Annotated in this window: 87 protein-coding genes and 3 pseudogenes (2 of these 90 cut by a window edge); 37 read left to right on the top strand and 53 right to left on the bottom strand. The window is 60.9% G+C overall.

The features are described 5' to 3' along the window. Positions 1-2,401, bottom strand: the 5' portion of a protein-coding gene (gene glnE, locus ACXX9E_RS07890) for a bifunctional [glutamate--ammonia ligase]-adenylyl-L-tyrosine phosphorylase/[glutamate--ammonia-ligase] adenylyltransferase (RefSeq protein WP_458555255.1). 539 nt of this gene lie to the left of the window's left edge; the window shows 2,401 of its 2,940 coding nt (coding positions 1-2,401); it begins with the start codon at positions 2,399-2,401; its stop codon lies off the left edge, out of view. Then, positions 2,398-2,523, bottom strand: a complete 126-nt coding sequence (locus ACXX9E_RS07885; protein ID WP_256198919.1) for a hypothetical protein — start codon at positions 2,521-2,523, stop codon at positions 2,398-2,400. Before ACXX9E_RS07885 ends, glnE begins: the two co-directional genes overlap by 4 nt. Before the next feature lie 262 nt (positions 2,524-2,785). Between ACXX9E_RS07885 and aceE the strand changes: the two genes are divergently transcribed. The 5 genes from aceE to msrA all read left to right on the top strand — a co-directional run bounded on the left by aceE (position 2,786) and on the right by msrA (position 12,886). Continuing rightward, positions 2,786-5,431 carry a pyruvate dehydrogenase (acetyl-transferring), homodimeric type gene (gene aceE / locus ACXX9E_RS07880; RefSeq protein WP_123470804.1) on the top strand — a complete coding sequence of 882 codons (2,646 nt, stop codon included), beginning with the start codon at positions 2,786-2,788 and terminating at the stop codon, positions 5,429-5,431. Between the two features lie 11 nt (positions 5,432-5,442). Beyond that, entirely contained in the window at positions 5,443-7,404 is a 1,962-nt protein-coding gene (gene aceF, locus ACXX9E_RS07875; RefSeq protein WP_457236787.1) for a dihydrolipoyllysine-residue acetyltransferase, read from the top strand. Positions 7,405-7,681: 277 nt separating this feature from the next. Then, positions 7,682-9,079, top strand: coding sequence for an alkaline phosphatase D family protein (locus ACXX9E_RS07870; protein WP_458556573.1), 1,398 nt, complete (start codon positions 7,682-7,684; stop codon positions 9,077-9,079). 254 nt (positions 9,080-9,333) lie between these two features. Then, the gene (locus tag ACXX9E_RS07865) at positions 9,334-12,030 is read left to right on the top strand and encodes a putative bifunctional diguanylate cyclase/phosphodiesterase (protein ID WP_128616446.1); all 2,697 of its coding nucleotides are present in this window, start codon (positions 9,334-9,336) and stop codon (positions 12,028-12,030) included. Positions 12,031-12,235: 205 nt separating this feature from the next. After that, on the top strand, positions 12,236-12,886 hold the full coding sequence (gene msrA / locus ACXX9E_RS07860) for a peptide-methionine (S)-S-oxide reductase MsrA (protein WP_128616445.1): 651 nt from the start codon (positions 12,236-12,238) through the stop codon (positions 12,884-12,886). 70 nt (positions 12,887-12,956) lie between these two features. On the opposite strand, the gene ACXX9E_RS07855 is transcribed toward msrA, so the two are convergent. The 5 genes from ACXX9E_RS07855 to putP form a co-directional block, all read right to left on the bottom strand. Next, complete coding sequence (locus ACXX9E_RS07855; RefSeq protein WP_186746191.1) at positions 12,957-13,793, bottom strand: 23S rRNA (adenine(2030)-N(6))-methyltransferase RlmJ; 837 nt, start codon at positions 13,791-13,793, stop codon at positions 12,957-12,959. A gap of 925 nt (positions 13,794-14,718) precedes the next feature. Further along, complete coding sequence (locus tag ACXX9E_RS07850; protein ID WP_123470798.1) at positions 14,719-15,036, bottom strand: hypothetical protein; 318 nt, start codon at positions 15,034-15,036, stop codon at positions 14,719-14,721. Between the two features lie 334 nt (positions 15,037-15,370). Next, on the bottom strand, positions 15,371-16,084 hold the full coding sequence (locus tag ACXX9E_RS07845; RefSeq protein ID WP_458555254.1) for a DUF4123 domain-containing protein: 714 nt from the start codon (positions 16,082-16,084) through the stop codon (positions 15,371-15,373). Next, positions 16,074-18,089, bottom strand: coding sequence for a type VI secretion system Vgr family protein (locus tag ACXX9E_RS07840; RefSeq protein WP_457237903.1), 2,016 nt, complete (start codon positions 18,087-18,089; stop codon positions 16,074-16,076). The genes ACXX9E_RS07845 and ACXX9E_RS07840 overlap by 11 nt, the downstream gene beginning before the upstream one ends. A gap of 352 nt (positions 18,090-18,441) precedes the next feature. Next, positions 18,442-19,926 carry a sodium/proline symporter PutP gene (gene putP / locus ACXX9E_RS07835; protein WP_123470792.1) on the bottom strand — a complete coding sequence of 495 codons (1,485 nt, stop codon included), beginning with the start codon at positions 19,924-19,926 and terminating at the stop codon, positions 18,442-18,444. 458 nt (positions 19,927-20,384) lie between these two features. On the opposite strand from putP, the gene putA reads away from it, so the two are divergent. Beyond that, complete coding sequence (gene putA, locus ACXX9E_RS07830) at positions 20,385-24,338, top strand: trifunctional transcriptional regulator/proline dehydrogenase/L-glutamate gamma-semialdehyde dehydrogenase (RefSeq protein WP_267798235.1); 3,954 nt, start codon at positions 20,385-20,387, stop codon at positions 24,336-24,338. 258 nt (positions 24,339-24,596) lie between these two features. Next, positions 24,597-26,399: an acyl-CoA dehydrogenase gene (locus ACXX9E_RS07825; protein ID WP_186746203.1), complete on the top strand. Its 1,803-nt coding sequence runs from the start codon at positions 24,597-24,599 to the stop codon at positions 26,397-26,399. Positions 26,400-26,730: 331 nt separating this feature from the next. Here ACXX9E_RS07825 and ACXX9E_RS07820 read toward each other — a convergent pair whose 3' ends face one another. The 4 genes and pseudogenes from ACXX9E_RS07820 to ACXX9E_RS07805 form a co-directional block, all read right to left on the bottom strand. Then, the gene (locus ACXX9E_RS07820; protein ID WP_371921220.1) at positions 26,731-27,462 is read right to left on the bottom strand and encodes a methyl-accepting chemotaxis protein; all 732 of its coding nucleotides are present in this window, start codon (positions 27,460-27,462) and stop codon (positions 26,731-26,733) included. A gap of 135 nt (positions 27,463-27,597) precedes the next feature. Beyond that, positions 27,598-28,623 (bottom strand): annotated as a pseudogene (locus ACXX9E_RS07815) (cache domain-containing protein); the annotation flags it as partial. 144 nt (positions 28,624-28,767) lie between these two features. After that, entirely contained in the window at positions 28,768-29,070 is a 303-nt protein-coding gene (locus tag ACXX9E_RS07810; RefSeq protein ID WP_123470784.1) for a cell division protein ZapA, read from the bottom strand. Next, positions 29,067-29,297 (bottom strand): hypothetical protein, encoded by a 231-nt coding sequence (locus tag ACXX9E_RS07805; RefSeq protein ID WP_123471165.1) that lies wholly within the window; start codon positions 29,295-29,297, stop codon positions 29,067-29,069. The genes ACXX9E_RS07810 and ACXX9E_RS07805 overlap by 4 nt, the downstream gene beginning before the upstream one ends. A gap of 171 nt (positions 29,298-29,468) precedes the next feature. Between ACXX9E_RS07805 and ACXX9E_RS07800 the strand changes: the two are divergent. The 5 genes and pseudogenes from ACXX9E_RS07800 to selO form a co-directional block, all read left to right on the top strand. Next, positions 29,469-30,299 (top strand): annotated as a pseudogene (locus ACXX9E_RS07800) (MCP four helix bundle domain-containing protein); the annotation flags it as partial. A 30-nt stretch (positions 30,300-30,329) separates the two neighbouring features. Then, entirely contained in the window at positions 30,330-31,202 is an 873-nt protein-coding gene (locus ACXX9E_RS07795; protein ID WP_371917813.1) for a methyl-accepting chemotaxis protein, read from the top strand. Between the two features lie 625 nt (positions 31,203-31,827). Continuing rightward, positions 31,828-33,570: a potassium/proton antiporter gene (locus ACXX9E_RS07790; protein ID WP_123470781.1), complete on the top strand. Its 1,743-nt coding sequence runs from the start codon at positions 31,828-31,830 to the stop codon at positions 33,568-33,570. A gap of 34 nt (positions 33,571-33,604) precedes the next feature. Then, positions 33,605-36,958 carry a mechanosensitive channel MscK gene (mscK, locus tag ACXX9E_RS07785; protein ID WP_186746207.1) on the top strand — a complete coding sequence of 1,118 codons (3,354 nt, stop codon included), beginning with the start codon at positions 33,605-33,607 and terminating at the stop codon, positions 36,956-36,958. Positions 36,959-37,006: 48 nt separating this feature from the next. Then, the gene (selO, locus tag ACXX9E_RS07780; protein WP_458555253.1) at positions 37,007-38,470 is read left to right on the top strand and encodes a protein adenylyltransferase SelO; all 1,464 of its coding nucleotides are present in this window, start codon (positions 37,007-37,009) and stop codon (positions 38,468-38,470) included. A 6-nt stretch (positions 38,471-38,476) separates the two neighbouring features. Here the strand turns inward: selO and ACXX9E_RS07775 are convergent, their stop codons facing one another. Beyond that, the gene (locus tag ACXX9E_RS07775; protein WP_458555252.1) at positions 38,477-38,803 is read right to left on the bottom strand and encodes a helix-turn-helix domain-containing protein; all 327 of its coding nucleotides are present in this window, start codon (positions 38,801-38,803) and stop codon (positions 38,477-38,479) included. A gap of 120 nt (positions 38,804-38,923) precedes the next feature. Here ACXX9E_RS07775 and trxC point away from each other — a divergent pair, with 120 nt between their 5' ends. Then, the gene (gene trxC / locus ACXX9E_RS07770) at positions 38,924-39,358 is read left to right on the top strand and encodes a thioredoxin TrxC (protein WP_123470775.1); all 435 of its coding nucleotides are present in this window, start codon (positions 38,924-38,926) and stop codon (positions 39,356-39,358) included. 130 nt (positions 39,359-39,488) lie between these two features. Here trxC and ACXX9E_RS07765 read toward each other — a convergent pair whose 3' ends face one another. Both ACXX9E_RS07765 and ACXX9E_RS07760 read right to left on the bottom strand, forming a co-directional pair. Further along, positions 39,489-40,259, bottom strand: coding sequence for a ParA family protein (locus ACXX9E_RS07765; RefSeq protein WP_267798249.1), 771 nt, complete (start codon positions 40,257-40,259; stop codon positions 39,489-39,491). Between the two features lie 275 nt (positions 40,260-40,534). Further along, entirely contained in the window at positions 40,535-41,437 is a 903-nt protein-coding gene (locus tag ACXX9E_RS07760; protein WP_123470769.1) for a LysR family transcriptional regulator, read from the bottom strand. Positions 41,438-41,555: 118 nt separating this feature from the next. Between ACXX9E_RS07760 and ACXX9E_RS07755 the strand changes: the two genes are divergently transcribed. Beyond that, positions 41,556-42,830: an MFS transporter gene (locus ACXX9E_RS07755; protein ID WP_458555251.1), complete on the top strand. Its 1,275-nt coding sequence runs from the start codon at positions 41,556-41,558 to the stop codon at positions 42,828-42,830. Between the two features lie 177 nt (positions 42,831-43,007). On the opposite strand, the gene hemE is transcribed toward ACXX9E_RS07755, so the two are convergent. The 11 genes from hemE to ACXX9E_RS07700 all read right to left on the bottom strand — a co-directional run bounded on the left by hemE (position 43,008) and on the right by ACXX9E_RS07700 (position 58,912). Continuing rightward, the gene (hemE, locus tag ACXX9E_RS07750) at positions 43,008-44,075 is read right to left on the bottom strand and encodes a uroporphyrinogen decarboxylase (protein WP_083367241.1); all 1,068 of its coding nucleotides are present in this window, start codon (positions 44,073-44,075) and stop codon (positions 43,008-43,010) included. 253 nt (positions 44,076-44,328) lie between these two features. Further along, positions 44,329-45,747 carry a glutamate synthase small subunit GltD family protein gene (locus tag ACXX9E_RS07745; protein ID WP_039757038.1) on the bottom strand — a complete coding sequence of 473 codons (1,419 nt, stop codon included), beginning with the start codon at positions 45,745-45,747 and terminating at the stop codon, positions 44,329-44,331. Between the two features lie 124 nt (positions 45,748-45,871). After that, a complete protein-coding gene (gene gltB, locus ACXX9E_RS07740; RefSeq protein WP_123470765.1) occupies positions 45,872-50,317 on the bottom strand; it encodes a glutamate synthase large subunit in 4,446 nt (1,481 codons plus the stop codon). Between the two features lie 349 nt (positions 50,318-50,666). Further along, on the bottom strand, positions 50,667-52,256 hold the full coding sequence (locus ACXX9E_RS07735; RefSeq protein WP_123470763.1) for an AAA family ATPase: 1,590 nt from the start codon (positions 52,254-52,256) through the stop codon (positions 50,667-50,669). A gap of 10 nt (positions 52,257-52,266) precedes the next feature. Beyond that, positions 52,267-53,367, bottom strand: a complete 1,101-nt coding sequence (gene aroB, locus ACXX9E_RS07730; protein WP_123470762.1) for a 3-dehydroquinate synthase — start codon at positions 53,365-53,367, stop codon at positions 52,267-52,269. A gap of 152 nt (positions 53,368-53,519) precedes the next feature. Continuing rightward, the gene (gene aroK, locus ACXX9E_RS07725; RefSeq protein WP_045122260.1) at positions 53,520-54,038 is read right to left on the bottom strand and encodes a shikimate kinase AroK; all 519 of its coding nucleotides are present in this window, start codon (positions 54,036-54,038) and stop codon (positions 53,520-53,522) included. Between the two features lie 4 nt (positions 54,039-54,042). Further along, the gene (locus tag ACXX9E_RS07720) at positions 54,043-56,124 is read right to left on the bottom strand and encodes a type IV pilus secretin PilQ (protein ID WP_458555250.1); all 2,082 of its coding nucleotides are present in this window, start codon (positions 56,122-56,124) and stop codon (positions 54,043-54,045) included. Between the two features lie 13 nt (positions 56,125-56,137). Next, positions 56,138-56,665: a pilus assembly protein PilP gene (locus ACXX9E_RS07715; protein ID WP_123470758.1), complete on the bottom strand. Its 528-nt coding sequence runs from the start codon at positions 56,663-56,665 to the stop codon at positions 56,138-56,140. Continuing rightward, positions 56,662-57,285 (bottom strand): type 4a pilus biogenesis protein PilO, encoded by a 624-nt coding sequence (gene pilO / locus ACXX9E_RS07710; protein WP_458555249.1) that lies wholly within the window; start codon positions 57,283-57,285, stop codon positions 56,662-56,664. The genes ACXX9E_RS07715 and pilO overlap by 4 nt, the downstream gene beginning before the upstream one ends. After that, positions 57,282-57,848: a PilN domain-containing protein gene (locus tag ACXX9E_RS07705; RefSeq protein ID WP_128615714.1), complete on the bottom strand. Its 567-nt coding sequence runs from the start codon at positions 57,846-57,848 to the stop codon at positions 57,282-57,284. The genes pilO and ACXX9E_RS07705 overlap by 4 nt, the downstream gene beginning before the upstream one ends. Further along, positions 57,848-58,912 (bottom strand): pilus assembly protein PilM, encoded by a 1,065-nt coding sequence (locus ACXX9E_RS07700; protein WP_123470753.1) that lies wholly within the window; start codon positions 58,910-58,912, stop codon positions 57,848-57,850. Before ACXX9E_RS07700 ends, ACXX9E_RS07705 begins: the two co-directional genes overlap by 1 nt. 219 nt (positions 58,913-59,131) lie before the next feature. On the opposite strand from ACXX9E_RS07700, the gene ACXX9E_RS07695 reads away from it, so the two are divergent. Continuing rightward, complete coding sequence (locus ACXX9E_RS07695; protein WP_458556572.1) at positions 59,132-61,576, top strand: penicillin-binding protein 1A; 2,445 nt, start codon at positions 59,132-59,134, stop codon at positions 61,574-61,576. Positions 61,577-62,032: 456 nt separating this feature from the next. Here the strand turns inward: ACXX9E_RS07695 and ACXX9E_RS07690 are convergent, their stop codons facing one another. From ACXX9E_RS07690 to rpmE, 3 genes are all read right to left on the bottom strand, one after another. Next, positions 62,033-63,301 carry a malic enzyme-like NAD(P)-binding protein gene (locus ACXX9E_RS07690; protein ID WP_003220889.1) on the bottom strand — a complete coding sequence of 423 codons (1,269 nt, stop codon included), beginning with the start codon at positions 63,299-63,301 and terminating at the stop codon, positions 62,033-62,035. A 183-nt stretch (positions 63,302-63,484) separates the two neighbouring features. Continuing rightward, entirely contained in the window at positions 63,485-64,267 is a 783-nt protein-coding gene (locus tag ACXX9E_RS07685; protein WP_186746226.1) for a thermonuclease family protein, read from the bottom strand. 41 nt (positions 64,268-64,308) lie between these two features. Beyond that, positions 64,309-64,527, bottom strand: coding sequence for a 50S ribosomal protein L31 (rpmE, locus tag ACXX9E_RS07680; protein WP_123470748.1), 219 nt, complete (start codon positions 64,525-64,527; stop codon positions 64,309-64,311). A 288-nt stretch (positions 64,528-64,815) separates the two neighbouring features. On the opposite strand from rpmE, the gene ACXX9E_RS07675 reads away from it, so the two are divergent. From ACXX9E_RS07675 to ACXX9E_RS07630, 10 genes are all read left to right on the top strand, one after another. Continuing rightward, positions 64,816-67,035: a primosomal protein N' gene (locus tag ACXX9E_RS07675; protein ID WP_458555248.1), complete on the top strand. Its 2,220-nt coding sequence runs from the start codon at positions 64,816-64,818 to the stop codon at positions 67,033-67,035. A 166-nt stretch (positions 67,036-67,201) separates the two neighbouring features. Then, positions 67,202-68,938: an arginine--tRNA ligase gene (gene argS, locus ACXX9E_RS07670; RefSeq protein WP_123470744.1), complete on the top strand. Its 1,737-nt coding sequence runs from the start codon at positions 67,202-67,204 to the stop codon at positions 68,936-68,938. A 1-nt stretch (position 68,939) separates the two neighbouring features. Beyond that, positions 68,940-69,656, top strand: coding sequence for an SPOR domain-containing protein (locus ACXX9E_RS07665; protein WP_123470742.1), 717 nt, complete (start codon positions 68,940-68,942; stop codon positions 69,654-69,656). Positions 69,657-69,943: 287 nt separating this feature from the next. Beyond that, positions 69,944-70,480 carry an ATP-dependent protease subunit HslV gene (hslV, locus tag ACXX9E_RS07660; RefSeq protein ID WP_003220875.1) on the top strand — a complete coding sequence of 179 codons (537 nt, stop codon included), beginning with the start codon at positions 69,944-69,946 and terminating at the stop codon, positions 70,478-70,480. A gap of 48 nt (positions 70,481-70,528) precedes the next feature. Beyond that, positions 70,529-71,866, top strand: coding sequence for an ATP-dependent protease ATPase subunit HslU (gene hslU, locus ACXX9E_RS07655; RefSeq protein ID WP_123470740.1), 1,338 nt, complete (start codon positions 70,529-70,531; stop codon positions 71,864-71,866). 83 nt (positions 71,867-71,949) lie between these two features. Next, positions 71,950-72,321, top strand: a complete 372-nt coding sequence (locus ACXX9E_RS07650) for a gamma-butyrobetaine hydroxylase family protein (RefSeq protein WP_123470738.1) — start codon at positions 71,950-71,952, stop codon at positions 72,319-72,321. A gap of 258 nt (positions 72,322-72,579) precedes the next feature. Further along, on the top strand, positions 72,580-74,259 hold the full coding sequence (gene phaC, locus ACXX9E_RS07645) for a class II poly(R)-hydroxyalkanoic acid synthase (RefSeq protein WP_123470737.1): 1,680 nt from the start codon (positions 72,580-72,582) through the stop codon (positions 74,257-74,259). 94 nt (positions 74,260-74,353) lie between these two features. Next, a complete protein-coding gene (gene phaZ / locus ACXX9E_RS07640) occupies positions 74,354-75,208 on the top strand; it encodes a poly(3-hydroxyalkanoate) depolymerase (RefSeq protein ID WP_123470735.1) in 855 nt (284 codons plus the stop codon). A gap of 135 nt (positions 75,209-75,343) precedes the next feature. Next, the gene (gene phaC, locus ACXX9E_RS07635) at positions 75,344-77,026 is read left to right on the top strand and encodes a class II poly(R)-hydroxyalkanoic acid synthase (RefSeq protein WP_123470734.1); all 1,683 of its coding nucleotides are present in this window, start codon (positions 75,344-75,346) and stop codon (positions 77,024-77,026) included. A 30-nt stretch (positions 77,027-77,056) separates the two neighbouring features. Further along, positions 77,057-77,677, top strand: coding sequence for a TetR/AcrR family transcriptional regulator (locus ACXX9E_RS07630; RefSeq protein ID WP_123470732.1), 621 nt, complete (start codon positions 77,057-77,059; stop codon positions 77,675-77,677). A 268-nt stretch (positions 77,678-77,945) separates the two neighbouring features. On the opposite strand, the gene ACXX9E_RS07625 is transcribed toward ACXX9E_RS07630, so the two are convergent. The 3 genes from ACXX9E_RS07625 to ACXX9E_RS07615 form a co-directional block, all read right to left on the bottom strand. Further along, positions 77,946-78,845 carry a phasin family protein gene (locus ACXX9E_RS07625; protein WP_336347820.1) on the bottom strand — a complete coding sequence of 300 codons (900 nt, stop codon included), beginning with the start codon at positions 78,843-78,845 and terminating at the stop codon, positions 77,946-77,948. Between the two features lie 10 nt (positions 78,846-78,855). Continuing rightward, positions 78,856-79,278, bottom strand: a complete 423-nt coding sequence (locus ACXX9E_RS07620; protein ID WP_123470728.1) for a phasin family protein — start codon at positions 79,276-79,278, stop codon at positions 78,856-78,858. A 231-nt stretch (positions 79,279-79,509) separates the two neighbouring features. Then, on the bottom strand, positions 79,510-79,785 hold the full coding sequence (locus tag ACXX9E_RS07615; protein ID WP_025110282.1) for a polyhydroxyalkanoic acid system family protein: 276 nt from the start codon (positions 79,783-79,785) through the stop codon (positions 79,510-79,512). 154 nt (positions 79,786-79,939) lie between these two features. Here ACXX9E_RS07615 and ubiE point away from each other — a divergent pair, with 154 nt between their 5' ends. The 11 genes and pseudogenes from ubiE to ACXX9E_RS07560 all read left to right on the top strand — a co-directional run bounded on the left by ubiE (position 79,940) and on the right by ACXX9E_RS07560 (position 88,089). After that, positions 79,940-80,710, top strand: coding sequence for a bifunctional demethylmenaquinone methyltransferase/2-methoxy-6-polyprenyl-1,4-benzoquinol methylase UbiE (gene ubiE / locus ACXX9E_RS07610; RefSeq protein WP_003220857.1), 771 nt, complete (start codon positions 79,940-79,942; stop codon positions 80,708-80,710). After that, on the top strand, positions 80,710-81,333 hold the full coding sequence (locus tag ACXX9E_RS07605) for a ubiquinone biosynthesis accessory factor UbiJ (protein WP_222833831.1): 624 nt from the start codon (positions 80,710-80,712) through the stop codon (positions 81,331-81,333). The genes ubiE and ACXX9E_RS07605 overlap by 1 nt, the downstream gene beginning before the upstream one ends. Continuing rightward, positions 81,330-82,934, top strand: coding sequence for a ubiquinone biosynthesis regulatory protein kinase UbiB (gene ubiB / locus ACXX9E_RS07600; RefSeq protein WP_123470724.1), 1,605 nt, complete (start codon positions 81,330-81,332; stop codon positions 82,932-82,934). The genes ACXX9E_RS07605 and ubiB overlap by 4 nt, the downstream gene beginning before the upstream one ends. A 122-nt stretch (positions 82,935-83,056) precedes the next feature. Next, complete coding sequence (gene hisI, locus ACXX9E_RS07595) at positions 83,057-83,458, top strand: phosphoribosyl-AMP cyclohydrolase (RefSeq protein WP_123470722.1); 402 nt, start codon at positions 83,057-83,059, stop codon at positions 83,456-83,458. Continuing rightward, positions 83,451-83,783 carry a phosphoribosyl-ATP diphosphatase gene (locus ACXX9E_RS07590; RefSeq protein ID WP_007909355.1) on the top strand — a complete coding sequence of 111 codons (333 nt, stop codon included), beginning with the start codon at positions 83,451-83,453 and terminating at the stop codon, positions 83,781-83,783. The genes hisI and ACXX9E_RS07590 overlap by 8 nt, the downstream gene beginning before the upstream one ends. 25 nt (positions 83,784-83,808) lie before the next feature. After that, a complete protein-coding gene (locus ACXX9E_RS07585; protein WP_123470720.1) occupies positions 83,809-84,090 on the top strand; it encodes a twin-arginine translocase TatA/TatE family subunit in 282 nt (93 codons plus the stop codon). Positions 84,091-84,100: 10 nt separating this feature from the next. Further along, complete coding sequence (gene tatB, locus ACXX9E_RS07580) at positions 84,101-84,559, top strand: Sec-independent protein translocase protein TatB (protein ID WP_123470718.1); 459 nt, start codon at positions 84,101-84,103, stop codon at positions 84,557-84,559. Further along, positions 84,556-85,347, top strand: coding sequence for a twin-arginine translocase subunit TatC (gene tatC / locus ACXX9E_RS07575; RefSeq protein ID WP_083367258.1), 792 nt, complete (start codon positions 84,556-84,558; stop codon positions 85,345-85,347). Before tatB ends, tatC begins: the two co-directional genes overlap by 4 nt. After that, a complete protein-coding gene (locus tag ACXX9E_RS07570; RefSeq protein ID WP_123470716.1) occupies positions 85,344-86,051 on the top strand; it encodes a 16S rRNA (uracil(1498)-N(3))-methyltransferase in 708 nt (235 codons plus the stop codon). Before tatC ends, ACXX9E_RS07570 begins: the two co-directional genes overlap by 4 nt. A 121-nt stretch (positions 86,052-86,172) precedes the next feature. After that, positions 86,173-87,234, top strand: a pseudogene (locus tag ACXX9E_RS07565) (methyl-accepting chemotaxis protein); the annotation flags it as partial. Then, positions 87,217-88,089, top strand: coding sequence for a methyl-accepting chemotaxis protein (locus ACXX9E_RS07560; RefSeq protein ID WP_371921338.1), 873 nt, complete (start codon positions 87,217-87,219; stop codon positions 88,087-88,089). The pseudogene ACXX9E_RS07565 and the gene ACXX9E_RS07560, both read left to right, overlap by 18 nt. A gap of 154 nt (positions 88,090-88,243) precedes the next feature. Here ACXX9E_RS07560 and ACXX9E_RS07555 read toward each other — a convergent pair whose 3' ends face one another. From ACXX9E_RS07555 to hutC, 21 genes are all read right to left on the bottom strand, one after another. After that, a complete protein-coding gene (locus ACXX9E_RS07555) occupies positions 88,244-88,978 on the bottom strand; it encodes an amino acid ABC transporter ATP-binding protein (protein ID WP_123470712.1) in 735 nt (244 codons plus the stop codon). Further along, the gene (locus ACXX9E_RS07550; protein WP_128615767.1) at positions 88,971-89,930 is read right to left on the bottom strand and encodes an amino acid ABC transporter permease; all 960 of its coding nucleotides are present in this window, start codon (positions 89,928-89,930) and stop codon (positions 88,971-88,973) included. The genes ACXX9E_RS07555 and ACXX9E_RS07550 overlap by 8 nt, the downstream gene beginning before the upstream one ends. Positions 89,931-90,070: 140 nt before the next feature. Beyond that, positions 90,071-90,868 (bottom strand): transporter substrate-binding domain-containing protein, encoded by a 798-nt coding sequence (locus ACXX9E_RS07545; RefSeq protein ID WP_041071500.1) that lies wholly within the window; start codon positions 90,866-90,868, stop codon positions 90,071-90,073. A 386-nt stretch (positions 90,869-91,254) separates the two neighbouring features. Continuing rightward, a complete protein-coding gene (gene mdoH, locus ACXX9E_RS07540; RefSeq protein ID WP_123470708.1) occupies positions 91,255-93,825 on the bottom strand; it encodes a glucans biosynthesis glucosyltransferase MdoH in 2,571 nt (856 codons plus the stop codon). After that, positions 93,818-95,599: a glucan biosynthesis protein G gene (locus tag ACXX9E_RS07535; protein ID WP_458555247.1), complete on the bottom strand. Its 1,782-nt coding sequence runs from the start codon at positions 95,597-95,599 to the stop codon at positions 93,818-93,820. The genes mdoH and ACXX9E_RS07535 overlap by 8 nt, the downstream gene beginning before the upstream one ends. 461 nt (positions 95,600-96,060) lie before the next feature. Further along, positions 96,061-96,498: a D-aminoacyl-tRNA deacylase gene (gene dtd / locus ACXX9E_RS07530; RefSeq protein WP_007909321.1), complete on the bottom strand. Its 438-nt coding sequence runs from the start codon at positions 96,496-96,498 to the stop codon at positions 96,061-96,063. Beyond that, the gene (pip, locus tag ACXX9E_RS07525; protein WP_064117068.1) at positions 96,495-97,466 is read right to left on the bottom strand and encodes a prolyl aminopeptidase; all 972 of its coding nucleotides are present in this window, start codon (positions 97,464-97,466) and stop codon (positions 96,495-96,497) included. Before pip ends, dtd begins: the two co-directional genes overlap by 4 nt. Before the next feature lie 104 nt (positions 97,467-97,570). Next, a complete protein-coding gene (locus ACXX9E_RS07520; protein ID WP_458555246.1) occupies positions 97,571-98,476 on the bottom strand; it encodes an alpha/beta hydrolase in 906 nt (301 codons plus the stop codon). 153 nt (positions 98,477-98,629) lie between these two features. Then, on the bottom strand, positions 98,630-99,577 hold the full coding sequence (locus ACXX9E_RS07515) for a choline ABC transporter substrate-binding protein (protein ID WP_458555245.1): 948 nt from the start codon (positions 99,575-99,577) through the stop codon (positions 98,630-98,632). A 254-nt stretch (positions 99,578-99,831) separates the two neighbouring features. Next, positions 99,832-100,635: an N-formylglutamate deformylase gene (hutG, locus tag ACXX9E_RS07510; RefSeq protein WP_123470700.1), complete on the bottom strand. Its 804-nt coding sequence runs from the start codon at positions 100,633-100,635 to the stop codon at positions 99,832-99,834. 10 nt (positions 100,636-100,645) lie between these two features. Then, positions 100,646-101,851, bottom strand: a complete 1,206-nt coding sequence (gene hutI / locus ACXX9E_RS07505) for an imidazolonepropionase (protein ID WP_458555244.1) — start codon at positions 101,849-101,851, stop codon at positions 100,646-100,648. A gap of 37 nt (positions 101,852-101,888) precedes the next feature. Then, a complete protein-coding gene (locus ACXX9E_RS07500) occupies positions 101,889-102,299 on the bottom strand; it encodes a hypothetical protein (RefSeq protein ID WP_458555243.1) in 411 nt (136 codons plus the stop codon). 26 nt (positions 102,300-102,325) lie between these two features. Continuing rightward, positions 102,326-103,858, bottom strand: a complete 1,533-nt coding sequence (gene hutH, locus ACXX9E_RS07495) for a histidine ammonia-lyase (protein ID WP_458555242.1) — start codon at positions 103,856-103,858, stop codon at positions 102,326-102,328. A gap of 116 nt (positions 103,859-103,974) precedes the next feature. Beyond that, the gene (gene hutH / locus ACXX9E_RS07490) at positions 103,975-105,498 is read right to left on the bottom strand and encodes a histidine ammonia-lyase (RefSeq protein ID WP_458555241.1); all 1,524 of its coding nucleotides are present in this window, start codon (positions 105,496-105,498) and stop codon (positions 103,975-103,977) included. Positions 105,499-105,680: 182 nt separating this feature from the next. Continuing rightward, a complete protein-coding gene (locus ACXX9E_RS07485; protein ID WP_123470690.1) occupies positions 105,681-106,511 on the bottom strand; it encodes a quaternary amine ABC transporter ATP-binding protein in 831 nt (276 codons plus the stop codon). Beyond that, positions 106,508-107,359, bottom strand: a complete 852-nt coding sequence (locus tag ACXX9E_RS07480) for an ABC transporter permease (RefSeq protein WP_007949591.1) — start codon at positions 107,357-107,359, stop codon at positions 106,508-106,510. Before ACXX9E_RS07480 ends, ACXX9E_RS07485 begins: the two co-directional genes overlap by 4 nt. 83 nt (positions 107,360-107,442) lie before the next feature. Continuing rightward, positions 107,443-108,411 carry an ABC transporter substrate-binding protein gene (locus ACXX9E_RS07475; RefSeq protein ID WP_123470688.1) on the bottom strand — a complete coding sequence of 323 codons (969 nt, stop codon included), beginning with the start codon at positions 108,409-108,411 and terminating at the stop codon, positions 107,443-107,445. Between the two features lie 69 nt (positions 108,412-108,480). Next, positions 108,481-109,953: a purine-cytosine permease family protein gene (locus ACXX9E_RS07470; protein ID WP_458555240.1), complete on the bottom strand. Its 1,473-nt coding sequence runs from the start codon at positions 109,951-109,953 to the stop codon at positions 108,481-108,483. A 163-nt stretch (positions 109,954-110,116) separates the two neighbouring features. Further along, positions 110,117-111,787, bottom strand: coding sequence for a urocanate hydratase (hutU, locus tag ACXX9E_RS07465; RefSeq protein ID WP_222834440.1), 1,671 nt, complete (start codon positions 111,785-111,787; stop codon positions 110,117-110,119). Positions 111,788-112,281: 494 nt separating this feature from the next. Then, positions 112,282-112,851, bottom strand: a complete 570-nt coding sequence (locus ACXX9E_RS07460; RefSeq protein ID WP_186748497.1) for a HutD/Ves family protein — start codon at positions 112,849-112,851, stop codon at positions 112,282-112,284. Further along, positions 112,848-113,516, bottom strand: coding sequence for a histidine utilization transcriptional repressor HutC (gene hutC / locus ACXX9E_RS07455; RefSeq protein ID WP_232519483.1), 669 nt, complete (start codon positions 113,514-113,516; stop codon positions 112,848-112,850). The genes ACXX9E_RS07460 and hutC overlap by 4 nt, the downstream gene beginning before the upstream one ends. 187 nt (positions 113,517-113,703) lie before the next feature. On the opposite strand from hutC, the gene ACXX9E_RS07450 reads away from it, so the two are divergent. Beyond that, positions 113,704-115,068 carry a formimidoylglutamate deiminase gene (locus tag ACXX9E_RS07450; protein ID WP_458555239.1) on the top strand — a complete coding sequence of 455 codons (1,365 nt, stop codon included), beginning with the start codon at positions 113,704-113,706 and terminating at the stop codon, positions 115,066-115,068. Positions 115,069-115,190: 122 nt separating this feature from the next. On the opposite strand, the gene ACXX9E_RS07445 is transcribed toward ACXX9E_RS07450, so the two are convergent. Beyond that, on the bottom strand, positions 115,191-115,343 hold the 3' end of the coding sequence (locus tag ACXX9E_RS07445) for a lipocalin family protein (protein ID WP_123470680.1). It continues 417 nt past the right edge of the window; only the last 153 of its 570 coding nucleotides appear in the window; its start codon lies off the right edge, out of view; the stop codon is at positions 115,191-115,193.

Genomic DNA, 115,343 nt, shown 5'->3' with positions numbered 1-115,343 from the left:
CTTCATTTTCCTGATAGCGCTCGAACGCACCCAGCGAACTGACCAGCAACCCCGAGGCACCGGATGGCCGCAGGCGCATGTCCACCTCATAGAGCTGACCGGAGTTGGTCTGCGCCGTCAGCAGGTGAATGATCCGCTGGCCCAGCCGGGTAAAGAACTGCGCGCCATCAATCGGCTTCGGCCCGTCGGTTTCCGCCTGCGGATCGCCGTCATGGATAAACACCAGGTCAAGGTCCGAACCATGCCCCAGTTCCAGCCCGCCGACTTTCCCGTAACCGACAATGATGAAGCCGGGATCGCACAAAGTGCCGTCGGTGCGCAGCGGCGTGCCGTACTTGGCCACGGTCTGGCGCCAGGCCAGCGCCAGGACTTGCTCGAGAATCGCTTCGGCCAGCCAGGTCAGGTAATCGCTGACTTTCATCAGCGGCAGACTGCCGGCGATTTCCGAGGCGGCGACGCGCAAGCGATGCGCGAGCTTGAAGTGACGCAGGGCTTCCATCTGCTGCTCGAGGTCGTCCTCGGGAATCCGCGTCAGGCGCTCGCGCAACTCGGCAGCCAGTTCTGGCGCCAGCGGTGGCTTGAACAGCCGGCCTTCGTTGAGCAGCTCATCGAGCAGCAGCGGGAAACGGGTGATCTGCTCGGCAATCCACGGGCTGGCCGCGCACAGCGTCAGCAAGCGTCGCAGGGCTCCGGGGTTTTCCGTCAGCAACACTAAATAAGCCGAGCGCCGGGCGACCGCTTCAACCAGCGGCAGTACACGCTCGAGCACCAGATCCGGATTGTCGTGCTCCACCGCCTGCGCAAGCAGACGCGGAATAAAGGCATCGAGCCGCTCACGGCCCAGACGCTGCATCGCCCGCAACTGCGGGCTGCTGCGCAAACTGGCGAGGGCTTTGAGGGCCTTGGTCGCATCAGCGAAACCGCCCTCCTCCAACTGCCGGCACGCCGCCTCTTCGTCCTGCGCCTCTTCCCACAGTGGCAGCCACTCGCCGCCCACCACCACCTCACAGCTGGCGCCTTCTTCCTCATCGGGGTCGGCAATCACTTGCGCGAAATGCCAGGCCACGCGACCGCGCCAGAACATCAGCTTTTCGTGGAACGCCTCCCAGTCGGCAAATCCGAGCATGAACGCAATGCGTGCCTGATCCTGAGCGCCGTCCGGCAGCATCTGGGTCTGGCGGTCGGCAATCGCCTGAATCGCATGTTCGGTGTAGCGCAGGAATTCGTAGCCTTCGCGCAATTCGCTGATCACCGCCGGCGGCAGATAACCCTGCCCTTCCAGTGTGCTCAATACTTTTAATAGCGGACGCTGTTGCAGGCTCAGATCACGCCCGCCGTGAATCAGCTGGAAGGCCTGGGCGATGAACTCGACCTCGCGGATACCGCCGGAGCCGAGCTTGATATTGTCGGCCATGCCCTTGCGCCGCACTTCCTGCTGGATCAACTGCTTCATGGTGCGCAGCGCTTCGATCGCCGAGAAGTCCAGATAACGCCGGTAAACGAACGGCCGCAGCATGTCGAGCAACTGCGCACCCGCCACCTGATCGCCGGCCACCACCCGCGCCTTGATCATCGCGTAGCGCTCCCAGTCGCGCCCCTGATCCTGGTAATACTGCTCCAACGCATTGAAGCTCAGCACCAGCGCGCCGGACGAACCGTAGGGGCGCAGGCGCATGTCGACGCGGAACACGAAACCGTCGACGGTCATCGGGTCCAACGCCTTGATCAGGCGCTGGCCGAGACGAATGAAGAACTCCTGATTATCCAGCGCGCGTTTCACTCCGACGGTTTCGCCGCCCTCGGGGTAGGCGAAGATCAGGTCGATGTCGGAAGACAGGTTGAGCTCGACCGCACCGAGCTTGCCCATGCCGAGGATGACCATTTGCTGCGGCAACCCGCTGCGCCGGCCGGTGGGCGTGCCGAACTGCTGGCAATGGCGGCTGTACAGCCATTGATAGGCCTGGTCGATGGTGGCGTCGGCCATGTCCGAAAGGTCGCGGCAGGTCTGCACCAGATCGGCCTGACGATTGAGGTCACGCCAGATAATCCGCACCTGATGGCGCGCGCGCTGGCGACGCAGCACACGACCGAGTTCGTCTTCGCTCTGCGCTTCGCTCACGGCGGCGGCAATCTGTGCACAGAGTTCACCCGGCGCGAAAGGCCGATCGAGCTCGCCGGACTGCACCAGCGACAACAACATCAAAGGGTCACGAACGCTCTGTTCAATGACAAAATCGCTGGCGGCACTGACGCGGGCAAATTGCGCCCAGCGCTCCGGCGTCCAATTGGCGAAGCCGTGATCGTCTTCCAGCGAGGCGACGGCCGTACGGAACGACTGCTCGGATCGAGTGACCAACGGCAGGAGAATGGCGGGCAGATCGGCAAGCACGGGCAGGGTCATGGTCTATCCTTGATCGGCGTGTAAATGGCCGCTTGTAGTGTTTGATGAAAACCCGCTACGCGAAGGACTGTCGAACAAAAGTTAGAAATAGCTGAAATTTCTTCTTCTTTAGCATCCAGCATCAAAGTTTCACCTTTTACGGATGGTAATCGACCAACCTTAACGATTATTCTCACAACGCAGTCGGAGGCCACAAGCCTTTCATCTGTAGTTTTACTACTCGTCTATACATCCGAAAGGCTGAAATGCTCAAAGATTTGTAGTAAAACTACACGCCGCCGGAACAACCTGTCGGCAATCCAAGAATTTTAAATCGTCTGCCCACAAGGCCAGTCGCAAACTCAGGCAACCGATTCTGGAAGCCTTTCCGCCCTGGAGCAAGCCATGCAAGACCTCGATCCCGTCGAAACCCAGGAATGGCTGGACGCCCTGGAATCGGTTCTCGACAAAGAAGGCGAAGACCGTGCTCACTATCTGATGACCCGTATGGGTGAACTCGCGACCCGCAGCGGCTCGCAGCTCCCTTACGCCATCACCACGCCTTACCGCAACACGATCCCCGTGACCCACGAAGCACGCATGCCTGGCGACCTGTTCATGGAACGCCGCATTCGCTCGCTGGTACGCTGGAACGCGATGGCCATGGTAATGCGTACGAACCTGAAAGATTCTGACCTGGGTGGTCACATCTCCAGCTTCGCCTCCAGTGCGACTCTGTATGACATCGGCTTCAACTACTTCTTCCAGGCCCCGACCGACGAACACGGCGGCGACCTGATCTACTTCCAGGGCCACACCTCGCCAGGCGTTTACGCCCGCGCATTCATGGAAGGCCGCATCACCGAAGACCAGATGAACAACTTCCGCCAGGAAGTCGACGGTCAGGGCCTGTCGTCCTACCCGCACCCTTGGCTGATGCCTGACTTCTGGCAGTTCCCGACCGTATCCATGGGTCTGGGTCCGATCCAGGCGATCTACCAGGCACGCTTCATGAAGTACCTGGAACACCGCGGTTTCATCCAGCCAGGCAAACAGAAAGTCTGGTGCTTCCTGGGCGACGGCGAGTGCGACGAGCCGGAATCCCTGGGCGCGATCTCCCTGGCCGGCCGCGAGAAGCTGGACAACCTGATCTTCGTCATCAACTGCAACCTGCAGCGCCTCGACGGCCCGGTTCGCGGCAACGGCAAGATCATCCAGGAACTCGAAGGCGTGTTCCGCGGTGCTCAGTGGAACGTGACCAAAGTCATCTGGGGCCGTTTCTGGGACCCACTGCTGGCCAAAGACGTCGACGGCATCCTGCAGCGTCGCATGGACGAAGTCATCGACGGCGAGTACCAGAACTACAAAGCCAAAGACGGCGCGTTCGTTCGCGAGCACTTCTTCAACACGCCTGAACTCAAGGCGATGGTTGCCGATCTGTCCGACGACGAGATCTGGAAACTCAACCGTGGTGGTCACGACCCGTACAAGGTCTACGCGGCGTACCACGAAGCGGTCAACCACAAAGAACAACCGACCGTTATCCTGGCCAAGACCATCAAGGGTTATGGCACCGGTGCCGGCGAAGCGAAGAACACCGCGCACAACACCAAGAAAGTCGATGTCGACAGCCTCAAGTTGTTCCGCGATCGTTTCGACATCCCGGTCAAGGACGAAGAGCTGGAGAACCTGCCGTTCTTCAAGCCAGAGCCAAACAGCGCCGAAGCCCGCTACCTCAGCGAGCGTCGTGCTGCACTGGGCGGTTTCGTTCCGCAGCGCCGCGCACAGAGCTTCAGCGTACCGACGCCGGACCTGGATACTCTGAAAGCCATCCTCGATGGTTCGGGCGACCGTGAAATTTCCACCACCATGGCCTTCGTGCGGATCCTCGCGCAACTGGTCAAGGACAAGGAAATCGGCCCGCGCATCGTTCCGATCATCCCGGACGAAGCCCGTACCTTCGGTATGGAAGGCATGTTCCGTCAACTGGGCATCTACTCCTCCGTCGGCCAGCTCTACGAGCCAGTCGATAAAGACCAGGTGATGTTCTACAAGGAAGACCAGAAAGGTCAGATCCTTGAAGAAGGCATCAACGAAGCAGGCGCCATGAGCTCGTTCATCGCCGCCGGTACTTCGTACTCCAGCCACAACCAGCCGATGCTGCCGTTCTACATCTTCTACTCGATGTTCGGCTTCCAGCGTATCGGTGACCTGGCCTGGGCCGCTGGCGACAGCCGCACCCGTGGCTTCCTGATCGGCGGCACCGCCGGACGTACCACCCTGAACGGTGAAGGCCTGCAACACGAAGACGGTCACAGCCACCTGCTGGCCGCGACCATCCCGAACTGCCGCACCTACGATCCAACCTACGGCTACGAGCTGGCGGTGATCATTCAGGACGGCATGAAGAAGATGACCGAAGAACAACAGGACATCTTCTACTACATCACCGTGATGAACGAGTCGTACCAGCAGCCAGCCATGCCGGCCGGTGCCGAAGAAGGCATCAAGAAAGGCATGTACCTGCTCGAAGAAGACACCCGCGACGCGGCGCACCACGTTCAGCTGATGGGCTCCGGCACCATCCTGCGTGAAGTCCGTGAAGCGGCGAAGATCCTGCGTGAAGAGTTCAACGTCGGCGCCGACGTGTGGAGCGTCACCAGCTTCAACGAACTGCGTCGCGACGGCCTGGCCGTGGAGCGCAGCAACCGCCTGAAGCCTGGCCAGAAGCCTAAGCAGAGCTACGTCGAAGAATGCCTGAGCGGCCGTAAAGGTCCGGTCATCGCATCGACCGACTACATGAAGCTGTTCGCCGAGCAGATCCGTCAGTGGGTACCGTCCAAGGAATTCAAAGTCCTGGGCACCGACGGTTTCGGCCGCAGCGACAGCCGCAAGAAACTGCGTCATTTCTTCGAAGTCGACCGTCATTTCGTGGTGTTGGCAGCCCTGGAAGCACTGGCTGACCGTGGTGATATCGAACCTAAAGTCGTGGCCGAGGCCATCGTCAAGTTCGGCATCGACCCGGAAAAACGCAACCCACTGGACTGCTGAGGAGACATTTTGTGAGCGAACTCATTCGCGTACCTGACATCGGCAGCGGTGAAGGTGAAGTAATTGAACTGTTTGTGAAGGTCGGCGACCGCATCGAAGCCGACCAGAGCATCCTGACCCTGGAATCGGACAAGGCCAGCATGGAAGTGCCAGCCCCGAAAGCCGGCGTCATCAAAAGCCTGAAAGTGAAGCTGGGCGACCGTCTGAAAGAAGGCGACGAACTGCTGGAGCTGGAAGTCGAGGGCGCCGCGCAAGCGGCCCCTGCTCCTGCTGCGGCACCGGCTGCCAAAGCTGAAGCCAAACCAGCCGCCGCTCCTGCTGCCGCTGCACCAGCCGCTGCCCCTGCGGCCGCTTCGGTTCAGCAAGTGCACGTGCCGGACATCGGTTCGTCGGGCAAGGCGCAGATCATCGAGATTCAGGTCAAGGTCGGCGACACCGTCGAAGCTGATCAATCGTTGATCACCCTGGAATCCGACAAGGCGAGCATGGAAATCCCGTCGCCTGCCGCTGGCGTGGTCAAGGCCATCAGCGTCAAGCTCAACGACGAAGTCGGCACCGGCGACCTGATTCTGGATCTGGAAGTGGCGGGTGCTGCGGCCCCTGCTGCGGCCGCTCCGGCTCAAGCTGCTGCGCCAGCCGCTGCCGCTGCGCCTGCTCCTGCAGCAGCCCCGGCTGCGCCAGTGGCCGACAGCGTTCAGGACATCCACGTTCCGGACATCGGTTCGGCCGGCAAGGCCAAGATCATCGAAGTGCTGGTCAAGGCTGGCGACAGCGTTGAAGCCGACCAGTCGCTGATCACCCTGGAATCCGACAAGGCGAGCATGGAAATTCCATCGCCTGCCGCTGGCGTGGTGGAAAGCGTTTCCATCAAGCTGGACGACGAAGTCGGTACCGGCGACCTGATCCTCAAGCTGAAAGTCAAAGGCGCGGCGCCTGCTGCTGCCCCGGCGCCTGCTGCCGCTGCTGCACCGAGCGCTCCAGCACCAGCCGCTGCTGCTCCGGCTGCCGCTGCACCTGCTGCTGCCGCTCCGGTTGCTGCTCCAGCCAAGCCAGGCGCGAAAGTTCACGCCGGCCCGGCCGTGCGTCAACTGGCCCGTGAGTTCGGCGTCGAGCTGAGCGCCGTTGGCGCCAGCGGTCCGCACGGTCGCATCCTCAAGGAAGACGTGCAGGTTTACGTCAAGGCGATGATGCAGAAGGCCAAGGAAGCGCCGGCTGCTGGCGGTGCCACCGGTGGCGCGGGCATCCCGCCGATTCCGGTCGTGGACTTCAGCCGCTTCGGCGAAATCGAAGAAGTGCCGATGACCCGCCTGATGCAGGTCGGCGCTGCCAACCTGCACCGCAGCTGGCTGAACGTGCCACACGTGACGCAATTCGACTCGGCGGACATCACCGAGCTGGAAGCCTTCCGCGTGGCGCAGAAAGCCGTTGCCGAGAAGGCCGGCGTCAAGCTGACCATCCTGCCGCTGCTGCTCAAGACCTGTGCGCACCTGCTCAAGGAACTGCCGGACTTCAACAGTTCGCTGGCGCCAAGCGGCAAGGCGATCATTCGCAAGAAATACGTCAACATCGGCTTCGCGGTCGACACCCCGGATGGCCTGCTGGTACCGGTCATCAAGAACGTCGACCAGAAGAGCCTGCTGCAACTCGCTGCAGAAGCCGCTTCGCTGGCTGAAAAAGCCCGCACCAAGAAGCTGTCTTCGGACGAGATGCAGGGCGCCTGCTTCACCATTTCCAGCCTCGGCCACATTGGCGGCACCGGCTTCACGCCGATCGTCAACGCGCCGGAAGTGGCGATCCTCGGTGTTTCCAAGGCCACCATCCAGCCAGTCTGGGACGGCAAAGCCTTCCAGCCGAAACTGATGCTGCCACTGTCGCTGTCCTACGATCACCGCGTGATCAATGGCGCTGCCGCTGCACGCTTCACCCAGCGTCTGGGCAGCCTGCTGGGCGACATCCGCACCATCCTGCTGTAACCGAACAGGCCCTCCGGCAACGGAGGGCCTGTTGCGTCACCCTTTCGAGCGCCACACGCTCGTACCTCAACCCCGTCAGTTTGACGGGGCTTTTTTTTGCCTGGCGAAAGCCACCCTCAAGATTTTTCCCACGAGTTGTACTGATATCAGCTACGACCCGAGTCCACTTCGCGCCGATATTTTTATGCGCCAGATAACTAATCTTGGCACTGCAAAGCCAACTAACGCGTTTTGCCTTATTTATTCTTATCAAGCATTTATTCGAATGGACTCATTCATGTTCAAACCCACTATCGGCCCGATCATTGGCCACGTCACAACTAACCATGCACGCATTTTTATTCGCGGCGAGCATCAAAACAATGCAACCTTATTTGCGGCAGTTCGTTATCGCGCTGTCGACTCCCAACAATGGTCAAGCGTGACTTTCGCCAGACTAAGCGAATTACGTGACATGTCAGAAGTACTGACACTCAACAACTTGAATGCGGATACCGAGTACGAATACCAGGCCATGTGGTTCAGCCCGATGAATCCGGTACACACCGTCGACAGCGTGGCGGAGTTGCCCCTGCAATGGCCACGTGAGAGCTATCGCTTCCGCACGCGTTCCGCCCAGGCCTTGCAGCCCAGAGCCTACATCATCGGCTCCTGTCGCTACTTGCGCATGACCGCCGGCATCGCTTCGCTGCCGCAGTTGGGCGACCGGATCTTTGCGTCCATCAACCAGTTGATCGAAGGTGCGCAACCGCCGGTCAGTGCCACACTCATGACCGGAGACCAGATCTATGTCGATGATCTGAACCTGATCGCCCCCGACCGGGAATATAAAGACATCCTTCTCAAGTACCGCGCCGCATTCTCGCAACCGCATATACAACGGCTGATGTCTGGAACGTCGACTTACATGATGCTCGACGACCATGAAATCGAAGATAACTGGCCGGCGAACGCCGGAAAGTCCGACCATGAGTTATACCGCAACGCCATGGCTGCCTATGAGTTGTATCAAGCCAGTCACAGCCCGGCACATTCACTGACAACTAACGGTGAAGTTGACCGCTCGAAACTTGATCATTACTGGTATCAATTCAGTGACGGCGATATTGAATGGTTCGTGACCGACAGCCGCACTCGCCGCAACTTGTCGGCCGATAATCGCCGTATCCTGGATGAGGCGCAGGAACAGGCGTTGCTCACGTGGCTGGTCAACAGCCCGGCACGGGTCAAGTTCGTGGTCACCAGCGTGATGTTCTACCCGGATCGCAAACGGCATGGCAACGATGCCTGGAAAGCCTTCCCGGAACAGCGGCTGCGGCTGCTGGAAACCATCCGCACCCAGCGCATCAGAAATGTCGTGTTTGTTTCCGGCGATGTGCATGGATCGCTGACTGCACGCCTGAGCCACAGCGAAGACGCTGACTTCGAAGTGCACACCATCGTTTCCTCGCCACTGTGCAACAGCAAGCTCCTGCCCTATGCCAAAGCCTCCACCTTCATCCTCGATCAGCCGCTGGTGCGCACGGCAGCGGGCGATTATCGGCATGAGCTGACCAGTGCGGTGGTCAGCGAGGACAACTTCGCCCATGTCGTGGTCGAGACTGATCATATTTTGATCAATTACCATGATCGGGATGGCAAGAAGCTGCAATCCGTCAGGATCAAACTGCGCTGAAATCGAAAAAGATCGCCGCCTGCGGCAGCGCCTGTATGGGTAGGCGTCCCCTGTAGGCGCTGCTGCAGGCGGCGATCCTTTGCTCTTTTACAAGAGGCGCTGGAGAAATGCCCCGCGCGGCCGACACATTCTTATAGCACTTGGCCTTCATCTCTCTTGTCAGTCAGTGCCGCAATGATGCAACCTTGCCGCAGGCAACAGTTAAGAGGGCGAGAGCCCGGCGCGTTCAGCATATTTCCAAGCGAGTTCCCTTCATGAAGAGCCAACCCGATGCCGCCAGCCGTATGGCGGCCGAGGTAGTGACGCAGTTGCCTGTGCCCTCGCGGCTCGGCATGCTGCGTTTCGAGCGCTTGAATGAAGCCAGTTGGGCGATGCTGTTTCTCGACCCCAACTGCGAGCGCCAGTTCGGTCAACCGGCCGTTGAACTGTGCGCACTGGTCGGCTCGCCGTACGCCAGCCTGATGGAACCCGAAGCGCGCTATCAGTTGCATGACACCATCCAGCAGCAGCTCGGCACCAGCCCGCACTATCTGGTGCGCTACACCCTGCACACCGCCGCCGGCACGCTGAGCGTCCTGGAATTGGGTGAAGCCTATAAACAACACAATCGGCACCTGCTGCGCGGCTATCTGCTGGCAGTCGACGATGTGTTCGACGAAGCGTCGTCACTGCCCTCGGTCGACCTCGAAACCCAGAACTCTCGCCTGCAGATCGCCCTGGAACTGAACCAGCGCGCCCAGCAGGAGCAACTGCAGCACCTCGAACGCGTGCGCGCCCAGCAAGACCTGATTCTGCTGCTCGCCCGCCAGCGCTACAGTTCGCACAATTCGTTGCAGGAAGCCGCCGAGCTGATCACCCGCTGCGCCTGCGACATCTACGAGATCGACTGCGCCAGCCTGTGGAACCTCGAAGGCCAGCAACTGGTGCCGATTTCGGCCTACCACCGCGCGACCCAGGAATACATTCTCCCGGATGTGATCGACGTCAGCAGCTTCCCCGACTACATGGAAGCGCTGCACAGCAGCCGCGCCATCGACGCCCATAACGCGATGCGTGATCCGCGCACCCGCGAGATGGCCGAAGCCCTGCGCCCGCGCGACGTCAACGCCATGCTCGACGCGAGCATCCGCGTCGATGGCCAGGTGGTTGGCGTGCTGTGCCTGGAACAGACCGGCGTCACCCGCGCCTGGCAGTCCGACGAAATTGCGTTTGCCGGTGAGCTGGCCGACCAGTTCGCCCAGGTCATCAACAACCACAACCGCCGCACCGCCACCAGCGCCCTGCACCTGTTCCAGCGTGCCGTGGAGCAAAGCGCCAACGCCTTTCTGCTGGTCAACTGCGACGGTGTGGTCGAGTACGTCAACCCCAGCTTCACCGCGATCACCCAGTACACCACCGAGGAAGTCCATGGCCAGCGCCTGTCGGAGCTGCCGGCTCTGGAAAACCTCAGCGAACTGCTGTTCGACGCGCCCTCGGCGCTGGCCAAGAGCAACAGCTGGCAGGGCGAATTCAAGAGCCGCCGGAAAAACCTCGAACCCTACTGGGGGCAGCTGTCGATCTCCAAGGTCTACGGCGACAACCGCGAACTGACCCATTACATCGGCATCTACGAAGACATCACCCAGACCAAACTGGCGCAGCAGCGCATCGAACGTCTGGCCTACACCGACAACCTGACCAACCTCGGCAACCGTCCGGCGTTTATCCGCAACCTCGACGAACGCTTCGCCCGGGACAGCGATACGCCGATCAGCCTGTTGCTGGTGGACATCGACAACTTCAAGCGGATCAACGACAGCCTCGGTCACCAGACCGGCGACAAACTGTTGATCAGCCTCGCCCGGCGCCTGCGCAACAGCCTGAGCCCGAGCGGCAGCCTCGCCCGGTTCGCCAGTAACGAATTCGCCGTACTGCTCGACAACACCGATCTTGAAGCCGGCCAACAAATCGCCAGCCAGTTGCTGATGACCCTCGACAAACCGATGTTCGTCGACAACCAGTTGATCAGCGTCACCGGCTCGGTCGGCCTGGCCTGCGCGCCGCTGCACGGACGCGACCCGCAAACCCTGATGCGCAACGCCGGGCTGGCCCTGCACAAGGCCAAGGCCAACGGCAAACATCAGGTACAGGTTTTCACCGAAGCACTGAACGCCGAGGCCAGTTACAAGCTGTTCGTCGAAAACAACCTGCGCCGCGCCCTGACCCAGAACGAGCTGGACGTGTTCTACCAGCCCAAGCTGTGCCTGCGCAGCGGTCGCCTGCTGGGGATGGAAGCGCTGCTGCGCTGGAATCACCCGGAGCGCGGCATGATCCGCCCGGACCAGTTCATCAGCGTCGCCGAAGAGACCGGCTTGATCATTCCGATCGGCAAGTGGATCGCCCGTCAGGCCTGCCGCATGAGCAAGGCGCTGACCGCCGCGGGCATGGGCAATCTGCAAGTGGCGATCAACCTGTCACCGAAACAGTTCTCCGATCCGGATCTGGTCGCCTCGATCGCCAACATCCTCAAGGAAGAAGCGCTGCCGGCCAACCTGCTGGAGCTGGAGCTGACCGAAGGCCTGCTGCTGGAAGCCACCGAAGACACGCACTTGCAGCTCGACCAGCTCAAGCGCCTGGGCCTGACCCTGGCCATGGACGACTTCGGTACCGGTTATTCGTCGCTCAGCTACCTGAAGAAATTCCCGATCGACATCATCAAGATTGATCGCAGCTTCATCCACGAAATCCCGGACAACCAGGACGACATGGAAATCACCTCGGCGGTGATCGCCATGGCCCACAACCTGAAGCTCAAGGTCGTAGCCGAAGGCATCGAGACTGCCGAGCAACTGGCGTTCCTGCGCCGTCATCGCTGCGACGTCGGCCAGGGCTACCTCTTCGACCGGCCGATCCCGGGCAACGAGCTGATCCACGCCCTCAAACGCTACCCGCGCGGCCCGCTCTGCCTTTAATCCTCTACATTTCCCTGTAGGCCTTCGCCTGCTCGCGATAGCGGTGGGTCAATCAACTATTTGTCACTGAAATACCGCTATCGCGAGCAGGCGAAGGCCTACAGTGGGGCGAGTACCCGCACATTTTGGGTAGTGATTAACCGGGCATCATTGGGCACACTGGCGGTCTGACTTTTTACATCCAACCTGACTGAGAGGAACGATCATGGTTCTGCGCTCGGAAATTCTGGTGAACAAGAACGTGCTACCGACCAAAGAACAAGCGTTACCCGGCCGCGAAACCGCGATGACCCTGCCTGAAAAACACTTCGTCTTCGAAGAAACCCCGCTGCTTGGCCCGTTTTTCCAGGACGTCGACTTCGCGATTTTCGGCCTGGGTTGCTTCTGGGGCGCCGAGCGCCGCTTCTGGCAGCGTGAAGGCGTGGTCAGCACGGTCGTGGGTTATGCCGGCGGTTTCACGCCGAACCCGACCTACGAAGAAGTCTGCTCGGGCCTGACCGGCCACGCCGAAGTGGTGCTGGTGGTGTATGACAAGGCCAAAGTCAGCTACGAAGAGCTGCTGGCAATGTTCTGGGAGCTGCATAACCCGACGCAGGGCATGCGTCAGGGCAACGACATCGGCACCCAGTACCGCTCGGTGATCTACGCGACCTCGCCTGAGCATCTGGATGCGGCGCTGAAGAGCAAAGCGGTGTATCAGGCGGAATTGTCGAAGGCCGGTCTGGGCGAGATCAGCACCGAGATCGAACAGGCGCCAACCGTGTACTTCGCCGAGGCGTATCACCAGCAGTATCTGGCGAAAAACCCTGAGGGTTACTGCGGGATTGGCGGCACCGGTGTGTGCATGCCGAACTAAAGCTGCGAGCTACAAGCATCAAGCTGCAAGCGCGTCGCTCGCTTCAGCTTGTAGCTTGTAGCTGGAAGCTTTACTCCGCTATTAGCCAATCCATCTGCCACCCACCCTGGGTCTGCCCCAGCTTCTTCGACAGCCACGGCAGCAACTCACGCAATTCTTCCTCCAGCCCCCACGGCGGATTGGCAATCGCCATGCCCGAACCGTTCAGGCTGTTCGGCGTATCCAGCGGATGCACCAGCAGTTCCACGCGCAGCAACTTCGGCGCACCGGTACCGGCCAGATCCTGATAGAACCGACGCAACGCACGCTGATCCTTCACCGGATACCAGATCGCCGCCACCGTCTGGCGCATGCGGCCAATCGCCTCTTTCAACGACGCCGCGCAGCGCTGCATTTCATCGAGCTGCTCGAACGGCGGATCAATCAACATCACCGCACGCTTTTCCTGCACCGGCAACATCGCCCGCGCCACATGCCAGCCCTCGCCGAGGTGAACCTTGACCCGGCGATCACCGGCCATGTTGTCCTTGAGCAGCACGCCGTCTTCCGGGTGCTTCTCGTTGAGCATCACCCGATCCTGCGGCCGGGTCAGGCGCCGCGCCAGCTCCGGCGAACCCGGGTAGTAGCGCAACTGGCCATCCGGGTTCATCTCATGCAGCACCTTCATGTAGTCGGCGGTCAGCGCCGGCAGGTCCGGCTGATCCCACAACCGCGCAATGCCTTCCAGGTATTCGCCGGTGCGATTGGCCTGATCGCCCTGCAAGTCATACAGACCGATGCCGGCGTGCGTGTCGAGATAGGCAAACGGCTGCTCCTTGCGCGACATCAGGGCGATGAGGCGGGTCAAGGTCAGGTGTTTGAACACATCGGCGTGATTGCCGGCATGGAAGGCGTGACGATAATTCATGGCTGCTCCTGCGAAGGGCGCAAAGTTTACCTTTTACCGGGCGGCAAGTCAGGGGTTCGCAGCCGAGTGGACAAAAGCCTTTCCCTCACCCTAACCCTCTCCCGGAGGGAGAGGGGACTGACCGTGGTGATCTTGCGAGTTACATCGACCTGAAAGATCAGCGTGATCTCAGGCTTGGCCAAGCGAAGATCAGCGCGGAAGTCGCTAGTCGGCGTACATCACCCAGACACCTCGGTCAGTCCCCCGAAGCTTGGCCAAACGAAGTTCACCGCGGAAGTCGCAAGCCGGCGTACATCACCCAGACGACTCGGTCAGTCCCCCGAAGCTTGGCCAAACGAAGATCAGCGCGGAAGTCGCAAGCCGGCGTACATCACCCAGACAACTCGGTCAGTCCCCCGAAGCTTGGCCAAGCGAAGTTCATCACTGAAGTCGCAAGTCGGCGTACATCACCCAGACGACTCGGTCAGTCCCCCGAAAGAACGCCACCCTCCAGGCTTGGCCAAGCGAAGTTCACCGCTGAAGTCGCAAGTCGGCGTACATCACCCAGACGACTCGGTCAGTCCCCCGAAGCTTGGCCAAACGAAGTTCACCGCGGAAGTCGCAAGCCGGCGTACATCACCCAGACGACTCGGTCAGTCCCCCGAAGCTTGGCCAAACGAAGATCAGCGCGGAAGTCGCAAGCCGGCGTACATCACCCAGACAACTCGGTCAGTCCCCCGAAGCTTGGCCAAGCGAAGTTCATCACTGAAGTCGCAAGTCGGCGTACATCACCCAGACGACTCGGTCAGTCCCCCGAAAGAACGCCACCCTCCAGGCTTGGCCAAGCGAAGTTCACCGCTGAAGTCGCAAGTCGGCGTACATCACCCAGACGACTCGGTCAGTCCCCTCTCCCTCTGGGAGAGGGTTAGGGTGAGGGGCTTTGCTTTTATGGCGCGGCGCGCAGACGCTTGCCGATGACATCGAGCACATCGCAGCCGTCGCGCAAGGGGATTACGCAGAGCTGGGCGAAGTCGCTGAGGATGACGGAGTCGCATTCGACCGAGCCGCGCATGCACATGTTTTCCAGCACCTGGATCACGGCGCGCAGACGATGGTTGGCGGCGTCCATAAGGATGTCGAGGGGCACATGGGTGTCGATGAACAGGGTGGGCATGTCGCTGCAATTGCCGGTGAGGGCCATGAAGCGGTTGTCGGGATGGGGGATGATTTTTTCGTAGGGTGGAGCCGGTTTAAGCGTTGTCATATTTTGCACCTCAACTGGTTAAATGAGGCTACCAATGACCTTCCTACAGGTTTGGGTGGCAGCCGTACGCGGGAGTAGGAAACTGAGGAACCAGCCAAAAACTCAGCTACGCCGAAGCGTTCCCGCGCACAGCCGCCGCGAAAGATGTCACGGACACACGTTAGGTGCCGCAATCAAACAACAAGGCTGGTGCACGGTAAATTCCAAGGGTTCCTACACCCTGTCACCACTCTCGCAGTGACAACGAAAAGACTATCCCTGCAACCCACCGCCCACCAGTTCATGAAAACCGCCGCAACTCGAAGGAATCGTCCGAGACCTTCGCCCCGAAAACTCACTCCGACTCTGCCAGCAAAAACGCCAGCAACGCCGATTGCGACGATTCTTCCGACATTGAAACCTGAAAAAACCGCCTGATCTTGCAACGTAAAACCGCCTCTGGAAAGGCCTCGAAAAGTGTCGGATGCTCCTCGCTCAACCACTGCAACGCATTGGCCGTTCGAACGTCATTGCCCTGCTGCGCCAGCACCGACTCCGGCACCTGCCACCACGGCAATGCCCGCCCGGCCACCTGCGCCCTGCCGCCGATTTCCAGCGCCTGCCCATTGATCAAACACCGCCCGATCAACGGGAACAGCTGCGCTGCATCCACTTCATTGGCCTGCAGAATCGGCAACAGAAACCGCCCGTCCCAGAAACGGAAAAACACCGTTTTGCCACTCGGCATCAGCACTTGGGTCAGGCTGCGAAAGTGCGCCAACACTTCCTCAAGACTCGCCGAAGAAACCGCCAACCATCCCCAATCCCGCGACTCGGTGGTGGCGACCCAATGCAGAAACTCACTGTCGGCGGCGACAATTCCCACGTAAGGCATCACCGCATCCCACTCGGCATAGATCGTCTCGGCCCAGATCGGACTCGCCGCTTCTGGCCAAGCCTTGAGCGGCTTCGCCTCGCTGGCACTGCTGAACACCGCGAACAATTGCTCGGATGCGCTCAACGGTTCACGCGCCAGCCAATCGGCAGGCAAGAGGAAATCAGGCTGCACAGAGACCGTCCTTGCAACGCTCACACTCTTCGCAGAATGGCGCATCACCTTTAAAACTCATGATTTGCGCGGCAGTGAGCATGGCTGCCGGCGCGGCGGCCAGTTTCTCCGGCAAACCCGGCGCCACAGGTGCGGCACTCATCGCCGCCATCGGTGCGCCGCCCACGACAATCGGCACGCTGCTGAAAATCCCGCCGGGGCCGATGTTGATCCATTGCCCGCCGGCCTGAATCGTCGCACTCGCACCACCGTCGATCACCACTTGCTGACCGGCGCTGACGTGGAACTGCTGGCTGGCACTGGTCGCCTGATTGGCCACCTTGATATGGCGGCTGCCGGTGACGCTCAAATGATCGTCCTGCTTCACTTCGGTCTGGCGCTGGCCGTGGGTGATGCGCTGCTCATCCGCCTTCAACTCATGGCGGGCGGTGCCGGTGACGACAATGCTGCGCTGGTTATCGACCTGCACCTGTTGATCATTCAACACATGCTGCGTCCAATTGCGCTGGGCGCGCAGGTAGATTTCCTCGGCGCCTTTTTTATCTTCAATGCGCAGTTCGTTGTAGCCACCACCACCGGGGGTGCTTTGGCTGCGGAAAACACTGCGGGTCTTGTCCGCCGGCAGATCCAGCGGCACCGGCGTCGCGGCGTTTGGCAGGCAGCCCACGACCAAGGGTTTGTCGGCATCGGCATCAATGAAGCCGACCAGCACTTCCATGCCCACGCGCGGAATCAGCACGCTGCCGTAACGATCATGGGCCCAACCGGTGGCGACGCGCAGCCAGCAACTGGAATGCTCGTTCAATTCACCGTCGCGATCCCAGGCCAGTTGCACCTTGACCCGACCGTACTCGTCGCAGTGGATTTCCGTGTCTTTCGGCCCCGTGACAACGGCGGGTTGATAACCGAGCATCCGGGGTTTTTCCGGGCCAAGCGCCGGGCGGAAGAACACATCCCACGGCGTAGCGAGAAAGGTATTACGGTAGCCTTGGAAGGATTCGCCATCGCTGGTTACCGACTCCTCCAGCACTTGCGGCTGTCGCCCACGGTGCTCGATCGCGGTCAGCAGCCAAAGGTCATTCCAACTCTGACGTGGGTGCTCGCTGAGGTGCAGGAAATGTCCGCAAACCAGTGCGGATTCATCGCTGATGCCCTCGGCCTGACGGTAGTCGGCGACATGCCTTTCAAGCGCCCGCTGGGCCAGGTGTTTGCCGGTTTCACGATTATCGAATTGCCCGGGAAAGTGGTAGTCCTCGAGCACCGGGCGTTGCTCGCCGTCGATGCGACTCTCCAACTGCAGGCGCGGCTTTTCGAAGTTGTAGTCACGCCGGGTGACCACGCTGGTACGGGTTTCCACACGCACATTGAAGCGCTTGATCGCCGGCGCCCCGGCAGACATGCCGCTACCGGGCAGATAAAGCGTTGACTCGGCCAATCGCGGGAATACGGTTTGATCGTCGCCGAACACCAACAGATGTCCGTCGAGGCTGTGCTGAAAGTGGTAATGAATGCCGACCTCGGCACACAGCCGCTGAATGAACGCCAGATCGCTTTCGGCGTACTGCACGCAATATTCACGCACCGGGTAATCGCTCCCGAGTCGAAACTCGAAAGCATCGCGCAGGATCGCGTGATCCTTGAGGATTTGCGTCACGATCTGCGGCACGCTCTGGTGCTGGAAAATTCGCTGATTGATGCGATGCCCGAGGTACGTCAGACGCGGCACAAGGCTCAAGTGATAGCGCGTCAGACGTTTCCCGGAGTCGCCCTGCCCGACCTGATAAATCTGACCGTGGACACCGGCACCCTGAGCATCAAAACTCAGAAATGCCTGACAGTGCAGCAGGCTTTCGAGGTCCAGATCCGGCCGCTCGCTGACCAGTTCCAGTTCGAAGCGATAGGGTTGGCTGATGGCTTCCTTGCCCGTGAACTCAAGGACTTTGAGGTCATGTTGGGCACCTTCGAGGGTCAACGTGAAACGCGGTTGATTGGCAGGCGCGAACATCCGATGTCTCTCTGCAGAATGAAGGGCGGGCGATTCTGCATGAGGGGCAAGGGGTGATGAATGGGTGACCGGAAAATCAGATTTGCCCTACTTTCATTGATGAAAAGCCCTGCAAAAAGCGGCGCCTTCAACTACAGACAAATCCCCGAAACCCACCATAAAACCCTGTGGGAGCTGGCTTGCCAGCGATAGCGATGTGTCAGTTACTGAATGTTCTGAATGTGCCGCCCTCATCGCTGGCAAGCCAGCTCCCACAGGTTTCTTCAGCGTTGGCAAAAAATCACAGGCAATAAAAAACGGCCCGTCTCCTGTAGGAAACGGGCCGTTTTTGAGTGAGCCGAAGCTCAGCGCATCACTTGTTCAGGTGGAAATCTTTTTCCGCCGCTTCAAAACGCTGCACCATGCCAGTGGTCGGCGAGCCGAGCTTGCTGACGATGTAGATAGCCAGGCTGGCGAAGATGAAGCCCGGGATGATTTCGTACAGACCCAGCAGTTCGAAATGCTTCCAGACCACCACGGTGATCGCGCCGACCAGGATACCGGCCAGCGCGCCGTCGCGGGTCATGCCTTTCCAGACCACCGAGATCAGTACAACCGGACCGAACGCAGCACCGAAACCGGCCCAGGCGTAGGACACCAGGCCCAGCACGCGGTTTTCCGGGTTGGCGGCCAGGGCGATCGCGATCAGTGCAACCAACAGCACCATGGCGCGGCCGACCCAGACCAGTTCAACCTGGGAGGCGGATTTACGCAGGAAGGTTTTGTAGAAGTCTTCGGTCAGAGCGCTGGAGCACACCAGCAACTGGCAGCTCAGCGTGCTCATCACCGCGGCGAGAATTGCCGACAGCAGGACACCGGCCACCCATGGATTGAAGAGAATTTTCGCCAGCTCGATGAACACGCGCTCGTGGTTCTCGGTCACGGGACCGGCCACTTCCGGGTGTGCCGAGAAGTACGCGATACCAAAGAAGCCCACCGCCACGGTGCCGCCCAGGCACAGGATCATCCAGGTCATGGAGATGCGACGGGCGTTGGCAATCGATTTCACCGAATCCGCCGCCATGAAACGCGCCAGGATGTGCGGCTGACCGAAGTAGCCCAGACCCCAGCCCATCAGCGAGATGATGCCGATGAAAGTGGTGCCCTTGAGCATGTCGAAGTTGCTTGGATCCTGAGCTTCGATGGCCAGGAACGTAGTGTCGACGCCGCCGGTAGCCAGCAGGACGATGATCGGCGTCAGCAGCAGGGCGAAAATCATCAGCGTGGCTTGTACGGTGTCAGTCCAGCTCACCGCGAGGAAACCGCCGATAAAGGTGTAAGCAATCGTCGCCGCAGCACCGGCCCACAGCGCCGTCTCGTAGGACATGCCGAAGGTGCTTTCGAACAGACGGGCGCCAGCCACGATGCCGGAAGCGCAGTAGATGGTGAAGAACACCAGAATCACGATCGCCGAGATGATCCGCAGCAGGCCGCTTTTGTCTTCAAAACGGCTGGCGAAGTAGTCTGGCAGAGTCAGGGCATCGCCGTTGTGCTCGGTCTGCACGCGCAGACGGCCGGCAACGAACAGCCAGTTCAGGTAGGCACCGATGACCAGACCGATGGCGATCCAGCTTTCGGAAAGACCGGACATGTAAATGGCGCCCGGCAGGCCCATCAACAACCAGCCGCTCATGTCGGAAGCACCGGCAGACAGAGCCGTCACGACGCTGCCCAGGCTACGACCGCCAAGAATGTAGTCAGAAAGGTTGTTGGTGGAGCGATAGGCCATCAGGCCGATCAGCACCATTGCTGCGATGTAGATCACGAACGTGATCAGGGTTGGATTGCTTACGCTCATTGAGTTACGCCCTGGCTTTGTTTTTATGTAGCGGCGGTGGTGAACCGCTCGCAAACGACGACGTTTGGCAGACGATCCGGGATCCCGCGCATTTAGGACTGATGTTTCCCCAGGAAAGCCATCAGCCGGTACACCGGGTTATTCCCGGTTGCACCTAGGGCGCGAATGCTATGCAACAAATCAAATAAGGTGCAACCAGTTTCGAGCGAATAAGTTGCACCTAGTCGGATTTATCGACAATCACCGCGTTTTTGCTCTCTTTTGTGGCAGTCATCACCGTTGGCTAGAAGCAAAAGCACCAAGCAGGAGCAGCACTTTCGTACCAGAAAATAATTCCTGACGAGCTGCCTATTATTCCGACAAAAAAAGGGTTGCACCCGGTTGCACCTCTCTCAGCGCGCGGCTAATCTTGCGGCCAGCTGATGCCACGCAACTGTGGCAACCATGAGGATAAAAATATGGCTACCACCACCCTTGGGGTCAAACTCGATGACCCGACCCGCGAACGCCTGAAGGCGGCCGCAACCTCGATTGATCGCACGCCGCACTGGCTGATCAAGCAGGCAATTTTCAATTACCTGGAAAAACTCGAGGGTGGTGCAACCCTGACCGAGCTGAACGGTTTGACCGCCAAGGACGCCGACGACGCCGGTGAAGTCCACACCGATCATGCCCACCAGTGCTTCCTCGAATTCGCCGAAAGCATCCTGCCGCAATCGGTACTCCGTGCTTCGATCACCGCTGCTTACCGTCGCCCTGAGCCGGAAGTGGTGCCGATGCTGATCGAGCAGGCGCGCCTGCCGGCACCGATGGCCGAAGCCACCAACAAACTTGCCGCAACCATCGCGGAAAAACTGCGTAACCAGAAAAGTGCCGGCGGTCGTGCAGGCATTGTTCAGGGCCTGCTGCAGGAGTTTTCCCTTTCGTCCCAGGAAGGCGTCGCCCTGATGTGCCTGGCTGAAGCGCTGCTGCGTATTCCGGACAAAGGCACTCGCGACGCACTGATCCGCGACAAGATCAGCACCGGTAACTGGCATCCGCATTTGGGCAACAGCCCGTCGCTGTTCGTCAACGCGGCAACCTGGGGTCTGCTGCTGACCGGCAAGCTTGTGTCCACCCACAACGAAGCCGGCCTGACCTCGTCGCTGAGCCGCATCATCGGCAAGAGCGGCGAACCGATGATCCGCAAGGGCGTCGACATGGCCATGCGCCTGATGGGCGAGCAGTTCGTCACCGGCGAAACCATCGCCGAAGCGCTGGCCAACGCGAGCAAGTTCGAAGCCAAGGGTTTCCGTTATTCCTACGACATGCTCGGTGAAGCGGCCCTGACCGAACACGACGCACAGAAGTACCTGGCGTCGTACGAACAAGCCATTCACTCGATCGGCAAAGCCTCCCACGGTCGTGGGATTTATGAAGGTCCGGGCATTTCCATCAAGCTCTCGGCCCTGCACCCGCGTTACAGCCGTGCGCAGTACGAGCGCGTAATGGACGAGCTGTACCCGCGCCTGCTGTCGCTGACCCTGCTGGCCAAGCAATACGACATCGGCCTGAACATCGACGCCGAAGAAGCCGACCGTCTTGAACTGTCGCTGGATCTGCTCGAGCGCCTGTGCTTCGAGCCGCAACTGACTGGCTGGAACGGCATCGGTTTCGTCATCCAGGCGTACCAGAAACGTTGCCCGTACGTGATCGACTACGTGATCGACCTGGCCCGCCGCAGCCGTCATCGCCTGATGATCCGCCTGGTGAAAGGCGCGTACTGGGACAGCGAAATCAAACGCGCCCAGGTCGAAGGCCTGGAAGGCTATCCGGTCTACACCCGCAAGGTGTACACCGACGTTTCCTACATCGCTTGCGCACGCAAACTGCTGTCGGTGCCGGAAGTCATCTACCCGCAGTTCGCCACGCACAACGCCCACACCCTGTCGGCCATTTACCACATTGCCGGCCAGAACTATTACCCGGGCCAGTACGAATTCCAGTGCCTGCACGGCATGGGCGAACCGCTTTACGAGCAGGTTGTCGGCAAAGTTTCCGAAGGCAAGTTGAACCGTCCGTGCCGCGTGTACGCACCGGTCGGCACCCACGAAACCCTGCTGGCGTACCTCGTGCGTCGCCTGCTGGAAAACGGCGCGAACACCTCGTTCGTCAACCGCATTGCCGACCAGTCGATTTCGATTCAGGAACTGGTGGCCGATCCGGTGGCGCAGATCGAGCAGATGGCGACTGTGGAAGGTGGTTTCGGCCTGCCGCACCCGCGTATTCCGCTGCCGCGTGACCTGTACGGCGCCGAGCGCGCCAACTCCGCCGGCATCGACATGGCCAACGAACACCGTCTGGCCTCGCTGTCCTGCGCCCTGCTCGCCACCGCGCACAACAACTGGAAAGCCGCGCCGATGCTCGGTTGCGCTTCCAGCAACGAAGCGCCGGCACCGGTGCTGAACCCGGCCGATCACCGCGATGTGGTCGGACACGTGCAGGAAGCCACCGTCGAAGACGTCGACAACGCCATTCAATGTGCCCTGAATGCTGCGCCGATCTGGCAGGCCACGCCGCCGGCCGAACGGGCGGCAATTCTGGAACGTGCCGCTGATTTGATGGAAGGCGAAATCCAGCCACTGATGGGCCTGCTGGCCCGTGAAGCCGGCAAGACGTTCGCCAACGCCATCGCCGAAGTCCGTGAAGCGGTCGACTTCCTGCGTTATTACGCAGTGCAGGCACGCAACGATTTCAGCAACGACGCCCACCGCCCGTTGGGGCCGGTGGTGTGCATCAGCCCGTGGAACTTCCCGCTGGCGATCTTCAGCGGTCAGGTCGCTGCCGCACTGGCTGCCGGTAACCCGGTACTGGCCAAACCGGCCGAACAGACCCCGCTGGTGGCTGCTCAGGCTGTGCGCCTGATGCTTGAGGCCGGCATCCCGGAAGGCGTACTGCAACTGTTGCCGGGTCGCGGTGAAACCGTCGGTGCCGGTCTGGTCGGTGACGAGCGCGTCAAAGGCGTGATGTTCACCGGTTCCACCGAAGTCGCGCGTCTGCTGCAACGCAACATTGCCGGTCGCCTCGACAACCAGGGCCGTCCGATTCCGCTGATCGCCGAAACCGGTGGCCAGAACGCGATGATCGTCGATTCTTCGGCACTGACCGAACAGGTTGTGATCGACGTGGTGTCTTCGGCCTTCGACAGTGCTGGCCAGCGTTGCTCGGCCCTGCGTGTACTGTGCCTGCAGGAAGATTCCGCCGATCGCGTCATCGAAATGCTCAAAGGCGCGATGGCTGAAAGCCGTCTCGGCAACCCGGAGCGTCTGTCCGTGGACATCGGCCCGGTGATCGACGCCGAAGCCAAGGCTGGCATCGACAAGCACATCCAGGGCATGCGCGATAAAGGTCGCAACGTGTACCAGGTGGCAATTGCCGACAGCGAAGAAGTCAAACGCGGCACCTTCGTCATGCCGACCCTGATCGAGCTGGAAAGCTTCGACGAACTGCAACGCGAGATCTTCGGTCCGGTGCTGCACGTGGTGCGCTACAAGCGTAAAGAGATCGATCAACTGATCGGTCAGATCAACGCTTCCGGTTATGGCCTGACGCTGGGCGTGCACACGCGCATCGACGAGACCATCGCCAAGGTGATCGACAACGTCAACGCCGGTAACGTCTACGTCAACCGCAACATCGTCGGTGCCGTGGTCGGCGTGCAGCCGTTCGGCGGCGAAGGCCTGTCGGGTACTGGCCCGAAAGCCGGTGGCCCGCTGTACCTGTACCGCCTGCTGTCGACGCGTCCTGCCGACGCGATCGAACAATCCTTCGCTCGCGGTGATGCGGTCGTCGCCCCGGACGTGCGTCTGCGCGATGCCATGAGCAAGCCGCTGAACGCCCTGAAAGCCTGGGCCGAAAGCAACCAGTACGCCGACCTGAGCACCCTGTGCGTGCAGTACGCCGCCCAGTCGCAAAGCGGTATCACCCGCGTGCTGGCCGGCCCGACCGGCGAGAAGAACAGCTACGCGATCCTGCCGCGTGAGCACGTGCTCTGTCTGGCAGAAGTCGAAGGTGATCTGCTGACCCAACTGGCGGCGGTACTGGCGGTAGGTGGTTCGGCGGTATGGCCGGAGTCCGACATCAGCAAGGCCTTGTTCGCACGCCTGCCGAAGGATGTTCAGGCGCGGATCAAGCTGATTGCCGACTGGAACAAGGACGAGGTGGTGTTTGATGCCGTTCTGCATCATGGCCATTCCGACCAGTTGCGCGGTGTCTGCCAGCAAATTGCCAAGCGGGCCGGTGCGATTGTGGGCGTTCAGGGCTTGTCCCAGGGCGAGACCAACATTGCCCTGGAGCGTCTGGTGATCGAGCGTGCGTTGAGTGTTAACACCGCTGCGGCGGGTGGTAACGCGAGCTTGATGACTATCGGCTAAAACCGAAAACCGGGCACCTGCATGGGTGCCCGCAATAGCGACAATCCCTGTGGGAGCTGGCTTGCCAGCGATAGCAATGTGTCAGTCACCATAAATGTTGGCTGATCAGCCGCCATCGCTGGCAAGCCAGCTCCCACAGTGTTTTGTGGTGTTTGTTAAGTCGGCGCACGGCTCCAACATCACGCCCATCAATCATCCTGTTCAGCCTCTATCAGCACGCCTAGACTCGGCCCAAACCCAAATTTCAGGTAGGCCGCCATGTCCGAGACGCTGCTCAGTTCCCGCAATCTGGCTTTCGAGCTGTATGAAGTCCTTGATGCCGAGGGCCTGACCCGGCGTGAGCGGTTTGCCGAGCACAACCGCGAGACCTTCGACGCCGCCATCGGCACCGCGCGCAGCATCGCCGAGAAATTTTTCGCACCGCACAACCGCAAGGGCGACGAAAACGAGCCGCGCTACGAGAACGGCCAGGCGATTCTGATTCCGGAGGTCAAACCGGCGGTGGATGCCTTCCTCGAAGCCGGTTTCCTCAACGCCGCACGCAGCTTCGACGCCGGCGGCATGCAGTTACCTACGCTGCTTTCCCAGGCCTGCTTCGCGCATTTCCAGTCGGCCAACGCCGCTTCGACGTCGTATCCGTTCCTGACCATGGGCGCGGCCAATCTGATCGAAAGCTTCGGCACCGACGAGCAGAAACAGCGCTTTCTGCAACCGATGATCGACGGCCGCTTCTTCGGCACCATGGCGCTGACCGAACCCCACGCAGGCTCATCGCTGTCGGATATTCGTACCCGCGCCGAGCCGGCGTCCGACGGCACTTATCGCCTGAAGGGCAACAAGATCTTCATTTCCGGCGGCGATCACCCGCTGTCGGAGAACATCGTGCACATGGTGCTGGCGAAATTGCCGGACGCACCTGCGGGCGTTAAAGGCATTTCGCTGTTTATCGTGCCGAAGTTTCTGGTCAACGATGACGGCAGCCTCGGTCAGCGTAATGACGTGCTGCTGGCCGGGCTGTTTCACAAGATGGGTTGGCGCGGCACCACTTCGACCGCGCTGAACTTCGGCGATAACGGTGAGTGTGTCGGTTATCTGGTGGGCAAAGCGCATCACGGTTTGAGCTACATGTTCCAGATGATGAACGAAGCGCGGATTGGCGTCGGCATGGGCGCAGTGATGCTCGGTTACGCCGGTTACCTGTACTCGCTGGAGTACGCCCGCGAGCGCCCGCAAGGCCGGGTGCCGGACAGCAAGGACCCGACCACCGCGCCGGTGGCGATCATTCAGCATGCGGATGTCAGACGCATGCTGCTGACACAGAAATCCTACGTCGAAGGGGCATTTGACCTCGGTCTGTACGCGGCGCGGCTGTTCGACGACACCACCACACTGGAAAGCGAAGCCGAGCGCCAACAGGCCCATGAGCTGCTGGACCTGCTGACGCCAATCGTCAAATCCTGGCCGTCGGAGTTCTGCCTCAAGGCCAACGAACTGGCGATCCAGATCCTTGGCGGCCACGGCTACACCCGTGAATACCCGGTGGAGCAGTATTACCGCGACAACCGCCTGAACCCGATTCACGAAGGCACCCACGGCATTCAGTCGCTGGACTTGCTCGGGCGCAAACTGGCGCAGAACGGTGGCGCGGGGCTCAAGCAATTGATCCGGTTGATCGCCGACACTTCCGAGCGCGCCACCGCGTACGAATCGTTAACCGCATTGCGTGAGCCGCTGGAGAAACTGGTCGCGCGCCTGCAAGGGGTGACCATCGGTTTGCTGACTGATCTGGCGCAAGGCAAGGTCAACAGCAGCCTGGCCAATTCGGCGCTGTACCTGAAGGTGTTCGGGCATACGGTGATCGGCTGGCGCTGGCTGGAGCAGGCGATTCGCGCCGAGGAAGGCTTGGCCAAGGGCAATGCAACGGATGCCGACTTCTATAAGGGCAAGTTGCAGGCGGCGCGGTATTTCCTGACGTGGGAAGTGCCGGGTTGCCACCATGAACTGACGTTGCTGGAGGCGCGGGATGAGACGTGTCTGGCGATGCAGGATGCGTGGTTCTGAAAGCCAACCCTCACCCCAGCCCTCTCCCGGAGGGAGATAGGGCCGACCGAGGTGTCTGGCGCTATACGTCGACCTGAAAAATCCAGTCGATTATGGATTCATCGCAGCATTTTCAGGTCGGCGTATTTCTCAAGCATCCCGCATTCAGTCCCCTCTCCCGGAGGGAGATAGGGCCGACCGAGGTGTCTGGCGCTATACATCGACCTGAAAAATCCAGTCGTTTATGGATTCGGTGTAGCCCTTTCAGGTCGGCGTATTTCTCAAGTATCCGCATTCAGTCCCCTCTCCCTCCGGGAGAGGGCTAGGGTGAGGGGCTTTTCAGGCTCAGCACTCAACTCAGCTTGAACCCACCCATCTGCCGCGCCAGATCATCCGCCAGTTTCTGCAGCATCTGACAATCCTCGCGACAGGCCCGAACCTCCCCCGCCGTGGCCCGCGCCAGATCAGAAATCCCCTGTACATTGCGGTTGATCTCCTCCGTCACCGCCGACTGCTCTTCCGTCGCCGTCGCCACTTGATGGTTCATGTCGCTGATGCGCTCGACCTGCCCGGTAATCGCGGTCAACGACGCGCCGGTACGCTGGCTCGACTCAACCCCGGTGCCGGTTGCAGCTTGCCCGGTGCGCATCGACGACACGGCATTTTCCGCGCCTTGCTTGAGGCTGCCGATCATCTGCTGGATTTCATCAGTAGACGCCTGCGTGCGTCGCGCCAGGGTGCGCACTTCATCAGCGACAACCGCAAAGCCACGGCCCATATCTCCGGCCCGCGCCGCTTCAATAGCGGCATTGAGTGCCAACAGATTGGTCTGCTCGGACACCCCGCGAATCACCGCCAGCACCGAGTCGATCGACGCCACTTGCTGCGCCAGCTCCCCCACCGCACCGGCGGCCACGCCAATCTCATCGGACATGCTTTCGATATGGCGGATCGAGCCGCCGACTACTTCCCGCGCCTGCAGGGCTTCATCCCGTGCGGTTTGCGAGGCCAGCGCGGCGTTGCCGGCGTTCTGCGCGATCTCCTGCACGGTCAGGCCCATTTCATGAACGGCGGTGGCGACCATGTCGGTCATCTCCTGTTGACGACCAGAGCGCTCGGCGGTGTTATCCACAACCTTGGCCACTTGGCCGACAGCCGTGCGCAAACGCTCACTGGTGGCCAACACTTCGCCAATCATTGCGCGCTGGCTGTCGAGGAATCGGTTGAAGCCCCGAGCCAGATCGCCCAGCTCGTCGGCGCGACTGGAATCTAACCGGTGGGTCAAATCTCCACCACCGCTACCGATTGCTACAAGCGCAGCTGTTACTTGGCGAATCGGTCGCACCAAACCTTGCGCCAACCACACCACCAAAGCGAGGCACACCAGTGCCACCGCCAGACCGATGCCGCCGCTCATCCACATGGCTTTGCGCGCCTCGGCATAGATCTGCGATTGCGGCACTTCGGCCACCAGGGTCCAGCCCAGATCACGCAGAGGCAGGCTGAAGGCGAGGAAGTCTTCGCCGTCTCTTTGGAAGCCGCTGCTCACGGCAGCTTTTTTCCCCATGACGGCTTGTGCCGCCGAAGCACCGATCTGCTCCGAGAGGGTGCGCTTGCCACTGAACTGCGCTTCAGGATGCACCTGGATCAAACCGTCAGAACGCACGAGATAGACCTTGCCGCGCTCACCAAAGCTGAAGTTGTGGATCAACTCCGACAACTCTTTCATGCTCAGGCCAAGCCCGGCCACGCCGACCACTTTGCCGGCCTGCTCGACCTTCAAGTCGATGAACAGCGCCAATTCTCCGGTGGCGCCATCGTTGTCGATATTCAGGGTGCGCGGCTGATGGCTGTCGAGGAAGGAATAGAACCAGGCATCGGCCGGTTTGGCGCGACTGAGGGTGCGGTCCAGGCCTTTTTCGGTGATGTAGTGATTGGATTCGGTGCCGATGATCAGCGCGGTGAAAGCCTTGTGTTCGGCGCGGATGCCTTCCAGATACTGCGCGAAGGCCGCCGTTTTGCCGCTGTCTTCACCCGAGGCCAGCCAGTCGCGGACCATCGTGTTGCTGGCGATGTCTTTGGCGGCGGTCAGCGGCTGGACGAGGATGCGCTCAATATCGTTGCGCGTCGCTTCGATGCTCGACGGCAGCGCTTGTTCGACCAGATAGCTCTGGGCGAGGCGGTTGACCACAAGGGTATAAATGCCAACCACGATCAGGATACTGACCAGCAGGGCGGTGCCCATGCTGAGAATCAGCTGCCATTGAATACTGCGTCGCCACAACTGCATGGAGCACCCCCAAAGAATAAGTGGCCGAAACAATGCAACAGCCGTGCCGATTGTATACAACCATATCGACAATCTATTCTTTGGTTGTGCGCAACTCCATCAGCCCTGATTGATGGTCTTGGCGATGGTTTCGACCGTGGCGCTGACTTGCTCTTGGTAACGGTCGAGTTCTTCCTGGTGCTGCTTCTTCATTTCGATCTGCTGCGAGCACAGATTCATCGCCGCCAGCACCAGCAAGCGGTCACCGATCAGCGTCGGGTATTTGCGCTTGGTGTCGTCCAGCGCAGCCTTGAGCATCATGGCCGCGTCCAGCAGGGTCTGTTCTTCCCCGGCCGGTGCCTTGATCGAGTAGTCCTCCCCGAGAATGGAGATGACCTTTACCCCTGCTGTGCCGTAATTCATGCGCTGACAGGACCTGCGTTGACGCGATCAACCAGGGCCTGGATGCGCGCTGCGGTGGCGCCGTGTTTCTCTTCCTGCTCCATCAGGTTCAGTTGCAGGCTTTCGTTTTCATCCTTGGCCTGAGCCAGTTCCGCAGACAGGGTCTGGTTGGTTTCCAGCAGAGTCTGGTTCTGTTGCACCAGGTCGCTGACGAGCTGTTCCAATTGGCTGAGGGATGCTTCCAACATTTTGATCTTCCAGGCGTTTTTCAAAGGGCGCGTACGATAAAGAAAAGTCATCACGGATGCCAGGGTTAAACCGGCGCAAGGCCTTGATTTTCCTGGCGGCCGACCGATCTCGCGAGTTTAAAAGACTGTGATCTGCCGATCTGGTTCCTGCACTTCGTCGCTCAACCCCCTATGCGACAAATACGCGCAGCGCCTCAAGACTTTAGTCGTATGACCGATAAGTCATCCATACAGCCGTCTCAGCCCGCATGGATGCGGCCCTCCTCTGGTATCCGCCCCATGTCCCTTCGCAATATGAATATCGCCCCCCGGGCGTTCACCGGCTTCGCCCTGATCGGCGGCCTGATGCTGATTCTGGGTGTGTTCGCCTTGAACCAGATGAGCAAAATACGCGCAGCGGGCCAAGAAATTGCCACTGCCAGCGTGCCGTCCATCAAGGCCCTCGACGAGTTCACTCAACTGACCCTGCGCCTGCGGGTGCTGTCCTACCGGTTGCTGATCAACCGCGAACCGGACGTGCAGCAAAAAACCATTGAGCTGTTCGAGCTGCGCAACAAGCAGATCGCCGACGCCCAGCGCGCCTACGAACCGTTGATCAATGGCCCGCAAGAGCGTGCAGCCTACGACCAGTACGTGCAGCTTCTGGCCCAGTACCGCCAACTCGAAGACCGGATGAAAAGCCTGTCGCGCAACAATCAGGTCGATGAACTGCGGCAGATGCTCAACGCGGATTTGCTGAGTAACTCGGAAGCGGTGAACGCCGCACTGGCGCGGCTGCTGGAGATCAACACCCAGCAAATCGCCGAAACTGATCAAGGCGCAGCCGATCAGTACGCGATATCATTCAACCTGGTCGTGACCCTGTTGCTGATCGCCACCGGCCTGACCTTCCTGTTCGCCTGGTTGCTGACCGTCAGCATCACCAAGCCGATTGCCAAGGCACTCGACGCAGCGGAAACCATCGCCGAAGGCAACCTGACCCAGCCGATCCACGTTGACGGCAAAGACGAAGCCGGCCGCTTGCTGGCGGCGATGGCCAAGATGCAATCGAAGCTGCGCGACACCCTGCAGCGGATTTCCGGCTCGGCCACGCAACTGGCGTCCGCTGCCGAAGAGCTGAACAGCGTCACCGACGAAAGCGCCCGTGGCCTGACCCAGCAGAACAACGAAATCGAACAGGCCGCCACGGCGGTCAACGAAATGACCAGCGCCGTTGAAGAAGTCGCACGCAACGCGGTCAGCACGTCGGAAGCGTCGAAAAACGCCACCACGTCCGCCGGCGACGGTCGCGACCTGGTGCAGGAAACCGTCAGCGCCATCGAACGCATGAGCGCCGATGTGCAGAGCACGGCGACCCTGATCGGTGATCTGGCCAACGAATCCCGTGACATCGGCAAGGTCCTGGACGTTATTCGTGGCTTGGCCGACCAGACCAACCTGTTGGCACTGAACGCTGCGATTGAAGCGGCACGCGCCGGTGAAGCCGGCCGTGGTTTTGCGGTAGTCGCCGATGAGGTGCGTGCGCTGGCCCATCGCACCCAACAGTCGACCAGCGAAATCGAGCGGATGATCGGCAGCATTCAGAGCGGCACCGAACACGCGGTGGACTCGATGCGCAACAGCACCGAACGCGCCGAGTCGACACTGAACATCGCCCGGGGCGCCGGGATGTCGCTGGACACCATCAACACCGCAATCGTCGAGATCAACGAGCGCAACCTGGTGATCGCCAGCGCCGCCGAAGAGCAGGCACAAGTGGCCCGCGAGGTGGATCGCAACCTGGTGAACATCCGCGACCTGTCGGTGCAATCGGCCACCGGCGCGAATCAGACCAGTGCGGCGAGCAACGAGCTGTCGCGTCTGGCGCTGGATTTGAACAACATGGTTGGGCGGTTCAGCCTCTGATTCACTCGATCAAAAGCAAAAGCACCCTCACCCCAGCCCTCTCCCAGAGGGAGAGGGAGCAGATACGGGGCTTTTCAAAATCTGAGTTCGACTTCGGACTTTCAGGTCGGCGTACCTCGCCCAAACACCTTGATCAGCCTCCTCTCCCAAAGGGAGAGGGAGTAGGTCCGGGGCTTTTCAAAATCTGAGTTCGACTTCGGACTTTCAGGTCGGCGTACCTCGCACAAACACCTTGATCAGCCTCCTCTCCCAGAGGGAGAGGGAGCAGATCGGGGGCTTTTCAAAATCCGAGTTCGACTTCGGACTTTCAGGTCGGCGTACCTCGCACAAACACCTCGATCAGCCTCCTCTCCCAGAGGGAGAGGGCTGGGGTGAGGGTGCTTTTCAAACCTGAGTTCGACTCAGAATTTTCAGGTCGATGGACCTCGCCCAGACACTTCGATCAGTCCCCTCTCCCCCCGGGAGAGGGCTAGGGTGAGGGCAGCCATCGCCAGCCGAACCCAAACCTCGAATCCCCCAGCGTAAAAAGCTTTTTGACAGCATCACATTTCAACAGGTTAGAATCGCTGGCACGCAGACTGCATGGTCAGTTTGTGCCCGTCTTTACGCTTCTGGAGTACTGCCTTTGAATGCGACGACCATCAACAGCCTGTTCTTGATCGGCGCGTTGCTGGTAGGTGCAAGCATTCTTGTCAGTTCCCTGTCTTCGCGTCTCGGCATTCCGATTCTGGTCATCATTCTTGCGGTCGGCATGGCGGCCGGGGTCGATGGGGGCGGGATCATTTTCGATAACTACCCGACCGCCTATCTGGTCGGCAACCTCGCCCTCGCAGTGATCCTGCTCGACGGTGGTTTGCGCACCCGGGTTTCAAGTTTCCGTGTGGCCTTGTGGCCGGCGCTGTCGCTGGCCACGGTCGGGGTATTGATCACCACCGGGCTGACCGGCATGGCAGCGGCGTGGCTGTTCGACCTCAATCTGATTCAAGGCCTGCTGATCGGCGCCATCGTCGGCTCCACGGACGCCGCAGCGGTGTTCTCGCTGCTCGGCGGCAAGGGACTCAACGAACGGGTGACCGCGAGCCTGGAAATCGAGTCCGGCAGCAACGACCCGATGGCGGTGTTCCTCACCGTGACCCTGATCGACATGCTCGCCAGCGGCCAGACCGGCCTGCACTGGAGCCTGTTGACTCACCTGATCCGCGAGTTCGGCATCGGTGGCGTGATCGGCCTCGGTGGCGGCTGGTTGATGTTGCAACTGGTCAACCGGATCAACCTCGCCACCGGCCTGTACCCGATTCTGGTGATCGCTGGCGGTCTGGTGGTGTTCGCACTGACCAACGCCCTGCATGGCAGCGGCTTCCTCGCTGTTTATCTGTGTGGTCTGGTGATCGGCAACCGCCCGGTGCGCAGCCGTCACGGCATTCTGCACATGCTCGACGGCATGGCATGGCTGGCGCAAATCGGCATGTTCCTCGTGCTGGGGCTGCTGGTCACGCCGCATGATTTACTGCCGATCGCCCTGCCGGCGCTGGGTCTGGCGCTGTGGATGATTCTGTTCGCCCGGCCGCTGTCGGTGGTCGTCGGCCTGCTGCCGTTCAAGGCGTTCCACGGCCGCGAGAAAGCCTTTATTTCCTGGGTCGGCCTGCGCGGCGCGGTGCCGATCATTCTCGCGGTGTTCCCGTTGATGGCCGGGCTGCCGAATGCGCAGCTGTACTTCAACCTCGCGTTTTTCATCGTGCTGGTGTCGCTGCTGGTGCAGGGCACGAGCCTGCCGTGGGTGGCCAAGCTGTTGAAGGTGACGGTACCACCGGAGCCGGCGCCGATCTCGCGTTCCGCACTGGAGGTGCACATCACCAGCGAGTGGGAGCTGTTCGTTTACAAGCTCGGCGCCGAGAAATGGTGCATCGGTTCGCCCCTGCGTGAACTGAAAATGCCCGAAGGCACGCGCATCGCCGCCCTGTTTCGTGGCCAGCAACTGCTCCATCCGTCGGGTAGCACGGTGCTGGAAGTCGATGATTTGTTGTGTGTTATCGGCCATGAACACAACTTGCCGGCCCTCGGCAAACTGTTCAGCCAGGCACCGCAACGCGGTCTGGATCTGCGCTTCTTCGGCGACTTTGTACTCGAAGGAGACGCCCAGCTTAAAGCGGTTGCAGCGCTTTACGGGTTGCCGGCCGACGGCATCGATCCGGACATGACCCTCGGTGCGTTCATTGCCCACAAGGTTGGTGGTGCACCAATCGTCGGCGACCAGGTGGAGTGGAACAACACTCACTGGACGGTCGCGGTCATGGACGGGAACAAGATCGGCAAAGTGGGCGTCAGATTCCCCGAAGGAAGTCGCCCGGGTCCCGGTCTCTTCCTCTAAACTGCGTCCACTCTCACTTGCTTGACCGGTCTCTATGCCTACCCTGCGCTCTTTCTTTTTCGCGGCCCTGCTGGGCCTGAGTCTTTCCGTCGGGCCGCTGTATGCCGCCGAACCGCCGTCCAGCGAAGCCGTGCAGGCCAGCCTGGACAAACTCGCCGACAGCAAACTGCCGGACGCCGATAAAAAGACCCTGCAAACCGTCCTGCAGAACACGCTCAATCAGCTGAACAACCAGCGTGACTATGAACAGAAGCTGATCGACCTCAAACAGCAACTGGCAAGCGCGCCGAAGCAGACCGTCGAGAACACCCGCGAATTGACGCGCCTCAAGGCCTCCGCCGTGGTGCCGGTGGCGCAGCGCTTTCCCAAGGAATCGATCCAGCAGCTGGAACAGATCCTCACCGATCGTTCGACCCAGCAGAGCGATCTGCAAAAAGCCCTGGCCGACGCCAACAGCCTGATCATCACCGCGCAGACCCGCCCGGAGCGCGCCCAGGCGGAAATTTCCGCCAGCCAGACGCGCATCCAGCAGATCAACAACATCCTCAAGTCCGGCAAGGACGCGGGCAAAACCGTCAGCGCCGAGCAACGCGATCAGTTGAACGCCGAACTGGCCGCCCTCAACGCGTTGATCCCGCTGCGTCGTCAGGAGCTGGCCGGCAACAGCCAGTTGCAGGATCTGGGCAACAGCCAGCATGACCTGCTCTCGGAGAAATCCGACCGCCTCGACCGCGAGATTCAGGAACTGCAAACCCTGATCAACCAGAAGCGTCTGGCGCAGTCCCAGGAGACCGTTACCCAGCAGTCGATCGAAGCGCAGAAGGCCGGCGGCAGCAGCCTGCTCGCCAGCGAAAGCACGGCCAACCTCAAGCTCTCCGACTACCTGCTGAAAAGCACCGACCGTCTCAACGAAGTCACCCAGCAGAACCTGCAAACCAAACAGCAACTCGACAGCCTGACCCAGAGCGACTCGGCCCTGGATGAACAGATCAACGTGCTCAAGGGCAGTCTGCTGCTGTCGAAGATTCTCTATAAACAGAAGCAGGCCCTGCCGCGCCTCAAGGTCGATCGTGACCTGGCCGACCAGATCGCCGACATTCGCCTGTATCAGTTCGAAGTCAGCCAGCAGCGTGAACTGCTGAGCAACCCGGCGACCTACGTCGACAACCTGCTCTCCACCCAGCCGCCGGAGCAAGTCACCCCGCAACTGCGCAAGAGCCTGCTGGACCTGGCCAACACCCGCGCCGACCTGCTGGAACGGCTGAACCGCGAACTGAGCGCAGTGCTCAACGAATCAATCACCCTGCAACTCAACCAGAAGCAACTGCTGAGCACTGCCCAAAGCCTGCGCGCAACCCTCGATGAGCAGATGTTCTGGATTCCCAGCAACAAGCCGCTGGACGTGGAATGGATGCGCGGCGTGCCGGAGCGGCTCAAACGCCAGATCGACACCCTGCCGCTGGCCTCGAGCCTGAGCGAGCTGACCGACGGCCTGACCCAGCGTCCGCTGCTGTTCCTGCCGCTGGCATTGCTGATCGGCGCGCTGCTGTGGCGGCGCAAGGCGCTGTATGCACGGTTGAACAAGGTTCACCAGGACATCGGTCACTTCAAGCGTGACAGCCAGTGGCACACCCCGCAGGCGATCCTGATCAATATTCTGCTGGCGATGCCGGTCGCCCTTGGCCTGGCCCTGTGCGGACTGGCCCTGCAGATCGACGCCCGCGGACAAAACGCCAACATGGGCGCGGCGCTGCTGCAAATGGGTCAGGCATGGCTGGTGTTCTACACCGCCTACCGGATTCTCTCGCCAGGTGGCGTGGCAGAGTTGCACTTCCGCTGGGAAAAACCCCAGGTCGAATTCCTCCAGGGCTGGATCCGTCGCCTCGGACTGGTGGTCATGGCGCTGGTGACCGTAGTCGCCGTGGCCGAACTGCAACCGGCCGCACTGGCTGACGACGTTCTCGGCATGCCGGTGGTGCTGACCTGCTACGCCCTGATGGCCTGGCTGCTCAGCCGTCTGCTGATCAGCAGCCCGGCCCACGAAAATACTTCGTTGTTCCGCAAGGCCGTGGGCGTGATGTTCACCTTGCTGCCGATCGCCCTGTTCGTCGCGGTGTGCTTCGGCTACTACTACACCGCGCTGAAACTCAGCGATCGCTTGATCAACACCCTGTACCTGCTGATGTTCTGGCTGGTGATCGAAGCCACCTTCGTCCGGGGTCTGGCGGTTGCCGCCCGACGTCTGGCCTACCAGCGCGCCCTGGCCAAACGTCAGGCGGCAAAAGAGGCCGGCGACGGCGAAGCCGTGATCGAAGAACCGACACTGGACATCGAGAAGGTCAACGAACAGTCCCTGCGCCTGATCCGTCTCGCCCTGCTCGGCGGCTTCATCGCGGCGCTGTACTGGGTCTGGTCGGACCTGATTTCAGTGTTCTCGTACCTCGACAACATCACCCTCTACGAATACACCAGCGGCACCGGCGCCAACATGAGCATGGTGCCGATCAGCATCGGCGACATGCTCGGCGCACTGATCATCATCGGCATCACCTTCGCCCTCGCGCGCAACCTGCCGGGCCTGCTGGAAGTGTTCGTGCTGTCGAAACTCAATCTGGCCCAGGGCAGTGCCTACGCGACCACGACGTTGCTGTCATATGTGATCGCCGGCGTCGGTTTCGTCTCGACCCTGTCGACCCTCGGCGTGAGCTGGGACAAGTTGCAATGGCTGGTGGCCGCGTTGTCGGTCGGCCTCGGTTTCGGCATGCAGGAGATCTTCGCCAACTTTATCTCCGGCATCATGATCCTGTTCGAACGCCCGGTGCGGATCGGTGACACCATCACCATCGGCAACCTGTCGGGCACGGTCAGCAAGATCCGCATCCGCGCCACGACCATCACCGACTTCGACCGCAAGGACATCATTGTCCCGAACAAGACGTTCATCACCGGGCAATTGATCAACTGGTCGCTGACCGACACCATCACCCGCGTCACCCTGAAACTGGGCGTCGACTACGGCTCCGACCTGGATCTGGTCAAGGAACTGCTGCTCAAGGCTGCCCGGGAAAACCCGCGTGTGCTCAAGGAGCCCGAGCCGCACGTGTACTTCCTCAACTTCGGCGAAAGCACTCTCGATCACGAGTTGCGCATGCACGTGCGTGACCTGGGCGACCGCAACCCGGTGCTTGATGAGGTCAACCGCTTCATCAACCGCGAGTTCAAGAAGCAGCACATCAACATCTCGTTCCGCCAGATGGAGGTTTATCTGAAGAACCTTCACGGTCAGGAATACAAGATGGTGCCGATCGAGCCAGAAACGAAAACCATCGTGCCCATCGCCGACGATCAGAAACCGCTGCAAGAGCCGCCGCCGGCCAAACTCGACTAACCGGCCTATTCCCAGCAGAATGCTCGGACATTCTGCTGGAGCCGGCCCTTGAAAGCCCTCGACGAACTGACCTTCGACAATCGCTTCGCCCGCCTGGGCGACGCGTTCTCCGCCCACGTGCTGCCCGAGCCGATCAACAATCCGCGTCTGGTCGTCGCCAGCCCGGCGGCCCTCGCCTTGCTGGATCTCGACCCGGCGAGCGCCGAAACCGAGGAATTCGCCGAACTGTTTGGCGGCCACAAGTTGTGGGCCGATGCCGAGCCGCGGGCGATGGTCTATTCCGGGCATCAGTTCGGCGGCTACACACCGCAACTGGGTGACGGTCGTGGCTTGTTGCTCGGCGAGGTCTACAACAGCGCTGGTGAGCACTGGGACTTGCACCTGAAGGGCGCCGGACAGACGCCGTTTTCACGCATGGGAGACGGTCGCGCCGTTCTGCGTTCGTCGATCCGCGAGTTCCTCGCCTCCGAAGCGCTGCACGCGCTGAACATCCCGTCTTCGCGGGCCGCCTGCGTGATCGGTTCCGACACCCCGGTGTGGCGCGAGAAGCAGGAACGTGCGGCGATGGTCCTGCGTCTGGCACCGAGCCATGTGCGCTTCGGCCACTTCGAATATTTCTACTACACCAAGCGTCCCGAGCAGCAGAAGCAACTCGGCGAGCACGTGTTGGCGATGCACTTCCCCGAGTGCCTGGAACAACCGGAGCCGTATCTGGCGATGTTCCGCGAGATCGTCGAGCGCAATGCCGCACTGATCGCCAAGTGGCAGGCCTACGGCTTCTGCCACGGCGTGATGAACACCGACAACATGTCGATCCTCGGCATTACCTTCGACTTCGGCCCGTTCGCGTTCCTCGATGATTTCGACGCCCACTTCATCTGCAACCATTCCGATGATCAGGGCCGCTACTCGTTCAGCAACCAGGTGCCGGTCGGCCAATGGAACCTCAGCGCGCTGGCCCAGGCGTTGACGCCGTTCATCAGCGTCGAAGCCCTGCGCGAAACCCTCGGCCTGTACTTGCCCTTGTTCCAGGCGCATTACCTTGACCTGATGCGCCGCCGCTTCGGCTTTACCACGGCGGAAGAGGACGACCAACAGCTGCTGGAGAACCTGCTGCAACTGATGCAGAACAGCGGCGTCGATTACACGCTGTTCTTCCGCCGTCTCGGTGAAGAACCCGCCGAACAGGCCGTCGCCCGCTTGCGCGATGATTTCGTCGACATCAAGGGCTTTGACGCCTGGGGCGAACGCTACGTCGCCCGGGTCGCCCGCGACGGTGACACCGATCAGGCCCAGCGCCGCACGCGAATGCATGCGGTCAATCCGCTGTACATCCTGCGCAATTATCTGGCGCAAAAAGCTATTGCTGCGGCGGAGCAAGGCGATTACTCAGAGGTGCGCCGGCTGCATGCGGTGCTGAGCAAACCGTTTGAACAGCAGCCGGGGATGGAGGGTTATGCCGAGCGGCCGCCGGAGTGGGGCAAGCATCTGGAGATCAGTTGTTCGTCTTGAGGCGGTCTAGATAAACACGTCTATAGGCACCTTGAAGTGGTCCGCCAACCAGCGGACCTGCCGCAGGTTCAACTTGCGCTTGCCGTTCAGAATTTCTGAAACGACAGATTGAGTACCAACACCCGGCAGGTCGCTCTGGGTCAGTCCATGTTCGCGCATCAAGTAGCCGAGGACCTCTTCGCCACTTGCCTTGGCCATGGGGTGATGTGTGCGATCCCATTCCGCAATCCAGTCACTGATGATCTCCACCAGACTCGTGAGTGGATGCGACTCGTCATCGCCGGTTATTTCGAGGATCTCGTCGACTGCATATCGCAAATTGCGATAATGCAAGACAGACCAACGGCCACGCCGGTACGTCTTGGCCCAGGTCTTACGTTGAAAGCCGCATGATTGAAAATGTGAACAAACGCCTCCAACTAGGTGTTATCAGCTCACTTGCGGAATGCCCTCATGACCAACCCACTCCTCATCCCCTGCCCCTCCTGCAACGGCCTCAACCGCATCCCGGCCGAGCGCCTCGCGGACCAGCCAAAATGCGGGCGCTGCAAATCCGCCGTACTGCTGAGCAAGCCGTTCGAACTCAAGCAAGGCGACTACGCCAGCCAGATCAAGGGTGATCTGCCGCTGCTGGTGGACGTGTGGGCGGACTGGTGCGGGCCGTGCAAGTCGTTTGCACCGGTGTTCGAGCAGGCGGCGGCGCAGTTGGCGGGCAAGTGCCGGCTGGCCAAGCTGGACAGTGAGGCCAATCAGCAACTGTCGGCGCAGTTGGGGATTCGTTCGATTCCGAGCCTGATTCTATTCAGGAACGGTCGGGAAGTAGCGCGGCAGAGCGGCGCGTTTCCATTGCCGCAGTTGATGGCGTGGCTGCATAGCCAAGGCATCTGACACACCGTAAATCAAATTGTGGAAGTGAGCCTGCTCGCGATGGGGTTCTGTCAGTCCACTCAAGTGTTGGCTGAAAGGACCCCATCGCGAGCAGGCTCATTCCTACAGGGGATCTGCGTAGCCCAAGAGATCAGTGGTCTTCGAGCAAGTCGTGCAGCTCAACGAACTGCTGCGTCAGTTTGTGTTTCGGGTCGAGGTGAATCAGCGGCATGCTGGCCTGGTGCGATTCGCGCATGCGTACCGAACTGCTCAGATACACCGGCAACACCGGTAAACCTTCGGCAATCAACTCATCGAGAATCTGCTGGGGCAGGCTCGCCCGGGCCTGGAATTGGTTGACGACGATGCCTTCGACCTCCAGGCCTTCATTGTGGTCGTCTTTCAGCTCTTCGATTTCCGCGATCAGCCCGTACAGCGCCTGACGCGAGAAGCTGTCGCAATCGAAGGGGATCAGCACGCGATCCGCAGCAATCAGCGCCGATACCGCGTAGAAGTTCAGCGCCGGTGGCGTATCGAGGTAGATCCGGTCGTAATCCTCGGACAATTCATCCAGCAACTTACGCAGCTTGTTGATCTTGTGCTTCGCCTCGAGCTTGGGCTGCAGGTCGGCCAGTTCAGCGGTGGCGGTGATGATATGCAGATTGTCGAACGGGGTTTCGTAGATATCGGCCTGATTCTTTTTCGAAAACGGCCCCGATGACAGCGTCTGCTTGAAGAAATCGGCAATGCCCATCGGGATGTCGTCGCCGGTGAGCCCTGTCAGATATTGAGTGGAGTTGGCCTGGGCATCGAGATCCACCAACAGCGTGCGATAACCCTCGCTGGCGCTGACCGCCGCCAGATTGCAGGCAATGCTGGATTTGCCCACGCCACCTTTCTGATTGAACACCACGCGCCGCATGACAAAACCTCCGTGTATCAAAGAATGACCGAGTGTAGTTGCCTGCGCCCTCGCTTCGCTACCTTCACCGACACGGACTACAGCGCCTGGTGACAATATCCGCGTGCAGACGGGGCAAAAGCGGCCTTTGATCGCCGAGATGCCTGACAGACAAGAGGCTGACCAACTGGAAAATGGATCCCTTGACGCCGCTTAGCACGTCCTGAGCAAGGCACTCATCCGCCACGGCTCCAACTGCATGGGAGCGGGCTTGCTCGCCAAGCGGCCAGCCGCCATTACCCAATTGAAGGCTCAACCTTGCGCGTGAGCAGGTCGACAAACGCCTTGGCCATCGGCGATTTCTGGTCCTTGCGCTGCACCAGCCACACCGCCGACACCGCCTCCGGATCAAGCAGCGGTCGATAGACCACGCCTTCAATGCGCATCCGCTGATAGGACGCCGGCAACACCGAAACCCCCAGCCCCGCTGCGACCAGACCGATGATGGTCATCGCCTCTCCGGCCTCCTGGGCGAAGTGCGGGCTGAATCCGGCATCACGCGCCAGACTCAGCAGTTGCGCATACAGCCCGCTGCCGTAGCTGCGCGGAAAGAACACGAACGGCTCCAGCGCCAGCGCCGAAAGGAAAAGCCCTTCCTCGCTGCCCTGCGCCAGCGGATGTTTGGAGCCAAGCACCGCCACCAGCGGCTCACGCATCAGCTCCACCACACTCAGCGAATCCGGCAGGCCCAGCGGACGCATGATGCCGACCTCGATCGACTCATCCACCAGCCCTTCGGCGACTTGCGTGCTGCTCATCTCACGAAGGTTAAGGTGCACCGCCGGAAAACGCTGGCGAAAGGCAAAGATCGCCTGGGGAATCGTCGAGTTGAACGGCGCCGATGAGGTAAAGCCGATCTTCAATTCGCCCAGCTCCCCCAATTGCGCACGTCTTGCGACATCTGCCGCTTTGTCGACCTGCGCCAGCACCAGCCGCGCTTCCTCCAGAAACAATCTGCCGGCTTCGCTCAGTTCGACCCGACGATTGGTCCGCTCGAACAATCGTGCACCGACCTCTTGCTCCAGCGCCTGAATCTGCTGGCTCAGCGGTGGCTGGGAAATACCCAGCACCTGTGCCGCGCGGCCGAAATGCAGCTCTTCGGCAACGGCGATGAAGTAGCGCAGGTGACGCAATTCCATGAACACCTCATTAGGTCGTTAAAGCTATCAAACAGGTCGAACAATATATTGGATAGAAACATTAGCCAGCTATATGATTTTTTCATTGCCTGCCTGGCCGTGCACCCCGAGGTCTGATGTGAAAACTGCTGTCGCGCCCCTTGCCCACGAAGTCCCGCCTGCTGCGGCGGACGATGTCGTCGCCGAACTGCAAGAGATCTACATCGAAAAAGGCACGCCGATGTTCATGCGCACGGTACTGGCGCTGTTCAGCGGCGGGTTCGCGACGTTCGCCCTGCTCTACTGCGTGCAGCCGATGATGCCGCTGCTGTCCCACGAGTACGGAATCAACGCGGCGCAGAGCAGCCTGATTCTTTCGGTGGCCACCGGCATGCTCGCCATCGGTCTGTTGATCACCGGACCGATTTCCGACCGCATCGGACGCAAACCGGTGATGGTGACTGCGCTGTTCGCAGCGGCGCTGTGCACCATGGCCAGTGCAATGATGCCGAGTTGGGAAGGTGTGCTGATCATGCGCGCGCTGATCGGGCTGTCGCTCAGCGGACTGGCAGCGGTGGCGATGACTTATTTGAGTGAAGAGATCCATCCGCAACACATAGGCCTGGCGATGGGTTTGTACATCGGCGGCAACGCGATTGGCGGGATGAGCGGGCGGTTGATCACCGGGGTATTGATCGACTTCGTCAGCTGGCACACGGCGATGCTGGTGATCGGCGGTCTGGCGATGATTGCCGCAGCGGTGTTCTGGAAGATCCTCCCCGAGTCGCGCAACTTCCGCTCGCGCTCGCTGCACCCGCGCAGTTTGCTCGACGGCTTCACCATGCATTTTCGCGATGCCGGTCTGCCGCTGCTGTTTCTGGAAGCATTCGTGCTGATGGGCGCGTTCGTCACGCTGTTCAACTACATTGGCTATCGCTTGCTGGCCGCGCCGTACAACCTCGATCAGGTGTTCGTCGGCTTGTTGTCGGTGGTGTACCTGTCGGGCATCTACAGTTCGGCGAAAATCGGTTCACTCGCGGACAAACTGGGGCGGCGCAAAGTGTTGTGGGCAACCATCGCGCTGATGTTCGCTGGCCTTGCGCTGACCATGTTCACCCCGCTGCTGCTGGTGATCGTCGGCATGCTGATCTTCACATTTGGCTTCTTCGGTGCGCACTCCGTGGCGAGCAGCTGGATCGGGCGAAGAGCGACCAAGGCCAAGGGGCAGGCATCATCGTTGTATCTGTTCAGTTATTACGCGGGGTCGAGTATTGCCGGGACGGCAGGCGGGGTGTTCTGGCATTTGGGTGGCTGGAACGGGATTGGTCTGTTTATAGGCTCACTGTTGCTGATCGCGCTATTGGTGGCGTTGAAACTGGCGAAGTTGCCGCCACTCGGCGGTGTAAAAGCCTGACACAAAACCCAATGTGGGAGCGAGCTTGCTCGCGAAGGCGTTGTGTCAGTTGATGCAAAAGTTGCTGATCCACCGCTTTCGCGAGCAAGCTCGCTCCCACATTTCATCTGTGTCCGACGTTGAATCGTGGAAACAAAATCGCCCGGCATAAGCCGGGCGTTTTTTATGGTGTGGCGATCACTCGTGATACTGCGCCGACAGCTCATGCACCGCGCGCAGGAACGCACCGGCATGTTCCGGATCCACCTCTGGCGTGATGCCATGGCCAAGGTTGAACACATGCCCACTGCCCTTGCCGTAGCTGGCCAAGATGCGCCCGACTTCGGTGCGGATCGCTTCCGGTTTTGCGTAAAGCACAGTCGGGTCCATGTTGCCTTGCAGGGCAACCTTGTCACCTACACGGGCGCGGGCGTTGCCGATGTCGCAGGTCCAGTCCAGGCCCAAGGCGTCGGCGCCGGCCTCGGCGATGCTTTCCAGCCACAGGCCGCCGTTCTTGGTGAAGAGGATCACCGGCACCTTGCGACCGTCGTGTTCGCGGATCAGGCCGCTGACGATTTTCTTCATGTAGGCCAGCGAGAACTCTTGATACGCCGCCGCCGACAGATTGCCGCCCCAGGTGTCAAAGATCTGCACCGCTTGCGCGCCGGCCATGATCTGGCCGTTGAGGTACGAGGTCACCGACTGCGCCAGCTTATCCAGCAGCAAGTGCATGGCTTGCGGGTTGTCGTAGAGCATCGCTTTGGTCTTGCGGAAGTCTTTCGACGAGCCGCCTTCAACCATGTACGTCGCCAGGGTCCACGGGCTGCCGGAGAAACCGATCAGCGGCACGCGCCCGTTCAGCTCACGACGGATGGTGCTGACCGCGTCCATTACGTAGCCGAGGTCCTTGTGCGGATCAGGGATCGGTAGCGCTTCGATGTCCGCCAGGGTGCTGACGACTTTCTTGAAACGCGGCCCTTCACCAGTCTCGAAGTACAGGCCCTGGCCCATCGCATCGGGAATGGTGAGGATGTCGGAAAACAGGATCGCCGCGTCCAGTTGCGGATAGCGGTCGAGCGGTTGCAGGGTGACTTCGCAGGCGAATTCCGGATTCATGCACAGGCTCATGAAGTCACCGGCGTGGGCACGGCTGGCGCGGTATTCCGGCAGGTAGCGGCCGGCCTGGCGCATCATCCACACCGGGGTGACGTCAACGGGTTGCTTGAGCAGGGCGCGGAGGAAACGGTCGTTCTTCAGGGCAGTCATGTCGGCATCCGGAAAAAAAGTGCGGGCATTTTCTCAGAGCGCGACGCAAAAGGCACGGATGCAGGTCAGCCTTTTGTCTATCGGGTCAATTTATTGCGTTGGAAATGCGTTCTCAGCAACACCGAGAAACAACTGTGGGAGCGAGCTTGCTCGCGAAGAGGGCTTCACATTCAACATTGCTGTTGGCTGATCCACCGCTTTCGCGAGCAAGCTCGCTCCCACAGGGTTATTGCTTTTGACTTAGGATCCGGGGTTAGACGCCCAGGTAATCGAGGATCCCTTCGGCAGCATTGCGCCCTTCGAAGATCGCCGTCACCACCAGGTCGGAACCGCGCACCATGTCGCCACCGGCAAAGATTTTCGGATTGCTGGTCTGGTGCTTGTACTGACCTTGCTCAGGCGCCACAACGCGGCCCTGGCTGTCGGTCTGGATCTCGAACTGCTCGAACCACGGCGCCGGGCTAGGGCGGAAGCCGAAAGCGATAACCACGGCGTCCGCCGGGATGATCTCTTCGGAACCCGGGATCGGCTCGGGGCTGCGACGGCCGCGGGCGTCCGGTTCGCCGAGACGGGTCTCGACCACCTTCACGCCTTCGACCTTGTCTTCGCCAACGATGGCGATCGGCTGGCGGTTGTAGAGGAACTTCACGCCTTCTTCCTTGGCGTTCTTCACCTCTTTGCGCGAGCCGGGCATGTTCGCTTCGTCACGACGATAAGCACAGGTCACCGATTTGGCACCCTGACGGATCGACGTGCGGTTGCAGTCCATCGCCGTGTCACCACCGCCGAGAACCACGACCTTCTTGCCTTTCATGTCGACGAAATCTTCCGGCGACTTTTCAAAGCCCAGGTTGCGGTTGACGTTGGCGATCAGAAAGTCCAGTGCGTCATAGACGCCCGGCAGGTCCTCACCGGCAAAACCGCCCTTCATGTAGGTGTAGGTGCCCATGCCCATGAACACTGCATCGTATTCGGCGAGCAGTTGTTCCATGGTCACGTCTTTACCGACTTCGGTGTTCAGACGGAACTCGATGCCCATGCCAGTGAAGACTTCGCGACGATTGCTCAGCACGGTCTTCTCCAGCTTGAACTCGGGGATGCCGAAGGTCAGCAAGCCACCGATTTCCGGGTTCTTGTCGAACACCACCGGGGTTACGCCGCCACGCACCAGCACGTCGGCACAACCGAGGCCCGCCGGGCCGGCACCGATGATCGCGACACGCTTGCCGGTCGGTTTGACCTTGGACATGTCCGGACGCCAGCCCATGGCGAACGCGGTGTCGGTGATGTACTTCTCGACCGAACCGATGGTCACCGCGCCGAAGCCGTCGTTGAGGGTGCAGGCACCCTCGCACAGACGATCCTGCGGGCACACCCGGCCGCAGACTTCCGGCAGGGTGTTGGTCTGGTGCGACAGCTCGGCGGCCTGCAGGATGTTGCCCTCGGCGACCAGCTTCAGCCAGTTGGGAATGAAGTTGTGCACCGGGCACTTCCATTCGCAATACGGGTTGCCGCACCCCAGGCAACGGTGGGCCTGGTCGGCCGACTGCTGGGGTTTGAACGGTTCGTAGATTTCGACGAACTCTTTCTTGCGTTGACGCAACAGTTTCTTCTTCGGATCTTTGCGCCCGACATCGATGAATTGAAAGTCGTTACTGAGACGTTCGGCCATCTTCAAAACCTCATAACAGCAGCTTCAAGCTACTAGCTTCAAGCTGCAAGAAAATCACTCTGCAGGCACATCGCGCACTGCTGTTAACTTGCGGCTTGTAACTTGCCGCTTGCAGCTGCGTCTTTTATTGCGGACTCGCACGAGTACTGGAGAGCAGAGATTTCAAGCTCGCCGCCTTAGGTTTGACCAGCCAGAAACGGCGCAAGTAGTCATCGAGGTTTTCGGCGAGTTCACGACCCCACTCGCTGTCGGTTTCGGTGACGTACTCGTTCAGCACGTTTTGCAGGTGGCTGCGATAGGCTTCCATCGCCTCGCCGCTGATCCGCTGGATTTCCACCAGTTCGTGGTTGACCCGGTCAACGAAGGTGTTGTCCTGGTCGAGCACGTAGGCGAAACCACCGGTCATGCCAGAGCCGAAGTTGTAACCGGTCTTGCCCAGAACGCAGACAAAACCACCGGTCATGTACTCGCAGCAGTGATCGCCAGTGCCTTCCACAACCGTGTGGGCACCGGAGTTACGCACGGCAAAACGCTCGCCTGCGGTGCCGGCGGCGAACAGCTTGCCGCCCGTGGCGCCGTACAGGCAGGTGTTGCCGATGATGGCGCTTTCCTGAGTCTTATAAACGCTGCCCTTCGGCGGCACGATGGTCAGCTTGCCACCGGTCATGCCTTTGCCGACGTAGTCGTTGGCATCGCCTTCGAGGTACATGTTCAGACCGCCGGCGTTCCACACGCCGAAGCTCTGCCCGGCAGTGCCCTTGAAGCGGAAGGTGATTGGCGCTTTCGCCATGCCCTGGTTGCCGTGCTTGCGGGCGATTTCGCCGGAGATCCGTGCGCCGATCGAACGGTCGCAGTTGCAGATATCCAGGTCGAACTCGGCACCACTGAGGTCGTTGATTGCCGACGAGGCCATCTCGACCATTTTCTCGGCCAGCAGGCCCTGGTCGAACGGCGGGTTGCGCTCAACGCCGCAGAACTGCGGTTTGTCCGCCGGGATGTGATCGCTGCCCAGCAGCGGGGTCAGATCCAGGTGATGTTGCTTGGCGGTCTGGCCTTCGAGGATTTCCAGCAGATCGGTACGACCGATCAGTTCTTCGAGGGAGCGTACGCCGAGCTTGGCCAGCCACTCACGGGTTTCTTCGGCGACGTAGGTGAAGAAATTCACCACCATGTCGACGGTACCGATGTAGTGATCCTTGCGCAGCTTCTCGTTCTGCGTTGCGACGCCGGTGGCGCAGTTGTTCAGGTGGCAGATGCGCAGGTATTTGCAGCCCAGGGCGATCATCGGCGCAGTACCGAAGCCGAAGCTTTCGGCGCCGAGGATGGCAGCCTTGATCACATCGAGGCCGGTTTTCAGGCCGCCGTCGGTCTGCACCCGGACTTTGCCGCGCAGGTCGTTGCCGCGCAGGGTCTGGTGGGTTTCAGCCAGACCGAGTTCCCACGGTGCGCCCGCGTATTTGATCGAGGTCAGCGGCGAAGCGCCGGTGCCACCGTCGTAGCCGGAGATGGTGATCAGGTCAGCGTAGGCCTTGGCCACACCGGCGGCGATGGTGCCGACGCCCGCTTCAGCCACGAGTTTCACCGACACCAGTGCCTTCGGGTTGACCTGTTTCAGGTCAAAGATCAGCTGCGACAAGTCTTCGATCGAATAGATGTCGTGGTGCGGCGGCGGCGAAATCAGGGTCACACCCGGCACTGCGTAACGCAGCTTGGCGATCAGCCCGTTCACTTTGCCGCCCGGCAGTTGCCCGCCTTCGCCCGGTTTGGCGCCTTGGGCGACCTTGATCTGCAGCACTTCAGCGTTGACCAGGTATTCCGGGGTCACACCGAAACGGCCAGTCGCGACCTGCTTGATTTTCGAGCTCTTGATGGTGCCGTAGCGCGCCGGATCTTCGCCGCCTTCGCCGGAGTTGGAACGCGCGCCGAGGCGGTTCATGGCTTCGGCCAGCGCTTCGTGCGCTTCCGGCGACAGGGCACCCAGCGAGATACCGGCGGAGTCAAAGCGCTTGAGCACCGATTCCAGCGGTTCGATTTCACTGATGTCCAGCGGTGTGTCGAGGGTCTTGACCTTGAACAGGTCACGGATCATCGACACCGGACGGTTGTCCACCAGCGAGGTGTATTCCTTGAACTTGGCGTAGTCGCCCTGCTGCACAGCGGCTTGCAGGGTGTTGACCACGTCCGGGTTGTACGCGTGATATTCACCACCGTGAACGAACTTCAGCAGACCGCCCTGCTGGATCGGCTTGCGCGGACTCCAGGCTTCGGTGGCCAGTGCTTTCTGTTCGGCTTCGATGTCGACGAAACGCGCACCCTTGATGCGGCTCGGCACGCCACGGAAGCTCAGCTCGCAGACTTCTTCGGACAGGCCGATGGCCTCGAACAGCTGCGCACCACGGTACGAAGCGATGGTCGAGATGCCCATCTTCGACAGGATCTTCAGCAGGCCTTTGGTGATGCCTTTACGGTAGTTCTTGAACACCTCGTAGAGGTCGCCCAGCACTTCACCGGTACGGATCAGGTCACCCAGCACTTCGTAGGCGAGGAACGGATACACCGCCGAGGCGCCGAAGCCGATCAGCACCGCAAAGTGATGCGGGTCACGGGCGGTGGCGGTTTCAACGAGGATGTTGGAATCGCAGCGCAGGCCTTTTTCGGTCAGGCGGTGGTGCACCGCGCCGGTGGCCAGCGAGGCGTGGATCGGCAGTTTGCCCGGCGCGATATGACGGTCGCTCAGAACGATCTGGGTACGACCGGCACGCACGGCTTCTTCGGCCTGATCGGCAACGTTGCGGATCGCCGCTTCGAGGCCGACGCTTTCCTCGTAGTTGAGGTCGATGATCTGCCGCTCGAAACCCGGACGGTCGAGGTTCATCAGCGAGCGCCACTTGGCCGGCGAGATCACTGGCGAGCTGAGGATCACGCGTGAGGCGTGTTCCGGCGATTCCTGGAAAATGTTGCGCTCGGCACCGAGGCAGATTTCCAGCGACATCACAATCGCTTCCCGCAGCGGGTCGATCGGCGGGTTGGTGACCTGCGCGAACTGCTGGCGGAAGTAGTCGTACGGCGTGCGCACACGTTGCGACAGCACGGCCATCGGCGTGTCGTCGCCCATCGAGCCCACGGCTTCGTAGCCTTGTTCGCCGAGCGGACGCAGGACCTGATCGCGCTCTTCGAACGTGACCTGATACATCTTCATGTATTGCTTGAGCTGATCGACGTCGTAGAACGCCGAACCGTGGTCGTTGTCTTCCATGGTTGCCTGAATACGCAGGGCATTCTTGCGCAGCCATTGCTTGTACGGATGACGGGACTTCAGACGGTTGTCGATCGCATCGGTGTCGAGGATCTGCCCGGTTTCGGTGTCCACGGCGAAGATCTGGCCAGGGCCGACACGACCTTTGGCAATCACGTCTTCCGGTTTGTAGTCCCACACGCCGATTTCCGAGGCGAGGGTGATGAAACCGTTCTGGGTGGTGACCCAGCGCGCCGGACGCAGACCGTTACGGTCGAGCAGGCACACCGCGTAGCGACCGTCGGTCATGACCACGCCGGCCGGGCCGTCCCACGGCTCCATGTGCATCGAGTTGTACTCGTAGAACGCACGCAGGTCCGGGTCCATGGTTTCAACGTTCTGCCACGCCGGCGGAATGATCATCCGCACGCCACGGAACAGGTCGATGCCACCGGTGACCATCAGTTCGAGCATGTTGTCCATGCTCGAGGAGTCGGAACCGACACGGTTGACCAGCGGGCCGAGCTCTTCCAGATCCATCAGATCGTTGGTGAACTTGGTCCGACGGGCCTGGGCCCAGTTGCGGTTACCGGTAATGGTGTTGATCTCGCCGTTGTGGGCGAGGAAGCGGAATGGCTGAGCCAGCGGCCATTTCGGCAGGGTGTTGGTGGAGAAGCGCTGGTGGAACACGCAGATTGCGGTTTGCAGGCGCTCGTCACTCAGGTCTGGATAAAACGCGGCCAGGTCGGCCGGCATCATCAGGCCTTTATAGATGATGGTCTTGTGCGAAAAGCTGCAGATGTAGTGGTCGGTGTCGGCGGCGTTGGCCACCGACGAACGACGACGGGCACTGAACAGCTTGACCGCCATGTCCTGATCGCTCAGGCCTTCGCCGCCGATGTACACCTGCTCGATCTGTGGCAGACGCTCAAGGGCCAGGCGGCCGAGGACGCTGGTGTCGATTGGCACTTTGCGCCAGCCGATCAGTTGCAGGCCTTCAGCGAGGATCTCGCGATTCATGTTCTCGCGAGCGGCTTCGGCCTTGACCGGATCCTGGTTGAAGAAAACCATGCCCACCGCGTATTGCTTGGGCAATTCGACACTGAAGGCTTCCTGGGCAATGGCTCGCAGGAACGCATCAGGTTTTTGAATCAGCAGACCGCAACCGTCACCGGTCTTGCCGTCGGCATTAATCCCACCGCGGTGGGTCATGCAGGTCAGGGCCTCGATGGCCGTTTGCAAAAGGGTATGACTGGGTTCGCCCTGCATATGGGCTATCAGGCCGAAACCGCAGTTATCCTTGAATTCATCTGGTTGGTACAGACCTGCTTTCATAGACACTTTCTCACCAGGCTGCCTCTTTTCGAGGCAAATTTCTTTTCAATTCAACCACTTGCATCCTGCGCCGAACGTACGCCGGCTTAGCGGGGGCAAAAGGGTGGTCATTGTACACAGCGACACAGAGGCTCACAAATTTGACGACGAAATGTCGCAAATTCATGTCGCATTTGTGAAAGGTTTAAAGCGATCTGCTGTGCTAGTCAAAACTTTTTTAATTTTGACCGCAACGACTCAAAGACTACTGTGACGCAGACACCACAAGGCACGCGACCTGGAAGGAAGCGCGCACTCGTAGAAATTTTGAGGTGCTTGGAGAGGCGGCCTGGGTAAGGCCGCCGAATCTTCAGCGAGTTGTTGCCAGTTCCTGTTGGACGCTGGCGACAGTGCGAGGCCAAGGTTTACCAGCCTGAACCTTCGCTGGCAAGGCCTTGATGGCAGAAACGGCTGCATCACGATTGGCGAAGTTGCCGTAGGTGATCACGTAGAGAGGCTTGCCGTTGAGAACTTTCTTGAAATAACGGTACTCGCCGCCCTGCTCCTTGACGAAGTTTTGCGCGGCCGCTTCAGAGCTGGTGCCGAGGATCTGCACCACGTAGTTGCTGGTCGGCTGACCGGCGTACCAACTGCCACCGGCTGCTTTGGCCACGGTAACCGGCTTCTCGGCCGGTTTGGCGGCCGCTACAGGCTTGGCCGGCGCAGGAGCCGGTTTCGCCGCTGGCGCTGCCGGAGCAGGCTTCGCAGTGGCGACCTGAGTCGGCGCCGGAGCAGGCTTGGCCGCCGGGACAGGCACCGGCGTTGGCGCGGGACCTGCCGGAACACCCGCAGGCGGTGCGGAAGTGGTGACGGTCGGCGGCGTCGCGCTGGAGCCTTCGACCGGCACGCCGTCGTCACCTTCAGTGATGCCACCCGCGGCTTCAGCCAACGGACCACGCATCACCGGTTGCGAGTTGCCGACCAGCGGCAACGGCATCGGCTGCGTATTGCCGGCGAACTCGACGTTCGGCGCGCCGCCATTGGCACCCTGCCCCAATGGCAACTGTGCCTGTTCATTGGCAGGAGCGCCGGTGGTTGGCGCCTTGTTGCGACCCGGCATCAGCCAGGCAGCGGCGACCGCGACCACAACGACGGCGGAAATCGCCAATACGTGTTTCTTCGGCATGTTGAACCCCATACTTGGACGCTTGACCGCAGAGCGGCTGGCAATCATGACTTCGATCAGAGCATCGCGAGCGACCTGGTTGATGTTGCCCGGCCAACCCTCGGCACTTTCGTGAATATCAGAGATCTGATCTGCGGTGAAAAGTTCGACACCCCGGCCGGCACCTTCCAGCCGTTGGTCAAGATACTCGCGGGTCTCTTCTTCGGTGTACGGCTGCAACTCGATGACGTGGAAACGCTCTTCTTCGAGTTGCAAGGCCTCGAGTTGCGCGATCAGCGACGACTCGCCGAACAGGAACACGTGCGGGCGACCTTCCGGAGCCCCGGCACCCAGCGCCATCAGGGCTTCAAGGGCGGATTCGTCGAGCTGCTCGGCGTCATCCACCAGCAAGTAGACTTCCTGGCCGGTCAGTGCGAGCTGAACCACTTGCGCCAGAATCGCGCCGACGTCGGCTTGTGCCACGTCCAGCGCCTGAGCCACCTGACGCAACAGGCCTGCAGCATCTCCGGCGCCACGGGCGGAAACGACCACGCTTTGCACCGATTGCTTGTTGGTGCTGGCGACCAGCGCCTGGCGCAGCAATGTCTTGCCGCTGCCCTGTGGGCCAGTGACCACCAGCAGCAACTGGCTGTAACGGGCCAGATGATGCAGCTGCCCGAGCACCGGCTTGCGCTGGGCCGGGAAGAATTTGAAGCCCGGCACCCGTGGCGCGAACGGGTCGTGACTTAACTGGAAATGGCCGAGAAACGCCTCGTCGGCATGCAAACTAGTCATCGGAATCTTATTAACCTTTAAGCTGAGCCAGGGCGCGGTAGTCCGCTCCCAGCGTGGCCTGTAAAACCTCTTTCGGATAATCGGCGGTCACTACCGCTTCGCCCATCCGGCGCAGCAGCACCAGGCGCAGACGACCGTCGATCACTTTTTTGTCGATTGCCATGTGTTCGAGAAAATCGGCTTCGGTCATTTCTTCCGGCGGAATCACCGGCAGACCGGCCCGCTGGAACAGACGAATGCCGCGATCACGCTCCTGTTCGCTGATCCAGCCCAGACGCGCCGACATCTCCAGCGCCATCACGGTGCCAGCCGCGACCGCTTCCCCATGCAACCAGACACCATAGCCCATGTGGGTCTCGATGGCGTGGCCGAAGGTATGACCGAGGTTGAGCGTGGCGCGCACGCCGGTTTCCTTCTCATCGGCGCCGACCACCGCAGCCTTGGCTGCGCACGAGCGCTCGATCGCATAAGTCAGGGCTTTCTGGTCCAGCGCGCGGAGGGCGTCGACGTTGTCTTCGAGCCAGGTCAGGAACGGCTCGTCGCAGATCAGGCCGTACTTGATGACTTCCGCCAGCCCGGCCGACAGCTCACGCGCCGGCAGGGTTTTCAGGGACGCGGTATCGATCAGCACCACGTTCGGCTGATAGAACGCGCCGACCATGTTCTTGCCCAGCGGATGGTTGATACCGGTCTTGCCGCCCACCGACGAATCGACCTGGGACAGCAAAGTGGTCGGGATCTGGATGAAATCGACACCGCGCTGGTAACAGGCCGCAGCGAAACCGGCCATGTCACCGATAACACCGCCGCCGAGGGCAATCACTGTGGTGCGGCGGTCATGACGAGCGGTCAGCAGACCGTCGAAGATCAGTTGCAGGGTTTCCCAGTTTTTGAAGGCTTCGCCGTCCGGCAACACCACCGAGATCACCGAGAACTGCGCCAGGCTGCGGGTCAGACGTTCGAGATAGAGCGGCGCAACGGTTTCGTTGGAGATGATTGCCACTTGCCGCCCGTGGATATGCGGAGCCAGCAGCTCGGGCTGATCCAACAAACCTTCGCCAATATGAATCGGGTAGCTGCGCTCGCCTAGATCGACCTTGAGTGTCTGCATGTGTCCCCACAGTGAAGATGGAAGCAGGCGTCCTGCCCTGAATTATTGGTTGTCTGCGGCCTGTAGCGGGTATGACGCCGCTCGCACGCCATCCGCCACAACCTCGGCGGGCTGTGACAGGACGCCGAGGATAGCGCATTTCGGGCGATGCTTTAACGGGGTGGAAGCTGCGCGAGGCGATCAAGAATGTCGAGCACCACCATGCGTGGTGGCCGTTCGTCGGTTTCCACCACCAGATCGGCGATTTCCCGATAAAGCGGATCACGGATCGCGAGGAGGTCACGCAGGGTTTTCGCCGGATCGGCGGTGCGCAGCAACGGCCGATTGCGATCACGCGAGGTGCGGCCCACTTGCTGTTCGACGGAGGCATGCAGATACACCACTCGCCCACCCTCATGCAGGGCCTTGCGATTGGCATCACGCATCACCGCGCCGCCGCCGGTGGCCAGCACCACGCCGTCGAACGCGCACAGCTCGGCGATCATCGCCTGCTCACGGTCACGAAAGCCGGGCTCGCCTTCCTTGTCGAAGATCCACGGGATATTGGCGCCCGTGCGCAGTTCAATTTCCTTGTCGGAATCTTTGAACGGCAGGCGCAGCTCTTTGGCCAGCAACCGGCCGATGGTGCTTTTGCCAGCGCCCATCGGTCCTACAAGAATCAAATTTCGCACAGAATCAACGACTCACAGCAATCGCCTGGTTATTCATGATACGCGGAGTGAGAAATACCAGCAGCTCGGATTTTTTCTCCGAAACCACATCACGCCGGAAAAGGCGGCCAAGATACGGCACATCGCCAAGAAATGGCACCTTATCTACAACCTTGCTTTGAGTATTTGAGAAAACACCCCCAATCACGATGGTTTCGCCGTCATTCACCAGTACTTTGGCGTTGACCTCGTTTTTCTTGATCGGCGGTACATCCTGCACTTTGTTCAGGTAGTCCGGTTCGTCCTTGGTGACCTTCACTTCCATGATGATGCGGTTGTCGGGCGTGATCTGCGGCGTCACCTCCAGCGACAGCGAAGCCTCCTTGAACGACACCGACGTCGCCCCGCTGGAGCTGGCTTCCTGGTACGGAATCTCGGTGCCCTTGAGGATCTTCGCGGTCTCCTTGTCGGAGGTGACCACCTTCGGCTGGGAGACAATTTCGCCGTTGCCGGTTTTTTCCATCGCTGTCAGCTCAAGATCGAGCAATACATTATCGGTGATGAACGCAATGCCGATCCCGGACGTGTTGCCGACCGTGCCCATGTCGACGAACGGCGAGTTGGTGCTGGTGCTGCCCGGCGTGCCAATGGTGGTGGAGTTGCCGTTACTGACCCCGGACGTGTTCCAGTTGCCCTTGTTCTGGATCGAACCGCCCCAGCGCACGCCCAGGCTCTTGTCGTAATCGACGTTGGCCTCGACGATCCGCGCCTCGATCATCACCTGGCGTACCGGGATATCCAGCTGCGCCACGATCCGCCGCAGTTCGTCGAGGCGATCCTGGGTCTGGTAGGCAATGATGTTGTTGGTGCGCTCATCGACCGTGATCGAGCCACGCTCATCGACTTTCGCTTCGGCGCTGGTCACCGACTGGAACAGTTTGGCGATGTCGGCCGCCTTGGCGTAATTCACTTGCAGCAGTTCGCGGCGCAACGGCGCCAGTTCGGCGATCTGCTTCTGCGACTCCAGTTCCTGGCGCTCACGGGCGGCGATTTCATCAGCGGGTGCCACCAGCAGCACATTGCCGATCTTGCGTTTATCCAGCCCCTTGGTTTTCAGCACCAGATCCAGCGCCTGATCCCACGGCACGTTCTGCAGGCGCAAGGTGATACCGCCCTGCACCGTGTCGCTGGCGACCAGGTTGAGGTTGGTGAAGTCGGCGATCAATTGCAGTACCGAGCGCACGTCGATGTCCTGGAAGTTCAACGAGAGCTTTTCGCCGACGTAGCTGTTGCGGTCGGCATTACGCTTTTGCAGATCGTCGACCGTCATCGGGCGGACGCTGACGGTCAGTTTGTTGTCGGTCTGGAAAGTCGAATACTCGTAAGTGCCGCCGGGTTCGACGGTGACCACCGTGCGATCACCGCTCACCCCGGCATTGACGTACTGCACCGGCGTGGCGAAATCCTTGACGTCGAGCCGTACTCGCAGTTTCTCCGGCAACTGAGTACGGGCGAAGCTGAGGATGATCTTGCCGTCATGCTCCTGGATATCCGGGGCAATGGTCGGGTCGGACAGGTCGATGACCACATTGCCCTCGCCCGCCGTACCGCGCTGGAAATCGACACCGCGTATCGTGCGGGTTTTCGCCACGAAGGCCTTGGCCGGAGCAGCAGCGACGGTCGTCGCACGGGGTACGGCGGCTGCGGGACGGGGGGCAGCAGCCGGCGCGCCCTGGCCGACCACCACGTACAGAGTATTGCCCTCCACTCGCGTGTTATAGGGCGCCAACTGCGTGAGGCTGACGATCAGCCGCGTCCGGTCCTTGGCCTCGACCACCGTGGCAGTGCGCGCATTGCCACTGCCCAGATCGAAATTTTTGCTCGCCAACTGACTGGCGACACCGGGCAAATCCACAGCGATGCGCGCCGGCGACTCGGTGGTGTAGCCCTTGGGCTGCGGTGGCGGGCCGTCGAACGACAACTTCAGTTCGACGCGGTCGCCCGGCAATGCCGCCACGTCGAGCGCCTTCAGGTTGGCAGCGAGTACCATCGGCGACATCAGCGCTATCCATAGCGAAAAACCGAGGGTGGAGAAAATCCTGTTCATTGTTCGACTTCCACTATGAGTGCTCTTTCAAAGGAATGGTGCGTGGTCGTTCCAGCCAGGCGCCCTGACCGTCGGGAACGATTTCGACCACATCGACCTGGGTCGCGCTGATGGCCACGATGCGGCCGTCGTTGCGCCCCAGGTAATCGCCGACCTTCAACCGATGCACACCGCCCGCCCCGCGCAACAGCGCAAAAGAGCCAGAGGCATTGGCAATGGTGCCGACCATCTCGAACTGCTCGATGTTGAAACCTTCGAGGTATTGCTTGACCCGATTGGGGTCGGGTTTGACGTTGCGCGAACCCTGCTTCTGTCCCGCCAGGTCGACCCGCACCTGACGGGAAAACGGACTGCGCAGATTGGCAGCGCTGTAGGTGAATGTGGGGTAAGACCGGAATGTCGGCGTTGGTTCAATCTTGCCCGGCGGGCGCAGGCGCACTTCATTCATGTAGGCGTCGAGGTCGCTGAAGTCACTGCTGCCCCCGCAGCCGCTCAAGGCCAGCAGCGCCACCGGCAAGACCAGATTACGAATCGGGGTCATTTCTGCAGCCCCTTGTCGTTATAGCGGTAGGTCTTGGCGAGGATGCTCATGCGCAGTTTCGGCCCGCCTTCGGGGCTGGCCGGCGCCAGTTCGAAATCATGCAAGGTGACAATCCGCGGCAGGCCGGCCACGCCGCTGACGAAGGTCGCCAGGTCGTGATAGGCGCCCGTCACGGTGATCTGGATCGGCAACTCGATGTAGAACGGTTGCGTCACCTCCGGCAGCAGTTTGATCTCTTCGAATTCCAGCCCGCTGCCCAGCCCGGTACGGGTGATGTCCTCCAGCAAACCGGGGACTTCAGTGTCACTGGGCAATTGCCGCAACAGCACGCCGAAGGAGTTCTCCATCTCCTTCATTTGCTGGGTGTACAACTCCAGGTTTGCCGACAGGTGCGCCTTGCTGGCGAACTGGTCTTTGAGCGTGGTCTCCTCCTCGCGCCTGGCTTCGAGTTGGCTCTCCATGTCGCTGATGAAAAAGTTATAACCAAGCGCCAGCACCAGCACCATCAACAGCACCCCGGTGATGGCTTTCACAGCCCCAGGCCAGGAACCGATGTTGCTCGTGTCCAAGTCGTTGAAGTCGATATTGCGCAGGCTGTCCAGCCATTCGGACGGTTTCATTGGTCGTCCTCCAGATTTTTCGGCTGGGTCTGACGAACAGTCAGTTCAAAGGTATTGGACTGTTCCACCTGATCGGCAGAGGTGGCTTTGACTTCATTCAGGCTCGGTGCGTCGAACCAGTCGGACGCATCCAGATTGCGCATCAGCTCGGACACCCGGTTGTTCGACTCTGCCGCGCCGCTGATGGAGAGGGTCTTGCCGAGCCTTTTCACCTTGGTGAAATACACGCCGTCGGGCAGTGTGCGCGCCAACTGATCGAAGATCCGCCCGCTGACCTGCCGGTTGCCCTGCAGATCCTGGATGATGCGCATGCGCTCGACCAGTTGCTGGCGATGGGCCTTGAGTTCACTGATCTGTTTGATCCGTTCGTCGACGACGGCGATCTGTTTGCCGATGTAGTCGTTGCGCGTGATTTGCCGGTCGATTGCCGCACTGATGATCTGATCGGCGATAAACACGGCACCGATCGAGCCGACCACCACGCCGGTCAGTGCCAGCAGGAAGCGTTTGCGCCGCTCTTCGCGGCGCTCCTCGCGCCAGGGTAGAAGGTTGATCCGCGCCATCAGTCGAAACTCCGCAGCGCGAGCCCGCAGGCAATCATCAGGGCCGGCGCATCACTGGCCAGGGCGCCGGCGTTGACCTTGCTGCTCAGGGCCATGTCGAAAAACGGGTTGGCGACCTGGGTCGGGGTGTTCAGGCGCTGCTCGATCAAACGATCCAGGCCCGGCACCGACGCCGTGCCGCCGGCCAATAAAATGTGATCGACCGCGTTGTACTGGCCGGAAGCGAAAAAGAACTGCAACGAGCGCGACACCTGCTGTACCAGTGCCTCGCGAAACGGCTGCAAGACCTCGCTGACGTAATCGTCGGGCAGTCCGCCCTGCTTTTTCGCCAACCCGGCCTGTTCGACCGTCAGCCCGTAACGCCGCTGGATTTCCTCGGTCAGTTGCCGGCCGCCGAACAATTGCTCGCGGGTGTAGATGATCTTGCCGTTGTGCAGGACGCTGAGGGTGGTCATGGTCGCGCCGATGTCGACCACGGCCACGGTCAGACGCTCCTGGGACACCGCCAGTTGCGTGGCAAGCAGGCCGAACGAGCGCTCCAGCGCGTAGGCCTCGACATCCACCACGCGCGCCGTCAGCCCGGCGAGGGCCAGTGCCGCCTCGCGAACTTCGACGTTTTCCTTGCGACAGGCGGCGAGCAGCACGCTGACGCGCTCGGGATTGCGCGGGGACACGCCCTGGACTTCGAAGTCAATGGCCACTTCGTCCAGCGGGTAGGGAATGTATTGATCGGCCTCGATCTTGAGCTGGTTTTCCAGTTCGTCGTCGGACAGTCCGGCATCCATTTCGATGATCTTGGTTATCACCGCTGAACCGGCCACGGCCACGGCCACGCTCTTGAGCCCGGTGCGCGCCTTGACCAGCACCCGGCTCAGGGCGTGCCCAACGCCTTCGAGTTCGGCGATGTTTTTTTCGACCACGGCATTCGCTGGCAACGGCTCCACCGCGTACGCTTCGACCCGGTAGCGATCACCCTGACGGCTCAGTTCCAGCAACTTGACCGAAGTGGAGCTGATGTCGATCCCCAGTAACGTATTGGCCTTTTTATTGAAGAGTCCCAGCACTACCAATTCCCTATGACTTTCCGTGAGTTACGGACTCTGTAATACGCTTTGCGTTCCTTCACCCCGTCTTGACAGAAGCGCAAATGACGCCCCCAGCAGAAAAGTGCTTATAATGCCCAGCGTTTTTTTCTGCTTTTTACTGCCAGCGCGGTCCGTTCCGTGTGTAGCCGGAACCCCGTCGCCAAATTCATTCTTTGCCCTGGATGTCCAAACGCCTTGATTCGTCTGCTGAAATTTTTCGGTTGGTCCATCGTCGCCGTTTTCTGCGGACTGCTTTTAGGTCTCAGCGGCGCGTTTCTTTACCTTAGTCCGGGTTTGCCGTCTGTGGAGGCGCTGAGAAGCATTCAGTTGCAGATTCCACTGCGGGTTTACAGCAGCGACAACAAGTTGATCGCAGAATTTGGCGAAATGCGCCGGACTCCGATCCGTTTCGCCGACATTCCCCCCAATTTCATTAATGCGTTACTAAGTGCTGAAGACGACAATTTCGCCAACCACTATGGCGTCGATCCGAGCAGCCTGATGCGCGCCGCGACCCAACTGGTCAAAAGCGGACACATTCAGTCCGGCGGCAGCACCATCACCATGCAGGTGGCAAAGAACTTCTTCCTGACCAGTGAGCGCAGCTTCTCGCGCAAAACCACCGAAATCCTGCTGGCCCTGCAAATCGAACGGCAGCTGACCAAGGACGAGATCCTTGAGCTGTACGTGAACAAAATCTATCTGGGCAACCGCGCCTACGGCATCGAGGCCGCAGCGCAGGTGTATTACGGCAAGTCGATCCGCGACGTCAGCCTGGCGCAGATGGCGATGATCGCCGGGCTGCCGAAAGCCCCGTCACGCTTCAACCCGCTGGCCAACCCGGCGCGCAGCAAGGAACGTCGCGACTGGATCCTTGGGCGCATGTACAAGCTCGGCAAGATTTCCGAGGCTGACTACACCGCCGCGATCAACGAACCGCTGAACGCCAGCTATCACGTGCCGACCCCGGAAGTGAACGCGCCGTACATCGCCGAAATGGCCCGCGCCGAAATGGTCGGCCGTTATGGCAGCGACGCTTACACCGAAGGTTTCCGCGTCACCACCACGGTGCCAAGCAACCTGCAGGAAATGGCCAACACCGCGCTGCACGAAGGTTTGATGACCTACGACCAGCGTCACGGCTACCGTGGCCCCGAATCGCGCCTGCCGGGCAAGACCCGCGAAGCCTGGGCCAGCGAGCTGACCAAGCAGCGCACCATCAGCAGCCTCGAACCGGCCATCGTCACCCAGGTCGAGAAAAATGGCCTGCAAGTGCTGACCCGTACCGGCGAAGAACACGTCGCCTGGGACACCATGAAGTGGGCGCGGCCGTTCCTCAATACCAACAGCATGGGCGCGGCCCCGCGCCAGCCGTCGGATGTGGCACAGATCGGTGATCTGGTTCGCGTACAGCGCCAGAAGGACAATTCGCTGAAGTTCAGCCAGATCCCGCAGGCGCAAGGCGCCCTGGTGTCGCTGGACCCGCAGAACGGCGCGATCCGCTCGCTGGTCGGCGGCTTTGCATTCGAACAGAGCAACTACAACCGCGCCCTGCAGGCCAAGCGTCAGCCGGGTTCGAGCTTCAAGCCGTTCGTCTACAGTGCCGCGCTGGACAGTGGCTACACCGCTGCCACGCTGGTCAACGACGCCCCGATCGTGTTCGTCGACGAGTACCTGGACAAGGTCTGGCGGCCAAAGAACGACACCAACACCTTCCTCGGCCCGATCCGCCTGCGCGAAGCGCTGTACAAGTCACGTAACCTGGTGTCGATCCGCCTGCTGCAGGCGATGGGCGTGGGCAAGACCATCGACTACATCACCCGCTTCGGTTTCAACAAGCAGGACCTGCCGCCGAACCTCTCGCTGGCGCTGGGTACCGCGACGCTGACGCCGATGGAAATCGCGACTGGCTGGAGCACTTTCGCCAACGGCGGCTTCAAGATCACCCCGTACATCATCGACAAGATTGAAAGTCGCAACGGCGACACGCTGTTCGCCGCCAATCCGCCGACCGTGCCGCAGGGTGTGTCGGCCACAGATGGCTTTGCCGCGCCGGCGTCTCAGCAGATCACCGTCAATGCGGCACCGGCGCCGGGTGAAGTCCCGGGCGCGGCCGCAGCACCACAAGCGCCGGCAGTGGCTGAGCGGATCGTCGATGGTCGCACCACGTACATTCTCAACAGCATGCTGCAGGACGTGATCAAGCTCGGCACTGGCCGCCGCGCGCTGGCCATGGGTCGCAGCGATATCGCCGGTAAAACCGGTACCACCAACGAATCGAAAGATGCCTGGTTCTCCGGTTACAACGCCGATTACGTGACCACGGTGTGGACCGGTTTCGACCAGCCGGAAAGCCTCGGTCGCCGCGAGTTCGGCGGCACCGTGGCGCTGCCGATCTGGATGAACTACATGTCGGCTGCGCTCAAGGACAAGCCGCCACACGTGCAGCCCGAGCCGGAAGGCATCCTCAGCCTGCGGGTGGATCCGGTCAGCGGTCGTGCGGCGACACCGAGCACGCCGGGCGCTTACTTCGAGCTGTTCAAGTCGGAAGACACGCCGCCCTCGGTGAATGAACTGGGCAACGGCACCGTACCGGGCAGCCCGCTGCCGGCTGATGAACAGGCGCCGATCGATTTGTTCTGATCCACCGTCACTGAAAAGCCCCGCCTTCGTGAGAAGCGCGGGGCTTTTTTTATGCCTGAAGATCAAGAGCCCCTCACCCTAGCCCTCTCCCGGAGGGAGAGGGGACTGACCGAGTTGTCTGGGGTCATGCACCGACCTGAAAGTGTGGTATCGACTATGGATTCAGCACAGCACTTTCAGGTCGGCGCAAGTCTGGAGCATCCCCCAATCAGTCCCCTCTCCCTCCCGGAGGGAGAGGGGACTGACCGAGTTGTCTGGGGTCATACACTGACCTGAAAGTGTGGTGTCGATTATGGATTCGGCCCAGCACTTTCAGGTCGGCGCAACTCTGGAGCATCCCCCCATCAGTCCCTCTCCCTCCGGGAGAGGGCTAGGGTGAGGGGCTCTTGATCTTCAGGCATAAAAAAAGCCCCGACTCTCACAAGCCGGGGCTTTTGTTTGAAGCGTTACAACGACTTAGCCGTTGAACACGTCATCCACGCTTTTCAGCGGGTAGTTCTTCGGATACGGCAGGGTGGCCACACCGGTCTCGATCGCGGCTTTGGCCACAGCGTCGGAGATCAGGGTGATCAGGCGCTTGTCCATTGGCTTCGGAATGATGTACTCACGACCGAATTCCAGCGGGGCACCACCGTAGGCATCGCACACGTCTTGCGGCACTGGCAGTTTGGCCAGTTCACGCAGGGCGTTGGCCGCGGCCACTTTCATTTCTTCGTTGATGCGCTTGGCGCGAACGTCCAGGGCACCACGGAAGATGAACGGGAAGCCCAGTACGTTGTTGACCTGGTTCGGGTAGTCGGAACGACCGGTGGCCATGATCACATCGCTGCGGGTAGCGTGTGCCAGTTCCGGGGAGATTTCCGGATCCGGGTTCGAGCAGGCGAAGACGATCGGGTTGGCCGCCATCGACAGCAGGCCTTCAGCGCTCAGCAGGTTCGGGCCGGACAGACCGACGAACACGTCAGCGCCTTTCAGAGCATCAGCCAGGCTGCGCTTGTCGGTGGCGTGAGCGAATACCGCTTTGTACTGGTTCAGGTCGTCACGGCCGGAGTGGATCACGCCGGTACGGTCAACCATGAAGATGTTTTCGATTTTTGCGCCCATGCTCACCAGCAACTTCATGCAGGAGATGGCCGCAGCGCCAGCACCGAGGCAGACGATCTTCGCTTCCGGCAGGGTTTTGCCGGCGATTTCCAGGGCGTTGATCATGCCCGCAGCGGTCACGATCGCGGTGCCGTGCTGGTCATCGTGGAATACCGGAATGTCGCACTGCTCGATCAGAGCACGTTCGATCTCGAAGCACTCAGGTGCCTTGATGTCTTCCAGGTTGATGCCACCGAAGGTGATGGAGATGCGTTTAACGGTGTCGATGAAGGCTTGCGGGCTTTCGGAGTCGACTTCGATGTCGAACACGTCGATACCGGCGAAGCGCTTGAACAGTACGCCTTTACCTTCCATTACCGGCTTGGAAGCCAGCGGGCCGAGGTTACCCAGACCCAGAATCGCGGTGCCATCGGAAATGACTGCAACCAGGTTGCCCTTGCCGGTGTATTTGTAGGCCAGTTCAGGATCGCGAGCGATCTCACGCACTGGTTCAGCTACGCCGGGGCTGTAGGCCAGCGACAGGTCGCGGGCGGTAGCAGTGGCCTTGGTGAGCTCGACACTCAGCTTCCCTGGACGAGGATTGGCATGATATTCGAGAGCGGCAGTTTTCAGATCAGACATTTTGGCATTCCGCTTTTTACTGTTGGACAGACTGGTCAGCGAGGATACGCGCCTCGCAAAGTCCCCACAAGACTGAGCAGTCACCCCTGTCAAGCGCCCTGTCCTACGACTTTGGGCCAAGAGCCACGGCGCACAAGGGCTGGACTGTTCACAATCGACAGAAAAAATGTCTACAACTTTTCTTCAGCGAGAACTGCGCATCATGGCCGGATCGGTCAACGGAAGCAGCCAGCGCGGCTGGCCCGCCTGCAATCCACCGCGCCGCGAACGGTCGACCACCCAGCCCCGGGCCTCGATCTGCCTGCCCTGCAGCGCTTGCAAGCGCGCCATGTCGAATTGTCCGACGAGATTGGGTGCAACACGCAATACAACGGCGCCCTGCAACTCGATCCAGATTCCGCCCCGATTGCGCTGCACCTTGCTCACACGACCGCTGAGCACGGCGAAACCCGAGCGCTGGATCTGCTCCGCTTTCAGTACAGGCGACTGCCGCCAAAGGCCTCGGCCAGCCTGTCGCGCACTGCGTTCGGCAGCCTGCTGACAGGCAACAAGATCGACATTCGGCGCTACCGCGACCTGGAAGCCAAGACCGTCAGCCAGCATTTGCGCCTCAAGGTTGGCGCCGCTGACGTTATAGAGGTGGGCGAGCGTACGCCCGTAATGGTCTTTTGCTTGCTTGCCGGGGAGCACAACGACTTGTCCGCCACTGTCATCAATCAACGCTTGCAGACGCTGGCGTGCCGCCACGGCAAAAGGTTCATCGCTGCGACCCTGCTTGCCCAATTCCGGCGTGTTGAGGCCGATCATGCGCACACTGCGGCCATCGCTCAGGCGCACCGTGTCACCATCAACGACGCGCTGTACGGCGACGCTCGGCACTCCCACAGGCGCCGGGCAGAAGGCCTGAGCCCCGGAAAGCCAAATCGCGGACACAAAAAAGGCGCCCGCAAGGGACGCCTTTTTCATCAGACCGGAAAAGCCGCTGAGGTTTTCCAGAATGAAGGGCCTTAGGCCTTTTTCGCGCCGAAAGCACCGAAACGGTCGGCGAACTTCTGAACGCGACCACCGGTGTCCAGAGTCTTCTGCTTACCGGTGTAGAACGGGTGGCATTCGTTGCAAACGTCGATCGCCAGGGCTTTGCCGAAGGTCGAACGAGTTTCGAACTTGTTACCGCACGAGCAGGTAACAGCGATTTCTGGGTAATTCGGGTGGATATCAGCTTTCATGATGTCTTCCTCAGCTAGCGTGCCGCCACCCAACACGATTGTTGAATACCGCACGTAATTAGGCCGCGGATTCTACCAGACAATGTCAATCGCGCAAGCTGTCCCTGAGACCGACCGTCTGCTAGGCTCCCGGCCTTGAACGTACTCCACTGTGGGAGCGAGCTTGCTCGCGAATGCGGTGTGCCAGTTGATGACTCAGTGCCTGACACACCGCGTTCGCGAGCAAGCTCGCTCCCACAATTGATCTGCGCTCACTACCTTATTTTGCGCTTATAGAGATCCCCCCGCGTGCCCGACGCCATTCTGCGCCTCGCCCTGCCTTCGCCCTTGCGCCGCCTGTTCGACTATCGGGCGCCGGCCGGCGTGCTGCGCGCCCAGTTGCAACCGGGCATGCGCCTGCGGGTGCCGTTCGGGCGACGGGAGATGATCGGGATTCTGGTCGAGATCACCGACACCAGCGAAGTACCGGCAGAAAAACTCAAACCGGCGCTGGCCCTGCTTGATGCCGAGCCGCCGTTGCCGCCAGCACTGTTCAAGCTGTGCCTGTGGACGTCGCAGTATTACCAGCACAGCCTCGGCGACACCTTGAGCTGGGCCCTGCCGGTATTACTGCGCCAGGGCGAACTGGCCGAGGCCCGTCAGGAGCGCTTCTGGTCGGTCGTACCTGGCGCCAGCCTCGATGATCCGCGCATCGCCCGCGCCCCGCGCCAGCGTGAAGCACTGGCGACACTGGCGCAGCACCCGCACGGTGTGGCCCATCAGTTGTTGAGCAAACTGATGCTGAGCAAAGACAGCCTCGACCTGCTGCTGGCGAAGAACCTGGTACAAGTGGAGATCCGGCGCCACGCCCCCGGCGCTCGTCATGAGCACTGGCTGGCCCAGCCGGAGTTGCCACTCAACACCGAACAACGCGCCGCTTACGAAGCGATCCGGGCCGGGTTCGACAGCTATCACGCTTTTCTGCTGGCCGGGGTCACGGGCAGCGGCAAGACCGAAGTCTATTTACAGCTGATCCGCGAAACCCTCGAAGCCGGCAAACAGGCGCTGGTGCTGATCCCGGAGATCAACCTCGGCCCGCAAACCCTGGCGCGCTTCGAACAGCGTTTCAATGCGCGCATCGCCTTGCTGCATTCGGCCGTCAACGACCGCGAACGCCTTGACGCCTGGCTCGCGGCCCGTGATGGCGAGGCCGACATTATTATCGGCACCCGCTCGGCGCTGTTCACCCCGATGAAGAACCCGGGGCTGATCATCATCGACGAAGAGCACGACGGCTCTTATAAGCAGCAGGAAGGTTTGCGCTACCACGCCCGGGATCTGGCGCTGGTACGCGCACGGCAGGAAAACATCCCGATCGTCCTCGGCTCCGCCACGCCTTCGCTGGAAAGCCTGCACAACGCCTACACCGGACGGTATGGGCTCCTACGCCTGAATGAACGTGCCGGCGGTGCCAAGCAACCCCGTTTCTTGCGGCTGGATGTAAAAAGCCGTCCACTGGACAGCGGCATTTCCGGACCGATGCAGCAAGCCATCGGCCAGACCCTCGCCAATGGCCAGCAAGTGCTGGTGTTCCTCAACCGTCGCGGTTTCGCCCCGACGTTGCTGTGCCACGATTGCGGCTGGATGTCCGAGTGTTCGCGCTGTGACGCGCGGATGACCGTGCACCAACGCTACGGCGAATTGCGCTGCCATCACTGCGGTTATGTCGAACGCACGCCGCGCCAGTGCCCGAAGTGCAACAAGGTCGATCTGCGCCCGGTGGGCGCCGGCACCGAGCGGGCCGAAGAGCGGCTGGCGATTCTGTTTCCCGATTACCCGGTGCTGCGCGTCGATCGCGACAGCACCTCGCGCAAGGACGCGATGAATCAGTTGTTCGCGACGATCCAGAAGGGTCAGCCGTGCATTCTGGTCGGCACGCAGATGCTGGCCAAGGGGCACCATTTTCCGCGCGTCACGCTGGTGTCGATCCTCGATGCCGATGGCGGCCTGTTCTCCGGCGACTTCCGCGCCAGTGAGCGTATGGCGCAGTTGATCGTGCAGGTGGCCGGGCGTGCCGGGCGAGCGGAAGAGCCGGGCAAGGTGATCATCCAGACTCACCTGGCTGACCATCCTTTATTGGTGCAACTCACCGAGCAGGGCTATTTCGCCTTCGCCGAACAGGCCTTGAGCGAGCGCCGCGCCGCCGGGTTGCCGCCGTTTGCGCATCTGGCGTTGTTGCGTGCCGAAGCGCACAAACCGGGGCAAGCGGAAGGCTTTCTCGATGAGGCGTGTAGCGAAGCCGAGCGTTTGCTGGCCGAACAGAATCTGAGCGGGATTGAACTGCTCGGGCCAGTGCCGGCACCCATGGAGCGCCGTGCCGGGCGTTATCGCGCGCAGTTGTTGCTGCAGGCGACAGCACGGGCGCCCCTGCATCGGTTGCTCGCCAGTTGGTTGCTGGTGCTGGAGCAGATGCCGAGCGGGCGGGCGGTGCGCTGGTCGCTGGATGTTGATCCGGTCGATTTGTACTGAAGCTCAATAGATCGCTGCCGCAGACTGCGATCTTTTGCCTTTGATGTCACCACATATCCATAAGCGGCCTGCTAAGGTTGGCAAGCCCGTCTTCGCAACGGATAATGCCCAGTTTTTCCACCCGCGCATTGATGCGCCGCCGCGCTTGCGGTCGAAAGAGAAGACCATGAAAGACACCATTCGCCAGCTGATCCAACAAGCCCTCACCCAACTCGTCAACGAAGGTGTGTTGCCTGAAGGCCTGTCGCCGGCGATTCAGGTGGAGAACGCCCGCGACAAGACCCACGGCGACTTCGCCAGCAACATCGCCATGATGCTGGCCAAGCCTGCGGGCATGAAGCCGCGCGATCTGGCGGAAAAAATCATCGCCGCGCTGCCGGCCGACGAAAACGTCACCAAGGCCGAAATCGCCGGTCCGGGCTTCATCAATTTCTTCCAGAACACCCAGGCCCTGGCCAATCGTCTCGATGCCGCCCTGGCCGACGCTCACGTCGGCGTGCGCAAGGCCGGCCCGGCGCAGCGCACCGTGGTTGACCTGTCGGCGCCGAACCTGGCCAAAGAGATGCACGTCGGCCACTTGCGCTCGACCATCATCGGCGACGGCGTGGCCCGCGTGCTGGAATTCCTCGGCGACGACGTGATCCGCCAGAACCACGTCGGCGACTGGGGCACCCAGTTCGGCATGTTGATGGCTTATCTGCAGGAAAACCCGATCACCAGCGACGAGCTGTCTGATCTGGAAAACTTCTACCGCGCCGCCAAGCAGCGTTTCGACGAGTCCGAAGAGTTCGCCGACCGCGCCCGTGGCCTGGTGGTCAAGCTGCAGGCCGGCGACGCCGAGTGCCTGGCACTGTGGACCAAGTTCAAGGACATCTCGCTGTCGCACTGCCAGAAGATCTACGAACTGCTCAACGTCAAACTGACCATGGCCGACGTGATGGGCGAAAGCGCCTACAACGACGACCTGATCAACGTGGTCAACGACCTGAAAGCCGCCGGCATGCTGGTCGAGAGCAACGGTGCCCAGTGCGTGTTCCTCGACGAGTTCAAGAACGCCGACGGCGACCCGCTGCCGGTGATCATCGTCAAGGCCGACGGCGGCTACCTGTACGCCACCACTGACCTGGCGGCTGTGCGCTACCGCAGCGGCAAGCTCAAGGCCGACCGCGCGCTGTACTTCGTCGATCAGCGTCAGGCCCTGCACTTCCAGCAAGTGTTCGCTGTAGCGCGCAAGGCCGGTTTTGTCACCCATCCGATGGAGATGGAGCACATGGGCTTCGGCACCATGAACGGCGCCGATGGCCGTCCGTTCAAGACCCGTGACGGCGGCACCGTGAAGCTGATCGACCTGCTGACCGAAGCGCAGGAACGTGCCTACAACCTGGTGAAAGAAAAGAACCCGGAACTGGCCGAAGACGAGCTGCGCAACATCGCCAAGGTCGTCGGTATCGGCGCGGTGAAATACGCCGACCTGTCGAAACACCGCACCAGCGACTACAGCTTCAACTTCGACCTGATGCTCAACTTCGAAGGCAATACCGCGCCGTACCTGCTGTACGCCTATACCCGTGTGGCCGGGGTGTTCCGCAAACTGGGCAAGGACTTCAGCGAAGTCGATGGCCAGATCGTGCTGGAAGCCGCACACGAGCAAGAGCTGGCGGCGAAACTGGCGCAGTTCGGCGAAGTGCTGAACAACGTGTCCGACAAAGGCACGCCGCACATTCTCTGCACCTATCTGTACGACGTTGCCGGCCTGTTCTCCAGCTTCTACGAGAACTGCCCGATCCTCGCCGCCGAAACGCCGGCCCAGATGCAGAGCCGTCTGCGTCTGGCCGCGCTGACCGGTCGTACTCTCAAGCAAGGCCTGGAACTGTTGGGCCTGGAAACTCTGGAGCGTATGTAAGTTGGCTGCCAAGAAAAAACCTGCACCCAAGCGTGGCGCCAGCCGTTACCAAGCTCCTGCGAAGCAACCGATTCCGGGTTGGCTGTGGATGGCCATCGGCCTGACGGTCGGTGCGTTCATCGTGTTCCTGATGAAACTGGAACCGGGCAAGGGCAGCGACACGGTCAAGCGCGAGAAGGTCGAACAGGCGCAGCAGCAGAAAGCGTCGAAGATCGCCGAGGCCAACAAGACCCCGCCGAGCCCGACGCAACCGGTGAAGCCGAAGTACGACTTCTACACCTTGCTGCCGGAATCGGAAGTGATCGTGCCGCCGGACGCCGTGCCGGAGAAAACCCTGCCGACGCCGCAAGTACCGGCGATCCCGACGACGCCGGTCACCCCTGCGGAAGCGGCGAAGATCGACACCGCGCGCGCGCAGGCAGCACTGGCCGGGATCACCCCGCCGCCAGCGCCACCCGTGAGCAAAGCGGCGCCCGTGACCAAATTCTTCCTCCAGGCGGGTTCGTTCCGCAAAGAGGCGGATGCCGACAAGGTCCGTGCACAGATCATTCTGCTCGGCCAGGCCGTGGCGGTTGAGTCCGGCACCGTGAAGGATGAGACCTGGTACCGCGTATTGGTCGGCCCGTTCAGCAACCGCGAACAACTGACCACGGCCCAGAAACAACTGGCCGGCGCCGGCTTCAGCAACCTGTTGTTACAACAACGCCAGAGCCGCTGATTGCCTCCCGTGGGCGCCTCACTTTTTGGTTGCCCACAATCCCTGTGGCGAGGGGATTTATCCCCGCTGGGTCGCGAAGCGGCCCCAAAACCAGCAATTGCGGAGCATCAGGCCCACCGCGAAGGATGGTTTGGCGACTGCTTCGCAGCCGAACGGCGATAAATCCCCTCGCCACAGTCAACACACACCATTCGTCTCCCATTGCCCTCCCCGGTTGAAATCCTCTCCAGCACCCCCATATGAATGGGCATAAGGCATTTTCGCCCCGCTGCGTGGAGACTCTTCCCTTGACCACCATCGTTTCAGTCCGCCGCCACGGCAAAGTCGTCATGGGCGGCGACGGCCAGGTTTCTCTCGGCAATACCGTGATGAAAGGCAACGCCAAAAAGGTGCGTCGCCTGTACCACGGCCAAGTCATCGCCGGTTTCGCCGGTGCCACCGCCGACGCCTTTACCCTGTTCGAACGTTTCGAAGGCCAACTCGAGAAACATCAGGGCCACCTGATCCGCGCCGCCGTCGAACTCGCCAAAGAATGGCGCACCGACCGCTCCCTGAGCCGCCTCGAAGCCATGCTCGCGGTCGCCAACAAGGACGCATCCCTGATCATCACCGGCAACGGCGACGTGGTCGAACCCGAGAATGGCCTGATCGCCATGGGTTCCGGTGGCGGTTACGCCCAGGCTGCGGCCAGCGCGCTGTTGAAAAAGACCGACCTGTCGGCCCGTGAAATCGTCGAAACCGCACTGGGCATCGCTGCCGACATCTGCGTATTCACCAACCACACTCAGACCATTGAGGAGCAGGATCTCGCTGAAGAAGCCTGATACGGCCCTGTGCCACGGCTTGTTTCTGCTTGAGGACCGTCAATTACTATGTCCATGACTCCCCGCGAAATCGTCCACGAACTCAACCGCCATATCATCGGCCAGGACGATGCCAAGCGCGCCGTCGCGATTGCCTTGCGCAACCGCTGGCGCCGCATGCAGCTGCCTGAAGAGCTGCGCGTTGAAGTGACCCCGAAGAACATCCTGATGATCGGCCCGACCGGTGTCGGTAAAACCGAGATCGCCCGTCGTTTGGCGAAACTGGCCAACGCGCCGTTCATCAAAGTCGAAGCGACCAAGTTCACCGAAGTCGGCTACGTCGGCCGTGACGTCGAATCGATCATCCGTGATCTGGCCGACGCCGCGATCAAGATGCTTCGCGAGCAGGAAATGACTCGCGTGCGTCATCGCGCCGAAGACGCTGCCGAGGACCGTATCCTCGACGCACTGCTGCCGCCGGCGCGCATGGGCTTTAGCAATGAAGAAGCGCCGAGCACCGACTCCAATACCCGTCAGCTGTTCCGCAAGCGCCTGCGCGAAGGTCAGCTCGATGACAAGGAAATCGAGATCGAAGTGGCCGAGGTGTCCGGCATCGAAATCGCCACGCCGCCTGGCATGGAGGAGATGACCAACCAGCTGCAATCCCTGTTCGCCAATATGGGCAAGGGCAAGAAGAAGGCGCGCAAGCTCAAGGTCAAAGAAGCACTGAAGCTGGTGCGCGACGAAGAAGCCGGGCGTCTGGTCAACGAAGAAGAGCTGAAAGCCAAGGCGCTGGAAGCCGTTGAACAACACGGCATCGTGTTCATCGACGAGATCGACAAGGTCGCCAAGCGTGGCAATGTCGGCGGTGCCGATGTGTCCCGTGAGGGCGTACAGCGCGACCTGCTGCCGCTGATCGAAGGCTGCACCGTCAACACCAAGCTGGGCATGGTCAAGACTGACCACATCCTGTTCATTGCGTCCGGCGCGTTCCACCTGAGCAAGCCGAGCGACCTGGTGCCTGAACTTCAGGGTCGTCTGCCGATCCGCGTCGAACTCAAGGCCCTGAGCCCGGAAGACTTCGAACGCATCCTCAGCGAACCGCATGCATCGCTCACCGAGCAATACTGCGCGCTGTTGAAAACCGAAGGCCTGAACATCCAGTTCCAGCCGGAAGGCATCAAGCGTCTGGCGGAGATCGCCTGGCAGGTCAACGAGAAGACCGAGAACATCGGCGCCCGTCGCCTGCACACGCTGCTTGAGCGTCTGCTCGAAGAGGTGTCGTTCAGTGCCGGCGACCTCGCCAGCACCCACGATGAAAAGCCGATTCTGATCGACGCCGAGTACGTCAACAGCCACCTCGGCGAATTGGCGCAGAACGAAGACCTGTCCCGCTACATTCTGTAGAGCGGCAAGCTCCGAGCTGCAAGCGACAAGCTGCGGGCTGAGTTAAGCTTGCAGCTTGTTGCTTGCAGCTCAGGGCTGTTTTTATGATTCCTACTGACATCAAACTGCACAAAGCCTCGAAAACCCTGACGCTCACTTACGCGTCCGGCGAGGAGTACACCCTGCCCGCCGAATTCCTGCGCGTGCATTCCCCCTCCGCCGAGGTCCAGGGCCACGGCAAACCGATCCTGCAATTCGGCAAGATCAACGTCGGTCTGAGCAAGCTGGAACCGGCCGGTCACTACGCACTGAAACTGACCTTCGACGACGGCCACGACAGCGGCTTGTTCACTTGGGATTATCTCTACGAACTGGGGCGACGTTATGACGCACTCTGGGCCGACTATCTCGCTGAACTCAAAGCCGCCGGAAAAACCCGCGATCCGGACGAGTCGATCGTCAAGCTGATGCTCTAGTCCGAGACTCTTGCTCTTTAGAGGGCATTTTCTAAATTCATCTGTTTGAATGCTCCGCTGTGTGGCCGAGGATCGGCCCGCTTGCGAAAAAATTTAAACTCGGGTAACCAATGGAGCTGGCAAGTTCCCTGCAGTGCTCTACGACTGTAAAGCAGCTATGCAGAATTAACGGTCACCCGAGCAGTAGTACCTGGCATTGGCTGTGGAACTGCACAGTGCAAAACCGGGTACTCGTCTCAGGACAATGGAGCGTCGTAGATGAGTAACAAGAATAACGATGACCTGAAGTACCAAGCCTCGGAAAACACCCTGGGGCTTAATCCCGTCGTTGGGCTACGCGGAAAGGATCTGCTGGCCTCTGCTCGTATGGTGCTGAGACAGGCCATAAAACAACCGATCCATAGCGTCAGGCACGTCACCCATTTCGGCCTCGAACTGAAGAACGTGTTGTTTGGCAAATCCGAACTGCAACCGGCTGGCGATGACCGTCGCTTCGCCGATCCGGCGTGGAGCCAGAACCCGCTCTACAAACGTTATCTGCAAACTTACCTGGCGTGGCGCAAGGAACTCCACGCCTGGATTGATGACAGCAACCTCTCACCCAAAGACATCGCGCGCGGCCACTTCGTCATCAATCTGATGACCGAAGCGATGGCCCCGACCAACACCGCCGCCAACCCGGCCGCGGTAAAACGCTTCTTCGAGACCGGCGGCAAAAGCCTGCTCGACGGTCTCTCGCATCTGGCCAAGGATCTGGTGCACAACGGCGGTATGCCGAGCCAGGTCAACATGGGCGCGTTCGAAGTCGGCAAGAGCCTCGGCGTGACCGAAGGCGCCGTGGTGTTTCGCAACGACGTGCTGGAACTGATCCAGTACAAGCCGATCACCGAGCAGGTCCACGAGCGTCCACTGCTGGTGGTACCGCCACAGATCAACAAGTTCTACGTATTCGATTTGAGCCCGGACAAGAGCCTGGCGCGTTTCTGCCTGCGCAATAACGTGCAGACGTTCATCGTCAGCTGGCGCAACCCGACCAAGGCCCAGCGCGAGTGGGGCCTGTCGACCTACATTGATGCGCTCAAGGAAGCGGTCGACGTGGTCACGGCGATCACCGGCAGCAAAGACGTGAACATGCTCGGCGCCTGCTCCGGTGGCATCACCTGCACCGCCCTGCTCGGCCACTACGCCGCCCTCGGCGAGAACAAGGTCAACGCCCTGACCCTGCTGGTCAGCGTGCTCGACACCACCCTGGACAGCGACGTGGCCCTGTTCGTCGACGAGCAGACCCTGGAGACCGCCAAGCGTCACTCGTACCAGGCCGGTGTGCTCGAAGGCAAAGACATGGCCAAGGTTTTCGCGTGGATGCGCCCCAACGACCTGATCTGGAACTACTGGGTCAACAACTACCTGCTCGGCAACGAGCCCCCGGTGTTCGACATCCTGTTCTGGAACAACGACACCACAAGGTTGCCGGCAGCGTTCCACGGCGACCTGATCGAGATGTTCAAAAACAACCCACTGATCCGCCCCAATGCACTGGAAGTGTGCGGTACGCCGATCGACCTCAAGCAAGTTACGGCCGACATCTTCTCGCTGGCCGGCACCAACGACCACATCACCCCATGGAAGTCCTGCTACAAGTCGGCGCAGCTGTTTGGTGGCAAGGTCGAGTTCGTGTTGTCGAGCAGCGGGCATATCCAGAGCATTCTGAATCCGCCGGGCAACCCGAAATCGCGCTACATGACCAGCGAAGGCATGGCCGCCAATGCCGATGAATGGCAAGAGAACTCGACCAAGCACACCGACTCCTGGTGGCTGTACTGGCAGGCGTGGCAGGCCGAGCGCTCGGGCAACCTGAAAAAGGCACCGACCAAACTGGGCAACAAAGCGTACGCGCCAGGTGAAGCTTCGCCGGGCACTTACGTACATGAAAGATAGCGGCAAGCCACAAGCTACAAGCCGCAAGCTGAGCAGGTTCTGCTTGAAGCTTGCGGCTTGTAGCTGCTCCACTCTAACCCGAAGGGCCTGAAGCATGCCGCATCCGTTCATATTCCGTACCGTCGATCTGGATGGCCAGACCCTCCGCACTGCGGTACGCCCCGGCAAGCCTCATTTGACGCCCTTGCTGATTTTCAACGGCATCGGCGCCAACCTGGAGCTGGTGTTTCCGTTCGTCGCGGCGCTGGACCCGGATCTGGAAGTGATCGCCTTCGACGTGCCCGGTGTCGGCGGCTCGTCGACGCCGAACCGGCCGTATCGCTTTCCCGGGCTGGCCAAGCTGACGGCGCGGATGCTCGACTACCTCGACTACGGTCAGGTCAACGTGATCGGCGTGTCCTGGGGCGGTGCGCTGGCCCAGCAGTTTGCCCACGACTACCCCGAGCGCTGCAAGAAACTGGTGCTGGCGGCGACCGCCGCCGGTGCGTTCATGGTGCCGGGCAAACCCAAGGTGCTGTGGATGATGGCCAGTCCACGGCGCTACATCCAACCCTCGCACGTGATCCGGATCGCGCCGCTGATCTATGGCGGCTCGTTCCGTCGCGACCCGACCCTGGCTGCCAGCCATGCCGCCAAGGTGCGTTCGGCGGGCAAGCTCGGTTACTACTGGCAACTGTTCGCCGGGCTGGGCTGGACCAGCATTCACTGGCTGCACAAGATCCACCAGCCGACGCTGGTGCTGGCCGGCGATGACGATCCACTGATCCCGCTGATCAACATGCGCATGCTCGCCTGGCGCATTCCCAATGCCCAACTGCACATCATCGACGACGGTCATCTGTTCCTGATTACCCGTGCCGAAGCGGTGGCGCCGATCATCATGAAATTTCTCCAGGAGGAACGTCAGCGTGCAGTGATGCACCCGCACCCGACACCGCTGGGCGGCTAGCTGCTGCGGCAGGCTTTATGCAAGCGTCAGGAAGTGCGCGGCAGGACGCCGCGCAGGCAGCAACCCGCAACAGCGACTATGGTGTTCTGGTTCGGTGAGTTTGTTTTTGGCCTGAAGACGAAGGAGTGTTGAGTCATGCGCGACAAACCAGCGACGGGCGTAGTGCCCAGCCCCGCCGTGTTCATCAACGCACAAAGTGCGATCACCGGCCTGCGTGGCCGGGATTTGATTTCGACCTTGCGCAGCGTGGCAGCCCATGGCCTGCGCAACCCGATCCACAGTGCGAAGCATGCCTTGAAGCTCGGCGGCCAACTGGGCCGTGTGCTCCTCGGCGAAACCCTGTACCCGACCAATCCGCAGGACAGCCGTTTCGCCGATCCGGCGTGGAGCCTCAATCCTTTTTACCGGCGCAGCCTGCAGGCCTACCTGGCCTGGCAAAAACAGGTCAAAAGCTGGATAGATGAAAGCAACATGAGCGACGACGATCGTGCCCGCGCGCACTTCGCCTTCACCCTGCTCAACGACGCCGTGGCGCCCTCCAACACCTTGCTCAACCCGCTGGCGGTCAAGGAGCTGTTCAACTCCGGCGGACACAGTCTGGTGCGCGGCCTCAGTCATCTGTTCGATGACTTGCTGCACAACGATGGCCTGCCACGGCAGGTGACCAAGCAGGCTTTCGAGGTCGGCAAGACCGTCGCAACCACCACCGGCTCGGTGGTATTTCGCAACGAGATGCTGGAGCTGATCCAGTACAAACCGATGAGCGAAAAGCAGTACGCCAAGCCGCTGCTGGTGGTGCCGCCGCAAATCAACAAGTACTACATTTTCGACCTGAGCCCGCACAACAGCTTCGTCCAGTACGCCCTGAAAAACGGCCTGCAGACGTTCATGATCAGCTGGCGCAACCCCGATGTCCGCCATCGCGAATGGGGCCTGTCGACCTACGTCGAAGCGGTAGAAGAAGCGATGAACATCTGCCGGGCGATCACCGGCGCGCGCGAAGTCAACCTGATGGGCGCCTGCGCCGGCGGCCTGACCATCGCGGCGCTGCAAGGTCACTTGCAGGCCAAGCGGCAACTGCGGCGGGTTTCCAGCGCGACCTATCTGGTCAGCCTGCTGGACAGCCAGATCGAGACCCCGGCCACCCTGTTCGCCGACGAGCAGACCCTGGAAGCCGCCAAGCGCCGCTCCTATCAGAAGGGTGTGCTCGATGGTCGTGACATGGCCAAGGTCTTCGCCTGGATGCGCCCCAACGATTTGATCTGGAGCTACTTCGTCAACAATTACCTGCTGGGCAAGGAGCCACCGGCCTTCGACATCCTCTACTGGAACAACGACAACACACGCCTACCGGCGGCATTTCACGGCGACCTGCTGGACTTCTTCAAGCACAACCCGTTGACCCATCCGGGCGGGCTCGAGGTGTGCGGCACGCCGATCGACCTGCAGAAAGTCACCGTCGACAGCTTCAGCGTCGCCGGCATGAACGACCACATCACCCCGTGGGATGCGGTGTATCGCTCGACCCTGCTGCTCGGTGGCGATCGACGCTTCGTGCTGTCCAACAGCGGCCATGTGCAAAGCATCCTCAACCCGCCGAGCAATCCGAAGGCCGCCTACGTCGAGAACGGCAAGATGAGCAGCGACCCGCGCGCCTGGTACTACGACGGCAAACACGTCGAGGGCAGCTGGTGGCCGCAATGGCTGACATGGATTCAGGAACGCTCCGGGGCGCAGCACGAAACCCAGATGGCCCTCGGCAACCCGAACTATCCACCGATGGAGGCGGCACCCGGTACTTACGTGCGTGTGCGCTGACGCTTAACCGAATTTTTCTAAGAAGACTGGATGAAAACCCGCGACCGGATTCTCGAATGTGCTTTGCAGTTGTTCAATGAGAAAGGCGAGCCGAACGTCTCCACCATGGAGGTGGCCAACGAAATGGGGATCAGCCCCGGCAACCTCTATTACCACTTCCACGGCAAGGAGCCGTTGATTCTCGGCCTGTTCGAACGCTTCCAGAATGAGCTGGCGCCGCTGCTCGATCCGCCGGCCGATGTGGAGCTGGCACCGGAAGACTACTGGCTGTTTCTGCACTTGATCGTCGAGCGCCTGGCACAGTACCGCTTCCTCTTCCAGGACCTGTCGAACCTCGCCGGGCGCTTGCCGAAGCTGGCCAAGGGCATTCGTCATCTGCTCAATGCGCTGAAGCGCACACTCGCTTCGTTGCTTGCACGATTGAAGGCATCGGGGCAACTGGTCAGTGATACGCAGGCGTTGGGGCAACTGGTGGAGCAGATCACTATGACGCTGCTGTTTTCGCTGGATTATCAGCGGATTCTGGATCGCGAGGGCGAGGTTCGTCTGGTGGTTTACCAGATCATGATGCTGGTGGCGCCGCATCTGCTGCCGCCGGTTAAGGTCGCCACGGAGCGGATGGCCCTGCAATACCTTGAAGATCACGACTGAATCAAAAGCCCCTCACCCTAGCCCTCCCGAAACGTCGGACCGCCCGGAGGGAGAGGGGACTGATTGGGGGATGCTGTAGAAGTACGCCGACCTGACAGTGCGTTACCGAATCCATAATCGGTAAGGTCTTTCAGGTCGGTGTATAGCGTGAGACACCTCGTTCGGTCCCCTCTCCCTCTGGGAGAGGGCTAGGGTGAGGGGCTGTTGGAATTCAGATACAAAAACGCCCGACCTTCACAGGCCGGGCGTTTTAATTTGCCCTGAAGAATCAGGACTGACTGGTTGGCGTCGACGGGGTCGATACAGCAGTCGGGGTGGCCGCCGGAGTCGGCGCTGCGGCGGAGTTCGACGCACTCACCGGAGCTGCCGGGGTGGCCGGTTTGGCTGCAGCAGGTGCGGCCGGTTTCGGCGCAGCGGCTTTCGGCGCAGCCGGTTTTTTCACTGCCGGTTTCTTCGCCGCAGCAGGTTTCGCTGCAGGCTTGGCAGCCGGTTTGGCGGCAGCGGTTTTGGCGGCGGGTTTAGCTGCAGTTTTAGTCGCAGGTTTTGCTGCCGGTTTCGCGGCGGCTTTAGCGGCAACCGGCTTGGCTGCGGCTTTGGCTGCTGGCTTGGCGGCGGCGGTTTTCGCAGCGGCTTTGGCTGCAGGCTTGGCCGCTGCTTTGGCCAGAGGCTTGGCGGCAGTTTTCGCAGCCGGTTTAGCCGCTGCGGTTTTCGCTGCCGGTTTGGCTGCAGCGGTTTTCGCCGCTACCGGTTGGGTTTTCAGACCGGTGAGTTTCTCGATCTGCTTGGTCAGGGTTTCAACCTTGCTGTGCAGCGCTTTCACTTCATTGCGGCTTGGCACACCCAGGCGCGAAATCGCGCTGTTCAGGCGCTTGTCGAAAGCCCCTTCCAGCTCGTCCCACTTGCCCAGTGCGCGATCTTTCACGCCGCTGATGCGCGACTTGGCCGAAGAAGCGGAGTCCTTGGCGGCATCGACTTTTTTGCCGACTGCTGTCTTGGTGAGCTTCTCGGCTTTCTCGCCGTCTTTGACCAGTGACTCGAAGAGTTTGCTGCCGTCAGTGTCGATCTTCGAGTACACGCCTAAACCAGCCAGCCAGATTTTGCGGGAGTAGTCTTCGACTTTCCCAATCCACGAGCTGCCTTCTTTATCGGTGTTCTTTTTACCAGCCATCCCGTTCTCCTTAAGATTTACGCGCGACGCGTTCGAGCAATGCCGTCAGCTCATCGAGCTTAGCAGAGAGTGTCTCAACGTCATGTTTAGACGGAATGCCGATACGATTCAAGGCACTTGCAACACGGGAGTCGAACGCCTTCTCGACCTTGTCGAGCTGGACTTCGACACGACCCTTGAACGAGCTGACTTCGTCCTTGACGTCATCAATCTCGGCGTTGGCTGCTTCGAGTTTTTCGGTGACAGCTTTTTTGCCTTTCTTTTCAACAGTTTGACCAGCCTTGATCAACTCCTGAAAGTAGTCGCTGCCTTCTTGGCCGACCTTGGTGTAGGCACCCAGGCCTGCCAGCCAGATCTTGCGGGCATAGGATTTGACGTCGCTCAGAGCAGAAGTCGAAGCGTCGATTTTTTTCTTCAAAATGACTTTGGCCATGGTGCACCTCACGCGCAGAAGGTTTGAGGAACTGCCCGCAAAGGTGTCGGGCTCAGGCACAAAGTAGGGAGAAAAATTAGAAACGGCACCCTAACAACTGACATAAACAGCAGGAGCACCACAGAACAAATGCAGGAGTGAGCCTGCTCGCGATTGAGGTCTGTCAGTCAACATTGCGGTGACTGACAGACCCCAATCGCGAGCAGGCTCACGCCTACAGGGGATCGTATTTCAGACCAGGGCCTTGTCGAGGGCCTTCTCGATCTCGGCTTTGATCATGCCGCTCATGGCCGACATCATGATGCCCAGTTCCACATCGACCTTGATCGAATCGTCGGCCACATGCACCGCGCCTTTCACGCCCGAGCGCTTGAGGTTCAGGGTGTCGCCCGACCACTGCGGCTCCAGGCCATATTGATCGGAGAGTTTCTGCGCCAGCTTGTCGGCCTTCTCGCGGGCGGCTTCCTTGCCCAGGTTGTGGGCACGCTCAACACTGATTTTGGCCATTGAATGACTCCTGCTTGATGAATAGGTCTCGGTAAATCTTGACCGCGTCTGCGGCAAATCGTCCCGAAGGTTGCCCATCTTACCTTTAGCCATTCCAAGACAAAGCATGGCTTGGGGATTAGAATGTCGCGCATTCTCTTTTGGTGACAGCGATATGACTGATCAGCGCAAAGGCAGCGATGCCGAACCCACCACACACTTCGGCTTCAAAAACGTTCCGGAAAGCCAGAAAGCGGAAAAAGTCGCTGAGGTCTTCCACTCGGTAGCGGCGAAATACGACCTGATGAACGACCTTCTGTCGGGCGGCATGCACCGTCTGTGGAAGCGTTTCGCGATCGAATTGTCGGGCGTGCGCAGCGGCAACCGCGTGCTGGACATCGCTGGCGGCACGGGCGACCTGACCAAAAAGTTCTCCCATCTCGTTGGCCCGACCGGCCAGGTGGTGCTGGCCGACATCAACGAATCCATGCTCAAGGTCGGCCGTGATCGTCTGCTGGATCTGGGCGTGTCGGGCAACGTCGAATTCGTTCAGGCGGATGCCGAAAAGCTGCCGTTCCCGGACAACCATTTCGACTGCGTGACCATCGCCTTCGGCCTGCGCAACGTGACGCATAAAGAAGACGCCCTGCGCTCGATGCTGCGCGTGCTCAAGCCCGGCGGTCGCCTGCTGGTGCTGGAGTTCTCCAAGCCGACCAACGCGCTGATGTCGAAAGCCTACGACGCCTACTCGTTCGCCTTCATGCCGCTGATGGGCAAGCTGATCACCAACGACTCGGAAAGCTATCGCTACCTGGCCGAATCGATCCGCATGCACCCGAATCAGGAAACCCTGAAGTCGATGATGGTCGACGCCGGTTTCGACCGCGTGACCTATCACAACATGACCGCAGGCATCGTCGCCCTGCACCGCGGCATCAAGCCCTGATGTTGCTCACCGGGCTGCTCGCCAGCGTTGAACTCGGTCTGAACCGGGTGCTGCGTCTCGACAGCACGGCGCTGCCGCGGCTGGCGCATCTGACCGGCAAGGTGATTGCCGTCGATTGCCGCAGCCCGGCGCTGCAACTGTTCATCCTGCCGAGCGATGAGGGCCTGATGCTGGCCGCGCACTGGGAAACCGCTGTCGACTGCACTTTGCGTGCGCCCGCGTCGAGCCTGGTGAAACTGGCCGTGAGCAAGGACAAGACCGCAGTGCTGCACGCCCCGGAAGTCGAGCTCGACGGTGACAGCGGCGTGCTGCTGGAGCTGGCCGGCGTGCTGCAGGATCTGGAGCTGGACTGGGAGTACGAACTCTCGCGCTGGCTGGGTCCGGTCGCCACGCAGCTGGTGGGCGGTCATCTGCGCAGCCGCGCGCGCTGGTATCAACAAGGATTTGCCAGCCTCAACCAGAACCTCGCCGAATACCTCGCCGAAGAATCGCGCACCCTCGTCGGGCAGCGCGAGGCCGAAGCGCGGTTCAGCGAACTGGACCGGATCAAACTTGATCTGGAACGTCTCGAGGCGCGTTTCGAGCGCCTTTCCCGATCCCTCGACCCAAGCGATAACGCATGAAGCTGCTTGCCGTCCGCCGTCTGTTGCGCATCCAGCGCGTCGTGATCCGCTACCGCCTCGATGACCTGCTGTTCGAGTTGCCGCTGCCCTGGTTTCTCCTGGCGCTGCGCTACGTGCTGCCGTGGCGCTGGTTCCCGCGCAAGCCGCTGGACCTGAGCCGTGGCGCACGCCTGCGCCTGGCCCTGCAGGACCTGGGGCCGATCTTCATCAAGTTCGGGCAGATTCTCTCGACCCGCCGCGACCTGTTGCCGGAAGACATCGCCGATGAGCTGATGCTGCTGCAGGACCGCGTGCCGCCGTTCGATTCACAGCTGTCGATCAAGCTGATCGAAGAGCAACTGGGCAAGAAGATCAGCGAAGTGTTCAGCCGTTTCGACGTCGAACCGCTGGCCTCGGCCTCGGTGGCGCAGGTGCATGCCGCACAGCTGAAAACCGGCGAAGAAGTGGTGGTCAAGGTGATCCGTCCGGGCCTGAAACCGGTGATCGCTCAGGATCTGGCGTGGCTGTTCATCCTCGCCCGCGCCGCCGAAAAAGTCTCCGCCGACGCCCGCCTGCTGCACCCGGTGGACGTGGTGCAGGACTACGAGAAAACCATCTACGACGAACTCGACCTGCTGCGCGAGGCGGCCAACGCCAGCCAGTTGAAACGTAACTTCGAAGGCTCGCCGCTGCTCTACGTGCCACAGGTCTACTGGGACTGGTGCCGGCCGAAAGTGCTGGTGATGGAGCGCATCTACGGGATTCAGGTGACGGATCTGGCGACCCTCGCCGACCAGCGCACCGACATGAAGATGCTCGCCGAGCGCGGCGTGGAGATCTTCTTCACCCAAGTGTTCCGCGACAGTTTCTTCCACGCCGACATGCACCCGGGCAATATCTTCGTCAGCACCGTCAACCCGTGGAGCCCGCAGTACATTGCGATCGACTGCGGCATCGTCGGCAGCCTGACCCCGGAAGATCAGGACTATCTGGCGCGCAACCTGTTCGCCTTCTTCAAGCGCGACTATCGCCGCGTGGCGCAACTGCACATCGACTCGGGCTGGGTGCCGGCGGAAACCAAACTCAACGAATTCGAAGCGGCGATCCGTACCGTGTGCGAACCGATCTTCGAAAAACCGTTAAAAGATATTTCATTTGGCCAGGTGCTGATGCGCCTGTTCCAGACCGCACGACGCTTCAACATGGAAGTTCAGCCACAGCTGGTGCTGCTGCAAAAGACTCTGCTGAACATCGAAGGCCTCGGCCGTCAGTTGTACCCGGACCTGGATCTGTGGAACACCGCGCAGCCGTTCCTCGAACGCTGGATGCGCGAGCGCATCAGCCCGAAAACCTTGATCGGCAACGTGCAGAGCCAGTTTGAACAGCTGCCGCACCTGGCCAACATGGCGCGCGACCTGCTCGAACGCATGTCCCAACCGCACGCCAAGGACCCGCCACCACCGTGGCACAAACGCAAGGATGACTGGTTCCTGCGCCTGCTCGGCAGCGCTCATCTGGCAGGCGGCACCATCCTTGCCGCCGGTGGCCCGTTGCACGAACTGGGGCATTGGCCGGCAGGCATCATGGTGGCAGTCGGCTTGTATCTGGTCGTTCGCCGATAGCACGAATCAGCTGCAAGTTATAAGCTGCGAGCTGCAAGCTTGACGACACAGATACACCGCAGCCTGCTTTTACTTGCAGCTTGAAGCTCGAGACTCGAAGCTGCTTTTTTCAGGAATTGAAGATGAAAAACTGGCTGGACGAGATCAAGTGGGACGCTGACGGCCTGGTGCCGGCCATTGCCCAGGATCACAAAACCGGACGTGTGCTGATGATGGCCTGGATGAACCGCGAAGCCCTGGAGCTGACGGCGGCAGAAAACCGTGCCATCTACTGGTCACGTTCCCGTGGCAAGCTGTGGCGCAAGGGCGAAGAGTCCGGCCATGTGCAGACCCTGCATGAAATGCGTCTGGACTGTGATGCCGACGTAATCATCCTGATGGTCGAACAGATCGGCGACATCGCTTGCCATACCGGCCGTCAAAGCTGCTTTTACCGCGTCTTCGAAAACGGCGACTGGAAGACAGTCGACCCGGTCCTGAAAGACCCGCACGCTATCTATTGCGCAGGACACAAACATGAGTGACACCCTGACCCGCCTGGCCGAAGTGCTCGAAGAGCGCAAAGGCGCAGCCGCCGACAGCTCGTATGTGGCTAGTCTGTATCACAAGGGTTTGAACAAGATTCTGGAGAAAGTCGGCGAAGAGTCGGTCGAAACCATTATTGCCGCCAAGGACGCCGCGATCAGCGGCGACTGCAGCGATGTGATCTACGAAACCGCCGACCTGTGGTTCCACAGCATGGTCATGCTCGCCCAACTGGGGCAGCATCCGCAGGCCGTGCTGGATGAACTGGATCGCCGCTTCGGCCTGTCCGGACACGTCGAGAAAGCCTCGCGTCCGTCCGCCTGAACAACTTCTAGAGAGGAACAGCAACATGGGCATTTTTGACTGGAAACACTGGATCGTCATTCTGGTTGTCGTGGTGCTGGTGTTCGGCACCAAGAAACTGAAAAACCTCGGCACCGACGTCGGTGAGTCGATCAAGGGCTTCCGCAAAGCCATGAACGACGACGAGAAACCCGCTGCCGATCCGACCGTAACGCCTGCACAACCGGTGCCACCGGTGCAGCCGCAAACGACCGCTCAGGCCAACCCGCCGCACACCATCGACGTGCAGGCGCAGAAAGTCGAAGAGCCGATTCGCAAAGACGTGTGAGCACTGACTAATGTTTGGTATCAGCTTCTCTGAACTGCTGCTCGTCGGCCTCGTCGCCCTGCTGGTGCTGGGTCCCGAGCGTCTGCCGGGCGCTGCGCGCACCGCCGGCCTGTGGGTCGGGCGGCTGAAGCGCAGCTTCAACGCGATCAAACAGGAAGTTGAACGTGAAATCGGTGCCGACGAGATCCGTCGGCAACTGCACAACGAGCACATTCTGTCGCTGGAGCAGGAGGCGCGGAAGATTTTCACGCCGGTTCAGCAGGAACCGACGCCGGTCGAGCACGTGGGTGAGCAGACGATTCACAGCCCTGCTGCTGCGACACCACCTGCAGCCGCCAGTGCACCTGTCATGACACCGACTGAACCAGCGCCCGCCGCTGCTCAAACTTCGGTTGAACACGTTGCTCCAGCCGCCGCGCCTGTTGCGCCGGCCCCTCACGACCCCACATTGCCGCCGCGAGCCCCATGAGCGATCTCCCCGAAAACGACCAGCACATGCCGCTGGTTTCGCACCTCACCGAGTTGCGCACCCGCCTGCTGCGTTGCGTGGCGGCGATCTTCATCATCTTCGCCGGGCTGTTCGCCTTCACCCAGCAAATCTACACCTTCGTCTCGACGCCGCTGCGCCAGTACCTGCCGGTCGGCGCGACGATGATCGCCACCGACGTGTCATCGCCGTTCCTGACACCGCTGAAGCTGACGATGATGGTCTCGCTGTTCCTCGCGATCCCGGTGATCCTGCATCAGATCTGGGGCTTTATCGCGCCGGGCCTGTACAAGCATGAGAAGCGCATCGCGGTGCCGCTGCTGGTTTCCAGCATTCTGCTGTTCTACACCGGCATGGCGTTCGCCTATTACTTCGTGTTCCCGCTGATCTTCAAGTTCTTCGCTGCGGCCACCCCGGCCGGCGTGGAAATGATGACCGACATCGCCAGTTACCTCGATTTCGTCATGACGCTGTTCTTCGCCTTCGGCGTGGCGTTCGAGATCCCGGTGGCTGTTGTGTTGCTGGTGTGGATTGGCGTGGTCGACGTCAAATACCTGAAAAAGATCCGCCCGTACGTGATCATCGGCTGCTTCGTGGTCGGCATGATCCTGACGCCGCCGGACATCTTCTCGCAGACCCTGCTGGCCGTGCCGATGTGGATGCTGTTTGAAATCGGCATCCTGTTCGGTGGGCTGATCAGCAAGCGCGAACGCCCGGACGAAACCCCGGCCGACGATCACAACGACCAGCCGCCAGCGACCCAGGCATGAACCTGCTGTTGCTCGAAGAGGCCGACTTCATCGCGGCCGACCGCGTCGTGCTGCGTGACCGGCGCCTGACCCACATGCAGGAAGTGCATCGCTCCGAAGTCGGTGACAGCCTGCGGGTCGGGCGTATCAATGGCCTGATGGGTTCGGCCGAACTGCTGCGCCTCGAGGCCGGCGAAGCCGAACTGCGCGTCACCCTCGATCAGCCACCGCCGGCCAAGCTGCCGCTGACCCTGGTGTTGGCCCTGCCGCGTCCGAAGATGCTGCGGCGGGTGTTCCAGACCGTGGCGACCATGGGCGTATCGAAGGTCATTCTGGTCAACAGCTACCGGGTCGAGAAGAGCTTCTGGCAGACGCCGTTCCTGGAGCCGGAAGCAATTCGCGAGAATCTGATCCTCGGTCTCGAGCAGGCCCGCGATACCGTGCTGCCGGACATCATCATTGAGAAACGCTTCAAGCCATTCGTCGAAGACCGCCTGCCGGCGATCACCGAAGGCACCCTTGGCCTGGTCGGTCATCCCGGTAACTACCCGCCGTGCCCGCGTGCGCTGAGCGAACCGGTGACACTGGCGATCGGCCCGGAAGGCGGCTGGATCCCCTACGAAATCGACCTGTTGGGCAAGTCCGGCCTGCAACCGGTGCAACTGGGCGAGCGCATCCTGCGCGTCGAAACCGCCGTCACCGCCCTCCTCGCCCGCCTGTTCTAAACCCGACGCGCAACCTCTGTGGCGAGGGAGCTTCACCCCGGATAAATGGCGTTACAGATTGCCATCACTCGGCCGATACCCTCTCCATAAGTCCAATTAGTGGTCCGAGGGGAGTCGTCGCATGTACCGTTGGTTAGCCGAGAATCTTGGGAACGTCAGTGTCAAACGCAAGCTGGGCATCGGTTTCGGCCTGGTGCTGTTGCTGACGCTGTTGATTACCTTCACCGGCTGGACCGGCATGGGCGGCATCATCAGCCGCGGTGACAAGCTCGGCTTCATCTCCAGCCTCAATGAGCTGACCAAGGACCTGCGCCTGGCCCGTCTGGACTATGAAGCTCGTCGTGGCGAACAAGGCCCGGGCGCGGTCAATGAGCTGTTGGCCAAACTCGCCAGCGGCCTGCAAACCGCGCGCGGTCTGATCGAGCAGCCTTCTGATGCGGCGATGGTCGATCAGCAACTGGCCGCCGTCGCCGAGTACAAGCGCGCCTTCGCCGAGATGACCCAGGCCACCGTGCAGCGCGAAGACGCGCGCAGCAAACTCGGCGCCAATGCCGACAATGCCGTGGCCAAGGTCGCGGAAGTCGAGAAATCCCTGCTGCAGGGTGACAGCGTCGCGCAATTCAACAGCGTGATCGAGCTGAGCAAACTGTTGCAGCAGGCGCGTTATCAGGTGCGCGGCTACACCTACAGCGGCAAGGCCGATGCGGAGCAGCCCGCGCTGGATGCCATCGACAATGCCCTGAAAAACCTCGACAGCCTGCCGGCGAAATTGCCCGAGCAGCACATCGCCAACCTGCAACAGGCCACCGACTCGATCAAGGCCTATCGTGCGGCAGTCGCTCAGTTCCGCGACTCGCAGGTGAACAATGCCAGGGCCGGGGCCACCATGACGGCTCAGGGCGACATCCTCCTCGACGTCAGCAAGAAGCTCACCCAATCGCAAACCGTGGTGCGCGACACCGATGCCGCGCACGCCAAGAACATGTTGATCATCGCCACCCTGCTCGCCGTGGCCTTCGGCCTGCTGGCCGCCTGGGCAATCACCCGGCAGATCATCATCCCGCTGAACCAGACCCTGAAAGTCGCCGAACAAGTGGCCGCCGGTGATCTGACCCACAACCTCGTGTCGCAACGCCGCGACGAACTCGGGCAGTTACAGCGCTCGATGCAAAGCATGACCCAAGGCCTGCGCGAGCTGATCGGTGGCATCAGCGATGGCGTGACCCAAATTGCCAGCGCTGCCGAAGAGCTGTCGGCGGTCACCGAGCAGACCAGCGCCGGGGTCAACAATCAGAAGATCGAAACCGACCAGGTCGCCACCGCCATGAACGAAATGGCCGCCACCGTGCAGGAAGTCGCGCGCAACGCCGAAGAGGCGTCCGAAGCTGCCGTGGCCGCCGACCAGCAGGCCCGCGAAGGCGACAAGGTGGTCGGTGAAGCGATCGCGCAGATCGAGCGTCTGGCGGTTGAAGTCGGTCATTCCACCGAAGCCATGGGCGAACTCAAGCGCGAAAGCGACAAGATCGGCAGCGTGCTCGACGTGATCAAATCTGTGGCCCAACAAACCAACCTGCTGGCGCTCAACGCCGCCATCGAAGCCGCCCGTGCCGGTGAGGCGGGTCGTGGTTTTGCCGTGGTCGCGGATGAAGTGCGCAGCCTCGCCCAGCGCACCCAGAAGTCCACCGAAGAGATCGAAGAGCTGATCGTCGGCCTGCAAAACGGCACCCAGCAAGTGGCGACGATCATGGACAACAGCCGCTCCCTGACCGACAGCAGCGTCGAACTGACCCGTCGCGCCGGTGGTTCGCTGGAAAGCATCACCCGCACCGTGTCGGCGATTCAGGCGATGAACCAGCAGATTGCGGCAGCAGCCGAGCAGCAGAGCGCTGTGGCTGAGGAGATCAACCGTAGCGTGCTGAATGTGCGGGATGTGTCGGATCAGACCTCGGCGGCCAGTGAAGAGACTGCGGCGTCCAGTGTTGAGCTGGCGCGGCTGGGGACGCATTTGCAGACGTTGGTGGGGCGCTTCAAGGTTTGAGGTGATTCATCTGCCTCGGTTCACTGGGAACCGAGGTGATGCTATCGCTGGCAAGCCAGCTCCCACAGGATTTATGTCGATCACAACGGTTGTGTTCAACCCACTCACTGTGGGAGCTGGCTTGCCAGCGATGGCGTCCGAGGGGACGCCGCCGTTACAGGACCTGACGCAGGAAAGCCTGAGCGCGCGGATCCTTCGGTGCATCAAAGAACTCTGCCGGCGCCGCATCTTCCAGCAACTTGCCGTGATCGAAAAACAACACCCGATCCGCCACTTCCCGGGCAAAACCCATTTCGTGGGTGACGCAGACCATGGTCATGCCTTCCACGGCCAACCCCTTCATCACGTCCAGCACTTCACCGACCATTTCCGGGTCGAGGGCCGACGTCGGTTCGTCGAACAGCATCACTTTCGGGTCCATCGCCAGCGCCCGGGCAATCGCCACGCGCTGTTGTTGACCGCCGGACAGGCGTGAAGGGTATTCCCGCGCCTTCTGTGCGATACCGACCTTCTCCAGCAACGCCAGGGCCTTGGCCTCGCTTTCCTTCTGCCCGCGCTTGCGCACGACTTTCTGCGCGAGGCAGAGGTTTTCCAGCACGGTCATGTGCGGGAACAGGTTGAAGTGCTGGAACACCATGCCGACTTCGCGGCGGTAGGCGTTGACGTCGGTTTTCGGGTCGGCCAGTTGCAGGCCGTCGATGCTGACCGAACCCGAGTCGAACGCTTCCAGACCATTGAGGCAACGCAGGAAGGTCGATTTGCCGGAACCCGACGGACCGATCACCACCAGCACTTCGCCCTTGGCCACCGTGGTAGTGACGTTATCCACAGCGCGGACTACCTGACCACGGGTGTCGAAGACTTTTACCAGATCGCGGACTTCAATCACTTTGCGCGAGCCTCCGCTCAAGCCGGCTGGCGATTTTCGACAGCGGCAGGTTGATCAACAGGTACAGGCCGGCGACGCAGAACAGGATTTCGAACGGCGAGAACGAGGTGGTGATGACTTCGCGACCACTTTTCAGCAGCTCGGTAATCGCAATCACCGACACCAGCGAGGTGTCCTTGACCAGACTGATGAACTGCCCGGCCAGCGGCGGCAGCACGCGTTTCAGCGCTTGCGGCAGCACCACGTGACGCATCGACTGGCCAGCGCTCAAGCCGAGCGAACGCGCCGCTTCGTTCTGCCCACGGGCAATCGACTGCACGCCGGAACGGATGATCTCCGCCACGTAGGCGCCAGTGAACAGCGACAGCGCGGCGATCCCGGCGAATTCCCGGGACAGGTTCATCACCGTGCCGATGAAGAAGTAGAAAATGAAGATCTGCACCAGCAGCGGCGTACCGCGCACCAGTTCGACGTAGATGCTCGACAGGTCGCGCAGGGTCGGGTTGCTCGACAGGCGGCACAGCCCGGTGACCAGACCGATCAACAACCCGAGCACGCCAGACACCACCGACAGCCACAGCGTCGTCCACAGCCCCCACAACAACGGCCCTGCGGCCCAATGCCGGGTCACGCCCACGACGTCGCCTTCAGCCACATCGTCGCCCTGAGCGAATTGCAGGCTGTTCTCGTCGACAGTCAGGTGCTGCTCGTCACCGGCGTCATTACGCAGGGTGACTTGGGCGCTGCCGCCCTTGCGCACCAGTTCGGTGACCGTGGAGATATCGGTAGCACGCTGGGATTCTTCGGCCTGATAGGCGAAATACTGTGGCACGCGGTTCCAGCGCCATTCGTAGGACATCAGCGACGTGGCGTAATACAACGCGCCCGCCAGGCCGACCAACACCAGCACGGTGAGGACGTGCCAGGGCCATTGGGCTTTTTTCTGTTTCATTGCAGGTTCCGGATTTTGTGTTGCTCTGGAGGGCCTCTTCGCGAGCAAGCTCGCTCCCACAGTGGATTTGTGGTGTTCACACAATCACTGTGGGAGCGAGCTTGCTCGCGAATGGGGCAACTCGGTCTATCTGACCGGGCTTATTCCATGTCCTTGAGCCACTCGGTGCTCTTGAACCACTTGTCATGGATACGATCGTAGGTGCCGTCTTCGTGGATCTGGTGCAGGAAGTTGTTGATGAAGTTGAGGCTGTCGTAGTCGCCCTTCTTCAGACCGAAGGCCAGCGGCTCGTAGGTGAACGGCTTGTCGAGGAACACCAGTTTGCCGGCGCCGACCTTGTTCACCGCCACCACGTTGTACGGCGCGTCGTAGATGAAGGCGTCAGCCTTGCCATTGACCACGTCGAGCACCGCTTCCTGCTCGTTGTCGTAGCCGTGGTATTTGGCTTTGGCGATCAGTTTCTTGGCGACCATCTCGCCGGTGGTGCCGAGCTTGGAGGTGATGCGGTAGTCGGCGGTGTTCAGGTCTTTATAGGACTTGATGGTGCCTTCCAGCTCCTTGCGGATCAGCAGGGTCTGGCCGACAACGATGAACGGTTCGCTGAAGTTCAGGCGCAGGTTGCGCTCCTGGGTCAGGGTCATGCCGCTGCCGATCATGTCGAATTTGTCGGTCATCAGTGCCGGGATGATCCCGTCGTAACCGGTCGACACCAGCTCCAGCTTGACGCCCATGGCCTTGGACATGGCTTTGAGGATGTCGACTTCGAAGCCGATGATCTCGCCGCGCTTGTTGGTCATCTCGAACGGCATGTAGGTCGGGTCCATGCCGACTTTCAAGGTGCCGCGCTTGACCGCGTCGTCGATCGCGCCGGCGTGCGCCGCATTGACTGCAACCAGTGCCGTGACGCCGACCAGCAGCATCGACAGATACTTCTTCATCTTCAAGTCCCCAAAACCATTGCAATTGCGGCGCGAAAACCAACAGAGGCGGGCAAAAAAGCCCGGGTGCGCCAATTCGGGGACGGATGCTAACGCACTCGTTTTTTTGCACAAGGTTTAATGGACGATTTGTTTAACAATCAAGAGCTGACCCTCATCGGAACGCCGCCCAGCCCTCTCCCTGGGGGAGAGGGGGCCGACCGAGGTGTCTCAAGCTATACGCCGACCTGAAAGATCGAGTCGATTATGGATTCAACCCAGCAAGATCAGGTCGACGTAACGCTGAAGCATCCCCCGATCAGTCCCCTCTCCCTCTGGGAGAGGGCTAGGGTGAGGGCCTTTTTCAGCGCCATAAAAAAACCCCGCTGGCTAGCGGGGTTTCTTTATCAGGCCGGTTGCGCCTGCAGGCTCACCGGTCGCAGCGGCAGCAATGGCGCATGCGGATCGGCTTTCACCGAAGCGCGCCAGGCATCCAGCCACTCGGCGTGACCTTCGGCCCAGACCAGCTCGTGCAGACGCGCCAGGGCCACCGGATCGCTCAGCAGTTGCAGGCGATCATGGTTGCTCAGCGCCGCCGGGCCAGCTTTCAGGGCGTGACGCACCCGTTCCTGACGCAGCCATTCGATCGGCTCGGCCTGACCGTGTCGCGAGGTCGCCAGCGAGCACGCCAGGGCGTTCTGCTGCGGATCGACCACGGCGCGGACGAAGCCGTCCTTCAGCGCGTGCCAACGGTTCTCGTGGGTGTACTGGTCGGTCGCCAGCAGCGCCTGTGGCGGATTGTATTCCTCTGGGATGAGGAACAGGCTCTCGTCACGGGACTTGAGGCCCAGACCGACACGGCTGGAGATCACCGACACCGGGATCGACAGCATCAACGAACCGACGATCGGCACCAGCCACCACAGGAAGCTCGGGTTCAGCCAGATCACCAGCAGCGCCCAGCAGAAACCCAGCAGGGTCTGCGGACCGTGGCGTTTGACCGCCTCGCTCCAGGGCGTCGAGTCGTCGTCACGCTGCGGCGAGTTCCAGGTCGCGGCCCAGCCGAGGAACGCGGCAAGGACGAAACGGGTGTGGAAAATCATCCGCACCGGCGCCAGCAGCATGGAGAACAGCATCTCCAGCAGCATCGACAGGGTCACCTTGAACTTGCCACCGAACTCTTTCGCGCCCTTGGCCCAGATCAGGATGATGCTCAACAGTTTCGGCAGGAACAGCAGCACGATGGTGGTCGAGAACAGCGCGATCGCCTTGTCCGGGTGCCATTGTGGCCACAACGGATAGAGCTGGCGCGGTTCGAGGAAGTACTGCGGCTCCATAAGCGTGTTCACCGCCAGCAGCGCAGTCGACAACACCAGGAAGAAGAACCACAACGGCGCCGACAGGTACGACATCACACCGGTGAGGAACACCGCACGGTGCACCGGGTGCATACCTTTGACCAGGAACAGGCGGAAGTTCATCAGGTTGCCGTGGCACCAGCGACGGTCACGCTTGAGTTCGTCGAGCAGGTTCGGCGGCAGTTCTTCGTAGCTGCCCGGCAGGTCGTAGGCAATCCACACGCCCCAACCGGCACGGCGCATCAGCGCGGCTTCAACGAAGTCGTGGGACAGGATCGCACCGGAGAACGCACCTTTGCCCGGCAACGGCGCCAGGGCGCAGTGGTCGATGAACGGCTTCATGCGGATGATTGCGTTGTGACCCCAGTAGTGGGACTCACCCAACTGCCAGAAGTGCAGACCGGCGGTGAACAGCGGGCCATACACACGCGTGGCGAACTGCTGCATGCGCGCATACAGGGTGTCCATGCCCGACGCACGCGGCGCGGTCTGGATAATCCCGGCGTCCGGCGTGGCTTCCATCAGGCGCACCAGACTGGTCAGACACTCGCCGCTCATCACCGAGTCGGCGTCGAGCACGACCATGTACTTGTAGTCACCGCCCCAGCGACGGCAGAAGTCGTCGAGGTTGCCGCTCTTGCGCTTCACACGACGGCGACGGCGGCGATAGAAGATCTTGCCGAAACCCTTGGCTTCGCGGCAGACATCCAGCCAGGCCTGTTGCTCGGCGACGCAGATATCGGTGTCATTACTGTCGCTGAGGACAAAGAAGTCGAAGCGGTCCAGATCACCGGTGGCAGCGACCGATTCGAACGTCGCCCGCAAACCGGCGAACACGCGCGGCACGTCTTCGTTGCAGATCGGCATGACCAGCGCGGTACGCGCGTCTTTGGCAATCGGCTCGTTACCGGCGCTTTTACCGGAGATACGGTATTTATCATGACCGGTGAGCAACTCGAGGAAGCCCATCAGCGCGGTCCAGAAACCCGCCGACACCCAGCAGAACAGAATCCCGAACAGGATCAGGATGCTGGTTTGCAGCGCATACGGCAGCACTTGCGTGGCAGTTTGCAGCAGCGGTTGGTGCAGGACTTCTTCCAGATCGACGAACGACCAGCCCTGGTACGGCATGATGCCTTTCATGTACCAGCCGGCGACGATGGTCTGGCCGAGCATCAGCAGCAACAGAATGTAGCGACGGATCGAGCCAACGGTGCGCCAGCGCGCGGCCGGCAACACGTTGGCGTCTTTCGGCGGCTGCGGCGGGTTGGTGCGGCCGGTCAGACGGCGCCAGCCGCGCACCAGAATATTGGTGCGCCACGGCTCCGGTACGACTTTGGTCCGTCGGATCGGCGGCGTCGCCTTGAGGCTGACGCGGCCGCTGGCGTCGAGCACCAGCATCTCGGCGTCAGCCAGTTCTTCGGCGGTGCTCAGCGTCAGGCGCTTGCCCACCGAAGCCTGGGCGGCTTCGGCAGGGGCGTCGAACGTCGAAGACGACAGGCGTTCATGCAGCTCGCTGAACGACTGGCAGCCCGCGAGTTCCGCGCGCTGCTCGTCGGTCATCGGCAGATGCGCCAGGTACTCGGACAGAGTCTCTGGCTGTACTTGAGAGTTACTCATCGGCAGGCAACTGATAGCTCCAGGTCTCGGTCAGGACTTCTTCAGTCGGTGCCGATTCCGGTGTGGCTGGGGCCGCGTTCGCAGCCGCTGGCTGCTTGGCGTCTTTGTTGGCCTTGTCCTTGGCATCTGCAGCGGGCTTGGCATCGGCCTGTTTGGCTTCGGCGGCCTTGGCTTCCTTGTCGATTTTCTCTTGTTGCTTGGCGGCTACCTTGTCGGCCTTGGCGACGGACGAGTTGGACGCCGGCACCGATTTCGCCAGATCAGCGGTCACGACCGGCTGTACCAGCGCGGCACGCATCTCGGTGGACTTGCTCGCGTCCTTGATCTTCATCCGCAGGGTCAGGCGCCAGCCTTTGGTTTCCGGGTTGTAGCGCACGCTGTTTTCGACCAGCTCGGCGTTGTCGCCAACACTGACCTGACTGCGCACGTCGGCATCCGGGGCCAGAGCGGCCAGCGACGGACCTTCGAAATCGACCAGGTACGCGACGCTGCCATCCGGCTGACGGATCAGGTTCGACTGCTTGACGTCACCGGTCGAACGCAGGGTCTGCTTGACCCAGGCGCTGTCGGGGGCGTGAATCGCCGCTTCATCCATGGTCCAGTGCAGGCGGTAGGCGAAGTCCAGTGGCTGACCCGGCTCCGGCATTTTTTCCGGGCTCCAGAACGCAACGATGTTGTCGTTGGTTTCGTCGGCGGTCGGAATCTCTACCAGATCAACGGAGCCCTTGCCCCACTCGCCCTTCGGCTCGATCCAGGCGCTTGGGCGCTTGTCGTAGCGATCGTCGAGGTCTTCGTAGTGGCTGAAGTCGCGGCCACGTTGCAACAGACCGAAACCACGCGGGTTCTCGACGCTGAAGTTGCTCACGGCCAGGTGTTTCGGGTTGTTCAGTGGACGCCAGATCCACTCGCCGTTGCCGGCATGGATCGACAGACCGCTGGAGTCGTGCAGTTCACGACGGTAGTTGAGGACTTTCGACGGCTGGTTGGCGCCGAACAGGAACATGCTGGTCAACGGTGCGATGCCCAGTTTGCCGACCTTGTCACGCAGGAACATCTGCGCCTTGACGTCGACAATGGTGTCGCTGCCCGGACGCAGGATCAGGCGGTAGGCACCGGTGGCACGTGGCGAATCCAGCAGGGCGAAGATCACCAGGTGCTTGTCGCCCGGCTTCGGCTGTTGAATCCAGAACTCACGGAAACGCGGGAACTCTTCGCCCGACGGCAGCGCGGTGTCGATTGCCAGGCCACGGGCCGACAGACCGTAGGTATGACCCTTGCCAACGACGCGGAAGTAGCTCGCGCCGAGCATGGTCATGATTTCGTCTTGCTTGTCGGCCTTGTTGATCGGGTACAGCACACGGAAACCGGCATAACCCAGTTGTTCAGTGGCTTTCGGATCGAATTTCAGGTCGCCGAAATCGAAGCGCGTCGGATCGTATTTGATCTCTTCGACGGTGTTCGCTGTGATTTCATTGATTTTCACCGGTGTATCGAAGTGCATACCCTGGTGATAGAAGGACAGTTTGAACGGGGTCTTCTGATCAGCCCACTCAGCCTTTTCGGTGAGGAAGCGGATTTTCTGATAGTCCGCGAACTTCATGTCGCGGAATTCGTTCGGCAGGTTGCTGCGCGGGGCTTCGAACTTCTGCCCGGCCAGCTCTTTGGCCTTGGCCGATACATCGTCAAGATTGAACGCCCAAAGCTGACCGGCGCTGAGCAGGCACAGGAGCGCCGAACCCGCTACCAGGGCACTTCGCATGCGTTTGGCAGACATTTTTGCTGCATTACAGGGACTAACAATCACGAGCAACCCTCGCCGAAAACAGATCAAAAAACCAACGGCCAGCAAGCCGTCTGTGTGGCCATTTTTGTCAGCTTATTTCGGTTCCAGGAAATCAGATACTTCGTTGCCGCTCCTCCCCATAGCAAGCTATGAGTCGTCCCAGCGCCTTGTCTCTGACTCCCTGGCCCTCGAAATAATGCTGGCAAAAATGGTCGTACAGACCGCTCATACCAGGTTGGCGAGCATTGTTCCGACTCCGATGGGGCAAAATGATTCCCCAATCGGATCCAGACAAGTCTCTACCTAAGTCAAAAATGAATCAGCGAACGCTGATCCCAGTGCGCGCGATTATCTAGTAGCCCGCATGACAACGCATCAGGGGTAACAAAGTATTTATCGCGAAAACACCCTAAAAACAGTCGAAATTTCCTAAAAAGGTGTTTCAAGCGCTTTCAGGTCTGTAACAAAAAGGTAACCGGGCCATCGTTGACCAAATGCACCTGCATATCGGCGCCGAATCTACCTGATGCCACAGTGCCATGCACCTGTTTCGCACTGCTCAATAGATAGTCGAACAATTCCTCGCCCAAGGCCGGTGGCGCGGCCGTCGAAAAGCTCGGGCGCAACCCGCTTTTGGTGTCGGCCGCCAGGGTAAACTGCGAGACCAGCAGCAACCCACCGCCGACATCGGCGAGAGACAAGTTCATCTTGCCCTCCGCATCACTGAATACCCGATAGTTAAGCAGTTTATGCAGAAGTTTGTCGGCGCTGGTACGCGTGTCGTCGGGTTCGACCGCCACCAGCACCAGCAAACCGTGATCGACCGCGCCTACCACTTCACCCGCGACTTCAACCCGCGCACCGCGCACGCGCTGCAACAGGCCCTTCATGCTTCTTCGGGCGGCAGGTCGAGCAGGCGCCGTGCCATGTTACTGGCCGCACGGACCAGCGCATCGGTGATACCCGGTTCGGACGCGGCGTGCCCGGCGTCGCGAATCACCTGCAGCTCGCTGTTCGGCCAGGCCTGATGCAATTCCCAGGCGTTGTCGAGCGGACAGATCACATCGTAACGACCGTGGATGATTACGCCCGGCAGGTGGGCGATCTTGCCCATGTCGCGAATCAGTTGATTCGGCTCGAGGAAGGCGTTGTTGGTGAAGTAATGGCATTCGATCCGCGCAATCGACAGCGCGCGCTGTGGCTCGGAGAAGCGATCGACCACCAGCGGATTCGGCCGCAGGGTCGCGGTGCGCCCTTCCCAGGTCGACCAGGCTTTGGCCGCGTGCATCTGGGCGATCTGGTCGTTGCCGGTCAGGCGCTTGTGGAAGGCGCTGAGCAGATCGTCGCGCTCGTCCAGCGGAATCGGCGCGATGTAGTCCTGCCAGTAGTCGGGGAACAGACGGCTGGCCCCGGCCTGATAGAACCACTCGATTTCCTGCGGACGGCAGAGGAAGATCCCGCGCAGGATCAGACCGTGGACACGCTCCGGATGGGTTTGCGCATAGGCCAGCGCCAGGGTCGAGCCCCACGAACCGCCGAACAGCACCCATTTGTCGATGCCCAGGTGTTTGCGGATACGTTCGAGGTCGGCGACCAGATCCCAGGTGGTGTTGTTTTCCAGGCTGGCGTGTGGGGTGGAGCGTCCGCAGCCGCGCTGGTCGAAAGTGACGATACGGTACAGGTTCGGATCGAAATAACGACGGCTCTGGGCGTCACAACCGGCGCCGGGGCCGCCGTGGATGAACACCACCGGCAAACCCTCCGGCGAACCGCTTTCATCGACATACAGCGTATGGGTGTCATCGACAGCCAGATCGTGCCGGGCATGGGGTTTGATCTGCGGAAACAATGTCTGCATTGCGTGCTCCGTAAGGGGTCGAGGTCATCCCTGGGGGGACTTCTATTATTCTGCCGTCAGGCATCATAAACCCGATTTACGTCAATGAGCATGCCCGTACGCAGTCACATTTTGTCAGCCATGTACCTCAACAGGTTTTCGTAGAGCCGGTCGACCTCGGCGACCTGGCCAAGCGCGCGCAAACAACCGTGCACAAGCCCTTCGCCGTAATAGAGGGTAGCGTCTGGCAACCGTTCGGCGTAGCGCACGCCGTCGTCGCGCAGGGGATCGAATTGCGCGACGGCGATGAACGCCGGCGGTAATCCGCTGAAGTCCTCGGCGAGCAAGGGCATGGCGTAGGCGTTCGGCCGCGCGGTGCCGCGCAGGTAGAGCGCGTGATAGCAGTCGACGTCTGTGCTGCCGAGCAACGGCGCATCGGCACACTCGCTGCGGGACGGCAATCGTTCGTCGCCGCCAAGGCCGGGATAGAGCAGCACTTGCGCTGTAGGCAGCGGCTCCCCGGCATCGCGCAACGCCAGGCACAACGCGGCGGCGAGATTGCCACCTGCGCTGTCACCGGCCACCAGCATTTTTTCTCGATCAAACCGGAACGGCCCGCTGCGCAAGGCGCGCCAGACACTCAGGCAATCCGCAAACCCGGCGGGAAAGGGGTGCTCGGGCGCCAGCCGATAATCCACCGCCACCACCATCGCGCCCAATGCCACGGCGAGCTCGAAGCAGATGAAGTCGTGGGAATCGAGGCCGCCGACCACCCAGCCGCCGCCGTGCAGGTAGAGAATGCAGGGCCAGCCGGCGGCCGGGGGCTCTATGGGCGGGCGATACGAGCGCACCGCCACGCCGCTCAACCGGAAATCGACGACTCCAAGTCCCGCCGGGATTGGCGGAGTGAAGGCTCGACACATTTCATCGTAGTCGCGACGCAGGCCGTTGATGCTGCTGTCATCGCTGGTGAAACTGAGGGTCCTGGCGACGAAATCCGCCATGGCCGACGAAAGCAGGTAGTGAGCCATAAGCCCTCGATGCAGCAGCTATTTGCAGAGTGGCAGAACTGTGGCGAGGGAACTTGCTCCCGCTCAAGCGCGTAGTGCTCGAAACAGCCCTGGGCCCGCCTCGCAATCCTGCGGAGCAAGCGCCCGCGCCACAAAAAAATCATTCACCTATCTTCAGGGCTTGAGGCTGGCCTGAACCGCAGCCACACCTTCTTTGCCATCAAAACTGCTGACCCCCGCCAGCCAGCGCTGCAGATCCTCGGGGTGTTCACGCAGCCAGTTCTTCGCCACTTCCTGCGGGGTCTTGCGCGCCATGATCGGCACCATCAACTGACTTTCCTGAGCGGCGCTGAAGGTGAGGTTTTCCAGCAGTCGATACACGTTCGGGCAGCGCTCGGCGTAATCCGGCGAGGTGACGGTGGACACGGTCGCTGCGCCTTCGTTGGGGCCGTAGGCGTCTTCGCTGCCGGTCAGGTAAGTGATCTTCATGTTGATGTTCATCGGGTGCGGGGTCCAGCCGACGAACACCACGAACTCCTTGCGATTCACCGCGCGCTGCACGGCGGCCAGCATGCCCGCCTCGCCCGACTCGACGATCTTGAAATCCTTCAGACCGAAGTGGTTGGTCTCGATCATGGTGTTGATCGTGGTGTTGGCGCCGCTACCCGGTTCGATGCCGTAGATCTTGCCGCCGAGCTGATCCTTGAACCTGGCGATGTCGGCAAAGGTTTTCAGCCCGGCTGCCGCGACGTAATCCGGCACCGCCAGCGTCGCCTGCGCATCCGCCAGGCTCGGCTGGTCCATGACCTTGACTTGATGGGCGGCGAGGAACGGCGCGATGTTGTTGTCCATCGCCGGTTTCCAGTAACCGAGGAAGATGTCCAGACGCTTGTCGCGAATACCGGCAAAGATGATCTGCTGCACCGCGCTGGTCTGCTTGCTCTCGTAGCCGAGGCCGTTGAGCAGCACGTCGGCCATGCCGCTGGTGGCGATGACGTCAGTCCAGTTGACCACGCCCATGCGCACGGTTTTGCACGACGCGTCGTCATTGGCCATGGCGCCGGCGCTGAGCAGCGCGCAGCCGGTGAGGATTAACGCACAGCGAGTGAAGAGTTTTTTCATTCGGGAGTTCTCGTGCGGCAGCGGATTATTGTCAGGTCGGTGTCTGTTGCACCGTGGCCGAAACATTACGCAGGCGACGAGAGGGAAAGATGAACGGTGGCGACCGTGTTTTGCACAGCGGCGACCCGGACGGAACACCGTCCCCTTGTGGGAGCGAGCTTGCTCGCGAATGCGGTGGGTCAGTCACCTCATAATCGACTGACACTATGCTTTCGCGAGCAAGCTCGCTCCCACAGGGGGTTGTGGGTCTGTGTTCAGGATTTGTAGTGGCTCTCGCCCCAGGCGAGGAAACCTTGCAACAACTCCTTCAGCACCACCCGCGTCGGCTCGGCCAGGTCGGCGCGATAGCGGAACGGTTCGAACTCTTCCATGTAGGTGCTCTGGCACAGCTCCAGTTGCACCGCGTGGATGTTCTCGGCCGGGTTGCCGTAATGACGGGTAATGTGGCCGCCCTTGAAGCGTCCGTTGAGCACGTGGCTGTAATTGCCGTAGCGCGCGCAGATGGCTTCAAGCTGACTGGCCAATTGCGGATCGCAACTGGCGCCGTTGAAGGTGCCGAGGTTGAAATCCGGCAGTTTGCCGTCGAACAGGTGCGGGATGATCGAGCGGATCGAATGCGCGTCGAACAGCAGCGCGTAGCCGAACTCTGCCTTCAGTCGCGCCAGCTCTTGCTGCAGGGTGCGGTGGTACGGCGTCCAGATCTGTTCCAGATAGGTCGCGCGTTCTTCTTTCGAAGGCGCGTGCCCTTCGCGGAACAACGGGATGCCATCGAACAGCGTTGCCGGGTAGAGGCCGGTGGTGGCGCCGGCGTACAGTGGCTTGTCGTCGGACGGACGATTCAGGTCGATTACAAAACGCGAGTACTCGGCGGCCAAGGTGCTGGCGCCCAACGCTTCGGCAAAATCGTAGAGCTGCGGAATGTGCCAGTCGGTGTCCGGCAGGCTTTTCGCGTCCGCGATCAGCCCGGCTTCGACCGCAGGCGTCAGACGTAAACCGGCATGCGGCATGCTGATCAGCAGCGGCACGCGACCTTGTTTGAAACTCAGAACCTTATCCACAACCGCTCTCCTACAAACTTGATTCGACGCCGTGACGCACGACGCGTTTGTCCAGATCCCCACCGAGCCAATAAGCCAGATCCGCCGGGCGATCAATGTGCCAGGCAACGAAATCCGCGACCTTGCCGACTTCCAGCGAGCCATGCGTATCAGCCATGCCCAGCGCTTGTGCGGCATGAATAGTCGCACCGGCCAGGGCTTCTTCCGGGGTCATGCGGAAACAGGTACAGGCCATGTTCAGCATCAGGCGCAACGACAGCGCCGGCGAGGTGCCGGGGTTGAGGTCGCTGGCGATGGCGATTTTCACCTTGTGTTTGCGCAAGGCGTCCATCGGCGGCAATTGAGTTTCGCGCAGGAAGTAGAACGCTCCCGGCAGCAGCACCGCGACGGTGTCGGATTTGGCCATGGCGATGGCGTCGTCTTCGTCCATGAACTCCAAGTGATCGGCGGACAACGCGTGATACCGCGCCGCCAGAGTGGAGCCATGCAGCGACGACAATTGTTCGGCGTGCAGCTTCACCGGCAACCCGAGTTTCTGTGCGGTGATGAATACCCGCTCGACCTGCTCCGGCGAGAACGCCAGGTATTCGCAGAACGCATCCACGGCATCAACCAGCCCTTCGGCGGCCAGCGCCGGGAGCATCTCGGCGCAGATGTGATTGATGTAATCGTCAGCGCGATCCTTGTATTCCGGCGGCAACGCGTGGGCGGCCAGACAGGTGCTGCGCACGCTGATCGGCAGTTCTTTCTGCAGACGACGGATGACCCGCAGGATCTTGCGCTCGCTGGCCAGATCGAGACCGTAGCCGGACTTCATCTCGACCGTGGTCACGCCGTCGCGCATCAGGCTTTTCAAGCGTTTGGCGGCGCTGGCGAACAGCTCGTCTTCGCTCGCCTCACGGGTGGCGCGCACGGTGCTGGCGATCCCGCCGCCCTGCGCCGCGATCTCGGCGTAGCTGACGCCTTGCAGGCGCTTCTCGAATTCGCCGCTGCGGTTGCCGCCGAACACCGTGTGGGTGTGGCAGTCGATCAGGCCGGGGGTGACCCACGCGCCTTGCAGGTCGTTGACCGCCGGGTATTCGCCGGAGGGCAATTGAGTGCGCGGGCCGATCCACTCGATGTGCGCACCGGACGTCACGATGGCCGCATCCTCGATGATCGAATAGACGCCCTGCGCCATGGTTGCGACGTGGCAGTGTTGCCAGAGGGTTTTCACTGTTGGCCTCCGTTGGAATTGATTTGGTGGTTGGCCTTCAAAAGCCCCTCACCCTAGCCCTCTCCCGGGGGGAGAGGGGACTGACCGCGTAGTTCTTTCGAGATACTCCGACCTGAAACTTCTGTGTCGAACCCAGGCTTTGAAAGCCACGAAGATCGACTCCCTTCCCCCTCTCACTCCCGGGAGAAGAAGGACTGACCGCGTAGTTCTTTCGAGATACGCCGACCTGAAACTTCTGTGTCGAACCCGGGCTTTGAACACCACGAAGATCGGCTCCCTTCCCCCTCTCACTCCCGGGAGAAGAAGGACTGACCGCGTTGTTCTGTCGAGGTACATCGACCTGAAATTCTTGAGCCGAACTCATGTCTTGAAGCTCACCGAGATCGGCTCCCTTCCCCCTCTCCCCCCTGGGGGAGAGGGTTGGGGTGAGGGGGATCGATTTCAGCATCAACAACACTCCCCCTGAAAAACCACTTACAAACTAGGCAGCAACTTCGCCGGAACCAGCTCGGTCAGGCACCGCGAGGCCAACAACTCAGTCGCCGCATTGATGTCCGGCGCAAAGAAGCGGTCCTTCTCATAGAACGGCACTTCCTTGCGCAGAATTGCCCGCGCCTGTTCCAGCTTGGTCGAGGTCTTCAGACCGTTGCGCAGGTCCAGACCCTGCACCGCCGCCAGCCATTCCACCGCGAGAATCCCGCGGGTGTTCTCGGCCATTTCCCACAGACGCTTGCCCGCAGCCGGAGCCATCGAAACGTGGTCTTCCTGGTTGGCCGAGGTCGGCAGGCTGTCCACCGAATGCGGATGCGACAGTGCCTTGTTCTCGCTGGCCAGTGCTGCCGCAGTCACCTGGGCGATCATGAAGCCCGAGTTGACGCCGCCATTGGCCACCAGGAACGGCGGCAGTTGCGACATGTGCTTGTCCATCATCAAGGAAATGCGGCGCTCACTCAGCGAACCGATTTCGGCGATGGCCAGGGCCATGTTGTCGGCGGCCATGGCCACCGGTTCGGCGTGGAAGTTGCCACCGGAGATCACATCGCCCTCAGCGGCGAACACCAACGGGTTGTCGGAGACGGCGTTGGCCTCGACCACCAGCACGTCGGCAGCCTGACGGAACTGGGTCAGGCAGGCGCCCATGACTTGTGGCTGGCAGCGCAGGGAGTACGGGTCCTGGACCTTCTCGCAGTTCTGATGCGAGTCGGAGACTTCGCTGCGTTCGCCGAGCAGATCGCGATAAGCGCTGGCGGCGTCGATCTGGCCTTTCTGGCCACGGGCCGCATGGATGCGCGCATCGAACGGCGAGCGCGAACCGAGTACCGCTTCCACCGTCAGACCGCCAACAGCCAGCGCACCGGCAAACAGGTCTTCGCCTTCGAACAGGCCGCGCAGGGCAAATGCGGTGGACACCTGCGTGCCGTTGAGCAGCGCCAGGCCTTCTTTCGCCGCCAGGGTCAGCGGGGTCAGACCGGCGACTTTCAGCGCTTCGGTGGCTTCCATCCACTCGCCCTTGTAGCGCGCCTTGCCTTCGCCCAGCAGCACCAGCGACATGTGCGCCAATGGCGCCAAGTCACCGGAAGCACCGACCGAACCTTTCAGCGGAATGTGCGGATAAACCTCGGCGTTGATCAGCGTGATCAGCGCATCGATCACCACACGACGGATGCCGGAGAAACCCCGGCTGAGGCTGTTGACCTTGAGCACCATGATCAGGCGCACCAGCTCATCGCTGATCGGCTGGCCGACACCGGCAGCGTGGGACAGCACCAGCGATCGCTGGAGGTTTTCCAGATCTTCGCTGGCGATACGAGTCGAGGCCAGCAGGCCGAAACCGGTGTTGATGCCGTAGGCGGTGCGATTCTCGGCGAGGATCTGCTCGACGCAGGCGACGCTGGCCTCGATCTGCGCGGAGGCGCTGTTGTCGAGGGTCAGCTTGACCGGGTTCTGATAGACGTCACGCAGTTGGGCCAGGCTCAGTTGGCCGGGAATCAGGTTCAGCGCAGTCATTAAAATGCTCCTTTTGAGACATTGTTATTAACTACCAGTCGCTCCGGAGCATTCCGTTATCCGTCGCTTCTCGTCTTGTGGACGATGAGCGCCTTGGCACGCTGGTATGGGTATTGTCAGTGCAGATTCGGTAACACGTTGTGTAGCGAATTCGAGTCTTTCAACACGCTCGCAGCGGCGGCGATATCCGGCGCCAGCCAGCGATCCTGATCGTAGGCCGGGACGGTTTCGCGCAGCAGTCGCCACGCGCGGTCAGTGCCCGCGCCGAAGCGTTGCGCCTTGAGGAACTCAAACGCTTGCGCTGCCAGCAGGTACTCGATGGCGAGGATTTGCGTGCAGTTTTCCAGGGCGCGGTGCAGCTTCAGCGCGGCGCTGGTGCCCATGCTCAAGTGATCTTCCTGCAGGCCGGAGGTGACGTAGTTGTCGAGCACCGCCGGTTGCGCCAGTTGACGGTTTTCCGCGCACAGCGAAGCGGCGACGTATTGCACGATCATCATCCCGGAGTTCACCCCAGGGTTGGCCACCAGAAACGCCGGCAAGCCGCTGACGTGCGGGTTGACCAGCCGATCGAGGCGACGCTCGGCGATCGAACCGATTTCGGCCATGGCAATCGCCAGCAGATCCGCCGCCATCGCCACCGATTGCCCGTGCGGGTTGGCTTGCGACATCACCCGGAAGTTGTCCGGCGTACCGAGCAGCAACGGGTTGTCGGTGCAGCCGTTGAGTTCCGCTTCGACCTGCTTGATCGCGTGCGCCAGTTGATCGCGCGCCGCGCCATGCACCTGCGGGATCGAGCGAATGCTCAGCGCATCCTGCGTGCGAATGCCTTTGCTCGCCGCGATCACTTCACTGCCATCGAGCAACGCCCGCAGATTGATACCGACCTGCTGCATGCCCGGGTGCGGCTTGAGCGCGATGATCTCGGCGTCGAACGCGGCGATCTGCCCGCGCTGGGCTTCAAAACTCATGGCGCCGATGACATCGGCCCATTGCACCAGTCGCGTGGCATCGGCAATCGCCAGGCAACTGAGGCCGGTCATGCACGGCGTGCCGTTGACCAGGCACAGACCGTCCTTCGCGCCGAGCTGCACCGGTTGCAGACCTTCTTCCGCCAGCGCCTGTTGCGCCGAGGTGATTTGCCCGCGATAGCTGACATTGCCCACGCCCAGCAGCGCAATACCGATGTGCGCCATGTGGGTCAGGTAACCCACCGAACCTTGCGACGGCACCTGCGGGGTGATGCCGCGATTGAGCAGCGCCAGCAGGCCTTCGACCACGCGACGATGAATGCCGGATTTGCCGTGGCTGTAGTTGTGGATCGCCGCGCAGATGATCGCGCGGGTCTGCTCATCGGGCAGCACCGGGCCGACGCCGCAGGCATGGCTGAGCAGGGTGTTGCGCGAGAGCTGGCTGAGTTGCTGGTCTTTCAGCGAAACGTTGGACAAACCGCCCAGACCGGTGTTGACGCCATAGGCGCGCTCGCCGCTTTCGACGATGCGCTGGACGATGTCCTGGGCATTTTCGATCCGCGCCCAGGTCTCGCTCGACAGCTCCAGTTGCGCGCCATGACGGGCGACGGCGACCACGTCCTGCCAACGCAGGGGGTTGCCGGTGATAACGATTTTTTCAGCCTGGGACATCTGGAGCCTCATACCAATACTGTTAATGCATCACGCTGTGGCGAGGGGATTTATCCCCGTTCGGCTGCGAAGCAGTCGTAAAACCTGCCTCCGCAATCTGCCTGACAGACTGCGGCGCATGGTTTGGGGCAGCTTCGCCACCCAACGGGGATAAATCCCCTCGCCACAAAGGCAATCCAATTTCAAACCACCGCCGCCCGCCGCTGCACGAACCGGTCGACGTACTCATCCGCCGGCGAATGCAGGATCTCGCGCGGGGTGCCGACCTGAATCAGCCGGCCGTCCTTGAGGATCGCGATGCGGTTGCCGATGCGCACGGCCTCGTCAAGGTCGTGGGTGATGAACACGATGGTCTTGTGCAGGGTCTTTTGCAGTTCCAGCAACTGGTCCTGCATCTCGGCGCGGATCAGCGGGTCCAGCGCACTGAACGCTTCGTCCATCAGGATAATGTCGGTGTCCGCCGCCAAGGCGCGCGCCAGGCCGACACGCTGACGCATGCCGCCGGAGAGCTGGTGCGGGTATTTGTTTTCGTAGCCCTTGAGGCCCACGGTGTTGATCCAGTGCAGCGCGCGTTCCGAGCACATCTGCTTGCTCTCGCCGCGCACTTTCAGGCCGTAGGCGACATTGTCGAGCACGGTCTTGTGCGGCAGCAGGCCAAAGCTCTGGAACACCATGCTGATCTTGTGCCGGCGAAATTCGCGCAGGGCGTCCATGTCGTATTGCAGGATGTCCACGCCGTCGACCAGGATCGCGCCGCTGGTCGGGTCGATCAGGCGGTTGAAGTGACGCACCAGGGTCGATTTGCCCGAGCCGGACAGGCCCATGATCACAAAGATCTCACCGGTGCCGATGCTCAGCGACAGGTCGTTGACCCCGACCACGCAACCGGTTTCGTTCAGCACCTGATCCTTGGTCTTGCCCTGGCCAACCATCGCCAGTGCATCCTTGGCGCGGTTGCCGAAAATCTTGAAGACGTTTTTGACTTCGATCTTGCTCACGGTTGCGTTGTTCATTTGCTCACCTCATGCCGTGGCCGACCGTACGCCTGGGTAATGCGGTCGATGACCACTGCGAGAATCACGATCGCCAGACCGGCTTCGAGGCCGCGTCCGACGTTGAGGGTCTGAATCCCCACCAGCACATCTTCACCCAGACCTCGGGCGCCGATCATCGAGGCAATCACCACCATCGACAGGGCCATCATGGTGGTCTGGTTGATCCCGGCCATGATGCTCGGCAGGGCCAGCGGCAGTTGCACGCCGAACAGTTGCTGCCAGCGGTTGGCACCGAAGGCGTTGATCGCTTCCATCACTTCGCCGTCGACTTGGCGAATACCCAGATCGGTCAGACGGATCAGCGGCGGCGCGGCGTAAATCACCGTGGCGAAAATCGCCGGGACCTTGCCCAGGCCAAACAGCATCAGCACCGGGATCAGGTACACGAAACTGGGCATGGTCTGCATGATGTCGAGCAGCGGCATCAGCACCGAACGCAGGCGATTGCTGCGCGCCGAGAGAATCCCCAGCGGAATGCCGATCAGCACCGAAATGATCGTCGCAACCATCATCAGCGCCAGTGTCTGCATCAGCTTGTCCCACAGGCCGACAGCGCCCACCAGGAACAACAGACCAACGATGACGGCGGTGGTCACGACTTTGCGCGTGGCGTGCCAGGCGACCACACCAACAATGGCGAGCATCAACCACCACGGCGCCGCACGCAGCAAACCTTCGAGATTGACGATGGCCCACAGCAGGGTGTCGGAGATGTGGCGGAACACATCACCGTAGTTGGTGACCAGCGAATCGACCCAACCGTTGACCCAGTCGGCGATGGAAAAGGTAAAGCTTTCGGGAAACATAAGCGGCTCTCAATCAGAAATCTCAATCAAGCGATTACGGCATATCTCCCGGCCAGCCTCACGGTTAGCCGGGAGGTATCGACCTACAGCGCCGCGTCGATTTTCTTGGCAGCGTCGTCACTGACCCACGCATGCCAGACCTCAGGATGTTCCTTGAGGAAGATTTTCGCCAGTTTTGGCGACTCGATACGCTCCTTCGCCATGCGGCCCAGGTTCTGGTTCAACAGGTCGATTGGCAGGTTGACCTTTTCCAGCACGGCCACCAGTTCCGGGGCTTGCTCGTGGAAGGTTTTCGACAGGCCAACCTTGATGCTCACGGTCTTGTCGACGCCCGGTTTCTCTTCCAGTTTCACCGCGTCGATCTGGCCCATCAGCGGGGTTGGCGACCAGTAGTAGAACAGGATCGGTTCGCCACGCTTGTAGCTCGACAGCACCGCCGCATCCAGTGCCGGGCCGGTGCCCGGACGGAAGTTGGTGTAGGTGCTTTCCAGACCATAGCTCTTGAGCATTTCGCTGTTGTCCAGCTCACAGGTCCAGCCGGCCGGGCAGTTGTAGAAACGGCCTTTGGACGGCTCTTCAGCGTCTTTGAAGATGGCTGCGTATTTGCCCAGATCGGCAATCTTTTTCAGGTCCGGGGCCTTCGCCTCGATCTTGCGTTTGGCATCGCCTTCGATCACGTAACGCGGCACGTACCAGCCTTCGACAGCGCCGACGATCGGCGCACCGACACCGACGACCTTGCCGGCCTTCTCGGCCTTGTTCCAGACCTCGCTGCGGCCGACCCATTCTTCGGCGAACACTTGAATATCGTTACTGCTCAGAGCGTTCTCCATGGTGATGGAGTTACCCGGCAGGCTGTCGGTCTTGCAGTCGTAACCTTTTTCCAGCACCACTTGCAGCACGTCGGTCAGCAGCATGCCGCTTTCCCAGTTCAGGCCGGCGAACTTCACCGGTTTGCCCGATTCGCACCAGCCGGCGGCTTGTGTCGCGCCGGCACTGGCCAACAGGCCCATGGACAGCAGTGTGGTCAGCAGGGTCTTGTTCGATTTCATTGTTGCGACGCTCCTAATCATGAATTGGCTTACGGCAGTCAAGAGGCATCCAGCCCTGTCCACGTCCAATCAGGCCTGCGCCGCAGCGCGCCCGGCCCCACTTTTTTCAGGTTGTACAACGCTGTTCTGCTCGACCGGCAGAATCAGTTGATCAGGCACGCTGCCGTGCCATTTTTTTGCGCACACGTAATAGACGACGGCGGGCAGTACCAGACCGATGATCCAGGAAATGTCCACATCACCGAGGGCGGCTACCAGCGGGCCGGTGTAGAACTTGGTGGAGATGAACGGCAACTGCACCAGCACACCGAACACATAGACGCTGATCCCGAGCAGGTTCCAGCGGCCGTAGCGACCGTTCGGGTCGGCCAGGGCCGGAACGTCATAGCGCTCACGGGTGATGCAGTAGTAATCCACCAGGTTGATCGCGCTCCAGGGTGTGAAGAACGCGAGCAGGAACAGGATGAAAGACTTGAACGCACCGAGGAACGAATGCTGGCCGAGCAAAGCGATCAGAGTTGCAGCACCGACAATGACCAGCACAAACACCAGACGCTGCATCCGGGTAACCGTCAGGTGCCCCTTGAAACCACTGATGATGGTCGCGATGCACATGAAGCTGCCGTACGAGTTCAGCGTCGAGATCGTCACCTTGCCGAATGCGATGCTGAAGTACAGCAACGCAGCGGTTGCACCGGTGCCGCCCAGACCGACGATGTAGGCCACTTCATGCCCGGCGAATTGACCGTTGGCGGAAGCTGCGGCGAACACGCCGAGCACCATCGCCACCTGTGCGCCGATGACCGAACCTGCGCCAGCGGCAAAGAAGGTTTTCACCGAGGAAATCTTGCTCGGCAGGTAGCGCGAATAATCCGCCACATACGGGCCGAACGCGATCTGCCAGGAGGCCGCGAGCGACACGGCCAGCAGGAAGCTGCTCCAGCTGAAGTGGCGAATCTGCAGCAGTGCGCCCACATCCACCTGACTCAGCAGACGACTGAACAGATACACGAAGGCAATCACCCCGATCACGCTGGCGACCCGGCCGATCCAGTGGATCACCCGATAGCCGAGCACCGTGACCACCACGATGACACTGGCGAACAGCAGGATGCCAACGGTGTCGCTGACGCCGAACAACTGACCCAGCGCCTGGCCGGAAAGCACCGTACCGGTGGCGGTGAAACCCAGGTACATCAGGCACACCAGGACGATCGGGATCGCCGCGCCGTACACACCGAACTGCACCCGGCTGGAAATCATCTGCGGCAGGCCCAGCTTCGGCCCTTGCGCCGCGTGCAGCGCCATCACACCGCCGCCCAGCAGTTGCCCGATCAACAGACCGATCAACGACCAGAACACATCACCGCCCAGCACCACGGCCAAGGCCCCGGTGACAATCGCGGTGATTTGCAGATTCGCCCCCATCCACAGGGTGAACTGGCTCAACAGACGACCGTGTCTTTCCGCTTCCGGGATGTAGTCGATCGAACGCCTTTCCATCAACGGTTTGTTGCCTGCACGATCGGTGGTTACAGCCATGATTCAACCTCTGTGGATTGTTTTAATAGTTCACTGAGCTTCGGTAGGGCTGCCTTTCTGTGGGAGCGAGCTTGCTCGCGAATTGGCCAGCACATTCAACATCTGTGCTGGCTGACAGATTGCTTTCGCGAGCAAGCTCGCTCCCACATAAAGCCAAAACGTGTTACTTGCCGCCGGTAATCATCGGCAGGTTCAGCCCCTGCTCCTTGGCGCAGTCGATGGCGATCTGGTAACCGGCATCGGCGTGACGCATGACGCCGGTGGCCGGGTCGTTGTGCAGCACGCGCGCAATGCGCTCGGCCGCTTCATCGGTACCGTCGCAGACGATCACCATGCCCGAGTGCTGCGAGAAGCCCATGCCCACGCCGCCGCCGTGGTGCAGCGAGACCCAGGTCGCACCGCTCGCGGTGTTCAGCAACGCGTTGAGCAGAGGCCAGTCGGACACGGCGTCGGAGCCGTCCTGCATCGACTCGGTTTCGCGGTTCGGGCTGGCCACCGAGCCGGAGTCGAGGTGGTCGCGACCGATCACGATCGGCGCCGACAGCTCGCCGCTGCGCACCATTTCGTTGAACGCCAGGCCGAGCTTGGCGCGCAGGCCCAGACCGACCCAGCAGATACGTGCCGGCAGACCCTGGAAGCTGATGCGCTCGCGGGCCATGTCCAGCCAGTTGTGCAGGTGGGCGTCGTCCGGGATCAGCTCTTTGACCTTGGCGTCGGTTTTGTAGATGTCTTGCGGATCACCCGACAGCGCCGCCCAGCGGAACGGGCCAATGCCACGGCAGAACAGCGGACGGATGTAAGCCGGTACGAACCCCGGGAAGTCGAACGCGTTTTCGACGCCTTCTTCCTGCGCCATCTGGCGGATGTTGTTGCCGTAGTCGAAGGTCGGGATGCCTTGCTTCTGGAATTCCAGCATCGCTTTGACGTGCACGGCCATCGACTGCTTGGCGGCTTTGATCACAGCGGCCGGCTCGGTCTTGGCGCGGGCGCGGTACTCGTCCCAGGTCCAGCCCGCCGGCAGGTAGCCGTTGAGCGGGTCGTGGGCGCTGGTCTGGTCGGTGACCATGTCCGGGCGCACGCCGCGCTTGACCAGTTCCGGGAGGATTTCTGCCGCGTTGCCCAGCAGGGCGATGGAGATCGCTTTGCCTTCTTTGGTGTACTTGGCGATGCGTGCCAGCGCGTCGTCGAGGTCTGTGGCTTGCTCGTCGACGTAACGGCTTTTCAGGCGGAAATCGATGCTCACTTGTTGGCATTCGATGTTCAGCGAGCAGGCACCGGCCAAGGTGGCAGCCAGAGGTTGTGCGCCGCCCATGCCACCGAGACCGGCGGTCAGGACCCACTTGCCCTTGAGGTCATCGTTGTAGTGTTGGCGACCGGCTTCGACGAAGGTTTCGTAGGTGCCCTGGACGATGCCCTGGCTGCCGATGTAGATCCAGCTGCCGGCGGTCATCTGGCCGTACATGGCCAGGCCTTTGGCGTCGAGTTCGTTGAAGTGTTCCCAACTCGCCCAGTGCGGTACGAGGTTGGAGTTGGCGATCAGCACGCGCGGGGCGTTGCTGTGGGTCTTGAACACGCCGACCGGCTTGCCGGATTGCACCAGCAGGGTCTCGTCGTCATTCAGGTTGGTCAGGCTTTCGACGATCTTGTCGTAGCACTCCCAGTTACGCGCAGCGCGACCGATACCACCGTAGACCACCAGCTCTTTCGGATTCTCGGCGACTTCCGGATCGAGGTTGTTCATCAGCATGCGCAACGGCGCTTCGGTCAGCCAGCTCTTGGCGGTCAGCTTGTTGCCGCGCGATGCACGGATTTCGACGTCGCGAAACTTAGTCATTTTGTTGTCAGTCACGAAAGAGACTCCTCAGCGATCAATTCAAACCAACCCTGGCAGTGGGCAAGCAGCCTGCGCGCCTCAATGCGCGACAAGCGAATCAGTGGACGCTGCGGAGAGTCTCGAACAACTCATACGCATACGTCTTTACTTGTACATACAAGCATATGCAATCAAGCGGCCAACTTGTTGGAGGGATGTTCAAGAAAAATCGCGGACAGGGCTGGAGCGCGCCTGAGACAAGGCTTGTGGCGCGGATGAAAATTTTCGCGGGGGTGTTCGAGGGAAGTGAGCGACTGTTACAAAAGCGTGGTTTTGCGCCACGCTGGGGCGTTCGGTAACAAGTTGGTGCGCCGAGGGAAACAGGAAGTGTGAACGCAATTGTGGCGAGGGGATGTATCCCCACTGGATCGCGAAGCGGCCCCATTTTCGATTAGAAGAAGCGGGGCTGCTACGCAGCCCGACGGGGATAAATCCCCTCGCCACAGAGATTCTGGTTAGTTTTGGAGGAGTTCGATTACGCAGCAAGCGGCATTGGTGGAGACTTCGACCAACCCGGCGTTACCGTCCAGTTGCAGACAATCATGTCGCCCCAACGGTGAAACGCTGTCACCGACCTGCACGTGCAGCAACTCACTGACACTGAACACCAACACTGTCCCCGCCGAGCTGAAAAACCGCTGCTCACCGTCCAGCCACTGCAACCGCGCGCGGTAACGCTGCGGCGCGTAGATCAGGTTGAAATCGCGGATCGCCCCGCCAAGCAGCGTGCAGGACACCTGGCTTTCGCCGCTGAACGCAAACGGGTCGAGCGGTAACAGCGGGCGTGTGTCATCGCCATCGACGCACAGCGTCATGCCGTCGCCCTGCAACACCGTGATCACTCGCTGATAACCGGTAAAGGTCGAAAACCCGCCTGACTCGGCGATGTCGGCAATCGACAGGCGCCAGCCAAAACCCTCCAGGCCCGCGCCCGCGTCTCGGGTGATTTCTTCGGTGCTGCCGCCGCCGTTCTTCCACGGCATGCGCGGGTAGCCTTCGGCGCGTAAAACCTTCAAACCATTCATTTATGAAAGCGTCCTTCCAGACGATGACGGGAACCGGGGTGAATCAGGCGCGCCGCCGTCACCGGCTGACGGCCCGACCAGGTACGACGGCGGATCAACAGGCACGGCTCGCCTTTTTCGATCTGCAGCAATTTGCACTCGGACGGTTCAGCGAGGATCGCTTCGACCACGTGTTCGCCTTCAGTCAGCGGCGCCACCTGGTTGAGATAGGCATACGGGGTTTGCAGGGTGAAATCCTGCTTGAGGTATTCCGGCGCGACCAGCGCGTTGACGAAACGGTCTTCGATTTGCACCGGAATGTCATTTTCGTAATGCACGATCAGCGAGTGAAAAACCTTCTGCCCTTCGCGCATGTCCAGCGCCAGTGCGCGTTCGGAGCCGGCGGCCTCTTCTTCCAGAGTAATGACCTGGCAGGTGTGGCGGTGGCCGCGTGAGGCGATTTCGTCGGCGATATTGTGCACTTCGAACAGCGCGGACTGGCTCTTCGGTTCGGCGACGAATGTACCGACGCCTTGCATGCGCACCAGCAGGCCGTCGGCGGTCATTTCACGCAACGCACGGTTGATGGTCATACGGCTGAAACCGAGCTGATTGACCAGCTCGCTTTCCGACGGCACACGGTAGTGCGGCGGCCAGTTACCGCTGTCGATCTGCTGGGTGATCATCTGTTTGACGCGGGCGTACAAGGGCGCCGGACTGTCGCCCAGGTTCGCGGCCAACGGGGAGACTGGAGGCGGAGTCGGCACGGTTGATCCCTGTTCATTGAAGAAAGTGGCTAGCTTGCCGGAGTTTACCGGGCAGGCAAACGTCTGTATATGTATATACAAATAACACACGATGGGGTGCTGAACCATGTCCGCCTTCTTTGCCGAACGCGCGCTGCTGCCTAACGGATGGGCCAACCATGTACGTCTTGAGGTCAACGCCGATGGCGTGTTGACCCAAATCCAGGCCGATTCCACCGCAGATGGCGCCGAGCGGCTGAGCGGCCCGTTGCTGCCGGGGATGCCCAACCTGCACTCCCACGCCTTCCAGCGTGCGATGGCCGGACTGGCCGAAGTGGCCGGCAATCCCAACGACAGTTTCTGGACCTGGCGCGACCTGATGTATCGGCTGGTCGGAAAAATCAGTCCGGATCAGCTCGGGGTGATCGCCCGTCAGTTGTACATCGAGATGCTCAAGGCCGGTTATACCTCGGTCGCCGAATTCCATTACGTGCACCACGACCACAACGGCCAGCCTTACGCCGACCCGGCGGAACTGGCGCTGCGCATCAGCCAGGCCGCAAGTGACAGCGGCATCGGCCTGACCCTGCTGCCGGTGCTCTACAGCCATTCGGGTTTTGGCGGGCAGACGCCGAACGACGGCCAGCGTCGCTTTATCAACAGCACCGAAAATTACCTGAATCTGCAATCGCGCTTGCAGCCATTACTGGCGCAGCAAAAGGCGCAATCGCTGGGCCTGTGCTTTCACTCGTTGCGCGCGGTGACCCCGCAGCAGATCAGCGAAGTGCTGGCCGCCAGCGACCAACAGTGCCCGGTGCACATTCACATCGCCGAACAGCAGAAGGAAGTCGATGACTGCCTGAGCTGGAGCGGACGGCGTCCGTTGCAATGGCTCTACGAAAACACCGAAGTCGATCAGCGCTGGTGCCTGGTCCACGCGACTCACGCCAACCCGGAAGAAGTCACGCTGATGGCCAAGAGTCGCGCCATCGCCGGCCTGTGTCTGACCACCGAAGCCAACCTCGGCGACGGGATTTTCCCGGCGGTGGATTTCCTCGCCCAGGGCGGGCGTATGGGTATCGGTTCCGACAGCCATGTGTCGCTCAGCGTGGTCGAGGAATTGCGTTGGCTGGAATATGGCCAGCGCTTGCGTGATCAGCGGCGTAACCGTTTGTATGGCGCGGATCAGCCGATGGTCGGGCGTACGTTGTATGACGCAGCGCTGGACGGTGGTGCGCAGGCGTTGGGGCAACCGATTGGTGCGCTGGCGGTTGGCAAGCGTGCGGACTGGATTGTGCTCGATGGTAACGATCCGTATCTGGCCACGGCCACGGGTGACGGGATCTTGAATCGGTGGTTGTTCGCCGGTGGCGATCGTCAGGTGCGCGATGTGCTGATCAACGGCCAGTGGGTGGTGCGTGACGGCCGGCATGCCGGCGAAGAGGACAGCGCCCGCGCCTTCACCCAGGTCCTGCGCGACCTTTTAGGCTGACACAAAACAAAAATGTGGGAGCGAGCTTGCTCGCGAAGAGGCCGTATCAGTCGACTGAAATGTTGACTGATACACCGCTTTCGCGAGCAAGCTCGCTCCCACATTTTGATTGGTGGCGATGCTTAATTCGAAGTCTTGGCCATCTGCCGATCCGACGTTCGCCAGATCAATCGCGTGGTGTCATACCCCTGCTGCCGCGCCTTGCTCAGCAGTTCTTCACGCACCACACCGTTGACGGTCGGCGTGCGCGACAACAGCCACATGTACTTGCGACT

Source organism: Pseudomonas sp. GNP014 (assembly GCF_054344005.1).
This window is presented reverse-complemented; position numbering and strand designations above follow the sequence as displayed.

Bases quoted from the DNA above. Each gene is read 5' to 3' on its own strand.
- ACXX9E_RS07765 (WP_267798249.1), bottom strand. From the start codon at position 40,259: ATGCGGCGCGTGGTGTTCAATCAGAAAGGTGGCGTGGGCAAATCCAGC.
- ACXX9E_RS07745 (WP_039757038.1), bottom strand. From the start codon at position 45,747: ATGGCCGAACGTCTCAGTAACGACTTTCAATTCATCGATGTCGGGCGC.
- dtd (WP_007909321.1), bottom strand. From the start codon at position 96,498: ATGAAGGGCCTGTTGCAGCGCGTGCGCGGTGCGCGGGTTGAAGTCGCG.
- phaZ (WP_123470735.1), top strand. From the start codon at position 74,354: ATGCCGCATCCGTTCATATTCCGTACCGTCGATCTGGATGGCCAGACC.
- phaC (WP_123470737.1), top strand. From the start codon at position 72,580: ATGAGTAACAAGAATAACGATGACCTGAAGTACCAAGCCTCGGAAAAC.
- ACXX9E_RS07535 (WP_458555247.1), bottom strand. From the start codon at position 95,599: ATGTCTGCCAAACGCATGCGAAGTGCCCTGGTAGCGGGTTCGGCGCTC.
- hutH (WP_458555242.1), bottom strand. From the start codon at position 103,858: ATGACTGCGCTGAACCTGATTCCCGGCCAACTGAGCCTGGCCCAACTG.
- ACXX9E_RS07470 (WP_458555240.1), bottom strand. From the start codon at position 109,953: ATGGCTGTAACCACCGATCGTGCAGGCAACAAACCGTTGATGGAAAGG.
- aroB (WP_123470762.1), bottom strand. From the start codon at position 53,367: ATGCAGACACTCAAGGTCGATCTAGGCGAGCGCAGCTACCCGATTCAT.
- aceE (WP_123470804.1), top strand. From the start codon at position 2,786: ATGCAAGACCTCGATCCCGTCGAAACCCAGGAATGGCTGGACGCCCTG.
- ACXX9E_RS07715 (WP_123470758.1), bottom strand. From the start codon at position 56,665: ATGACCCCGATTCGTAATCTGGTCTTGCCGGTGGCGCTGCTGGCCTTG.
- rpmE (WP_123470748.1), bottom strand. From the start codon at position 64,527: ATGAAAGCTGATATCCACCCGAATTACCCAGAAATCGCTGTTACCTGC.
- ACXX9E_RS07550 (WP_128615767.1), bottom strand. From the start codon at position 89,930: ATGAAACAGAAAAAAGCCCAATGGCCCTGGCACGTCCTCACCGTGCTG.
- ACXX9E_RS07515 (WP_458555245.1), bottom strand. From the start codon at position 99,577: ATGAAAAAACTCTTCACTCGCTGTGCGTTAATCCTCACCGGCTGCGCG.
- ACXX9E_RS07605 (WP_222833831.1), top strand. From the start codon at position 80,710: ATGTTGCTCACCGGGCTGCTCGCCAGCGTTGAACTCGGTCTGAACCGG.
- ACXX9E_RS07485 (WP_123470690.1), bottom strand. From the start codon at position 106,511: ATGAACAACGCAACCGTGAGCAAGATCGAAGTCAAAAACGTCTTCAAG.
- ACXX9E_RS07795 (WP_371917813.1), top strand. From the start codon at position 30,330: ATGGCCAAGATGCAATCGAAGCTGCGCGACACCCTGCAGCGGATTTCC.
- ACXX9E_RS07590 (WP_007909355.1), top strand. From the start codon at position 83,451: ATGAGTGACACCCTGACCCGCCTGGCCGAAGTGCTCGAAGAGCGCAAA.
- ACXX9E_RS07570 (WP_123470716.1), top strand. From the start codon at position 85,344: ATGAACCTGCTGTTGCTCGAAGAGGCCGACTTCATCGCGGCCGACCGC.
- ACXX9E_RS07625 (WP_336347820.1), bottom strand. From the start codon at position 78,845: ATGGCTGGTAAAAAGAACACCGATAAAGAAGGCAGCTCGTGGATTGGG.
- ACXX9E_RS07685 (WP_186746226.1), bottom strand. From the start codon at position 64,267: ATGAAAAAGGCGTCCCTTGCGGGCGCCTTTTTTGTGTCCGCGATTTGG.
- trxC (WP_123470775.1), top strand. From the start codon at position 38,924: ATGACCAACCCACTCCTCATCCCCTGCCCCTCCTGCAACGGCCTCAAC.
- ubiE (WP_003220857.1), top strand. From the start codon at position 79,940: ATGACTGATCAGCGCAAAGGCAGCGATGCCGAACCCACCACACACTTC.
- pip (WP_064117068.1), bottom strand. From the start codon at position 97,466: ATGCAGACATTGTTTCCGCAGATCAAACCCCATGCCCGGCACGATCTG.
- mscK (WP_186746207.1), top strand. From the start codon at position 33,605: ATGCCTACCCTGCGCTCTTTCTTTTTCGCGGCCCTGCTGGGCCTGAGT.
- ACXX9E_RS07450 (WP_458555239.1), top strand. From the start codon at position 113,704: ATGTCCGCCTTCTTTGCCGAACGCGCGCTGCTGCCTAACGGATGGGCC.
- ACXX9E_RS07840 (WP_457237903.1), bottom strand. From the start codon at position 18,089: ATGTTCGCGCCTGCCAATCAACCGCGTTTCACGTTGACCCTCGAAGGT.
- ACXX9E_RS07810 (WP_123470784.1), bottom strand. From the start codon at position 29,070: ATGAATTACGGCACAGCAGGGGTAAAGGTCATCTCCATTCTCGGGGAG.
- ACXX9E_RS07705 (WP_128615714.1), bottom strand. From the start codon at position 57,848: ATGGCGCGGATCAACCTTCTACCCTGGCGCGAGGAGCGCCGCGAAGAG.
- ACXX9E_RS07720 (WP_458555250.1), bottom strand. From the start codon at position 56,124: ATGAACAGGATTTTCTCCACCCTCGGTTTTTCGCTATGGATAGCGCTG.
- msrA (WP_128616445.1), top strand. From the start codon at position 12,236: ATGGTTCTGCGCTCGGAAATTCTGGTGAACAAGAACGTGCTACCGACC.
- ACXX9E_RS07690 (WP_003220889.1), bottom strand. From the start codon at position 63,301: ATGTCTGATCTGAAAACTGCCGCTCTCGAATATCATGCCAATCCTCGT.
- tatB (WP_123470718.1), top strand. From the start codon at position 84,101: ATGTTTGGTATCAGCTTCTCTGAACTGCTGCTCGTCGGCCTCGTCGCC.
- ACXX9E_RS07855 (WP_186746191.1), bottom strand. From the start codon at position 13,793: ATGAATTATCGTCACGCCTTCCATGCCGGCAATCACGCCGATGTGTTC.
- ACXX9E_RS07865 (WP_128616446.1), top strand. From the start codon at position 9,334: ATGAAGAGCCAACCCGATGCCGCCAGCCGTATGGCGGCCGAGGTAGTG.
- ACXX9E_RS07520 (WP_458555246.1), bottom strand. From the start codon at position 98,476: ATGGCTCACTACCTGCTTTCGTCGGCCATGGCGGATTTCGTCGCCAGG.
- ACXX9E_RS07475 (WP_123470688.1), bottom strand. From the start codon at position 108,411: ATGAAATCGAACAAGACCCTGCTGACCACACTGCTGTCCATGGGCCTG.
- hutH (WP_458555241.1), bottom strand. From the start codon at position 105,498: ATGTCCCAGGCTGAAAAAATCGTTATCACCGGCAACCCCCTGCGTTGG.
- hslU (WP_123470740.1), top strand. From the start codon at position 70,529: ATGTCCATGACTCCCCGCGAAATCGTCCACGAACTCAACCGCCATATC.
- phaC (WP_123470734.1), top strand. From the start codon at position 75,344: ATGCGCGACAAACCAGCGACGGGCGTAGTGCCCAGCCCCGCCGTGTTC.
- ACXX9E_RS07630 (WP_123470732.1), top strand. From the start codon at position 77,057: ATGAAAACCCGCGACCGGATTCTCGAATGTGCTTTGCAGTTGTTCAAT.
- ACXX9E_RS07560 (WP_371921338.1), top strand. From the start codon at position 87,217: ATGCAAAGCATGACCCAAGGCCTGCGCGAGCTGATCGGTGGCATCAGC.
- ACXX9E_RS07500 (WP_458555243.1), bottom strand. From the start codon at position 102,299: ATGCTGAAATCGATCCCCCTCACCCCAACCCTCTCCCCCAGGGGGGAG.
- ACXX9E_RS07850 (WP_123470798.1), bottom strand. From the start codon at position 15,036: ATGACAACGCTTAAACCGGCTCCACCCTACGAAAAAATCATCCCCCAT.
- ACXX9E_RS07460 (WP_186748497.1), bottom strand. From the start codon at position 112,851: ATGAATGGTTTGAAGGTTTTACGCGCCGAAGGCTACCCGCGCATGCCG.
- putA (WP_267798235.1), top strand. From the start codon at position 20,385: ATGGCTACCACCACCCTTGGGGTCAAACTCGATGACCCGACCCGCGAA.
- hutU (WP_222834440.1), bottom strand. From the start codon at position 111,787: ATGACTAAGTTTCGCGACGTCGAAATCCGTGCATCGCGCGGCAACAAG.
- hisI (WP_123470722.1), top strand. From the start codon at position 83,057: ATGAAAAACTGGCTGGACGAGATCAAGTGGGACGCTGACGGCCTGGTG.
- ubiB (WP_123470724.1), top strand. From the start codon at position 81,330: ATGAAGCTGCTTGCCGTCCGCCGTCTGTTGCGCATCCAGCGCGTCGTG.
- ACXX9E_RS07620 (WP_123470728.1), bottom strand. From the start codon at position 79,278: ATGGCCAAAGTCATTTTGAAGAAAAAAATCGACGCTTCGACTTCTGCT.
- ACXX9E_RS07870 (WP_458556573.1), top strand. From the start codon at position 7,682: ATGTTCAAACCCACTATCGGCCCGATCATTGGCCACGTCACAACTAAC.
- mdoH (WP_123470708.1), bottom strand. From the start codon at position 93,825: ATGAGTAACTCTCAAGTACAGCCAGAGACTCTGTCCGAGTACCTGGCG.
- ACXX9E_RS07825 (WP_186746203.1), top strand. From the start codon at position 24,597: ATGTCCGAGACGCTGCTCAGTTCCCGCAATCTGGCTTTCGAGCTGTAT.
- ACXX9E_RS07480 (WP_007949591.1), bottom strand. From the start codon at position 107,359: ATGTTTCCCGAAAGCTTTACCTTTTCCATCGCCGACTGGGTCAACGGT.
- putP (WP_123470792.1), bottom strand. From the start codon at position 19,926: ATGAGCGTAAGCAATCCAACCCTGATCACGTTCGTGATCTACATCGCA.
- ACXX9E_RS07760 (WP_123470769.1), bottom strand. From the start codon at position 41,437: ATGGAATTGCGTCACCTGCGCTACTTCATCGCCGTTGCCGAAGAGCTG.
- hemE (WP_083367241.1), bottom strand. From the start codon at position 44,075: ATGACTGCCCTGAAGAACGACCGTTTCCTCCGCGCCCTGCTCAAGCAA.
- ACXX9E_RS07650 (WP_123470738.1), top strand. From the start codon at position 71,950: ATGATTCCTACTGACATCAAACTGCACAAAGCCTCGAAAACCCTGACG.
- ACXX9E_RS07885 (WP_256198919.1), bottom strand. From the start codon at position 2,523: ATGCTGGATGCTAAAGAAGAAGAAATTTCAGCTATTTCTAACTTTTGT.
- gltB (WP_123470765.1), bottom strand. From the start codon at position 50,317: ATGAAAGCAGGTCTGTACCAACCAGATGAATTCAAGGATAACTGCGGT.
- ACXX9E_RS07545 (WP_041071500.1), bottom strand. From the start codon at position 90,868: ATGAAGAAGTATCTGTCGATGCTGCTGGTCGGCGTCACGGCACTGGTT.
- argS (WP_123470744.1), top strand. From the start codon at position 67,202: ATGAAAGACACCATTCGCCAGCTGATCCAACAAGCCCTCACCCAACTC.
- hutC (WP_232519483.1), bottom strand. From the start codon at position 113,516: ATGATCACCCAGCAGATCGACAGCGGTAACTGGCCGCCGCACTACCGT.
- ACXX9E_RS07735 (WP_123470763.1), bottom strand. From the start codon at position 52,256: ATGACTAGTTTGCATGCCGACGAGGCGTTTCTCGGCCATTTCCAGTTA.
- ACXX9E_RS07615 (WP_025110282.1), bottom strand. From the start codon at position 79,785: ATGGCCAAAATCAGTGTTGAGCGTGCCCACAACCTGGGCAAGGAAGCC.
- ACXX9E_RS07585 (WP_123470720.1), top strand. From the start codon at position 83,809: ATGGGCATTTTTGACTGGAAACACTGGATCGTCATTCTGGTTGTCGTG.
- pilO (WP_458555249.1), bottom strand. From the start codon at position 57,285: ATGAAACCGTCCGAATGGCTGGACAGCCTGCGCAATATCGACTTCAAC.
- ACXX9E_RS07805 (WP_123471165.1), bottom strand. From the start codon at position 29,297: ATGTTGGAAGCATCCCTCAGCCAATTGGAACAGCTCGTCAGCGACCTG.
- tatC (WP_083367258.1), top strand. From the start codon at position 84,556: ATGAGCGATCTCCCCGAAAACGACCAGCACATGCCGCTGGTTTCGCAC.
- ACXX9E_RS07820 (WP_371921220.1), bottom strand. From the start codon at position 27,462: ATGGTCGCCACCGCCGTTCATGAAATGGGCCTGACCGTGCAGGAGATC.